The 115,343-nt window shown below is 34.7% G+C and carries 74 protein-coding genes, 2 tRNA genes and 1 pseudogene (2 of these 77 cut by a window edge); 13 read left to right on the top strand and 64 right to left on the bottom strand.

The features are described from left to right. From CALKRO_RS13780 to CALKRO_RS00535, 7 genes are all read right to left on the bottom strand, one after another. Nucleotides 1–1,774, bottom strand: the 5' portion of a protein-coding gene (locus CALKRO_RS13780) for a discoidin domain-containing protein (protein ID WP_013429187.1). 3,146 nt of this gene lie to the left of the window's left edge; only the first 1,774 of its 4,920 coding nucleotides appear in the window; the start codon lies at nt 1,772–1,774; its stop codon lies off the left edge, out of view. Between the two features lie 144 nt (nt 1,775–1,918). Further along, nucleotides 1,919–5,641: a galactose-binding domain-containing protein gene (locus tag CALKRO_RS13180; protein ID WP_013429186.1), complete on the bottom strand. Its 3,723-nt coding sequence runs from the start codon at nt 5,639–5,641 to the stop codon at nt 1,919–1,921. A gap of 278 nt (nt 5,642–5,919) precedes the next feature. Next, nucleotides 5,920–6,129: a response regulator transcription factor gene (locus CALKRO_RS00555; protein ID WP_148222747.1), complete on the bottom strand. Its 210-nt coding sequence runs from the start codon at nt 6,127–6,129 to the stop codon at nt 5,920–5,922. 100 nt (nt 6,130–6,229) lie between these two features. Beyond that, a complete protein-coding gene (locus CALKRO_RS13065) occupies nt 6,230–13,537 on the bottom strand; it encodes a discoidin domain-containing protein (protein WP_013429184.1) in 7,308 nt (2,435 codons plus the stop codon). An 82-nt stretch (nt 13,538–13,619) separates the two neighbouring features. After that, nucleotides 13,620–14,462 carry a carbohydrate ABC transporter permease gene (locus tag CALKRO_RS00545; RefSeq protein WP_013429183.1) on the bottom strand — a complete coding sequence of 281 codons (843 nt, stop codon included), beginning with the start codon at nt 14,460–14,462 and terminating at the stop codon, nt 13,620–13,622. A gap of 21 nt (nt 14,463–14,483) precedes the next feature. Continuing rightward, nucleotides 14,484–15,371 carry a carbohydrate ABC transporter permease gene (locus CALKRO_RS00540; RefSeq protein WP_013429182.1) on the bottom strand — a complete coding sequence of 296 codons (888 nt, stop codon included), beginning with the start codon at nt 15,369–15,371 and terminating at the stop codon, nt 14,484–14,486. 82 nt (nt 15,372–15,453) lie between these two features. Continuing rightward, complete coding sequence (locus CALKRO_RS00535; protein WP_013429181.1) at nt 15,454–16,776, bottom strand: ABC transporter substrate-binding protein; 1,323 nt, start codon at nt 16,774–16,776, stop codon at nt 15,454–15,456. Nucleotides 16,777–17,104: 328 nt separating this feature from the next. On the opposite strand from CALKRO_RS00535, the gene CALKRO_RS00530 reads away from it, so the two are divergent. Beyond that, nucleotides 17,105–18,904 carry a sensor histidine kinase gene (locus tag CALKRO_RS00530; RefSeq protein WP_013429180.1) on the top strand — a complete coding sequence of 600 codons (1,800 nt, stop codon included), beginning with the start codon at nt 17,105–17,107 and terminating at the stop codon, nt 18,902–18,904. Then, on the top strand, nt 18,904–20,493 hold the full coding sequence (locus CALKRO_RS00525; protein ID WP_013429179.1) for a response regulator: 1,590 nt from the start codon (nt 18,904–18,906) through the stop codon (nt 20,491–20,493). Before CALKRO_RS00530 ends, CALKRO_RS00525 begins: the two co-directional genes overlap by 1 nt. Before the next feature lie 6 nt (nt 20,494–20,499). On the opposite strand, the gene nagA is transcribed toward CALKRO_RS00525, so the two are convergent. The 3 genes from nagA to CALKRO_RS00510 are packed head-to-tail and all read right to left on the bottom strand — an operon-like array spanning nt 20,500 to nt 24,321. Beyond that, nucleotides 20,500–21,642 carry an N-acetylglucosamine-6-phosphate deacetylase gene (gene nagA, locus CALKRO_RS00520; protein WP_013429178.1) on the bottom strand — a complete coding sequence of 381 codons (1,143 nt, stop codon included), beginning with the start codon at nt 21,640–21,642 and terminating at the stop codon, nt 20,500–20,502. A 35-nt stretch (nt 21,643–21,677) separates the two neighbouring features. Further along, nucleotides 21,678–23,312, bottom strand: coding sequence for a beta-N-acetylhexosaminidase (locus CALKRO_RS00515; RefSeq protein WP_013429177.1), 1,635 nt, complete (start codon nt 23,310–23,312; stop codon nt 21,678–21,680). Nucleotides 23,313–23,352: 40 nt separating this feature from the next. Then, complete coding sequence (locus CALKRO_RS00510; protein WP_013429176.1) at nt 23,353–24,321, bottom strand: GNAT family N-acetyltransferase; 969 nt, start codon at nt 24,319–24,321, stop codon at nt 23,353–23,355. A 251-nt stretch (nt 24,322–24,572) separates the two neighbouring features. Between CALKRO_RS00510 and CALKRO_RS00505 the strand changes: the two genes are divergently transcribed. The 3 genes from CALKRO_RS00505 to CALKRO_RS00495 all read left to right on the top strand — a co-directional run bounded on the left by CALKRO_RS00505 (nt 24,573) and on the right by CALKRO_RS00495 (nt 30,329). Then, entirely contained in the window at nt 24,573–26,972 is a 2,400-nt protein-coding gene (locus CALKRO_RS00505; RefSeq protein WP_013429175.1) for a GH36-type glycosyl hydrolase domain-containing protein, read from the top strand. A gap of 42 nt (nt 26,973–27,014) precedes the next feature. Beyond that, nucleotides 27,015–28,430, top strand: coding sequence for a phosphoglucomutase/phosphomannomutase family protein (locus tag CALKRO_RS00500; protein WP_013429174.1), 1,416 nt, complete (start codon nt 27,015–27,017; stop codon nt 28,428–28,430). A 126-nt stretch (nt 28,431–28,556) separates the two neighbouring features. Beyond that, entirely contained in the window at nt 28,557–30,329 is a 1,773-nt protein-coding gene (locus CALKRO_RS00495) for a sensor histidine kinase (protein WP_237699108.1), read from the top strand. Nucleotides 30,330–30,352: 23 nt separating this feature from the next. Here the strand turns inward: CALKRO_RS00495 and CALKRO_RS00490 are convergent, their stop codons facing one another. The 5 genes from CALKRO_RS00490 to CALKRO_RS00470 all read right to left on the bottom strand — a co-directional run bounded on the left by CALKRO_RS00490 (nt 30,353) and on the right by CALKRO_RS00470 (nt 35,462). Continuing rightward, a complete protein-coding gene (locus CALKRO_RS00490; protein WP_013429172.1) occupies nt 30,353–31,141 on the bottom strand; it encodes a response regulator transcription factor in 789 nt (262 codons plus the stop codon). 87 nt (nt 31,142–31,228) lie between these two features. Further along, nucleotides 31,229–32,266 (bottom strand): SIS domain-containing protein, encoded by a 1,038-nt coding sequence (locus tag CALKRO_RS00485; RefSeq protein WP_013429171.1) that lies wholly within the window; start codon nt 32,264–32,266, stop codon nt 31,229–31,231. Nucleotides 32,267–32,329: 63 nt separating this feature from the next. Continuing rightward, on the bottom strand, nt 32,330–33,175 hold the full coding sequence (locus CALKRO_RS00480) for a carbohydrate ABC transporter permease (protein WP_013429170.1): 846 nt from the start codon (nt 33,173–33,175) through the stop codon (nt 32,330–32,332). A 20-nt stretch (nt 33,176–33,195) separates the two neighbouring features. Beyond that, the gene (locus tag CALKRO_RS00475) at nt 33,196–34,068 is read right to left on the bottom strand and encodes a carbohydrate ABC transporter permease (protein WP_013429169.1); all 873 of its coding nucleotides are present in this window, start codon (nt 34,066–34,068) and stop codon (nt 33,196–33,198) included. 113 nt (nt 34,069–34,181) lie between these two features. Further along, nucleotides 34,182–35,462, bottom strand: coding sequence for an ABC transporter substrate-binding protein (locus CALKRO_RS00470; RefSeq protein WP_013429168.1), 1,281 nt, complete (start codon nt 35,460–35,462; stop codon nt 34,182–34,184). A 183-nt stretch (nt 35,463–35,645) separates the two neighbouring features. Here CALKRO_RS00470 and CALKRO_RS00465 point away from each other — a divergent pair, with 183 nt between their 5' ends. Both CALKRO_RS00465 and CALKRO_RS00460 read left to right on the top strand, forming a co-directional pair. After that, the gene (locus CALKRO_RS00465; RefSeq protein ID WP_237699107.1) at nt 35,646–36,935 is read left to right on the top strand and encodes a response regulator transcription factor; all 1,290 of its coding nucleotides are present in this window, start codon (nt 35,646–35,648) and stop codon (nt 36,933–36,935) included. Continuing rightward, nucleotides 36,925–38,658 (top strand): sensor histidine kinase, encoded by a 1,734-nt coding sequence (locus CALKRO_RS00460; RefSeq protein WP_013429166.1) that lies wholly within the window; start codon nt 36,925–36,927, stop codon nt 38,656–38,658. The genes CALKRO_RS00465 and CALKRO_RS00460 overlap by 11 nt, the downstream gene beginning before the upstream one ends. A gap of 2 nt (nt 38,659–38,660) precedes the next feature. Here the strand turns inward: CALKRO_RS00460 and CALKRO_RS00455 are convergent, their stop codons facing one another. The 30 genes from CALKRO_RS00455 to CALKRO_RS00305 all read right to left on the bottom strand — a co-directional run bounded on the left by CALKRO_RS00455 (nt 38,661) and on the right by CALKRO_RS00305 (nt 88,977). Next, complete coding sequence (locus tag CALKRO_RS00455; RefSeq protein WP_013429165.1) at nt 38,661–39,668, bottom strand: cache domain-containing protein; 1,008 nt, start codon at nt 39,666–39,668, stop codon at nt 38,661–38,663. A gap of 143 nt (nt 39,669–39,811) precedes the next feature. Then, entirely contained in the window at nt 39,812–43,897 is a 4,086-nt protein-coding gene (locus tag CALKRO_RS00450; RefSeq protein ID WP_013429164.1) for a sugar-binding protein, read from the bottom strand. Nucleotides 43,898–43,928: 31 nt separating this feature from the next. Further along, nucleotides 43,929–45,923, bottom strand: coding sequence for an S-layer homology domain-containing protein (locus CALKRO_RS00445; protein ID WP_013429163.1), 1,995 nt, complete (start codon nt 45,921–45,923; stop codon nt 43,929–43,931). Nucleotides 45,924–45,974: 51 nt separating this feature from the next. Continuing rightward, the gene (pgmB, locus tag CALKRO_RS00440; RefSeq protein WP_013429162.1) at nt 45,975–46,643 is read right to left on the bottom strand and encodes a beta-phosphoglucomutase; all 669 of its coding nucleotides are present in this window, start codon (nt 46,641–46,643) and stop codon (nt 45,975–45,977) included. A 4-nt stretch (nt 46,644–46,647) separates the two neighbouring features. Then, complete coding sequence (locus CALKRO_RS00435) at nt 46,648–48,927, bottom strand: glycosyl hydrolase family 65 protein (RefSeq protein WP_013429161.1); 2,280 nt, start codon at nt 48,925–48,927, stop codon at nt 46,648–46,650. An 8-nt stretch (nt 48,928–48,935) separates the two neighbouring features. Beyond that, entirely contained in the window at nt 48,936–51,233 is a 2,298-nt protein-coding gene (locus CALKRO_RS00430; RefSeq protein ID WP_013429160.1) for a glycoside hydrolase family 65 protein, read from the bottom strand. A gap of 54 nt (nt 51,234–51,287) precedes the next feature. Further along, nucleotides 51,288–52,172: a carbohydrate ABC transporter permease gene (locus CALKRO_RS00425; RefSeq protein WP_013429159.1), complete on the bottom strand. Its 885-nt coding sequence runs from the start codon at nt 52,170–52,172 to the stop codon at nt 51,288–51,290. 18 nt (nt 52,173–52,190) lie between these two features. Further along, nucleotides 52,191–53,090 carry a carbohydrate ABC transporter permease gene (locus tag CALKRO_RS00420; protein WP_013429158.1) on the bottom strand — a complete coding sequence of 300 codons (900 nt, stop codon included), beginning with the start codon at nt 53,088–53,090 and terminating at the stop codon, nt 52,191–52,193. Between the two features lie 102 nt (nt 53,091–53,192). Further along, nucleotides 53,193–54,614 (bottom strand): ABC transporter substrate-binding protein, encoded by a 1,422-nt coding sequence (locus tag CALKRO_RS00415; RefSeq protein WP_013429157.1) that lies wholly within the window; start codon nt 54,612–54,614, stop codon nt 53,193–53,195. A 234-nt stretch (nt 54,615–54,848) separates the two neighbouring features. Further along, entirely contained in the window at nt 54,849–55,298 is a 450-nt protein-coding gene (locus tag CALKRO_RS13590) for a hypothetical protein (protein WP_013429156.1), read from the bottom strand. Nucleotides 55,299–56,184: 886 nt separating this feature from the next. Next, nucleotides 56,185–57,261, bottom strand: coding sequence for a glycoside hydrolase family 11 protein (locus CALKRO_RS00400; protein WP_013429154.1), 1,077 nt, complete (start codon nt 57,259–57,261; stop codon nt 56,185–56,187). A gap of 285 nt (nt 57,262–57,546) precedes the next feature. Next, on the bottom strand, nt 57,547–58,206 hold the full coding sequence (locus CALKRO_RS00395) for a hypothetical protein (protein ID WP_013429153.1): 660 nt from the start codon (nt 58,204–58,206) through the stop codon (nt 57,547–57,549). Between the two features lie 471 nt (nt 58,207–58,677). Further along, a complete protein-coding gene (locus CALKRO_RS00390) occupies nt 58,678–61,833 on the bottom strand; it encodes a glycosyl hydrolase (RefSeq protein ID WP_013429152.1) in 3,156 nt (1,051 codons plus the stop codon). Nucleotides 61,834–61,964: 131 nt separating this feature from the next. After that, a complete protein-coding gene (locus tag CALKRO_RS00385) occupies nt 61,965–62,813 on the bottom strand; it encodes a carbohydrate ABC transporter permease (RefSeq protein ID WP_013429151.1) in 849 nt (282 codons plus the stop codon). A 21-nt stretch (nt 62,814–62,834) separates the two neighbouring features. Beyond that, nucleotides 62,835–63,722, bottom strand: a complete 888-nt coding sequence (locus CALKRO_RS00380) for a carbohydrate ABC transporter permease (protein WP_237699106.1) — start codon at nt 63,720–63,722, stop codon at nt 62,835–62,837. 90 nt (nt 63,723–63,812) lie between these two features. Further along, the gene (locus CALKRO_RS00375) at nt 63,813–65,117 is read right to left on the bottom strand and encodes an extracellular solute-binding protein (RefSeq protein WP_041741831.1); all 1,305 of its coding nucleotides are present in this window, start codon (nt 65,115–65,117) and stop codon (nt 63,813–63,815) included. A gap of 92 nt (nt 65,118–65,209) precedes the next feature. Then, the gene (locus CALKRO_RS00370; RefSeq protein ID WP_013429148.1) at nt 65,210–65,965 is read right to left on the bottom strand and encodes a response regulator transcription factor; all 756 of its coding nucleotides are present in this window, start codon (nt 65,963–65,965) and stop codon (nt 65,210–65,212) included. After that, the gene (locus tag CALKRO_RS00365) at nt 65,937–67,706 is read right to left on the bottom strand and encodes a sensor histidine kinase (RefSeq protein WP_013429147.1); all 1,770 of its coding nucleotides are present in this window, start codon (nt 67,704–67,706) and stop codon (nt 65,937–65,939) included. The genes CALKRO_RS00370 and CALKRO_RS00365 overlap by 29 nt, the downstream gene beginning before the upstream one ends. An 87-nt stretch (nt 67,707–67,793) precedes the next feature. Continuing rightward, on the bottom strand, nt 67,794–71,027 hold the full coding sequence (locus CALKRO_RS00360; protein ID WP_013429146.1) for a hypothetical protein: 3,234 nt from the start codon (nt 71,025–71,027) through the stop codon (nt 67,794–67,796). Between the two features lie 111 nt (nt 71,028–71,138). Then, a complete protein-coding gene (locus CALKRO_RS00355) occupies nt 71,139–76,337 on the bottom strand; it encodes a carbohydrate binding domain-containing protein (RefSeq protein ID WP_013429145.1) in 5,199 nt (1,732 codons plus the stop codon). 165 nt (nt 76,338–76,502) lie between these two features. After that, nucleotides 76,503–78,050, bottom strand: coding sequence for a response regulator transcription factor (locus tag CALKRO_RS00350; RefSeq protein ID WP_013429144.1), 1,548 nt, complete (start codon nt 78,048–78,050; stop codon nt 76,503–76,505). 35 nt (nt 78,051–78,085) lie between these two features. After that, the gene (locus tag CALKRO_RS00345; protein ID WP_013429143.1) at nt 78,086–79,912 is read right to left on the bottom strand and encodes a sensor histidine kinase; all 1,827 of its coding nucleotides are present in this window, start codon (nt 79,910–79,912) and stop codon (nt 78,086–78,088) included. 171 nt (nt 79,913–80,083) lie between these two features. Further along, the gene (locus CALKRO_RS00340) at nt 80,084–81,697 is read right to left on the bottom strand and encodes an extracellular solute-binding protein (RefSeq protein WP_013429142.1); all 1,614 of its coding nucleotides are present in this window, start codon (nt 81,695–81,697) and stop codon (nt 80,084–80,086) included. Nucleotides 81,698–81,788: 91 nt separating this feature from the next. Next, nucleotides 81,789–82,673, bottom strand: a complete 885-nt coding sequence (locus CALKRO_RS00335; protein ID WP_013429141.1) for a carbohydrate ABC transporter permease — start codon at nt 82,671–82,673, stop codon at nt 81,789–81,791. 47 nt (nt 82,674–82,720) lie between these two features. After that, entirely contained in the window at nt 82,721–83,677 is a 957-nt protein-coding gene (locus tag CALKRO_RS00330) for an ABC transporter permease (protein ID WP_013429140.1), read from the bottom strand. Between the two features lie 222 nt (nt 83,678–83,899). After that, nucleotides 83,900–84,628 carry a hypothetical protein gene (locus tag CALKRO_RS00325; protein ID WP_013429139.1) on the bottom strand — a complete coding sequence of 243 codons (729 nt, stop codon included), beginning with the start codon at nt 84,626–84,628 and terminating at the stop codon, nt 83,900–83,902. 24 nt (nt 84,629–84,652) lie between these two features. Then, nucleotides 84,653–85,951 (bottom strand): two-component system activity regulator YycH, encoded by a 1,299-nt coding sequence (locus tag CALKRO_RS00320; RefSeq protein WP_013429138.1) that lies wholly within the window; start codon nt 85,949–85,951, stop codon nt 84,653–84,655. Nucleotides 85,952–85,968: 17 nt separating this feature from the next. Further along, nucleotides 85,969–86,457, bottom strand: a complete 489-nt coding sequence (locus CALKRO_RS00315; RefSeq protein ID WP_193345558.1) for a hypothetical protein — start codon at nt 86,455–86,457, stop codon at nt 85,969–85,971. 88 nt (nt 86,458–86,545) lie between these two features. Then, nucleotides 86,546–88,261 carry an ATP-binding protein gene (locus CALKRO_RS00310; RefSeq protein ID WP_013429136.1) on the bottom strand — a complete coding sequence of 572 codons (1,716 nt, stop codon included), beginning with the start codon at nt 88,259–88,261 and terminating at the stop codon, nt 86,546–86,548. Nucleotides 88,262–88,284: 23 nt separating this feature from the next. Continuing rightward, nucleotides 88,285–88,977 carry a response regulator gene (locus CALKRO_RS00305; protein WP_013429135.1) on the bottom strand — a complete coding sequence of 231 codons (693 nt, stop codon included), beginning with the start codon at nt 88,975–88,977 and terminating at the stop codon, nt 88,285–88,287. Between the two features lie 184 nt (nt 88,978–89,161). Between CALKRO_RS00305 and CALKRO_RS00300 the strand changes: the two genes are divergently transcribed. After that, nucleotides 89,162–89,650, top strand: a complete 489-nt coding sequence (locus CALKRO_RS00300; protein ID WP_013429134.1) for a hypothetical protein — start codon at nt 89,162–89,164, stop codon at nt 89,648–89,650. Between the two features lie 48 nt (nt 89,651–89,698). Here the strand turns inward: CALKRO_RS00300 and CALKRO_RS00295 are convergent, their stop codons facing one another. Both CALKRO_RS00295 and CALKRO_RS00290 read right to left on the bottom strand, forming a co-directional pair. Further along, the gene (locus tag CALKRO_RS00295) at nt 89,699–91,324 is read right to left on the bottom strand and encodes a CTP synthase (protein WP_013429133.1); all 1,626 of its coding nucleotides are present in this window, start codon (nt 91,322–91,324) and stop codon (nt 89,699–89,701) included. A gap of 173 nt (nt 91,325–91,497) precedes the next feature. Then, nucleotides 91,498–92,622, bottom strand: coding sequence for a hypothetical protein (locus tag CALKRO_RS00290; protein ID WP_013429132.1), 1,125 nt, complete (start codon nt 92,620–92,622; stop codon nt 91,498–91,500). A 114-nt stretch (nt 92,623–92,736) separates the two neighbouring features. On the opposite strand from CALKRO_RS00290, the pseudogene CALKRO_RS13175 reads away from it, so the two are divergent. Continuing rightward, a pseudogene (locus CALKRO_RS13175) lies at nt 92,737–93,961 on the top strand (IS256-like element ISCbe6 family transposase). 399 nt (nt 93,962–94,360) lie between these two features. Here CALKRO_RS13175 and CALKRO_RS00275 read toward each other — a convergent pair. After that, entirely contained in the window at nt 94,361–95,071 is a 711-nt protein-coding gene (locus CALKRO_RS00275; RefSeq protein ID WP_013429130.1) for a hypothetical protein, read from the bottom strand. A gap of 392 nt (nt 95,072–95,463) precedes the next feature. After that, complete coding sequence (locus tag CALKRO_RS00270; RefSeq protein ID WP_013429129.1) at nt 95,464–96,045, bottom strand: DUF6426 family protein; 582 nt, start codon at nt 96,043–96,045, stop codon at nt 95,464–95,466. A 518-nt stretch (nt 96,046–96,563) separates the two neighbouring features. Between CALKRO_RS00270 and CALKRO_RS00265 the strand changes: the two genes are divergently transcribed. The 3 genes from CALKRO_RS00265 (at nt 96,564) to CALKRO_RS00255 (ending at nt 97,926) form a co-directional block, all read left to right on the top strand. Further along, nucleotides 96,564–96,857 (top strand): hypothetical protein, encoded by a 294-nt coding sequence (locus CALKRO_RS00265; RefSeq protein WP_013429128.1) that lies wholly within the window; start codon nt 96,564–96,566, stop codon nt 96,855–96,857. Nucleotides 96,858–96,980: 123 nt separating this feature from the next. After that, a complete protein-coding gene (locus CALKRO_RS00260) occupies nt 96,981–97,334 on the top strand; it encodes a hypothetical protein (protein WP_013429127.1) in 354 nt (117 codons plus the stop codon). A gap of 46 nt (nt 97,335–97,380) precedes the next feature. Next, nucleotides 97,381–97,926, top strand: a complete 546-nt coding sequence (locus CALKRO_RS00255; RefSeq protein WP_013429126.1) for a macro domain-containing protein — start codon at nt 97,381–97,383, stop codon at nt 97,924–97,926. 69 nt (nt 97,927–97,995) lie between these two features. Here CALKRO_RS00255 and CALKRO_RS00250 read toward each other — a convergent pair whose 3' ends face one another. The 10 genes from CALKRO_RS00250 to CALKRO_RS00205 all read right to left on the bottom strand — a co-directional run bounded on the left by CALKRO_RS00250 (nt 97,996) and on the right by CALKRO_RS00205 (nt 110,165). Further along, nucleotides 97,996–98,640 carry a hypothetical protein gene (locus CALKRO_RS00250; RefSeq protein WP_013429125.1) on the bottom strand — a complete coding sequence of 215 codons (645 nt, stop codon included), beginning with the start codon at nt 98,638–98,640 and terminating at the stop codon, nt 97,996–97,998. An 82-nt stretch (nt 98,641–98,722) separates the two neighbouring features. Continuing rightward, the gene (locus CALKRO_RS00245) at nt 98,723–100,090 is read right to left on the bottom strand and encodes an undecaprenyl-phosphate glucose phosphotransferase (RefSeq protein WP_049775603.1); all 1,368 of its coding nucleotides are present in this window, start codon (nt 100,088–100,090) and stop codon (nt 98,723–98,725) included. 161 nt (nt 100,091–100,251) lie between these two features. Beyond that, complete coding sequence (gene glf / locus CALKRO_RS00240) at nt 100,252–101,349, bottom strand: UDP-galactopyranose mutase (RefSeq protein WP_013429123.1); 1,098 nt, start codon at nt 101,347–101,349, stop codon at nt 100,252–100,254. After that, complete coding sequence (locus CALKRO_RS00235; protein WP_013429122.1) at nt 101,339–102,787, bottom strand: flippase; 1,449 nt, start codon at nt 102,785–102,787, stop codon at nt 101,339–101,341. Before CALKRO_RS00235 ends, glf begins: the two co-directional genes overlap by 11 nt. Nucleotides 102,788–102,842: 55 nt before the next feature. Continuing rightward, entirely contained in the window at nt 102,843–103,667 is an 825-nt protein-coding gene (locus CALKRO_RS00230) for a glycosyltransferase (RefSeq protein ID WP_013429121.1), read from the bottom strand. Next, nucleotides 103,633–105,063, bottom strand: coding sequence for an O-antigen ligase family protein (locus CALKRO_RS00225; RefSeq protein WP_013429120.1), 1,431 nt, complete (start codon nt 105,061–105,063; stop codon nt 103,633–103,635). The genes CALKRO_RS00230 and CALKRO_RS00225 overlap by 35 nt, the downstream gene beginning before the upstream one ends. 2 nt (nt 105,064–105,065) lie before the next feature. Beyond that, the gene (locus CALKRO_RS00220; RefSeq protein WP_013429119.1) at nt 105,066–106,031 is read right to left on the bottom strand and encodes a glycosyltransferase; all 966 of its coding nucleotides are present in this window, start codon (nt 106,029–106,031) and stop codon (nt 105,066–105,068) included. 145 nt (nt 106,032–106,176) lie between these two features. Next, complete coding sequence (locus CALKRO_RS00215; protein WP_013429118.1) at nt 106,177–107,286, bottom strand: glycosyltransferase; 1,110 nt, start codon at nt 107,284–107,286, stop codon at nt 106,177–106,179. Nucleotides 107,287–107,300: 14 nt separating this feature from the next. Then, nucleotides 107,301–109,517, bottom strand: coding sequence for an O-antigen ligase family protein (locus tag CALKRO_RS00210; protein ID WP_013429117.1), 2,217 nt, complete (start codon nt 109,515–109,517; stop codon nt 107,301–107,303). A 15-nt stretch (nt 109,518–109,532) separates the two neighbouring features. Beyond that, nucleotides 109,533–110,165, bottom strand: a complete 633-nt coding sequence (locus CALKRO_RS00205; protein WP_013429116.1) for an MBL fold metallo-hydrolase — start codon at nt 110,163–110,165, stop codon at nt 109,533–109,535. A gap of 158 nt (nt 110,166–110,323) precedes the next feature. Between CALKRO_RS00205 and CALKRO_RS00200 the strand changes: the two genes are divergently transcribed. Beyond that, the gene (locus CALKRO_RS00200; RefSeq protein WP_013429115.1) at nt 110,324–110,896 is read left to right on the top strand and encodes a stage II sporulation protein M; all 573 of its coding nucleotides are present in this window, start codon (nt 110,324–110,326) and stop codon (nt 110,894–110,896) included. A gap of 60 nt (nt 110,897–110,956) precedes the next feature. Here CALKRO_RS00200 and CALKRO_RS00195 read toward each other — a convergent pair whose 3' ends face one another. The 5 genes from CALKRO_RS00195 to CALKRO_RS00175 form a co-directional block, all read right to left on the bottom strand. Then, complete coding sequence (locus CALKRO_RS00195) at nt 110,957–112,090, bottom strand: aldo/keto reductase (RefSeq protein ID WP_013429114.1); 1,134 nt, start codon at nt 112,088–112,090, stop codon at nt 110,957–110,959. Nucleotides 112,091–112,368: 278 nt separating this feature from the next. Next, nucleotides 112,369–112,443, bottom strand: a tRNA-Glu gene (locus CALKRO_RS00190). A gap of 22 nt (nt 112,444–112,465) precedes the next feature. Further along, nucleotides 112,466–112,541 (bottom strand) — tRNA-Lys (locus CALKRO_RS00185). A gap of 91 nt (nt 112,542–112,632) precedes the next feature. Beyond that, a complete protein-coding gene (locus CALKRO_RS00180) occupies nt 112,633–114,429 on the bottom strand; it encodes an ABC transporter ATP-binding protein (RefSeq protein ID WP_013429113.1) in 1,797 nt (598 codons plus the stop codon). A gap of 31 nt (nt 114,430–114,460) precedes the next feature. Next, nucleotides 114,461–115,343, bottom strand: partial view of an ABC transporter ATP-binding protein gene (locus CALKRO_RS00175; RefSeq protein ID WP_013429112.1) — the 3' portion only. 860 nt of this gene lie beyond the right edge of the window; 883 of the gene's 1,743 nt are visible here — the last part of the coding sequence; the start codon falls outside the window, past its right edge — the gene reads right to left on this strand; it ends in the stop codon at nt 114,461–114,463.

Genomic DNA, 115,343 nt, shown 5'->3' with positions numbered 1-115,343 from the left:
CGATAACAAACGCATATGCATGTTGATATAAATAGTTTAAATTCTTTCTCTCAGGTAAAAGGCCAATTACTAAATAGTTTTCTCCACTTCCTAATTTTATCTTTATTTTGCTACCAACTCTTGTAAATACAGTTCCTGGAGGTGCAAATATTCCATAAGACCTTACAAGCGTCTTAGGCTCCGGAGCTGTATTTACATTTGTAACTTCAACGCCTATATGATCAGTTGTTATTGAATCTCCATCGTTTGTAAGAATAGGATTGCCATTCTCATCGAATATGCAAACCAGAGACGGGCTCCACACTTCAACTGAATTTGGATCAGTGAATGTATTGTAAACGTATGGAGAACCTTTAACAAGCGTTGATCTCATTTTTGGGGTATCGTCATCACTGAACACAACAGTAACTGACCAATCCCCGTAGCCATCTAACTTCGCCGAAGGGGTACCAATAATGCTTGATGTATTTACGAATAGATCCATATTTCTGCACTTTGTATCCATTCCCCCATTATTCGGTGCAGTAAACAAATCGCTTGCATAGTAAAACCCTAAACCGTTATCAAAATACCAATATACCAAAGGCAAAGCTGGCATCCCATCACTCAATCGCTTGTATATCACAGAAGTCCACCAGTCATTTGACGGGATGGGTGTTTTAATATTTTTTGTTACATATTTTGGATATCTCGGCTGAGCACAATTTACATCGTCTATTAAATAGCTTCCTTTACCAACACTTACTATCTGTTTAGATGGTAATGAAGGAATTTGATGCCTTATTTGTGGATCTCCTGGTACATACTGATATACTTCAAACTCTTTAATCGAATATCCGCCGCCTCTTCCCATAGCTATTCCTTTCATTCTCACATACCTACAAACCGCATAGACTGGAATGCTTTCAGGATCACCATTTCCGTATATTTGTCTGTATACAGTCTCCCAATTAATTCCATCTGTGGATACCTGGATGTCATATATTCGCCCAAATTCTCCTTCACCCCATATAATATTCACCTTGCCGATAGTATATATATTTCCAAGATCTACTTGAAACCATTGATCATTGCCTTCTTTTGACTGCCAATATGTTGATTTATCTCCATCAACAGCTTTATTTGGATCTAACTGTCCGGGTTGAGCCCACCATGGTGTCGCTGTGGATGATGCACTGCATGATTTACCTAAGGCAAGATTGACTGCCTGTGTCGGAGGTGAAACCACTCCACCATAACCATATACCTCAAACTCGCGGAGTGCAACTCCATAGCCCGATGCCGATTTTTCAGCAAACATACGTACGTAGCGTCCAGTAGCACTTATGGTTATTTCCTCTTCATAATACACCATTCCGTTTTGTCCTGTTACTTGTACTCCACCAGTCCCATTTTCATTAACATATACCGTTTGCCAGTTAATTTCATCATCTGAAACTTGAATTTTGTATCTTTTAGCATAACTTAATTCACTTTGCCACTTAAATACTATCTTGTTTATCTGTGCTGTTTTACCAATATCTACATCAATCCATTGATTATCGATGTTCCACGCAGCCTGCCAATATGTTCCTAAATCACCATCAGTTGCTCGCTCAGGAGTATCACTTCCGTTGACAGATGAAGCATAGCAAGGTCTATTTACAGAGATTAAATACGACGTTTCAGCATTTGCTCTTAGGTAATTTAGTGGGAGAACCAAGTTTATCAAGCAAATAATATATATAAAAATCAGAAATCTTTTCGAATATTTAGCTACTCTGGATTTGCTCATCTCTTACCAACCCCACTTGAATTAATTTTTTAAGTTTTTTATTTCAACTAGTTAATCCACCAAATTTTGTTATTAAATTAATTGTCACCCCCCAGAGGAATTTTAACGCTCTGGGGGCTATTATGTTCTTTGCAATATCATCCACTAATTACCATAAACCTCAAATTCCCATAGTGAGTATCCATAATTTGTTGTTCTCGCGATACCATACATACGTACGTACCTACCTTGAACTGGTGAGTTAAAGGTTATATTTTCTGTGCCTCCCGTTCCGTTTGTTCGTACAAATGCATCCATCCAGGTTACTTTATCCAATGATACTTGAATCTTGTAATCACGTGCAGCTGCAGTTTCCCATACTAACTTAACTCCTGTTATGCTATAAACAGCTTCCAAGTCAACCATTATCCATTGTGGATCACTCCAAGCAGACTCCCAGCGCGTGGTTGTATCACCATCAAATGCAAGACTTGCATTACCTGATGAAGCGGTTGCCGGCTTGTTCAACGCTATGTCATTTGCATAAGCCGGATCAATTTTAATCGTTGTAGTCGCTATTCGCGAATTATTCATACCTTCCTTATATGCGATTGCTTTAATAGTAGTAGTAGATGATACGCTAAAGGGACCCGTGTAAATCATTCCAGTAGTAGGTGTCGGTTCAGAACCATCTGTTGTATATCTGATTGTTGCACCTGGTGTTACAGTGGAGATTGTAACAGTCTGTGGTGTCCCGTATACTGCAGACTTTGGCATTATATCTGGTTGTTCTACGTTGTTACAATATTCATCGATAGTTTGTCTCATATAGCCCGCCTTTGCAGTGTCCCCTGTATGGTTGACAACATGGGTTATTTCTCCATATCCTGCAAGGTAAACTGAACAAGCATGATAAATTCTCACACCTGGTTTAGCTGGTACCTTAATTGCACTATTGCATTTCACATCCGCGTCTCTAAAGTAGGAGTACACTCCTAATCCCCATGCCTGATGAGAATTTACAGAATCAGCTACTCTGTATGAAGCATATCCGTTTTCACTTCCATCCATCCAACTCTCTTGGTTTGGTACATCATACGGAATTTCACTTTGATAGAAGTATACACGCCCGTTCTCTCCATTCCATAACGTCTGATATTCATGAAAATGTTCAACAAACAGTCCGTAGATGATTACATTGTTGCCATTTACAATAATTCCATTCTTTGTGGTATTTATTGTCCAGCCTACACCATCACCGTGGTCTGCACGCCATACCCAGAAATGATCACCTATTACGTCATTGCTATTAATCTTAATACAAACATCCGCTTTTCCAACACCTGCACCACCTACTCTAAAGAACAAATCACTGAGTGTAATTGGATTTGAAGCATGACTCTGGGTACTACCCTCAGGTCCAACTTCTAACAATACTGGTGAATTATTTGGCCCAGCATCAAAAAGTATTCCTGCAATTATTACTCCATCAACATCAGCAACAGTCATAGCTGGCGTTCCATTATCGGGTACTAAAGTTGCTAACCCAAGACCTAATATAACTGTGTTTGGTTTTGATACGCGCAGTGGTTCACTAAGATGATATATACCCGGTGTGAACAAAATATTCTTACCCTGACTTAGAGCTTGATTCAACGTTGCAGCAGTTGATGTCTCAGGATGCGCAACAACAAATTGGTCCATAGATAAGGAAGTTCCTTCTCCCATTCCATTCGCCCAACTAATCCCTTGCGCGTTAGTTCTAACAGCAGGTACAAATACTGCGTAATTTCCAGAATCGTCAATATAAATGAACGGCTTTTCACGTATTACTGGTGCTTGATTAACTACCGTGTATGCTGGATTTGGCCACTGTTCAGCGGGCGCACCTATATCGCCAACAAATACCATGTTCCAGTTCGAGCCGCTCCACGATCCCATTTGAGTATTTCTTGTAAAGTATTGCTGTTGTGAACCAGAGGTAATCTGCCCATCAATCACTGAGTCAGCAATAAATCCACCACTTGACCAGCTTTTATCATAGTTTGAACCAGGATCCCATAACGAAAGGCCACCTTTTATGTGTACACGCCTTAAAGGAGCAGCTTGTGATGCTGCCCATGTTTCTGTCCCTGCTGATACTAAATTGTTTGCTCTATATGTTGGTATTACTGTAAGATTCTCAACAGATCTCCAGAAATTACATGTGGCATTTCCGTCCATCCAATCAGCTTCACAACGAACTGAACCTGTTATTGTTACATCATCTGGTCTTTTACCCAAACCATGAACTGATGTGTAGAATCCCACACTTAAATTAACACTGTAGGAACCTGGTTTAAAGAAAAGAGCATATCGCTGTGTTCCAAACTGATTCTTTTCCATTTCTGCAAATATGGTATCACATATGCTTTGTATCTCGGCTGATGACATTGACGGATCAAATATTTTTACATGCGGACCAAAATAAAGCACTGTTTTTGCAGATACTGCTTCCGATAGATTTGACTCCCCGCTTGCATTCACAGCTGAAACTTTGTAATAATAGGTAGCGCTATCTAATCCACTGTCTGTATAATTTGTAGAAGTAATAGGTGACGAATTAACTTTAACATATGGTCCTTCCGGTACAAACGAACGATATATATTATATCCACTTACTCCAGGGACAGGAGACCATTCCAGACTTATTGATGTAGTGGTAACAGATGACACTTTAAGCCCTGTAGGTGCGCTAAGAATTGTGCTATTTATCGTTATCACTGCTGTTGCCACATCTGAGTTTAGCATTCCATCCTTATATGCTATCGCCTTTATTGTGGTTGTTGCTGTCACTGTAAACGGTCCACTGTATACTATGCCATTTGCCGGTGTTGGCTCTGTACCATCTGTTGTGTACCTTATCGTCGCCCCTGCCGTCGCACATGTAATGCTCACAGTCTGCGCCGATGTGTATGTCCCAGTACCAGGTGTTATTACGGGTGTTGCTACTTTCTCGACTTCCTCGCTATCATACACCTCAAACTCCCACAGCGAATAACCCCAGCCTGTCCCTCTCTCTGTCCCATACATCCTTACATATCTCGCATTCACTGGACTGAATACTATCTCGTCCACTCCTCCATCTCCTGTTGTGGTCGAATACACATCCGTCCAGTTCATCCCGTCTGTCGATACCTGGATCTTGTACGACTTACCATATGCCGTCTCCCATCTCAGTACCACCTTATTTACACTGTACACACTCCCTAAATCCACACTTATCCACTGCGGGTCTGACCAGTTCGACCCCCATCTGGTGTTTACATTCCCATCTACTGCACTCTTTACATCCAACCCAGCCTGCGTAGATGATGCTGTCACTGCTTTGTTCAATGCTAAATTACCTCCGCATGTCGTATCCTGAACTGCTGCTCCACCATACACCTCAAACTCCCATAGTGAATAACCCCAACCTGTCCCTCTCTCTGTCCCATACATCCTCACATATCTCGCATTCACTGGACTGAATACTATCTCGTCCACTCCTCCATCTCCTGCTGTGGTCGAATACACATCCGTCCAGTTCATCCCGTCCGTCGATACCTGGATCTTGTACGACTTACCATATGCCGTCTCCCATCTGAGTACTACCTTATTTACACTGTACACACTCCCTAAATCCACACTTATCCACTGCGGGTCTGACCAGTCTGACCCCCATCTGGTGTTTACATTCCCATCTACTGCACTCTTTACATCCAACCCAGCCTGCGTAGATGATGCTGTCACTGCTTTGTTCAATGCTAAATTTGTCTCGGCTTTCGATATTACTGGAGAAGAGAAGAAAAACCCCTCAATGAACGCAATACACAAAAATAGTGCAATTACTTTTTTAAATTTTTTCATTTCTGAAACCTCCTCTTTCTCAATTTTCTATAAGATGTTTTAAGATGCTCTAATGTTTTTATTTACTAGAGTTTCTCACCACCTTTATTTAAGTCTATTGGATTTTTTCTTGCATATTTTTCAGCTACTTTTTTGATAGGTCAATATTCTCCATTTCTAAATGATATCTTGCTTCTACTTTTATTATTACATCTTTAAAAAGTTATAAAAATCTCTCTTTTTTCATACTATCAAATGAATAGTCTAAAAGAGGTATTTCCTCTACCATCTTATGTACCTTATTCTTTAAATTTATCAATATTTTGAAAATAGTAAGCTGCGATCTCAACTCTGCTCCGAGCATTGAGTTTTAACATAATAATTTTGATATACGTTTTTACCGTTCCCTCACTTATGTTTAAAAAACTAGAGATTTCCTTGTTGCTATAACCCTTTGCAATCAACTTTATTATTTCTTTTTCTCTCTTAGTCAACTCAGAATTATTCACTGCTGATATCCCCACTTAGTATAAAATTTATACGGACTAATAATATTTATCCGAAGGGGAGAATAAAAACTCCCCCTCGGATTTCTCCAGTTGTTTTTTTTTACTTGCTCCCATACACTTCAAACTCCCAGAGTGAATAACCATATCCTGTTGTTCGGGCAGTTCCATACATTCTAACATAGCGCCCCTGGGCAGGTGTGTCTAACGTAATTTCGTCAGTTCCCCCCGTCCAACCTAAGCGTTCAAAGACATCTGTCCATGTTTGACCGTCCAATGAAACTTGTATCTTGTAATCCTTCCCAGCAGCTGTTTCCCAAACCAACTTAATTCCTGTAATATTGTAAACAGCACCTAAATCCACAGCAATCCATTGTGGGTCATTCCACTCTGACTCCCATCGCGTATTCATATTGCCATCAAATGCTAAGCTTGCGTTCCCTGTCGATGCTGTAGCTTGTTTTTTCAGTGCCAGGTTATTTGTGATTATTATAGTTTCTGTCCGCATATTCGATGTATACATACCTTCTTTATAAGCAATTGCTTTAATGGTGGTTGTTGTAGTTATCGTAAACGGTCCTTCATATATAATTCCATAGCTTGGGGTTGGATTGGAACCATCAATGGTATACCTTATTGTTGCACCTTCTGTGTCACATGTTATTGTAACTATTTGAGATCCCACATATGTGCCTGAAGCAGGTGTTATAACTGGTGTAGCAACTTTGTTGCCATACACTTCAAATTCATATATGGAATAGCCCCAACTTGTAGCTCTGGAAATACCATACATTCTTACATATCTACCAACTACTGATGGAAAACTTATATCCAAAGTGTGTCCTGGTTGTCCGTCAGTAACTGTATAGACATCAGTCCAGTTTATATTATCACTTGATACTTGTATCTTATATTCTTTTGCTGCGGCAGTCTCCCATACAATCTTAACTCCAGTAATGCTGTAGCTCTGTCCAAGATCTACCATTATCCACTGAGGATCTCTCTGTTCTGACTCCCAGCGTGTCTTCAAATCCCCGTCAAATGCTTTGTCGGGAGTATTTCCACTTCCACTTCTTGTGGACGATGCAGTAGCAGGCTTTCCAAATGACAGGCTGTCAGTAACAGTTATTGTAGCAGTCGTAACATAGGAGGGATTCATTCCTTCCTTGAACGCTCTTGCTTTGATAACAATTGTGCCAAACGAGACAGTAAATGGTCCACTATAAGTTATTCCATTTGTCTCAGTAGGCTCTGTGCCATCTAAGGTATACCTTATAGTTGCATCTGCTGTCGAGCAGGTTATTGTAACCATCTGCTCTGAAGAATAAACCCCAGTAGATGGTGAAATTTCAGGCTGATCAACATTGTTGCAATATTCTGTTACAATGCTTCTCTGTCCTGCTACATTTACTGGTTCTCCAGTGTTATTGACCACATGTTTTATACCACCATAACCCGCTAACTTTACAGTGCATGCATTGTGTATTTTGACACCTGAATTATTTGGAACCTCTATAGCACTATTGCACTCAACTTGTGCATCTCTGAAGTATGAATATATTCCAAGTCCCCATGCCTCATGAGATGTTACTGTGTCTGCAACCTTATATGATGCATAGCCTTTTACTGTACCATTATGGCTCATCCAGCTTTCTTGTTTAGGTACATCATAAGGTAGCTCACATTGATAGAAATATGTGCGTCCACCACTGCCATTCCATACCACATGATATTCATGGAAATGTTCAACAAATAGAGCATACATAGTGACATCATTGCCATTAACTATCATGCCGTTTTTGGTAGTGTTTAAATCCCAAGCAACGCCATCGCCATGGTCAGCACGCCATACCCAGAAATGATCTCCGATCACATTGCTACTATTTACTACAACGCATACATCTGCTCGGCCAACACCAGCCCCGCCTACTCTAAAGTAAAGATCGCTTAATGTAATTGGTTTATTAGAATGATTAGCTGAAGAATTCTCCTGTCCAACCATTAACAGTACAGGTGATGTTTTCTCCCCTGCATCAAATAGGATTCCTGCAATTATAACTCCATCTACATCAGCAACTTTTAAGAGTATGCAACCATTGACAGCTCTTAATGTTGCCAATCCAATTCCAAGTACAACAGTATTAGGATTATTAACTTCAATAGGCTTATCTAAATTATATATACCAGGGGTCAAAAGCAAGTGTTTCCCTTGAGCAAGCGCTGCATTAATTGTATCAGCTGTATCTTTGTCCGGGTGTGCAATGTAAAATTCTTCAATTGGTATTGATGTACCTGGACCCATATCGTTATTCCACGAAATTCCTACCGTGTCAGATCTGACAGCTGGAACAAAAATATTATAGTGTCCATTTTCGTCAATATAAATGAACGGCTTCTCCCTCATCACTGGTGTTCGTTCAACTGTGGTATATTTTGTCTCAGGCCATGTCCCAGGTGGTGGATTATTAACACCTACAAATACCATGTTCCAAACTTGCCCGTCCCAAGCTTGCCAGTAAGTGTTTCGTGAGAACCATTGCTGCTGAGAACCGGATTCTACAACACCTGTAATGTATGAGTCTGCCAAGAAGCCACCACTTGCCCATCCACCCGCATCATGTAATGTTAACTTCCCGTTGATTTTTACGCGTCTTAAAGATACAGCTTGTGATACAGCCCACTTAGTGTCAGTAGCTACAGTAAGATTTGCAGCACCACGCCAGAAATTACATGTTGCATTGTTATTGGGCATCCAAGCAGCATCAACAGTCAGCGAATGGATGGTTGTGTCTGTAGGCAGTCTTCCTAAACCAAGTACTTCGGTGTAGAAGCCAACTTTGACATCAGTGCTGTATGTCCCTGGTTTGAATAAAAGTGCATATCTACCATTTCCAAATTGAGCTGCCTCTTGTTGCTTGAATATGCTTGTACAAACAGCTTGAACATCAGCCGGCGCATCATTCGGATCAAATATATAGACATTTGGACCAAACAATTTCTTTTCTAAAGATATAGGCTCTGACATTTTGGTTTCTCCATTTTCATTGACTGCTGTTACCTTATAGTAATATGAAGTGGTTGTTAAGTTGGTATCGGTGTAGGTTGTTGACGTTATTGGTTCTGTGTTTATCTTAACATATGTTCCAAATCTACTTGTAGAACGGTAGATATTATAACTTTGTGCACCTGCTGCCGCATTCCAGTTTAACGTAATAGAATTTTGCGTACAAGAAGTTATGTCTAAACCAGTTGGTATTGCAGGTATTGGTCCACTAAGTGTTTTTACCATTACTTCTGGAGACTTTGTTTCTCCTCTTGCATTCACCGCAGCAACTATATAGTAATAGGTGGTGTTTGCTGTCATACTTGTATCTGTATAACTGGTTGTTGTCAAAAGAGCTTTGTTGAGCTTGATATAAGGTCCACCACTGGTGGTAGCACGATATACATTATAACCTGCTACAACTGAGGATGATGGTACTGACCAGTGGAAAGTAACTGAATTATCAAGCACTTCATCAATAGTGACAGATGGTTGGCCAGGTGCGTATGGTGTGACGATGATAAACTTTTCATTAACCCCTACTGTGGCGCTGGTCGCTTTCAAAATACCTGTTGTTGGCTCAACTGTTACGAACCTTCCACCATTGTTTGCCTTAATTGCAATAGTTCCATCTCCTTGCGGCACTAATGTGAATGTTTCCCAACCACCTGGATCTGCACTATAACTACTTCTTGGAAGAAGTTTATAGTCAGGAGTACTCCATGAGTCTGCGCATACTAAGTTGTTATTCAGTGCCTTTGACGCAAAACCAACATTGCCATCAGCTTTAAATACTATTTCAAATAGCTCAGCATCTGTAGATGCATCACTTGCTGATGCAGTAAGAGGATTCCATGCATTGCTAGGATCAACCCGAACAAACTTGGAGTTTGATACCGCTATTATATAAGAGTAAGACCTGCCTCCAGAGACCCCATAACCTGATGTCGTAGCAAACAGAACATCTGACATATCTGATTCGCCTGCTGCATTCACGGCAGTAACTTTATAGAAGTAAGCTGCACCAGTACTCAAACCTGTATCTGTATAACTAACATTTTCTATAGGTGATTCATTAACCTTCGTGTATGTTCCATTTCTTTCAGCTGCGCGGTAGACATTATATCCTGTTGCTCCTGCTACCTGTGTCCAGCTTATAGTTATTGAATTTTCGGTGCTTGATACCATGTAAAGCCCTGTAGGAGCAGATGGAGCAGTCAACTCAGTAGGTGTTGTAACAAAAATCTCTTCTGACATTTCCGATTCTCCAAGTGCGTTTACAGCAGTAATCCTATAATAGTAAGTATTTCCTGGACTCAAAGTTGCATCCGTATAGGTTGTGGAAGTAACAGCTACAGTATTTACTTTTGAGTACGGGCCACCACTTTTTGCCGAGCGATATATATTGTACCCTGCAGCACCTTCCACAGCTGTCCAGCTAAGAGTTACAGAATAATTTCTAACCGAGGTTGCAGTAAGGCCTCTTGGAGTTGTCGGTGTAGAATAGATGATGAACTTTTCAGAATTTCCTACTGTAGAAGCTGTTGCTTCTAATATATATGAACTTCCTACCGAAACATATTTGTTATTTGATAAGCACAGAAGAGACTTTGTGCCGTCACCATTGACTACAACTTTGAATGTCTCTGTCGCACCAATAGTTTCTTTAGAAGCAACCAACTGGTTGTTTGCATTGTCAGCGCTCACGTATTTATAGTTTGAAAGAGCTATTAACGCAATATTACCATTACCAAGGTCTTTTTGTTCAAATGTCTCCCACAACGCTGCAGAAGATCTGTTTGCATAGAGATAATCGCCATTAAACTTATCAGCACATACAAACTGTCCATTTTCTACATTCTTAATCTGAACTAACTTTCTACTTGGAGGGTTAGGATAAACGTTACCTTCTCTTTGGTATACTCGTACATAGTCAATTACATATTTTTGTGGAAATACTGTAGTTCCATCTGGATTGCCAACCCAAGTACCTCCAACACCTAATCCTAAAATCATGAAGAAGTCATGAACAAACACCCATGTCTTACCAAAGAGGTCCTCTACTCTTCTTTCTTGATAAAGTTGTCCATCAAAATACCAACGAATTACATTTGGTTCCCACTCAATAGCGTAAGTATGAAATTCGTTAGAAAACCCTCCTGGATATTCATGCCATGTGCCTATCCCATCTCCCCCACTGTAGCCCGGTCCATGAATTGTGCCGTATATCTTTGTAGGGGTATTGCCATTCCATTCCATCACATCAATTTCACCACAGTTCGGCCATCCAGCTGTATTATAGTTGCTTCCAAGCATCCAAAAAGAAGCTCCTATTCCTTTTCCGCCGTATGGAAGCTTAGCTCTTATCTCTACTTTTCCATACGTAAAATCAAATTTGCCTTCTGTTTTAATTCTGCCGGATGTGTACTCTTTTCCCCCATAATTTTCTTTTATAGCTTTGATTACCAAAAACCTGTTGCTGGGATTATTCGGGTCTTGCTCTATATAGACGTTCTCTGTTCTGTCCGTGCAGTACTGAAGCTCATTATTCCCAAAACCACTTCCACCTGTTTCATACACCCACTTACTTGTATCCAAACCACTTCCTGGTGTGCCGTTAAATTCATCATTCCATACAAGTTTCCATTCACCCACGGAAGGAACAGTTGCTGTTGTCACATTCACAGCATTTGATAATGCAGATTCGCCATTAGCATTAATTGCTGAAACTTTATAATAATATGTTTTGTTTGGAGCAACCGTCGTATCCTTGTAGCACGGAGTTGTTATAACAGATGTGTTAATCTTAACATATTGTCCATTAACACTTTCAGCACGATATAAATTATACCCTGTTGCTCCTTCAACAACTCCCCAGCTCAAATCAACAATATTATAGGCAGACACTGTTACAGTAAGATTCGTAGGCGTTGTTGGAGCTGTTCTTACATTCCCAGAGGAAGATGTTCCACCGGTCGAAGGAAAACTTGCCACACTTCCTCCTGTTGTTCCACCTGTCTGGGTACTTGTTCCTTGTGATGAAGTCGTTTCTCCAGCTGTTAAAGTACCTGTTTCATTTCCTCCGGTAGATATCCTACCTGTCTGGGAAGAAGTTTCTTTGCTAGTCTTGGAGGAAACTCCTTTAATTTCAATGTTTGATGAACGTATAGTTCCATTGCCCTCAACGCTAACATCTTTATGAGCATTTAACGTATTTATCACTGCATCTTTAGACAACTGGACACTTACGCCCTTTGTTGCTTCATTAATCTTTAGCAACGCAATTGTACCATTTTGAATATTTATCTTTACATTTGAAGCCTTAACTTCTACCTCTGAAAAATCTCCTTTTAACGTAACCTCTTGCCCGGGTATAACAGATTCAAGCACCACTACTTTGTCAAAACCTTTTGTAGTAACATTATCCTCTTCTAAAGTCGAACCTGAGAGCAATTGCACAGTTCCACCAATTTGGGTTGAGCCATTAATAACTACTCTTATTCTTCCATTCGCTTTTTTAATAAGCAGGGAACCTTGAATTACTGAATCTTTTATGGTTATTGTGTTTTCTCCACCACCTTTGATTATTGCACGACCCTTAACATTTACATTGTTAAGTACAACATCTCCATCTCCTATTCCCTCTGTCAAGTATAGATCGCCCTCAATGCTCATATTATTTAAGGTAACATCCTTTGTATTAACTACTGCATTCCCCTTTATTTTCTCTGTATATGTGCCTGCTTTATTTATAAGTTCTCCTACTATCCTGCCTATAATCTTTACACACTCTGCACGTGTTAAATAGTCATTAGGAGCAATTCTATTGTTTTTCCTTCCAATCAAATATCCTTTTTCAACCATAGCACTGAGGGCATCCTTGCTCCACTCTGCAATTTCAGCTGAATCACTAAATTTGTTTAAAACATTTTTATTTGCAGATTCTAAATTGAAGACCTTTGCAAATATTACACCAGCTTCTTGGCGGCTTATTGGATCATTTGGACGAAATCTTCCTCTGTCGTCACCTTTTATAATCTCTGCCGCGATAGCTTTTGAAATAACATCTGCATACCATTTTTGAGGTTCAACATCTTTAAACACATTCGGTGACTTCTCTACATAATTGCATATCCTATCAATTAACGCTACAAACTCTGCTCTTGTAATTGTCGCATTTGGTCTGATTGTTCCATCTGGATAACCTTTTAAAATTCCCTTTTCTGCCCATTTTTTTAATTCATTTTCAGCCCAGTGTCCTGATAAGTCATTCTGCCCGTGCGCTATTCCTCTCAGGGGTATTGTCCATTGCAAAAGTACTAAAACTACAAGTAGTACCGAAAGAAACTTTGCTCCCCCTCGTTTCATTCTATCCTCCCCTTCTGTCACAATATCCAACTTTTTCTCTTGAGAGCACTTCAAAATTTATATTTTTGCCATAAATCAAACTTTACCCCTTCACAGCACCCAGGGTAACCCCTTTTGTGACCTGTTCGTTCAGGGCAATATACACAATCAATGATGGAAGAGCTACTATTGTCATTACAGCAAACTGAACTGCGTAGTTAGATGCATACTGACCTGCAAAGTTGTAGACAGAAAACGGCAGAGTCCTGAACCTGTCAGATGTTAAGTATGTTGCTGCCATAATAAATTCGTTCCATGTATTCAGAAATGTAGTAACAGTTACAGTTACCAGCGCAGGTTTTGAAAGTGGTAAAATAATTTGAAATAAAATTCTAAATATACCGCAGCCATCTATAATTGCTGATTCTTCTAAAGCCCGAGGTATGCTTCCTATAAACCCCGTCATCAAGAACACTGCTTGTGGCAGCGAAAATGCAACGTACGGAATTATTAGTGCAAAATATGAATCAAGAATATTGAGCTGTCTGAAAATAACAAAGTTCGGAAGAAGAGTTGCATGGATTGGTATCATCAACCCTAAAAGAACATAAGTTAAAACTCTGTTGCTCCATTTCCAGTTCATCCTTACAAATGCATACCCCATCATAAGTGAAAATAGAACAACAAGAAAAACTGATACAAAATTTACTATTACACTATTTATAAAATACTGCGGAATTTTTCCATCTCTCCAAGCAACAATATAGTTTATATACTGTGGTGGGGAAGGTATTTTGAGGATATTCGCACCATATACATCTCCACTTTTGCAAAGAGAAAAATCAACCAACCAAACAAGCGGAAACAGTTGTCCAATTGAAAATACTCCAAGCAAAATAAGAAGGATTGTTTTGTCTCTTTTAGCAATACTACTTTGCTTTGACACGTCAAAACCTCCCATTTGATGTTAAAACTCATAATTTTCTGATTTAAATATTTTCTGGAAAAAGATATTTACAGCCAAGCATGCAATTACAAACAAAACAGATATTGCATTTGCATATCCATATTGGTATGAGTTAAATGCTCTGATATACAAATAGTTGGCTAAAAACTGGCTCGCATCGCCGGGACCACCGTTTGTAGTCAAATAAACTGTTTCCATCTGTTTCAAAGCATAGATGATAGCTATGGTAAAGTTGACTTTAATAACAGGCTTTAGTAATGGTACAGTAATCTTTGTATAGAGCTTAAAACCTGTTGCACCATCAATTCTTGCAGCCTCATAAAGTTCTTCTGGTATGCCTTTTAGACCCGCGTAGTAAATCAAAAGCGCCCAGCCAAAACCCTGCCACATACAGATTATAATCACTGATATTAGAGCTGTTTTCATGTCACCCAGCCACTGCTGTTTCAAAAAACCTAAGTGTAAAAAGTCAAGTATCTTGTTAATTAGTCCATATTGAGGATCATACAAGCTTACCCACATACGCGATGTTACAACAACTGGTATCACGCAAGGTATAAAGAAAATTGTTCTAAAAACTTTTTCAGGTTTTCCTCCAATTTTGTCAATCATAATAGCAAAAATCAATGCAATTGGATGCTGAACAAACACATACGCAAGAGCAAGGAATATTGCATTTCTAAGAGATTTCCAAAATGTGGTATCTGAAAATATTATCTTTTTGAAATTTTCAAGACCTATAAAATTTGGCTTACCAATCCCTGACCAATCAGTCATTCCAAGATATATGCTGAGTATAATTGGGAAAAGAATTGCAAATGTATATATCAAAAGTCCCGGCAAAACCAGCAACAAAATTGTCTTTTTGTCTGATAATACTTTTTGCATACTGTCACCTCTTGTGAATAAAATTCCTGCTCCCAAGATGTTCTTTTTGATATCCTGGGAGCAGGTAATTTAATTTTTAGAACTACTTAACTTCTAACTTTGCAAGTTCTTCAATCTTTGACAAGAACTTTTCAGGTGTAATAGCCTTTGCAACAAGCATCTGGCAAAGTGTCTCTGCCTCTGTCTTGAAGTTTGGAGTGAACGCATCTTGCCATACTGTACCACTTACAGATGTTGCACTGCTAAATATCTGTGTCAGCTTTTTCTGGAGAACTGTTTCTTTTCCCGTCATAAACTTTTCCCAGTTCTGTCCTGGAACAACAAGTCCCTGCTGCCAACCAATCTTTGCCCATCTTGTTGGATGCATCATGTAAAGAAGAAGTTTCATTGCTTCATTCTTAACCTTTGAGTTTGCAGAGACTGCATATCCACCGCCGTGCCATGCTAATATATCTGTCTTTTTGCCCTTGCCACCTGATATTATTGGGAAGTATGTTGCATCAACATTCTTTTTGAAAGAATCAGAGAAGTTTGGATTTGCTGCCATTCCAACTTCCCATGAACCCATATAGTACATTGCTGCTTTTTCTTGAGCAAATAAGTTGTTTGCTGCTCCATAATCTGCTGCAACAAATGCATCCTGAAATCCACCTACATTCACAAGCTCAACTAAGTCTTTTGCAGCTTTTAAAAGAATCTGGTTCTTGGATACAGATTTCTTCGAAATTGCATCGTAAATTAATTTTTGGTCTCCGCTCTCTTTCACAACAAGCTCCTGATACAGAATTGCCAGTATCCACTTATCTTTACCGTTTATTGCAATCGGAGCAATTCCATTTTTCCTGAATACTTTCGCTGCATCCAAAAGCTCACTAAATGTTGTTGGTACTTTTACATTGTATTTACTGAACAGTCCTTTGTTATAATAGAGCACCATAAAGTCTGTATTTCTTGGAAGTCCGTATATTTTGCCATTATACATAAAATCTTTTAACGATGATGTTTTAAAACCATAGTTTTTTATTTGTTCTGGCTTTATTTCAGCTGCATATCCACCTTTCATAACCGGCAAGAAGAAAGATGGCTGCCCCCATACCATAAAAATGTCTGGCATCTGATTTGTTGCAACATAAACTTTGAACTTTTGTTTGTAAGGTTCATCCTGAAGTGCTTCAACCTTAATCTTGACATTAGGATTTGCTTTCATATAGCTGTCAATTAACATCTGTTCAAGTTTGCCTTGGTTAGACGTCCTATCTGGTAGGTTGGAGAAAAATTTGATTTCTACTGTTTTTTTAGTCGATGCAGAAGCTGTAAAAGTACCTTGAAAACCTGCTAATAAGCTAACGATCATTACTGTTACAAGTAAAACCGAAATAAATACTTTTAAGGTTCTCTTTGACATCACTTTTTCCTCCTTTTTGCATTTTTCTTATTTAATTTTTAAAGACCTCTCTGGGGCGCCCCAAAATCAAATGTTGGAAATGAATTTTTCTTGGTTAAATTATATCAGCATACATTCACAATTTTAAGATGACAATCTTTAAATTTGGTTTGTATTTTTTATGGATATTTCAAGTATATAAGTTATTAATTGCTATTAAAATTATGATGATTGATAGCAAGATGCATTTCTAAAAAAGAATATCTTGTGAATTTTATATATGAAGTTGTATAATATACTTTGACCTGTAGAATAAAAGTGAGTTTAAAAAAGAAGGTGTTTGGGTAAAATGCTTTTAAAGCTCAAAAAACATTTTTTACGGCTGAGTATAAAATATAAGATACTCATTCTCTTCTACAGCATAATAGTAATAACCTCCTTGGTGTTGGCTTTATTCTCATATACAATTTCAACAAACCAGCTTAAAGAAGAGGTTGGAAATCTGCTCTTGAGAGATACAAAAAGAATTGCATCCAGCATAGACTTTCTTCAAAGGGATGTAAATGAACTTTCATCATTTCTTTTTTTAGATCAGAGAGTGCAAAACTTCATAAACCCGCGTCCAGATTTTACAAAATATTCTTTAGAGCCCCTGGCAAGCCTTCTTGCTTCCAAGGATTATATAAGCTTTATTATGCTTTATTCTTTTCAAGGTGATAAATATTACTTTTCAAATGACAACAGCACTGGAGTTGCAGATTTTTTCGAAATAAAACAGACAGATTTTTTTAAACAAGTTGTCAAAAACAGAGGTGCTCCTATGTGGCTGAGCCTGAACAGCCTACCTTTCACCTTGATTTCAAAAAACAATTACCCAAAAATAGCAATGGCAAGACTCCTTTTGGATTACAACACATATGAACCAGCAGGATTACTCATAATTTGTATAAATATACCAACTATTGAGAAAATATACTTAGAAGATTTAAAAGAAAAAGAAGCATGTTTTTTTATAGTCGATAGTAACAATAGAATAATCTCTCTTGAGAGTACAACACCGCAGTTTACGGCTACATTTGCCCAAAAACTTTTAAATGAAAACATCCTCAGCAGAGAAAATGAAATAATCACCGCCAATTCATCAAAACTTTTGATAACCTCAAGTTATATTTCGACATCTAACTGGCGATTTGTTAGTATAGTTTCACTTGAAAATGCTATAAATTCAATTAGAAATTCGTTTGTTCTTTTGTATATAAGAGTACTTATTATGTGTTTGATATTTGCTTTTGTAATTTCAATGTACTTTTCTTCAATGCTCACAGCTCCCCTTCAGAAACTTGTAAATTCTATGAAAAAAGTGCGTCAGGGTAATTTAAGAGAACAGGTAAAAATTGACCAATACGCCAGTGATGAAATTGCAATAGTTGTTTCTGAATACAATAATATGGTCGAAAAAATAAATGAGTTGATAAACAAAGTATTAAAGTTGGAAATTCACAAAAAAGAAGCCGAACTAAAAGCACTTGAGGCTCAGATAAATCCTCACTTCCTTTATAATACTTTGGATACTATATTCTGGAAGGCCGAAAAATCCCATGACAGTGAAATAAGCGAAATGATTTATTCTCTTTCAAGACTCTTTAGACTTACCTTAAACAGAGGAAGTGAGTTTATTCAGGTAAAAGGTGAGAAAGAACTAATAGAACATTATCTTTTTTTGCAGAGCAAAAGGTATAAAAATAGACTTAAGTATTCAGTAGAGATCGACGTTGAGATAGAGGATTATTATATACCCAAATTGATACTTCAGCCATTTGTTGAAAACGCCATTGTACATGGAATGGAAAATTCAACATCACAAACTTACATTGAAATAACAGGTAAAAAAGACAAAGATAAACTTTGTTTTTCTATAAAAGATAATGGAACTGGAATGTCAAAAGAACAACTTGATAAAGTCAAAGAACTTTTAGAATCGGGAAAGGAAAATAATTTTGGCTATGCCATTAAAAATGTAAATGAGAGGCTTAAACTTTACTATGAAAATCGATACAATCTAAGTATACAGAGTCAATCTGGTCAAGGTACAGAGGTAATATTAACGCTGCCAATAGAAGACATAGAGTTTGAAGGAGTGAAAAGATAATGATTAAACTTTTTATAGCCGATGATGAACCGGAAGTAATTGAAGGCATCTCAACTCTTGTTGACTGGAGAGGTAACGGCATTGAGATTATTGGATTTGCAACAAATGGTGAAGAGGCACTTGAGAAAATCAGAGAGCTTTGTCCTGACATTGTTTTGATAGATATCAAAATGCCAAAGCTTGATGGACTTCAAGTAATTGAAAATGCCAAAAAAGAAGGATATATATTTGAAAGTGTAATCTTAAGCGGGTATGATGACTTTTACTTCGCCCAAAAAGCACTTGAGTTAAGGAGCCTGAATTATTTGCTAAAGCCCTGCAGACCGAAAGAAGTCTTAGATGCAGTGCTGAAGGCCAAAAACGTTCTTGAAAAAGAAAGGGAAAAAGAAACCCTGATAAACAGATTCATAGAATATTACAATGAAACTTTGCCAATTTTAAAAGAGAGAATCTTAAATGAGGTTATATTTGGCATCCGAAGCAAGGAAGAGATAGAAAAGCTCTTTGAAAGGTACAATATAAAACTTTCATCTGGAAAATATTGCATTGCTCTTGCCAAATTTGATATTGAAAATGTATCCAATACTTATCCAACTTCTTTTGTAAAACAAGAAGCGTACACTCTTGCGTGCGTGAATTTAATTCAAGAAGAATTAGAAGACTTTAGAGCAGAAGTTTTCAGAGGTAGAAATGAAATAGTCATATTAATTAATTCTGACTTTGAATTTGATAGAGAAATGATGGATGATATTCTTACAAAAGTTAAAAAAATTGTTGATAAAAAACTTGGACTGAAACTTTACTTTGGAGTTAGCAGGTGGATTGATAAAATTGAAAAAATTAACTTCTGTTATGAACAAGCTTTAAATGCTTTAGAGCTCAAATTCTTTGCAGATGATATTGACATATTATACTATGATGATATTTGCCTTAACAAAAATACCCTACTTTACCCAATCGATGAGGAAAAAGCAATAATAAATAGCCTCTTGCTATGCCAAAAAGATACTATTAAAGAAAAAGTTGAAAACTTTATAAATTCATTGTATGCCATCAATACATTCAACAAATGGTTTATAAAGTCAGCCGTTTTGGCACTACTGGGCAGCATCATCAAAGTCTGCCATGAAAAATGTATTGATTTAAATGACGTAGTAAATAGCAAGGTTTTTGAAAACATTTTAAAAACTGAGAAAAAAGAACTGCTTAAAGCATCGCTACTTAGCTTTTTAAATGCAACAGCAGACAAAATTGAGCAGAGTGAAAACAAAAATCTAATCGTTAAAGCAGCTATTAATTTCATTGAAAAAAACTATAACAAAAACATCACATTAGAAAGTGTTGCAAAAGAGGTATATGTAACACCTGCGTATTTGAGCATTCTATTTAAAAGGGAATTGAAGATTAATTTTGTTGATTACCTGCACAAAATTAGAATTCAAAAAGCTCAGGAACTTTTGAAAAACCCCAGCTTAAAAACATATCAGGTTGCAAATATGGTTGGTTTTTCTGATGAGAAGTATTTTTCTCAAGTGTTCAAAAAGTATACCGGGCTTACACCAAGTCAGTTCAGGGAGAGTTTGTTTTGAAATTTATCAGGCCTTATATACAAGCTCTCCCCCAACATATACCTCTTTTACATTTAAATCCTCATCCATCAATACAAAATCTGCCCTAAAGCCTTCTTTTATCGTAGCGCACTCAAGTGAAAAAAGTTTTGATGGATTGTAAGTTGCTGCCATGAGAGCATCTTCTAATCTAATTCCGATTTTTACCAGGTTCTTCACTGCCTTATCAATTGTCAATGTGCTGCCAGCGATGGTACCGTCTGCTAATTTACAAATTCCATTTTCAACTTTTACTCTAAGGCTTCCTAAACTGTATTCACCATCACTAAGGTCTGTTGCAGCAATAGAATCACTGATTAGTATAATGTTCTCTGCACCTTTCAGCTTGTATGTTAGTTTAATAATCTCAGGTGAAAGGTGAATAAGGTCGCAAATTAGCTCTACTTTTATATCATTCAAAAGCGCATAAGTTGTAATAGAATTCTGTCTGTGATGTAGCTGTGGCATTGCGTTAAAAAGGTGAACAATATTTTTGGCACCAAGCGTGTGTGCTTTTGCTGCCTGTTCAAAACTGCTTTCTGTGTGACCAAGAGAGATATTGATTTTATGTTCGATAGCCTTTGAGATAAACTTATTGGGATTGTCAAGTAGTTCTGGTGCAAGCGCAATGTCAATAATTTTTTCTTCACAGTTAGAAATCAATTCCTCTAATTTCTCAACTGTCGGCATTTGCAAAAACCTCTCATCATGTGCACCTTTTTTGGCAGGGTTTATAAATGGCCCCTCTAAGAATATCCCGGGGATGTTTAGCTTAAAATTTGGGTCTTTCTTTGCCTCTTTGATAGCTCTTGCAAGCTTATATATGTTTTCAAACGGTGCTGATACAATTGTTGGCAGTATAGTTGTAACACCATGTTTAAAATAGTAGTTTTGGATTGTTTTTAAATCATTCTCTGTAGTATCAAAAAAATCAACTCCACCAATACCATGTGTGTGTTTGTCAACAAATCCAGGTGATAAAATAAAATCTCTTCTGTCTATAATCTCATCTTTTCCAATATCAATTCCATTTTGCGTTCCCAGAATTATTCCATCTTCTACAACCAAGACATTGTCTCTGATGAACGAATATCCATTGAAAATCTTTTTGACTAAAAACTTTTTTCTCATTTTTAAAAACACCTCAAAATATTGTCTTAATTTTTTTACAATCCCAAATCATCTCTGCCAGCTGCTGCCCAAAACCTTCCAACAATCCTATCAAGCCCTTCCTTTTTCCTCTCTTTACGCCACAGCCTGCAGTAATAACTTCCAAGCTCAATTAAATCACCTGCTGTCACTGTATTCTCAAGCCTTTTTATCGCTACTCTTATAGCCTGCCGGATAAATGCTAAATCTTCAGGAAGATTTGCACCAATAGCCTTTTGCAAAGCTTCTTCAAAACACCTTTTTAACCCTTGTTTCTCAGAAGTCCCCATTTGCACAACCTCTTTGCTTCCATACAATAGACCTTTTATATTACTTGCAATTTTCGACGTACCAAAGACTTTTCGCACATCAAACAGTTTTTCATTTTCACCAGAAAGAATAATAAAACTTTTCTCCCAATCCCCATCACCTTCAGCAAGCTCAATTGTAGCAACAAAAAGCGGATATAAAAAACTAAACAAACACTCCTGACCATCATCACCCCAGGATGTCACCAAAAAGCCTTGAATGCCTTTTGTCTTAGCAGCCTCAATAAAATTTTTTATGTTCTCAATTGCTACTTCAAAGTCAGGATAAAACCTGTTCCAATTAGAAAAACCCGGACACACTATCTGATTTGATTGGTAATTCTTTCCAAGACTTTCAATCCTGTTTATAAAATGCTCCTTGGGCATTGCTGCATAGTCCCAGTTGGCTAAAATTGTCCTTTGCCATATATCGCTTTGCAAAAGTTTCTCCCATACCTTCCTTTCATCAGGCCTCAGAAACATACCTGTTAGCATATCTGCCCACATGATAGGAATCTTTCTGTATTTTTCTACCATATCTATCATGTTTTTGTGATGTTCTTCATATAGCTTTGGCCCTTCAAATGCCCAATTCTTTTCCAAGCTTTTTCCTCTGCCGAGTGCCCATGTCTCATCCCCGCCGATGTGAACGTACTTAGATGGGAAAAACTCTAATACTTCTTCTAAAAGTTCATAAGCGAATTTTTTTGCTTCTTCACTCGACAAGTCAAGGCATCCTTCTCTTGGTAAATACCATTCACTATATTTAGAGTACTCTGGAATTGATAAAATATTCTCCATGTGACCTGTTAACTCTAAGGATGGAAATACTTCTATTCCAAGATTTTTGCCGTACTCTATAATTTCTTTTAACTCCTCTTTTGTTAATCTTCCTCTACCTGCCCCTATCTTAGGATGTTTTTCCCATGGAAAAAGATCTTCAAAGTATATTGCAAAGTAGTTATATTTGAGCAAAAATAGCCATCTCAATATGTTTTTAAAAGTTGAAAAACTGGGCACTCCGCCCCTCGCAATATCAAGATGAAAGCCTCTAAAATAAAATCTAAATTCCTCTTCTACTGTGACTTGCGGCAGTGCATCTCTTCTTTGAATTAAGAGCTGAACTAAGGTGGCATAAGCAACATTAACATTTCCCCAGACCTTTACTTTTTTGTCCTCTATTGAAATACCTGTTCCAGGTCTTTCGACAATCTCTATCTTCCATGAGCCTTTTGGTATTGAAAACTCTCTTGAAATGAAATCTGGAATGTTTTCAAAACCATTGAACTCAAACCATTTCCCTGTAAAATCAAGTTTTTTAGGCTTTGGAACAATTTTAAACATTTTTTGATATCTCCCTTCTGCAAGCAATTTTTATGCCTTGTTAAAAATTATCAGTGCCCCAAAACAGAAATTTATTTGGCTCTCTTGTCAGGATACTTATCAATTTTTCGGTTGAATCAACAAGTAAGCCTTCCAGCTTGAAAGGAGTAATAAGATTTAACATCAAACTATTGTCTTTATACTCAGTACATCCAGTAAGCTCAAGGCCAATTGCCTTTGGATATTTAATTGCTTCTGCATTTTCATTGTTTATAATAAATTTTATAAACTCCATCAAAGGTATCTCTTTGTTTGAGGAGTCAGAGCAGCCATATTCCAGTATATTTATTTCTTTGCCATTTTTTCTATAAAACAAATATGCAGCCAATCTCCCCTCAACAAAGTATCCTAAACTTGTTTTGGGTTCAAGCTTAACCCATCCAAGCCAATATTCCCTGTTCCTAACAACAGGGCCATTAAAATTAGTTGAGTATAGATTGTAGATTTCATCTATAATTTCGACATTATTGTCTGACAAATTTATTTCTTTTATTTCCCCTATTTGAGTAGTCTTAGATTCATAATATTTTTGAAAGGTATCTCTGTCAACCAAACAAAATTCGCGCGGCAATACTTTATAGCCAAACTTACCATAAAAATTATGTAAGGATGCAAACAAAATAGAAATGCAAAGTCTTTTTTTCCTCATTGTATCTACAGCCATGCAAAGTAACTTTGATGCAAGCCCCATTCCTCTGTACTCATGTTTTGTACTTACCTCTCCTATTCCACCAACTGTTATTTCTTCCCCATGAAAGTATATCTTTCTGTAAAATAATCTTACTGTACTTGCTATGCTGCTGCCGTCTGCTGCAACAAAAATGCTGTTAATATCTCTGAAAGGATCATTGAAATAATGCCTTTTAAAATAATCAAGCCAAAAATCTAAATTTTGATTTTCTCCAAAAACACTTGCACAGTGGTAAAACCATTTTTCAAGTTCTGATTCATTTAAGGTTCTAAATACCATGAATGATCTTCCTTTCTTGTACAAAGCAAAGTAACACTAAAATATATTTTAAATTATGAATATACTTTTTACAATTTTCATTTTACTTAATTATATTGTTATTTGTTTAATTTTCTTGTTATTTAGTGTGTATAACTGTTTTATATTGATATTTTTTGATTTTTCTGTTTGATTTCAAATGTGTTTAAATGCTATTATTCTGATAGAAGACATTAAAATGTCAATCTCAAAATTGAGGGGGAATGCAATTTATGAAATATGGGTACTTTGACAACCAAAATAGAGAATACGTAATTGAACGACCTGATATCCCCGTCTCCTGGACAAATTATCTGGGTGTCAAAGATATGTGCACAGTAATCTCACATAATGCAGGTGGCTATAGCTTCTATAAAACACCTCAATACCACAGAATAACAAGATTTAGACAAAATGGTGTGTCGCTTGACAGACCAGGACACTATGTTTACTTAAGAGATGATGAAACAGGAGATTATTGGAGTATTTCATGGCAACCAGTGGGAAAAAGCTTGAACATTGCTAAATATATTTGCAGACACGGTCTTTCCTATTCTAAGTTTATCTGCGATTACAATAATATTCATGCTGAGCAGTGGCTTTTTATACCTCTTGATGATGCAGTTGAAATTTGGGATGTTAGAGTAAAAAATACGGGAATTAGCAGAAGAAAGCTTAGCATTTTTACTTATGCTGAGTTTTCATATCACCATATAGAAATTGACAATCAAAATCTTCAGATGAGTCTTTATGCAAGTGGTTCAAGTTACAAAGATGGTATTATAGAATACGACTTTTTCTATATACCCGACATGTACCACTTCTTTGCTTCTAACTTTGAACCTGATAGTTTTGATTGTGTAAGAGATATATTCATAGGCAATTACAGAACAGAAACAAACCCAATTGCTGTTGAAAAAGGTATGTGTTCAAACAGTGAAGATCTGACAGGAAATCACTGTGCTTCTCTTCACAAGAGATTTGTATTAGAACCAGGTGAAGAAAAAAGATTTATCTTCATGCTGGGCGTTGGGGATAGAAATAAAGGCAGAGAAATCAAGGAAAAATATAGTAAGTTTGAAAATGTCGACAATAGCTTTTATGAACTCAAAAAATACTGGGACGATAAACTTTCTGTTTTTCAGTGCACAACACCTCATGAGGGCTTGAATACAATAATAAACATTTGGAATTTATATCAAGCCGAAACATGTGTTGTATGGTCAAGGTTTGCATCTTTTATAGAAGTTGGTGGAAGGACAGGACTTGGATATAGAGACACTGCTCAAGATGCAATGTCAATTCCTCATACAAATCCTCAAAAGTGCAAGCAAAGAATTATTGAATTATTAAAAGCACAGACAAGTGAGGGTTACGGTTTGCATCTTTTTGAACCGGAATGGTTTGAAGAGGAAGAGATGCCAAAACCAAAATTTAAGTCTCCAACCATAGTGCCCAAACCCAAAAAAGATAGTATAATCCATGGAATTGAAGATGCCTGCTCAGACGATGCGCTGTGGCTTATTCCCACAATAAGTGAATATATAAAAGAAACTGGCGAAATTGAATTTCTTGATATGGTAATTCCTTTTGCCGATAAAGGCCAAGCTTCAGTTTATGAACACATGAAACGAATTATTGATTTTACAGCAAAATATGTAGGGCCACATGGAATAGCCAAGGGATTGAGAGCTGATTGGAACGACTGCCTAAACCTTGGCGATGGTGAAAGTGCAATGGTCTCTATGCTTCATTACTGGGCTTTGCAATCTTTTATTGAGATTGCCAGATATCTTAGAAAAAAAGATGATGTCGAAAAATATTCGGCCTTAGCAGAAAATATTAAAAAAGTATGCAATGATGTTCTATGGGATGGTAGATGGTATTTACGTGGAATAACAGCAAATGGCTTAAAAATTGGTAGTAATGAATGCGAAGAAGGAAAAATTTATTTAGAATCAAATGCATGGGCAGTAGTATCAGGTGTTGCAGACTATGAGCGGGGAATATCAGCAATGGATGCTGTATATGAATATCTTTTTTCTAAATATGGTCTGCATCTTTTACATCCTCCATACTCAAAACCAAATGATGAGATTGGTTTTGTAACAAGAGTTTACAAAGGAATTAAAGAAAATGGGGCAATTTTTAGCCATGCAAATACATGGGCATGGGTTGCCGAATGCAAGCTTGGCCGGGGCTCAAGAGCAATGGAGCTTTATAATGCGCTCCTTCCTTACAATCAAAATGACATCATCGAAATTCGTGAGTCCGAACCATATAGCTACTGTCAATTTGTTTACGGAAAATATCATAAATCTTTTGGCAAAGCAAGACATCCTTGGCTTACTGGAACAGCTGGATGGGCTTATCATGCAGTTACACATTGGATTCTGGGTATAAGGCCAACCTTCGACGGTCTTGTTATTGACCCATGTATACCAAGCAATTGGGACAAATTTGAGATGATTAGAAAATTCAGAGGAGCAACTTATAAGATTACTGTGCTTAATCCAAATAGAGTAGAAAAAGGAGTAAAGCATATTACATTAAATGGCAAAGATCTTGAAGAAAATTTTGTTCCTGTTCAGCCCAAGGGTAGTATAAATGAAGTTATAGTAGTAATGGGGTAAAAGTTAATTTTTGATAAGACTAATTTGAGGAGGAAAAAGTACATGATTAAGTTTGGGACAGGTGGATGGCGTGCCATAATAGGTGATGATTTTACAAAAGAAAACATTCAAAAGGTAGCTCAGGCAGTTAGCATTTATATGAAAGAAAAAGGCATTGATTCTGATGGAATTGTACTTGGCTATGATCGTCGTTTTCTTTCAGATAAAGCTGCTCGCTGGTTTTCTGAAGTGCTCTCTGCAAATGGGATAAAGGTTTTCTTTATTAACAAAGTTGCTCCCACACCCCTTGTAATGTTTACAGTCAAAAAGCTCAATACAAAATTTGGTGCAACAGTAACTGCAAGTCATAATCCTGCAGATTACAATGGTATAAAACTGTTTATAGAAGAAGGAAGAGATGCTCCTTTTGAGGTAACATCCGAAATTGAAACAATAGCAAATAGTTTGTTGAGTGATTCAATAAAACGTCTTAAATTTGAAAAGGCCATTGAGAATGGTTGGATAGAGATAATAGATCCATTTGATGATTATATAGATGCTATTCTTAGTATGATTGATATTGAAGCAATAAAAAAGCGAAAACTACGGATACTTCTTGACCCAATGTATGGAGTATCAAGGACTTCTCTGCAAACAATATTAATTACTGCAAGATGTGATGTAGATACTATCCACGAAAGGCACGACACCCTATTTGGCGGAAGATTGCCCTCACCCACAACCTCTACGCTCTATCGTTTAAAACATTTAGTTGTTGAAAAAGGATACGATTTAGGAATTGGAACAGATGGCGATGCCGACAGAGTAGGTATAATAGATGAAATAGGCAATTTTATTCATCCAAATGATATCTTGGTCTTGCTTTACTATTATTTCCTTAAGTACAAAGGTTGGAAAGGTCCGGTCGTTCGCAACTTAGCTACAACACACTTGCTTGACAGAATTGCAAGTTCGTTTGGTGAAAAATGTTATGAAGTACCAGTTGGCTTCAAGTATATTAGCGCAAAAATGGAAGAAACTGGTGCGATAATAGGTGGAGAGAGCAGTGGAGGACTAACAATCAAAGGACACATAAAAGGTAAAGATGGTATATTTGCAGCAACCTTGTTAGTAGAACTTATTTGTAAAACTGGCAGAAAACTATCTGAGATTCTTGAAGAAATACATCGAATATATGGGATACTGTATATGGTAGAAAATGATTTTTCTTTTGAGCCTGAAGAAAAAGAAAAAATCTGGGAAATACTTTTTGACAAAAAGCACCTTCCTGATTTCCCTTTTGAAATCTCTAATGTTAGCTATATTGACGGTGTAAAAGTATACTTTAAAAATGGTGGTTGGGTGTTAGCAAGATTTTCAGGGACAGAACCACTTCTCAGAATATATAGCGAAATGGAAGAAAAAGTTCATGCAGAAGAGGTGTGTAAGATATTTGCTGAGTTTTTAAATCTCAGATAAGATTTTATCACAAATAAAAATGAGGTATTCTTTTGTATTATTCAATAATTCTAAATGTGAATACCTCATTTTTTTCTTCTATGTTAAAATTAAGATATACATCTGTTGAGCAAGGAGATATATGCAATGATGAAATACATCAAGTCTCTATTTAGTCTGACATCAATAAAGTTTAAATTACTTCTTGCTCTTGTTCTCATAACTTGTATACCAACTCTTATACTGGGATATATAGGATATCTTAAATATACTGAAGTATTAAAAAACAAATTTTTAAAATCTCAAGAGGTAAATATAATTCAAATGTCAAGCATCATAGATTATTACACGCAAAATATATATAAATTTACCCAGGAAGTGCTATATGATAACTCCATTTACAACTTTTATAAGACACTGATTGACAGGAACGACGACCCCGAACTTTTTAATTACATCTTTAAAAAAGATTTTGAAGGATATCTTAATTCATTACTTTTGTCAAGAAATGATATAAATTTAATAGCCTTTAATTTTTCAGAAAACAATAGTCTTTTCTATGTCAGCCGTGAGAATGAAAGGATTGACAGTTCAGATGTTTGTGTAATTTATCAGAAAGCTAAAAAAACAGACGGAAAGCCAATTATATATGTAAAGCCAATTAATAAACTTTACTCTGATGTTTACATAGGAAGAATAGTATATGATAGAAACACTTTAGATGAAATTGGATTACTTATTGTTAAAATGAATTTAAACAAATTGTATGACTCCATAACAACATTAAAAATAAAAAACTATGATGCCATTGCTTTTGCATACCGAGATAAACTTATTTATGTTAATTTTTTAAATTCAACTAATTCAACTGATCTTGAAGATTTAATCGTTAATAAACACAAATTTGAACTTACCAGCAATTTCAAAAATAATTACTATTTTGTCAAGTCTGATGTGCCTATTTCCGGTTGGACATGTTATATGTTTTTTTCAAAGAAGTTTCTGTTAAATGAAATAAATTTAGTATCTAAAACGCTATTTTTTCTCTTTATTATTACTGTGCTTTTATCATTACTACTAATTAATTATATCTATCTGGACATAACCTCGCCAATCAATCAATTAATTAGATACATGAAAAAGGTTGAAAATGGAGAAATGCAGATAAAAATTGAATCGAACAGAAAGGATGAGTTTGGTTATTTAATCTCTTCGTTTAACCGAATGACCGAAAAGATAAACCATTTAATTAACCAAGTATACAAAGCAAGGCTTATTGCAAAAGATGCACAAATAAAAGCTCTTCAAGCACAAATAAACCCGCACTTTTTGTTCAATACTCTGGATGTTATCAATTGGAAAGCTAAATTCTTAGGAGCAGAAGAAATTTCTGAGATGATTACAGCATTAGCTACTCTTTTAGAGTATAGCATAAATCGTGAAGACTCAACTTTAGTGTCACTACAAAGAGAATTGGAATATATTGATAGTTATATATTTTTGGTTTGTAAGAGGAATAATCATCTCAAAAATCTGAATTTCATAAAAGATGTAAAAAATAATGATTTATTAAATTTTAAAATTCCATTTATGACTTTGCAGCCAATTATTGAAAATTGTATTAAGCATGCCTTTGACTCTAATATAAAAGAACCTACAATCCTATTAGAAATTGAGGAGTACAATAACAAGCTGATCATAAAAGTAAAAGATAATGGCAAAGGTATAGAACCAGAAAAGCTCTCTTATATTAGTAGTAGGCTACATAAAATGCCTGATTTTTCAGAAAAAGATGGTTGTGGAATTGGTCTTTTAAATGTTCACAGACGTCTTAGGCTTTTGTTTGGAAATCAATATAGACTTCTAATAAATAGCACAGTTGGCAGTGGCACAGAAATTGTATTGGTAATTCCTAAATAGCCATATTATTAAAGATATATAGTCTAATTTGCAAAATATTTATTTCTGTATTCTTGTGGAGACATACCTGTTAGCTTCTTAAATACTCTGCAAAAATATGTGTTATCATTGTATCCAACCATACTCCCAATTTCATTGACTCGATAGCGTGGAATAGCTAAGAGTCTTTTTGCTTGCTCAACCCTGATAATATTAATTAAGTCAGTATAGTTCAAACCAAGTTCTTTTTTGATCAATTTGCTGAGGTGCCAGTGACTGATATAAAATTCTTCTGCCAACTCCTGCAAAGAAATCTCTTTGTAGTAATTTTCCAAAAGGTAACTCAATATCTTGCTTGCTATAAAGCTTAAAGGTTTTTCTTCTTCCTCATTTTTTTGTGTTTTAATAACTTGCAGTACACACTGTCTTAAAGCTTCTTTATCATCAGCAATTTTTTCATATTCCATCTCCTCAATTGCTTCTTGCACAGCCTTTTCAATTTCATCTGTTTTTGCTGGTTTAAAAAGCAATCGAAAAACCCCAAGTTTAATTGCTTCTTGAGCATACTCAATGTTGCGGTAAGCGGTGATAATTATAATCTTACTCTTTTTATTTTTTTTCTTTATCTCCTTTATCATCTCAAGTCCATTTAAGCCAAACATTCTGATGTCAGTGATAATAATGTCTGGCTTATATTTTTCAACTATGTATAATCCCTCAGTGCCATTCTCAGCTAAAGCTACAACCTCACAATTTAATTTTTTCCAATTAACAAAAGTTTTCAGACCTTCTCTTATAATTTCCTCATCATCAATTATTACTACTTTTTTCATGCTTACCTCTCCTATTGATTTTTAAAAACATTTAAAGCTCTTAGGTTTTAATAAATCCGCCCTTGGAGAACAAAAAGGGCGGACTCTCTACTTTGTAATGGTCACCTTACTTAAATGTCGTGGTTTGTCTGGATCATTTCCTTTCAATACACATAAGTAATATGAAAAAAGCTGAACAAGAGGTACTGCAAACAAAGGTTTTATAAATTTATTTAAATCCTTTCTTATATCTACGTATTTACATGCTTTTTCATTTAGTTTTTTCGAATCGCTAAAGGTTACTATATCAATCCCTTCTTTTGTCAATCTTTCTGCAATCTCTATATTATCTTCAATAGTCTCATCAACTGGTGCCACAATAAACACAGGTATGTTTTTATCTATCATAGCCAAAGGACCATGTCTAAAATCAGAAGTTGAAAATCCTTTTGCCCTCACATAACTTGTTTCCTGAATTTTTAGGGCAAATTCAAGTGCTATAGGAAAGCTCACACCTCGACCAAGAATAAAGCATTCGTTCATATATCTAAATCTTTCGATATTTTCCTTAATTAATCCCTCCTGGTTAAGCGCATCTTCTATAATACTTTCAATATTTGATAGTTCAAAAACCAATTTATCGTCTTCTGCCAAAAACGCTGCAAAAAGCTCCAAAAGCACTACTTCTGCAGTAAAACTTTTGGTAGCTGCAACGGCTTCTTCTATCCCAACATTCATATTTAATTTATACTCTGCAATAAGCGATAATTTAGATCTTGGATTGTTTGTTATAGCAATGGTCATTGCTCCATTTGCTTTTGCCATATCCAAAAAACTACAAATATCTTCTGATTGCCCAGATTGAGATACACCTATCACACAGGTTTTCTCCAATTGAAGATTCTTTTTATAAAGTGATGCCACCGATGGTGCTGCAAGTCCTGCTGGAATTCCTGATAATATTTCAATTATATACCTTCCAAATGTTGCTGCATTGTCAGACGAACCCCTTGCAACAAATATGATATTGTTTATATTTCTATCTTTAATATTCTTTGTAATAAGTCTTATAATCTCAATATTATCTTCATAACATCTTTTAATAACAGAAGGTTGTTCATAAATTTCTTTCAACATTTTGTGCATTGCAATATCCCTCTCCTACCTTATTATTTTAAGCTTTTTGTTTACCTGTTATCAAGCCAAAAATCAACCCTTTACTGCGCCTGCTGTCATACCCTTAATTACATATTCCTGCAAAAATACATATAATATTATTACTGGCAAAACTGTAATAATTAAAGCTGCCATCATCGCTCCATAATTGGTCCCATATACACTCGAAACAAGAGAAAGTAGTACACATATAGGTTGCTTTTCTCGAATAGGTATGAATATGAGTGACATAAATAAATCATTATAAGACCACAGAAAAACAAAAATTGCCGCTGTCACTAAACCTGGAATAGATAAAGGAACAATTATCCTGAAAAATATTCTAAGAACACCAGCACCATCTATTATAGCTGCCTCTTCAAGTTCGACTGGCAAGGTTTTCATAAATCCTGCTAAAGTCAAAGTTGCAAAAGGCAAAAGTCCGGCTGTCTGGGGAAGAATAAGTGCCAAGTAACTACCATTTAAACCCAATTTTCTTAATATGACCAAAGAAGGAATTACTATTGAAAATGCTGGTACTAACATGGCACCAGTAAAAAAAATCTTTACAATTCCAGTTAACTTGAAATCAAATCTTGCAATGACATATGCAGCAAAACCGCCAAAAAGTAAAACCAACAAGACTACACTTCCTGAAATAATTAAGCTGTTGAGAAATCCTCTAAATATATTCATATTTCCATAACTTATCAATTGACTGTAGTTGAAAAATGAAAGCTTTGATGGTAATTTCATTGGATTTAGAAGAATTTCATTGCTCTCCTTAAATGAATTATTCAAAACCCATAAAAGTGGTAATACAGTTGTACACGCCCACAAAATAAGAATGAGATATTTAATCACGTCAACAAAACTAAACTTTTTAGTCATTCCACTCATTTTATAATCCCCTTTCATTTCTAATAGGTTATTGTTTCTCTTTCTGTTAGTTTATTGGAAATTGTTGACAAAATTATACCAAGAACTATTATTAATACGCCAATTGCAGAAGCATAACCCTGATTCTGACCTGTAAAGGCAATCTTATATAAATAAGTACCTAAAACCTGACTTGCATCCATAGGACCACCACCAGTAATAACATACACTATGTCGAATACCTTAAATGTACCAACAATTGCAAGTGATATACAAACCGTAATTACATCCCATATAAGTGGAATTGTTATATAAATAGCTTTCTTTATCCCTGTTATTCCATCAATCAAAGCCGACTCATATATATCGTGAGGAACTTTAGAAAGAGCTGCAAGAAAGATAACAAAATAAAATCCAACATATTGCCAAATTACTGGTATTAAAACCATAATTAAAGCTGAATTTTCCGTAACCCAAACTTTTTTCTGTCCTCCAAAAGCAGTCATAATAGCATTTAAAAGTCCATAGTCATATGCATATGCTAAATAAAACATCAATCCTATTGCAGTACCAGAAATTACAACAGGAAAAAAGAAAACTGTTCTGAAAAACTTATATCCTGCTTTTATGCTATCTACTATCAAAGCCAAAACAAGAGCAATCCCAACCTGAAATACAATTACACATACCATCATAATGAAGGTGTTTACAAGTGCCTTTCTTACAGCATAATCTTGAATCATCTGCACATAGTTATTAAGTCCTACAAAGGTCTTATAGTTAGAAAAATCTCGCCAGTCAAAAAAACTGTAATAAAAAGTGGCAAACAAAGGGTAGTATATAAAGACACTAACCAACAATAGTGCAGGTAGCAGTAGCCCAATTGCATATTTTTTATTTTTTAGTATTTGCATTTCTAATCCTTCTCCCCTATTTAAAATTTTATGTAATTTCTTTATTATTTTTTTGAATGATTAGGGAGATTAGCCCGAAGGCTAATCTCCCTAATCTCCAATCCTGTTAATAACTATTTCTTTACACTATCTTGAATCTTCTTAGCTTCAGCCAAAAGATGCTTTGCTGTTTTCTTACCTGTTACAACATATGCCAAATCTGTTCTAATCTTTGTAAATGCCTCTGGTAATATCTGAGCATCAATTGGCATCGAAACAGAATTAGCTTTTGCCATCATATCATAACCGCTCTGTGCAACTGGAGTAACATTTGGAACCTTACATTTAATTGCTGGAACACCACCAACTGCAATAAATTTAGCCTCAACTTCAGGAGATGTTATATATTTTACAAATTTTACTGGCCAGCCATTCTTCTTTTTGTTCAAATCTTTGCTTACATACCATCCAGAACCAAATCCACCGATTATGTCAGTTGGATGCGCTTTGCCACCAGGAACAACTGGAACTGGCATTATTTTTGTGTTAACCTTATCTTTCAAGCCACCTACACACCACGAACCATTTATCATCATTGCTGCTTTCTTGTCTGCAAACAGTGCCTGTGCCTGAGCATCTTGAAGCGTCAATGCATCTTTTGGAAATGCTCCCATCTTGTATAGGTCTTTTATTATATTTAACCCTTTTTCCCAACTCGGATGGAACGGGGTATTGTGTCCCTGCGGTCCACCAGCAGAAAGGATAAATGTTTCAATCAAGTAATATGATTCAAGTATGGAACCTGCTATTGGAATTATACCCTTTGATTTGAATGTGTTAACTGCTTTAATAAACTTATCCCAATCAGTTGGAAGTGGAAGATTATATTTATTAAATAAGTCGACATTTACATATAATCCTTCATAAAAGCCTATGGTTGGTATTGCATATACTTTTCCCTTGTATTCTTTGATTGGACCATTGTAAGTTGTAAATGCAAGCGCACTTTTGTAAATGTTGCTGCTCCATTTTGTATCTTTCTTTAATTCGTCATCCCATATAAATACTTTGCCAGACTTTAGTAGTGGTTCTGCGTCTGCACCTACAAAGAAGAATGTTACATCCGGTTCATTGCCTGAAGCAAAATCTGTTTTAATCTTGGTTCTAATAGCATCATTTGCAGCGGGAGTTGCTTCGTCAACAATTTCAACATTTGGATTTTTAGCCATAAAATCTTTAATAGCCTCTTTCCATGTGTTTGTCCATGGATCTGCACCAGTGAAATATGTCACTGCCCTGATTTTAACCTTTTCGGTAGTCTTTGCGTCTACACCAGTGTTGCCATACATTCCCACTATGCTTACCATAAATACAACCAAAACAATAAGCCCTAAAATCTTTTTAAAATTTTTCACTGAAAATACCTCCTTTTATCAATTTGATTTTGTGAATTGTTTGTTATTATAATAAATCAAAAAACATTATTTTAAAATCTGAATATCTTGTTTTGAGTTTAACTTTTTTGGCGCGTGCAAGTTTTCAACTTTTCATTAAAACAGCACATTGTTTGTGGTAAAATATTAATTGGGTGATTTAAGATGTACAAAATGATGATTGTGGATGATGAGTACTATGTCAAAGAAGGAATTAAGCAAACCATTGATTGGGCTAAATATCAAATAGAAATAGTTGGAGAAGCTGAAAATGGAGAAGATGCTTTAAATCTTGCAAAAATCCTCAATCCTGATATTATCATTACTGATATTAGAATGCCTATATTAGATGGTGTCGAATTTATGAAAAAATTAAGAGAAAATGAAATTAATTCTCACCTGATAGTAATAAGTGCGTATGACCATTTTGAGTACGCAAGAGCAGCAATAAAGTATGGTGCAACAAACTATATTCTAAAGCCCATTGATAACAATGAACTTATCGAAACAATCCAGAAGGTAATTAAGAAAATAGAAAGTGAAAGAAATTTTATTGACTCTTACAACAGCTTCAAAAACAATATTTCGGCTTTAAAACTTGGTTTGCTGAGAGAAATTGTATATGGAAAGGTTTTAGATAGCCAATCCATTAAAGAAACACTTTCTTATTTTAAAATTGATTCAAACAATATAGTAGTAATAACTATAAGAATTTCAAATTATGATAAGACTGCTTTAACTACAAACGAACATTTGTACATGCTAAAAGATTACATAACTAATCAAATGTTAAACAATGTATTTGCACGCATTTCAAATAGTGGCATTTGTCTGGAAAAAGACGAGGATGAATTTGTTATAATAATTGGTCTTGATGGTGACACAGATACTCTTTATGAACAGCTTAAAAACGAATTATGTTATTTGATGAGAAAAATTAATAGAAAATTTCAAAATGATAATTTTACTGTTGCAGTGGGAATAAGTGATGTACACCTATGGGATAATATATTTAAAGCTTATAGAGAAGCTACATTTGCTTCAAATTATTCTCCTTTGCCAGAGCTAAATATAATTGGCTGTGCACGCGACAAAGATTTAATCGGTATCAGAAAAGAAGTCAAAGATGCTCTAAAAATGATTGTTGAAAACTATAACAGAGATATCACCATTGATGAAGTAGCAAATAAACTTCATATCAGCACTTCCCACTTGATACACTTGTTTAAAGATGAACTGGGAAAAACATTTTATGATTGCCTTGTTGAATACAGAATTACCAAAGCAAAGGAATTGCTTTTATCAACAAACCTAAAAGTCTATGAGATTGCAGAAAAAGTGGGATACCAAGATGCTAAATATTTTAGTCAGTTATTCAAAAAGTATACGGGATATACTCCAAAAGAATTTGTAGATTATCATACTTTTGCAGGTGAATTAAAAGATGAATACTAACTTTTTACGAAGATTTAAGCTCAAAAGCAGAATCACTTTCTTTTTAGTCTTAGGTATAGTGATTTTTACATTTACTATAATATATTTTTCGAGAGTATTCAGTGAATTTATAATACAAAAATACTACTACAAGCACCTCAAAGATATTCACAGTGATATTCAGGAGGGCATTTACTTGCTTCTTACCAACATAAACCTTACGTCGGTAAGACTACTTCAAAATCAAGACATATATGATCTCTTATCTAATACTAATTTATCGTACAACGAAAAAGAAAAAAAATTAACAACATATTTAAACACTATGGGAATAAACGATTATATTGGTGATATTGTAATTGTAACCAAGAAAGGCGAAGTATTTAACTTTAACACCAAGGTAAACCCTTCTTTATTCATCACAAAAGAGTTACTTTCTCATATAGAAGATAGAAGAAACTTATTCGTATGGGGTCCTATAGTAAAAGATAATGGAAACAACTATATAGTTCTTGGAAAAAGATATTATAATTTTTATACCGGTCAATATTTGGGCTATCTTCTGATGCTAATTGACGAAAACAGTATAGCCATTATATGTAACAAAAGCAAGTCATCGGATATTGTTTCTACCCTTGTTATAGATCAGCAGAACAAAATCATCAGCCATCCTGAAAGTAAGTATGTGGGGAATATCATTTTTGAAAACTGGCTTTCTGATGCCAAAAAAGAATTTAGTTACTCATTGAGAACAATAAACGAGGGGCAATTTCTTGTAGCAATCAGCAAACCCAGCGAAAATCTTGAACGTCTTAATTGCAAATGGTTTATTATAAGTTTGCTTCCACTATCTAATTTAAAAAATCAGCTTACCAAGATAAATATTATAATAATATGGCTTGTATTTTTTACATTAATATTATGTGTTGTGATAGCAATCAAGGCTGCTTCTTCATTGACCAATCCCATTAGATTTTTATTAAATAGAATTAATTCTATAGGTCAAACAAAAAATGTTAAGCCCTACATATATAAAAACTTACACGATGAGATATGGGAGTTAGAACTTGCATTTGAGGAAATGACCAAACGAATAAGTAACTTAGTTGAAACAATCAATCATGATATGGAAAAGCAAAGAGAGCTTGAACTGATAGCATTACAATCGCAAATAAACCCCCATTTTCTTTATAATACACTTGACGCTATAGCTTGGATTGCTAAAATCAAAAAACAGCCTGAAATTGAAAATATTGTTATGGCTTTAGCCAAGTTCTATCGTATAAGTTTGCATAGAGGTGAAAAGTACATACGATTATCTGATGAAATAGAGCTTGTAAAAAATTTTGTTGCTATCGAAAAGATTAGATTTCCTAATAAGTTTGACATTGAGTTTGAAATTGCTCCTGAAACAACGGACATGAAGATTCTCAAATTTACTGTACAGCCGCTTGTGGAAAACTCCATAAAACATGGAATCTTGCCTAAGAAAGAAAAAGGTCTTATCGTTGTAAAAAGCATGTTAGTTAATGAGGATTTGCATATTGAAGTTTCAGACAATGGAGTAGGATTTGACCCTTCTGAATTAGATAATTTAAGCAAAAACGGTAAAGGTGGTTATGGACTAAAAAACGTCGATGAAAGACTTAAAATTGAATATGGTAAAGAATATGGTTTGTTTATTTCAAGTGAAAAAAACAAAGGTACAACCATTTTGATTAAAGTAAAAGCCAGAAATGAATAATTTTAATTATTATAATTGTAATTTCTTATTTTGCTAACCAAGTTGATCAGAGGCTTGTAGATTGTCTGAGTCAAAATGGTACTTGATAAAAATGACATTCCAATTAATAACACACTAATTATTATTACAAAGATTGTGTATGTCATAATATCTCTTCCAAATTCACTTATGTTATATAAAATGACAATATATCCTGAATCAAAAATTTTAACCATATCAAGTAATGCGTTATCGTCGATTCTTACCAATGTATTCTCTTTTTTTAAGGCTTTGCTATCTATTTTTCTGTTTTTTACCACAGAGGAAAGTTTTAAGAGGGTCTGAGTCTGTTCATCCTGGCGTGGTAGCAGACCAATATCCTTATCATAAAGATAAACCGAAATGTCAGCATGATCAGAAACTCCAAAGTGCCGCTGGTAAAAATATTTAGGGTCTATATCAATCACAAGATATCCACAGAGTCTTTTATTTTCATCATATATTTTAGAAATAAAACTTACAACTCCATAGGTGCTTTTATAATATGTATTATTGTAGTATGGAGCTAGCTCTCTATTTCTAATCAACCACAAGCTTTGCTTTTTATCATTGGCAACAAACTCTTTTATTCTTTTATCCTTTAAAAGTTCACTCAATGTTGGATAGTCTACAACATAGCTTGAAGTATAATATCTTCCATTTGTATCATACAATACAACTGCCAATATTCTTGTATTAGAGAGTTTGATTCCATCTAAAATCTCTGTTATATTGCCTCCTGCATTATTGTTTTTTAACAGTTCAAATACTTTACTATTTGTCCCAATCTGTTTTGCAGACTCTTCTATGAGCGTTACATAAATTTTATAATTATTGGTTATACTCTGGTCATTTTTTTGTAATAGCTGGTAGTAATAATCCATTAAAAAATCTTTAAATATAAAGTTCGAAGCCAATGCCACTAAAGCTATAAATCCGATGAATATGATTGAAGTCACAAGTGTTATTCTATATTTTATGCTTTTATACACTTAAAAACACCTCTTGATAAGCATCTATCCATAATTATATCACATAATAATTTGCACATTATTAAATAGTTGACATAGACCTTGATTTTTTAAAAATAACCCCCACCTTGCCTTATGGCAAAGTGGGGGGGTGGGAGAGTTTGTTACCAGTTATTACCCTCAAGCTTTTCTACTGTCATGTTAGGAGTCTCGAACATTACCTTGTCAAGTGCGGTATTGTCAATTGTTACATTCTTAAATATAACTGTACCTTTTGTCTCACCTGATGCGTATATACCATATGAACCAGTGTAGTTGATGCGAACGTTCTCAAATACAATCCCATTTGCTTGTTTTGTTCCCATAAATCTTATTCCTACATCTGTGCAATCGTATAAGTCAATGTTTTTGATGACAATTCCAGATATATCTTGCTGATCACACATTATTCTAATTGCTCCCAATTTGCCACTTTGTTCACCAGCTCTTACGATACTATTATTTCTTACTTCTGATGTTCCGCTGAATGGTATGCACGGGAATGTAGTACTAATTAATATTCCTGCAGATGTTGGAATATCTATTATAAGATTGTTTTCAACAATGTTGTTGCTACCTCCGTACAATGCAATTCCTTGAGCAAGCCATGGTTGCTGTATTGTGTTGTTACGAATTATGTTATTTTCACATGCCCAGACATTTTGGTTGTAAGTTGCCGACCAGATCGCAAAAGCATCATCGCCAGTATTTCTTGCATGGCAGTTTTCAATTATTGAATTAATAGTACCATCACAAAGATTTACACCATCAGCCATCAAGTTTCTGAATCTGCAGTTTCTGATAACAAGTCCATCCGTCCTGCCATATTTAGAGTTTCCAACCCAGAATCCACATTTTTTGTGTTCAACCCAAATGTTTTCTAATACAGAGCCCGTTCCTCCCCAGCCTAAGAATGCATTGTCGTCAAGCTCGTCAATTCTTGAATTTGTCTCACCAAATATTGCAAAATCATAGAATTTGCAGTTGTTGCCCATTAGAACAAACTGCGAATATGGACCACTTATTGTTGAGTACCACATACCAGCTCCTCTAATTGTTACATTATCAACATATATTGGACATGTCAGCCACCCGTCTTCTGCTTCGAACAAGGTAGTGTTCACTTTTACATAGTCAAGGTAAATATTCCCTGTATCTTCATATTGATGAATTATCTGAAGCAGGTTTCTGCCAGTATTGAGAACAACATCAATTGTTGTAGTCTGCCAGCTATCCCAGCTACCTGTTGGTGGCAATGAAACTTCATATCTATGCCCGTTTACCATAAATGAAAGTGCCTGATCTATTCCAGTTGCGTTAGAGTATCTAATTTCCATTGTGTAATTTCCATCTGATGGTATTCCTGATATGAGAAGTTTTTCTGTTGCTCCAATCACATCAAACCCTTTTACGTAGCCTGTGCCACTAAAGCCACTATATACATTATCAACAACAGGTCCTTCTAATTTCTCAAATACACCCTTAGGTATCCATACACCTTTTCCCTGCTGCTTTGCAGCGAAAATTGCATCATAGATAGCTTTTGTATCATCCTTTCCATCATTTGGTATTGCGCCAAAATCTCTTATGTCCAGGAAGTTGTCTGGTTTTGGAAGTGGTGGTGCAACATTTTCAATGTCTATCAAGTCAATATCATAGTATGGTGAATCATCACCGCTGTCTACCTGCAATCTTATTTTATCTCCTGGGTTAACCTGTCCAATCAATGCTCTCACTTCATCAAAGTAATACCTTGGTGCACCAAAAGATGGGTCGTTGCTCCACGGGTATGCTCCATATACCCAGCTGTATCTTGATGTAAGGTTCAATTTCTGTCTAAACTGTCCATTTACATAAAGCGAAATTGTTGCATCAATTCCTTTGCCATCGTCACTGTCCGGGATGCTATATCTTACAACAATTGAATTTACTTCACTGGTCGCAGTTAATTCAACATATTCTCCAACCTGATCAAGTCTTACAAATCTTCTATTGGATGCTTCATTTGCTTCATCATTGACCTCATAAGATGGTCCTATGATATCACCGTTTGTTGATGCATTTTCTGCTTCAAACTCTATCCATGGAACGCTCGCTCCTATGCCAGCTGGTACTTGATATGGTGGTGCTTCTGGTTTTTGAGCTTGTTGTTTTTGAGGTGGTGGAAGTTGCTTTGGTGTTCCCAGACCCAAAACAAGCTGACAGTCACCAAACCTATTTGGATACTGCCATGCCTGGTCATCTTTCGAATTCCAAATATATTGGCATCCGCGGGTTTGATTTGCGTAGTTATCATCTATTGCTATATCAAAACCAAATACCATGTTCTTCTGAGCAGATACGCCAAGTGTTGTCCACGGAATCTCGATTAACATTCCATAACCATCATCAAAATCATGTTGAGTAAATCTTACATTTTGAATTGCATTGTGTTTGAACTCCATCGGCTGTGAATAGTTCCAGCCAAAGAAATATTGAAAATCATCTGATGTATAAGAATCTTCTTTGTTTCTGTCCATATCAAGATAAATCTCAACGCTGTCATTATTCCATATTTGTCCAGGATCTGGTGCATCTTTTCTCTTTGCAGCGTCATAAACTCGAACAACTGCGTATAAGTAATTCTCATCCCAATACATAGCAAATTTGCTTGGCTTGGTGTTAGCAGGATTTGGAGTTCCAACAACCACCTTTTCAATCTTATATTTAGCCAGTTCATCAAATAACGAAGCATCAACATTATTGTTGTTCTTAAGATTACTAAACTTCTCTCTTATTTTCATTACCTTATTTTCTGCTCTTGTATCATTATGGTAAACATCTTTTGCAACATTCAATTTTCCACCAACATAGATTGCACCACACATAAGAGGCAGCGGTTCTTCCTTTGGTTGGGCTTTTGGAATATATGGCAGTCGCTTGTGGAATGAGTTGTTATTGTCATTACTCTCTTTTACCCTACCCACTTTATCATCATTTGGGTCAGGGTCGTAATCGTCTACATTGCAATAAAGAGTGTGAATCCCGCTTTTTGCTTTCCAATACTTTCCTTCAGTCCCTCCTATTACAGGCAAGACAATACTCTGTCCTACCGCCAAACCGCCTGTGTAAAGATCAGTCCAAAACCATGGTGCCCTGCCATCTACATTAAAACCTGCAGCAATCTGTTCACCCTCTTTAACAGCACCCTCACCAATATTTTTAACTTTTACTTTAAACAAAACATCGTCTCCTTCCTGAGGATTTGCCGGATCCCAGTATACATCCTCAATAACCAAGTCAGGTAGTGGTGCTGTGAAGTTTTGAGTGATATCAACATCTTCCAAGATCCATTTTGCGGAATCCCATTCAGGGTAGGCTTCACTCAAAACAACATACCCGGGATTTCCTTCTATATTTAAATACTGTGTATTTTTGAATACGCTTTTAATTCTATATGAGCCACCTGCATCTTCCAGAACCCAGCGCGCGCTGTACCAGCTATCATCTATATTGCCACATTCAACATATTTCTTTGAATCATAATTTTCAATGTGAATATAGTTGTATGTTGCTCTATTTTTAATTCTGATACTGCCTTCAAACTCTTCAATTATCCACTGGGACCGTGCATCGTTTGCAGGTATATCATAGCTGTATTGTAGTTTGTCTCCTGCCTGATAAACATACTGCCCTGTCCATGCACTTTTTATTCTCACAATTCTCGGTCCGCCTGACCCAGCTGCAACAATAATTTCTTTCCCGAATACATTGTTGTCTTCATTGCTCTCTTTTATTCTACCTGTTATATCGTCGCCGGGATTTGGGTCGTAATCATCGACAAACGCCCACACGGTATGACGCCCACCAATAGCATCCCAGGTTGGCAGATTTCTATCAGGACCACCCATTCCACCTGTCACTGTCAGTGTTTTCTCTTCTCCAGGCTGCAAGGGGCCTGTGAAGTTGTCAGTCCACCAAAACCTTGTAAAGTCATTGTCAATGTGAAATCCAACACCATGGATTACTCCGCTCGGAGTTGGTGCATCACCTATATTTTTGATTGTTACGCTAAAGAGCACTTTATCTCCTGCCTGAGGATTTGCTGGCTGCCACGAAATATCTGTAACAATCAAATCAGGCAAGCCTTGGGCATGAACTGCCGGCACATATGCAATCAGACTCAGTAGCTGAATAAAAATGGTTATGATTGAAATAAGCCTTCTTTTCATAGCATCTCGTCCCTCCCTGTTATTCATAAATTTATCTTAAGAGCACATTTTGATAGATATTGTACAAAAGTACAGCTGCTTCTTCCCTTGTAAGATTCCTCTTTGGATTTAGCATGTTATTGTAGCCTTTTACTATCTGATTCTTTACAAGCTGAGCAATAGCATCTTTCGCATAATCTGAAATTTGATTGCTGTCACTGTATTGATCTAATACTTTTGTTGGCTCTTCCTGTACTTCTAGTAAACCTAAAAGTTTTAATGTTCTTTCCATTATACACATTACATCTTCTCGTGAGATAGCTTTCTTTGGTTCAAACTTGTTTTTGCCAACACCATTTACAATGCCAAGTTTCTTTGCGATACCTACCGTTTGATAGTAATAATCTGATGGAAGGACATCATCAAAGTTAGAGTCCACTCGAGCATCCAGTCCAAATGCTCTTACAATTAATGTAACAAAATCTGCACGTGTGATATTATTCTTAGGCATAAATTTGTTCTTCCCAACACCCTTTATAACATCTCTTGCCGCTAAAAACTCAATTTGTTTTTTAGCATATGAATAGAACGCATCGTCAAAGCTAACATCCCTGTAAAGGAGAGAAAAATCGCTCAAATGATCTGTAAAAATTACGAAATGGCCATCCTGGGCAGAATAAAAGCTTTGCTTTAAAGTTACAATATTGTCTCCATCAATCCTCACACCAACAAGCTTGTGAGTATTTTCCTTTTCAATTGCCGATGGCTTGTACGGAATTTCAAGCTTGACTGCACTTTTGCCCAAGCTTTCTAATTTTGCATCCCCTGCAGTGATTTGAACTGAAACTATTGGTTTTTGACCCAAAATTTGTTTTACGCTCTCGGCAATATTCTCTGTTTTATTAGACACTTTGACAGAAACTTCTTTGTCTTTTATATCTTGTAGAAGCATCTTATTTAGTTCCAAGCTACATACTGGTGTTGTAATCTTGAGACTTTCCACCTTGTCAGAAAGAACTTGCAAAGTGTCTTTTGGCAAGTTCATATTATATGTGCTTATATTTCCTTCTGCTTTGACGTTTAAAATTAATTTCTTTGTCTCCTCCACTTTTTGTGAAAGCAACAACTTAGAAATTGTATCTTTGTCTATTACAGCATTTGCTGTATTCAAATTCTTGTCTACTGAGATTTGTATAGTACTTTCTAATTTTGATTTATCTTCTGCCGACGACTGTTGAAAAGTCCCCTGTTGGTTGCTTCCTGCATTGGTTGCTGCTGAGCCAGAGCTCTGAGATGGAGTTGAACCTTGCTGGTTTGACGGCACTTGAGCAGACTCGGTCACATTTACTTTTAAAATTGTTATATTTCCCAAGGTGTCATATATCTCAAATGTATTTTGACCCAAGCTTAAATTTTTAACATAGGCATTTTTAAAATAAAGCTTGCTATTTGAAATAACATAATCTATGTCCTTTCTAAGTTCGGTTTGAGTAGCCGACTTAATAATTTTTGATATTTGCACAGATGCAGGAAGATACATGCTCAGTTCTAAGTCTGAATTTCCAAGAGTAGTTTTGTCAACAGATGCAGGATTTGGCAGGATGATTGGTGGAAGTGCAAAAATAGAATACGATGAATTAGATGTATTGCTGATTTTATTTAAAGATGCTGCATAAAACTTAATTTTGGATGAGTTCGTTAGCAGCGCACTTAATACTGGAATGCTGGTTTCTATTAAGTTGTAGTTCGACCCATTGTAGTAGACCTTACCATCCGTTTGGTCTTGATACACATCAAGTATAACAATTTTCCCTTGTCCTAACAAAATGCTATTGCCATCCTCTTTTATTGCGTAAACTGCAACTAATACTTCATCCCCTATGGAAAGCTCCCCATAGATGTCGCTTTCAACTGTAGAGTAAAACTTTAAAGTATCTCCTTGGTACTCCATGTAAGGAGTCTCTACTCTGATGTCTGCAAATGCAACTGAAAAAGAACTAAGAAGTAAAATTACAATCAAACTTAATATCCAAAGCCTTTTTACCATCTTACAACCTCCTTTTATTGCAATATTTTTATTTTAACTAAATTATTGCCTCTAATTTAGTTCCTTCACTAACTGGGCCAGGCTGCTAACAACTATATCAGCCTCGCTCAGCGTATCAAGCGAACCTACTCCAACTGCAAACATTCCTGCTAGTTTTGCTGCTTTTATGCCCGCCGCTGCATCCTCAAACACAATACATTTTTTCGGATCTACCTCAAGCTTTTGGGCACATTTTAAAAATATTTCAGGGTCAGGTTTTGCTCGGGATATCTGCGTACCATCAACAATTGCATCAAACAAATCTTTTATCTTGAGCCTTTCAAGTATCAACATTGCGTTTTTGCTTGCTGTTGCAAGTCCAACTTTTATACCTTGTTCTTTCAAGGTCAATATGGTCTCTTTTGTGCCCGGAAGAATATCATCCTCTGTTAGCTTGACTATATACTCCAAATACCAGTTATTTTTTATATCCATCAATTCTTCTCTTTGAGCTCTACTGAACTCATTTTCTTTGCCACCTATTTTGAGAAGTATTTCAAGCGACTCTTTTCTGCTAACACCTTTGAGCTTTTCATTGTCTTTTTCAGTAAATTCAAACCCCAACATGTTCGCAAGCTTTTTCCACGCAGAATAGTGATATTTTGCTGTGTCTACGATGACACCATCCAAGTCAAATATTGCACCTTCTATACTTTTTAGAAGAACTTCGATAGGAACCAATGCTTCATTCTCCTTTCAAATTTATTTCAAGCAACTGACCTATTTCATGTATAAATTCGCTTTTATTTGCTACAATTCTGTAACTTCTATTTTTTGAATTCTTTAACCTGGTGCTTTTTATCAATATTTTGCTATTTGAAATCTCAAACTCAAATAGGTTTCCATGAATTATTAAATTAAATCTAAGGCTTTTCCAATGTGCGGGAAGATGTGGATCCATCTCAACTTTAGTCCCCTCTACCCTAATTCCACCAAAACCAAACACTGCTGCCATCCATGTACCACCGTTTGCGGCAGGATGTGTACCTCCAATGTACAAATTCCCAACATACTGCTTGTAATTTCCTTCTAAGTCTATCAGTGCTGTTTTCAAAAAGTATTCATAAGCATCCTTTAGTTTACCGAGTTTCGCAGCTAAAAGTCCGTACATGCTGTAGCTGAGGGTAGAACCATGTTCTGTGCGCCCATTGTAGTACTCCCAGTTTGCTTTTAAGATTGCCTTTTCATATTCACTTTCAAATAAATTCAAAAGCACAACTACATCAGCCTGTTTTATCACCTGAGTTTGAGTTGCCAAACCATTTCCACCGCCAAGGTACTCATAAGGATGTAGCATCTTGTCTTTTAGCTTTTCAACTTCTATGTCTTCTAACTTAAGGTAACCATCAAACTGCTCAATGATCCCTTCTTCATTTGGCTTTTGTAAGAATATCTTTTGCTCTGCTTCTTTAATTTTTTCAATATACTGGGAAATACATGTTTTTGAATCAATTTCTTGTAAGATATTTGGATACTTCTCTTTTAGGATGTCATATAACCATATAGCCTTTTCGAAGGTAAACTTTGCTATTCTGTTGGTGTAAGCATTGTTATTTACTCTTTCGTGGTACTCATCAGGTCCTGTGACATCTAAAATTTCAAATCTGTCTTTTAGTGGTTTATAATACGCATAAGAGTAATAGAACTTTGCACACTCAAATACAGCTTCTGCTGCACCTTCTAAGAAGATTGAAAAATCGCCTGTTGCATTGTAATAGGTAAAAAATCCATAGACAACATCGCCATTAATGTGAATCTGCTTGTCCCGAAAATATGTCCTTATAGGTCTTTGTGTAATCACATCTGTGACGTTGAAAAGACTACATGCGTCATCACCAGTCTCTTGGCTTTCCCATGCATAAAATGCACCTCCATAGCCATATTCTTTTGCCTTTCTTCTTGCTCCATCCAAGGTATGTACACGATACATTACAATATTGCGTGCAACATCTGGAAGTGTATATGAGAAAAAAGGAAGCATGAAAATTTCTGTGTCCCAAAATATTGCACCTTTGTACATCTGCCCGGAAAGTCCACGTGCAGGGATTGAGAGTTTTTCAGAATGATAAGGTGCAATACTCAGAAGATGATACATGGAAAATCGAAGTGCAAGCATTGCTTTTTCATCGCCATCTATACTGATATCGCATATGCTCCATCTTTCTTGCCATCTTTCTCTGTGCTTTTCAAAAAGATAGTCAAAACCCAAGTTTTTAGCCTCATTTATTCTTTTTATCGCTTCATCAAATGGATTTTCAAATTCAATTGAATGAGTAACACACATGTATTTGTAGAACTTAAACTCTTTATCACTTGCCAATTTCACTTTGCTTTTTCTTGCATATAAGCGTAAGTATTCCTTATCAATGAAATTATCTAAATGATCAGCTGTTTCAGCCACTGCGAAGTTTTTACCTTCATTGGTTGTTAGACGGGTCACATAAATTCCATCTAATTTTTGGAAAGACATCCCTTTAAAATGCGGTCCGTTTATCTCCCATATATCACAATCAATTCCTGTTTCTATTTCTATCTCACAATCAAAATTTGCAGTGATAGAATATTCTAAGCACAAAAGATGGTAATCTGTGCTACTTGCAAATCTTTTTGTTTTTATTTTTATCCACTTCTCTTTATCAACAAAAAACTTCGTGTTTCTGAAATAATACGCATCTTTCAAATCAAGACCATAAGTGTGAGCACAATCTTGGAAAGTCATTGGAGAAAGAAGGGTATTGTTATAATTCACTTTTACAAAAAGTCCATTTGGCACGTTTACTAACTCTCGCCATTTATCATCATACCTGTCGTAAACACCTGCAACAGTGCACGCAACAAGCTCATTCTTTCCAAACTCTTCTAAGGTTCCTCTGTACCCCATGTATCCATTTGCAATTAGAAATCTGCTACCATCCAATTCTATTGAAGAGGGGTCAAACCCTTCTTTTGAAATTCTCCAGCTCAAAATCAAATTTACCTCCTTTGTTGAAGAGGGATTTTAATCTCATCTTCTGTTATGGTGTAGGTTTTATCATAAACCATCAGCTCAACATCTGCACCTTTGAGCTTTTTGATAGTAACATTCTGTGGGTCTACAACTATCTTTAATACCGCCCCATTATATTTAATTCTGAAAGAATAATAACTCCAATTTTCTGGAATGATTGGAGCAAGCTTTATGGGCACTGTATCAGACCTCATACCACCAAAACCGTAGACGATGTTCAGCCATGCTGCAGCCAGCGAAGTTATATGAAGTCCTTCGTCAGTATTCCTGTTGTAGTTGTCAAGGTCCAAACGTGTGGCATACTTAAAGTACTCATAAGCCTTGTCATAATAGCCAAGTTCACATGCCAGAATAGAATGAATTGAAGGAGACAGTGACGATTCATGAATACACCTCAAATCATAATAGTCATAATTTGCCTTTTTCTCTTCAAAGGTAAAGTCGCTGCTGTACAAAAGCATGCAAAGCAAAACTGCAGGCTGTTTTATCATGTCATACCTGAATATCCTGTCATAGGCCCAATTTTTGTATATTGGAATTTGGTCTTCGGGAATTGTTGAAAGTTCAATATGAGGCAGGTTAAAATAGCCTTCATGCTGTTCAAACACCTTGCTCTGAGGGTCTTGAATTATATTCATATTTTTTGCAATATCAGCCCATCTTTCAACTTCATTTCTTTCAAGTTTTGTTTTTCTGGTTATTTCATTATATAATTTTTCATCTTTGGCCTTTAGCAGCTTCAAGACCTCTATTGTAAACTCAAAAGTCTTTTTTGCCATGTAATTTGTGTAAAAATCGTTGTTTACCATCATGTGAAACTCATCAGGTCCCATCACGCCAAAAAAGCCATACTTGCCATCTTTTTGCCCAAGTTGGCACCTACTCTCCAGCATCCTGCAAACCTCAATTAATATCTCTGTCCCTTTTTCAAACAAAAACTTTTCATCTTTTGTGACAATATAATAGTGATAAAGTCCATATGCAACGGCTGTACTTACCTGAAGCTGCAAATTCGCATGCTGCCACAGCGTACATGACTCTGTGCCATCAATTGTGGCGATTGGATAAAATGCTCCTTTCAAATCAAGCTCTTTAGCTCTTTGTTGTGCCTGGGGCAGGGTAAAGTATCTAAACTCTAATAACTTTTTTGCTGCATCAATGTTTGTAAATAGGTAAAACGGGAGACAATAAACCTCACTGTCCCAGAACGAATTACCATTATACACTTCACCGCTCAAGCCCTTCGCACCAATCCCAGTAACAACATCTTGCATGCCTGAGTATGCTTGAAGCATTTGGAATATACAGAATCTTATACCCTGCTGATTTTCGCTATCTTGTCCTATTTCAATATCAACTTCTTCCCACATCCTCTCCCAGAATCTTTCATGCTCTTGTTTCAGTATTGAATAGCTATATTGACCAAATATATACTGACAAAGCTTTCCATTTTCGCTCTGCAAATTTTCATTTAATCTATCAAACGAATTTATAACAACAACCTTTTTAATCTCTATGTTTTCATTTTCTTCTATATCAAAAACCATCTCTTTTGCTATTTTCTTCTCTCCTTCAACAATTCCTTGAGCACATGCCTTGCTTACCTCTATTTTGAAGTTTGCAATGCTTATTTTGTTGGTCTTTATTGTTTTACATCCAATAGAGATGTAATCATTTTCATTTGATTTAAATAAGCCCTCCCAGTAGTTTGTGTCATATATCCTGTGCTTGTGAGAAAAATCAACCCCAGTGATGATTTTTATCTTACCGCTTTTATCCAATGATGTTATTTCCATCTTATGACAGCATACATTGCTTTTAGTCATGCTAATAAACCTTTCAAACTTGAGCTTAAAACTTGAACCTTTTTTGGTGTGCCAAATAAATTCTCTTGTTAAAATACCTCTTTTAAGATCAAGGACTCTTTTGTACTCCGAAAAATTAGAATGGTTCAGGTCAAGCTCCTCACCATCTGCAATAATTCTTGTGTACAGCCAGTTTGCATTGTTGACAACAAATTGGGTTCTATTTGGCACTCCTTTGTACGAAGGTTTTTCATATACTTCTTCAAACACACCAGCAACGTAAGTGCCGATGTGAGTATCCCCTGTGTAAAGCTCATCAAAGTAGCCTCTTGTGCCAATATAACCGTTGCTCACAGTAAACAGAGATTCTAAAATTCTCATGTTTGATTTGTCAAAATTTTCTTCTATTATACGCCATGGATCTACTTTTACATATCTGCTACCCTTTTTGTTTATCATTCTACCAACACCTCATCTTTTCCTATTTTGTCCATAAAGTTCTGCAAAAATTTTTTACTTCAAACTTCCAATCACAACACCTTGGGTGAGATATTTCTGAAAGAATATTACTAATACCACAGGTGGCAATATTGCATAAAGCACTGCTAACATTTTCATATCAGCAGACATCCATGTGTTACCAAAAGACATCTCATATATTTTTATCATAACTGTATAACTTTCACGGTTTTTAAGAACGATATATGGTAGAAGAAAATCAGACCATGAAGCATTTATAGAAAAAATTGTCACTACCATTATTATTGGAACGCTAAGTGGCATAACAATCTTGTAAAAAAGCCTCAAGTTAGGGCACCCATCAATCTTAGCAGCTTCAATGATCTCTCTTGGAATCTCATCAAAGAAATTTTTAAATAGCAGCACATAAAAAGCATTTGCACCATAGCTAAGCCATAGCGGAATGTATGAATTATTAAGTTTTAACGCAACAATGTTTTTAAAAATAGGCACAAGATTAATAGTCGCTGGAATCATCAAGCTCCACAAAATAAGATTAAATACAAATCTATAACCACGCGGTTTTATTATGGATATAACATACCCCGCCAAACCGTTGAAAACTATTGCACATACAACACTTCCAGCAACCATAATAAAAGAGTTTATATAATATTTTGTAAAATTGAGGGTTTTCCATGTAGTTATTATCTTTTGTGGCTCAAACGTATGTGGAATAATAGTAGGTGGTACCTGAGCAAATTCTTTAATATTTTTAAGACTTGATAAAAACACCCACAATGGTGGTGCTAAACATACAAAAGCAATGCAACAGCTAATAAATAAAAGTATATAGTAAAATGCCTTAACTGCTGGTTTTCGGAGATCAAGAAAATTTATAATTCCAGTTGTTTTTGAATCCAGTTTATTCAAGTTCATAGCCCCCTTGTCAAATCTTTAAACGTTATTATTTTCTTTGGTTACTCTCATATATATGAATGTAAGGCACATTAAAATTAATGTAACAAGTACACTTACAGTCGCAGATTTTCCAGCAACAAAATCAACAAATGCATAGTTGTAAGCAAGAAGCATCAACGAAAGTGACGCATTGTTTGGTCCACCACCGGTTAAAACAAGTGGCTCGTACAATACCTGGAAAACAAATATTATCTGCATTATTAAAAGCATTCTTGCTGTTGAATACAGCTCTGGCAATGTGATATGAATAATCCTTCTGAATATGCCTGCACCGTCAATACATGCTGCTTCATACAACTCCTGATTTATTCCCTGAAGCCGTGCAATATAAATCAGGGCTGTTGAGCCTGCCGCTTTCCATGTCATGATGAATATTAAAAGAGGAATTGTAAGTTTGGGATTTTGCAACCAGTCAGAAGGATAAAGACCAAGTTTTATTCTTATTGCATTCAAAAGTCCGCCTTCGCTTGGGTCAAACAAAAATCCCCACAGAACAAGTGCAGCAACTCCTGGGACCATATTGGGAAAGTATATTGAAAATCTAAAAAATGAGTTGAGATGAACCATTTCATTAATTATGAGTGCTACAACTATTGGTACCAAAAAACCTATAATCAGCGACCAAATAACGTAGAAAAATGTATTTATTAACGCTTGATGAAATACACTATCTTTTAATACATCAATGTAGTTTTGCAGCCCGACAAATCTTTCTATCCTAAAACCTTTTGTTTCATTCAGTGATAGAATTAAACTATAAATCATTGGCTCCCAAATATAGAAAGTAAAGAGAATTATGCTTGGCAATAAAATGAGCCAGCCTGATATATTTTCAGAAAGACTATTTGTTAATTTCATCACATTCTTTTTATTCACAATTTAATCCCACCTTCCAAAATTTTTACAAGAATTTTGAAATAAAATTCAATTTTGGGAGGAAGTTTTTAAACTTCCTCCCCTGTTTTTGATAGTTTTTATCTATTCTTTAACCTTATCCAAGAACTTAGTTTGGAATTCTTTTCCTGCTGCTTGTAATATTTTCTTAGGATCAGCATTCTTGTTTGTCAAAACCTGTTGGATACAACCATCTAATATTCTATAAAGGTCCTGGCAATAGTAAGGTTCTTCTGGTTTCAAATGTTTAAATGCCTCATCATAATATGGTTTGAAAAGTGCCATGTTTACATTCGTATATTTCTTGTATATTTCATCCTCAGCTTTCACTCTTTCTGGATTTATCCAAACCGGAAGTGCTCTTGGCCCAACTGGTAAACCCTGAGCTGCTTTTTCCTTAAGGCTTATCTCAATAGCATTGAGTGTTTCTTTGTCAACCTTTGGTGACATACCTATCACTTCAAGAAGCTTAAAGCATGCATCAATCTGCGCAGGTGTGCTGTTTGATGAGAACATTATCGCTGTTCCACCCATCAACGTGTACTGGCCTTTTGGACCTTTTGGAATTGGAACAATGGCTATTGCATCTTTACTCATTTTGTAATCCTGAACAGGTAAGTTAATAACATCTGGCGCTGCTAAGACCATACCTACTTGATCTGTTCCATAGAACTTTATCCAATCGCCCCAGCTGAGCAATGTATTTGGAAGAAGTACGTTGTATTTCCATTTCAAATCCTTTATGAATTGAAGTGCAGCAACTGACCCTGGACTGTCAAGTCCTTGAACCCACTTATTACCAACCTTTTTCTCAAATTCTGCTCCAAAACACCAAGCTATCGCTGTGAAGTGCCAGCCACCAACGTTATCTTTGCTGGGCATGAAAAATCCTGCTTTGCCTGTTTTTTGTTTTATGATTTGTGCTGTCTTTGCAAGCTCATCCCAAGTTTTTGGATATTTCGGAAGTCCATTTTTGTCAACTAAACCTGCCTTTTTGAAAAGGTTCATGTTGAGGTAAAGCCCTAATGCATAACCATCACGTGGAATACCATAAATTTTCCCATTATAAGTCAAAAGTTTTAGAACGTCTGGATTTATTGCTTTGTCATACCCATATTTTTTAGCATAAGTTGTAATATCTGCTGCATAGCCTGCTGGTATTATCTTTCGTGGTTCTGTAAACCATGTGTAGAATATGTTTGGGAGGTCTCCACTTTCTGCTTTTGGAAGGAATGTTTCAGGCGAGTACGAATATGGATCTGGTATTAACTTGATATTAGGATATTTCTTTTTGAAGTTTGCAGCATATTTTTCCCATGCCTTTTTCCCTGCTTCATCGTTGTCAAGCGGCCAAATACCAACCCTGATGGAAACTGTCTGAGAAGCAACTGCTTTTGCTGGTTTTGAAGAAATTAAAGTGACCCCTAAAACAATTCCAGCCAAGAAAATCAATGCTGTCACAATTGCTACAAGGCGCCAGTTTTTCAAATAAAATAACCTACTCATCAGCAATCCTCCTTCAAATTGGTTTATTTTTATTTGACAATTTAAATGATAAGCACTTGTTGATTTGTTTTAAAGTAGGTAAAAATGCAAAAAGGTTTGTAAAATTACTGTTATTTATTGGATACAAAAAAGCATAAAAAAAGAGGGCTCCTCCTTATAATTGGAAGCCCATCATTACTATTATTGGTTATCTATGTTAAGATTAACTTGCAAAGTACATACACAACAATTATTTTACCTACTGTTTTTCAACGATTTTTCTTTGATCAAACTTAGAATAAACAGACCGATAACAACAAAGTATATTATTTTGCCCCACAAAACAAACAAATTAAGTATTTTCTGACCAGACTCTGAAATATCTGATAACTCTATCATTCCATCAATTCCTGCAATCTTATTTGCAACAAATACCACAACATTAATAATTTGATTTAATCTTATTCCAATATTGTTTGTATTAGTTAACGGAAGTAATGTTAAAAATTCGAATATTAAATAATACGTATTCCACACTAGTACGCTTAAAAAAATTTTAGTTCTAACTATGAACGAATTGTTAATATTGATTCCTTTACTATAATATTGAAGAAGGTATTCAGGATATCCTATCCAAAGATAAATATAATATAAATGGTTATAAATTGCCAAGAAAAGTATTAAAAAAGGCTTAATATTACCCAAATCCTTAATCGTTCATCTTCGAGAAATAAAAGTAAGCCATTTGTATCAAGAATGGATGAAAAGTAAATCATAACAAAAATTTAAATTAACAGTATATTAGTAATAACCCAAATAGTACAATTCGAGTTTTTTATTCCTTTGTATAAATAATCTTCAAACTTTATTTGTTTTACAAGAAATATCAATAATAAAAGTACAAAAGTCAAAATTAAGACTAATATTAACACAAACAATAAAATGCCTAAAAACTTATACTTTATAAAAAGAAAAATTAGAATAGAAATATAAAAGAACACTAAAAAAGTTACAATAATAATTGTAAATATTTTTTCAATTTTGTTTTGCGGCATAAGATATCGTTTAACATAGCCTTTAACTCTTTTAATGTGAATTTTATTCAAAATTTCTCTAATGTAACCGAAAATAATTAATCCCATATAAAATAGTGAAGTAAAGCCAAACATTATAATAAAATATGCATAAATCTTTTCGTTTTTCATCCCATTTATCCTTCCTTTCCTAAATTCTTTGAATTCATTTATTTAGTGTTTTTTCAATATGCTAATTTGGGTTTAAACATTATAAACGATAAAGCTTTTTACCGCAGATTAGATGAAATTTCTTTTGGTTTTATTTTATCGTATCATTTTTAATCCTAAGAACTCATCGCATTATCAATTACAATGCAATTTTATATTATTCATTGAATAATCTGGCTATTTCCGTATTTATAATAATATGTTTCACTATCGATATATAACCTTACAGGGTAATTTTTGTGTATATCTGCGTGTAGGATTTTTTACTATTCTACCTTATTTTGTATATAATAAATATATAAACAAGGAGCTGCCCACTTAAGACAGCTCCTCAGTATATTTTGAAGTTACTTAATCTCCAAATAATCAAGGTATACATCCCATGTACCATTATCCGATGTTACTACTAGTTCAATTGTTTGATTACCCGTTGGATGTGAAATATTGCTCAACGTCTGCACCGTAGGTGTTGTCCCTGTAAAGTAGAACGTTCCAACCTTTGTACCACCAATTCGCAAGTCAACCGCTGCCCTGTTGGAATTACTTGAACAACCGCGGAGTGAAAAAGTATGTGTTGAATTAGCAAAGTATTGAGTATAGTAAGCTTTATCATTGTTTGCATATAATGCTACTCCTGAGAATGGCGAAGAAATCTTTGAAGCATACTGACCGCTCAGTGACATATTTTCGCATTCAACCTTCGTAGTTGTTGGTGTAGTAGAGCCACCACCAGTTGAATCATTTGTTATAGAGAAAGTATTTTGTGTTATATTAGCTGAACCACTGCTCTGGTAACCTTCTACACAGAGTGTAATCTGGTCAATTGTACCCAAGTTCAGACCCTTCGCAGCCCATGCTTTAAAATGATCAGTCACAGTGACAGTTCCACTTGTTCTTTTTGATGTTCTAACACTCCAATACTGATCAAATGTAGTTGTCCCTTCTATAGATGGTTGATTTACACGAGTTGTCTTGTAAATATCGTATGTTCCTCCATCAATCGTTACAGTACCCAATGATGTTGCCCCGGGCGGCCGCCATGTGCCCCAGCTTTCGACAATGTAAAATTCAACCAGTGGATTTCTTGACCATCCATAGATACATAGATATGAATTACCATTTGGATTGTAGGTAGCAGAGTAGGTGATTTTCACTGTTCCGAGCTGGTTCCATGCTGTACTGAATTTTTTACCTGTTCTGAAAAGTGCATTGTTAATGTTACTCCATTGACAGCTAAATCTTCCTCCTGTGTCAACTGTCATTGTTGTATTTCCAGAATCCTTCCACAATTCATAGTAATAGCCATCATAAGTTCCACTAGCATTGGATGTGAGGGTTATTGCAGCTTGCGCATAAAACGGATTCCCAAGCACAAAGCACATTAAAACAGCTATCAAAACTTTTAAAAACTTTTTAAACCTCATTTTGTAAACCTCCCTTCATTAGAACTACTTTTATGAAACGCTCTTTTTGAAGCGTTTCAGACATTCTTTGTCTTAATTAAGATGCTAATATTAACTAATTTAGGTGTTTTTTGTTTATTTATTTGTTCGTCTATTTATAGACTTTAAAATTTAGTTGTCAGATATCTTATAAATATTATCTGATAATTATATTATATAATCAGAATTGAACTCTGTCAACTGGTTATTTGAAATTTTTATTCATAAAGATTTTAAACCTTTTATGTTATCCCCTATATTTGAACATTATCTTTCAAAAACTTTTCCCATTATCACTATTTGATTAACTATATCTTTTTTTACTGTTATTAATTTCCCCGAAAATTTTTCTTTTAATATGTAATAATCTCTTGTTGCTCCAATAAGCCATCCCTCATATTTCACTAAATTTTCTCCCCAAATCGTTACCAAAGATATGCAATAAAATTTTAAAATTGTAATAAAACAAGCTATATTTTTAGCTTCTGTTAGTATAAGAAAGGAAATAGTGAATGTTATTGTTAATTTTGAAACTACAGATGAATATATGAACTTGTAAGCTATGTAATAATTTAAAAGAAGACAGACAATTATGTAACACAATATGCTACTTATAAAAAATATTTTTCTTCTTTGAGATTTTAAAAGTTTAGAAATATTCTTGAATAATATTTCTTTTTTTATAGTTTCTTTGTAATATGACAAGATCCACAATACAATAAGATTTAGCATCATCCAGATCTTTATCGAAATCATGCCCGGAAATGTTATAAGCAAATGAATTCCTAAAAAAGTCATCCCTATGGGCAGAAATAAATTTTTGTCTCCTGTTACACAACTTTTATGAAAGGTTTTACTTTGTAAAATTTCAATCCCAAATGCTATAATTATCGAGACAAATAAAATGGTTATATACAAGTCTGTCACATTGCTACCTCCTTTCACCTTCCCTTCACTTAAATAATGTTACAAAAATTTTTGTTTATTTTTTTACCGTTATTTTATTTACTTCCTATCTTAATGCATATTACACAACGGTTTATTAAAATCTTTTTATTTAATCACTTTATCAAAAGGTGAGTTTATTATAAATTCACAATTAGAAAATGTAAACCCTAAAAATCTTAAAAAAATACCTAAAAAATTAAACTTTTTTTGATTATCGTCATTCTTTTTTTACCATTTTTCTATATTTTGATGGGATTTTTCATTAAATTATAATGCTTTATGTATATCCTCATATAAATGTTAAATTAATAAGGGGCTATCCAAAAAGATAGTTGGATAGCCCCTTCTCTTGCAATATATAGTTTTTAATTTATTTTATTTTACTTTTAACATTTTGTTTTTAGACAACTCTTTATTTCACTACATAAATATATGAAATTTTTATGTCAATCACTGACCTGGTGTAATCAACCTTGTTGGAAAATCGTTAGTATTATAAGCTATTGTGCAGTCAACACCCGAAACTTTTGTAATTGAAACTCTTATTCTTTGACTGTTAAAACTAACATCTGAAGAATTAGAAATATTGAAAACAGATTGATGATTACCTGTACCAGTAGTATTTACATCTATCGTTTGCGAACCAATAAGTGTTGCTCCACTTCCATCGCTGTTTACTTTATAAATTTCTACTTTAACTTGAGAAGAAGAACCTGGACTGTTTGTCCACAATATAAACTGCCATGTTCCTGCCTTGTATGTGCCATTGATTACAGGTGAGTACCAATGCTTTGTAGTTGTTGATATAGTAGTAGTTGGCTGCCATCCTGTAACAGAACTGTTTGATGTCTGTAAATTCTCTCCACTTGGTGTAACTCCACTTGTTTGCTGATTGAATAAATACCATGTAGTTTGTGGCAAGTATGAAGCACTTCCGCTCGGCGTTCCATACACTTCAAATTCCCACAAAGAATATCCCCATTGTGTGCCACGTTCAGTACCATACATTCTTACATAGCGTGCGTTTACAGGACTGAAGGTAATTTCATTTACACCACCAGTACCATTTGTTGTAGAATAAACTGTTGTCCAGTTGGTATTATCAGTTGAAACTTGAATTTGGAACGACTTACCATAAGCTGTTTCCCAGTAAAGTATAACTTTATTTACACTGTATATTGCACCTAAGTCGACTGCAATCCATTGTGGATCTGAGAATGCCGATGACCAACGAGTTGATAAGTTACCATCAAATGCATATGATGCCGGATAATTGGAGTTTTCTATCGATGAAGCTGTTGCTGGCTTGTTCAGCGCAATGTTTGTTGCAGAGCTCGAAGAACCATTATCTACAACTAAACTATTAGCTGCAGCGTTCACAACTTTGCCGTCCGAAAATGTCACTGTAAGCTGGGAATCAGTTGGATTATATACTACATAAGTTTTTGCACCACTCTTATTAAATACTTGATACAATGGATAATTTGCAGTAACACCAAAATCTGGTGTTCCTAATGTGTTAAGAGCATTTAGCCATACATATGTGAAAGACTTTGATTGACCTGTCTCATTTTGTATTGAAGTATTCCACTTAGAAAGTGCTAACGATGGATTTGCTAAAGCCAAATACATATACCAAATATCCCGCCATGAAGATGGTTCACTTGTCCCAGCTTGAGTCAGCATTTCATTGTAATAATTCTGCACATATGTTTTATCTTTTGCAAGATAGAACGAACCGCCTGTTATTGGCAAAAGCTCAATACCTCTGCTCTGTGCTGCAAAGTTTGCAACTGAGCCTGCATCCCACCAAATCTCAGCACAGTATTTTCCGCCCCAGATGAGTGAAGCGTAATGCCAGTTATATACTCCACTGTGGTCTATCACGTCATTATATAGATCAAATACATAATTGTACATAGCCTCTGCCTCGGTAGTGTACAAGTATATTCCTAAATCACGAATTGCTGTTTGACCAGTTACTGTTCCCCATATGATTATTGCCTGCCATGCATTCATTGCTTCAGAAAATGACTCCTGATTGTTTCCATCTACAAAGTTCGCATGACCACTTGCCCATGAATGTCCTTCATATGGATCAAAATATCTTAAGAACGGAAATCTCGTATCTGTTCTTTCCCAATTTGCAATGTCTTTTATAAGCAGGTTTACCATGCCACCCCATTGATTTTGAGATGCCCAATTTTTGTCCACTAAAGCTATTTGTGCCGCGGCATTTATAAAATAACCATAATGGAAATGATGATCATTTATTTGATCATTTGTACCATAGCTCGGTGGATAGCCAATCAATGTTCCCCATGTTGAATTATAATAGAAATACTTGGAATCTGATGTGCCACTATAAGTAAACCAATCCTGTAGATTGTTTTTCAATGCAGATATAGCACTATTCATAACAGTTGTGTTGTTGTTCATCTTAGCAAGCTGGACAATAGATGAAACTCTATTTTGCTCTTTTCCGTTCCAATAGGTGTCTGACGATGATATAGTTGTTGACTCACTGTTAAGCAAAGAATTCAGGGTAGATAAATCAGAACCATTTAGGGGCATAGTAGGTAATATACCATAATATTTGTATTTAGTCGTGAAACTTCGCCCAAGAATTGTCTTCATCAGACCTCTAACCGTATTATAGGTATATGGCAAATATGATAATGAATTATTTCGCCACTGATGAGGATAGAGGCAAATTATTGTGTCTAAATTTGAACCTTCTTTTGCTGTGGTTGTAATCGTAAATGTTGTTGTAACTTCGCTTGTATTTGGATTATATGACCAAGAAACTTGAGTGTTTGTAATAAACGCATAAGCTCTGTCCTTAAAATAATTTAAAGTAGAAGTTGTATTGTCGGGCAGAACTGCAATTGAAAAATATGTTTTACCGCTTGGCAAATTACACGTCAAAGTTGTTGTGCCAATACCACTCCAAGTTGCCCCTGCCGGTGCAAATAATCCATAACTTACCCCGTTTATAGTTATACCTAAATACTGACTACTGCTGTTGCCATAGAACACTGTTGGAACAGCAGGAAATACTATTTGAGGCTTTCCTGTCGGAAAATCAAAATAGATATAGGGGCTACCTTTAGTTATGGTTGCTTTTAAAACAGTTGAAGAACCGCTTGTCAAAACTCCATCAAATGACCAATCCGTTATCTTATCCGCACGTGCATCTGTGTAACTACTATAATTAGAATTTTTTATTGTCATATCAACTCTATGCTGCCACAAAACAAATCTTCCGGTGTATGCACTTGTACCTTCTCCACTTTTTTGTGGTCTTCCTACTTCCAGTCCATTTGCTGTAAATTTTACAGATAGCGGATGAGGATACATTGCCTCTGAATATTGACTCCAAAGGATTGAGCTTTCCCAGCTATTTGTAGGTATACCACCTGTTAAATTGGAAGTCTTATATACTGTTGAAGGAGGTCCAACTTGTCCGCTTGGCAGAGTGTCAGTATAACTTCCTGCACCGACTGTTATTGTTCCAGCAAATACATAGCTTCCCATTGGCCAGACCATTGTAAGAATGAACACTAAAATTAGTAAAATATTAATAATTCGTTTGGAATACTTCATAAAACATCTCCCCCTAACGTTTTTTGTTTTGTGTATTTATAATTATAGTCAGAAACAAAAAAGAAAAAAGGCATTAGATTTTAGATTAAAGGTCTCTAAATTTTATCTCAAAATCTTAAATTTTTGACCCTTTACCCCTTCAAAGCACCGGCTATCATACCTTTTAAAAGTTTGTCTTGCAAAACAAAGTAAATTATTATGCTTGGTATTGCTGAGATCACAACTGCAGCAAACATTTTGGTAAGCTCAGCTCCGTACATTCCCCTAAAATTCAAAAGTCCAACAGGCAGTGTCATTTTTTCTGGTGTTTGTATCAAAACCAGGGGTATCAAAAGGTCGTTCCATGCACCGAGGAAATTGAAGACTGCAATTGTCACAAAAGCAGGCATTGTTAGCGGAAGAATTATCTTATAAAATATCTTGTAGACAGAACAGCCGTCAATCAATGCTGCTTCTTCTAATTCGCGTGGGATTGTTTTGTAAAATCCAGTTAAAATAAAAATCAAAGTTGGGAGAGCAAATGCAACTGTTGGAATCAAAAGTCCTATGCGTGAGTCCAAAAGGTTTAGCTTTTTAAAGTTTATAAAAAGCGGAATTAATATTATTTGGATTGGGACCATAATTCCCGACAAAAAATAGTTCAAAACTTTTTGACTTGATCGCCATATCATCCTTTCAATTGCATATGCTGCCATTGAGCTTATAATAAGTGAAAAAATTACACTCACAGAAGAGATTATGAGACTGTTTATTGTAAAGCGTTGTATTCCCATGGTTACCCACGCATCATAATAATTCTTAAGTTGAAGGTTACTTATTTGTGGCAAACCAAACGGATTTGCCAGAAAATCATTGTTGGTCTTTACCGAGTTGTATACAAGCCATATTAATGGAAATAATGTCAATATTGAATAAAAGGTCAAAAATGCGAATATTATTGCTTTTGCCACAGGAGAAAGTTTAATGTATTTTGCAAACATTTTCATACCACCTCACAAAATTTAGTACACCTCTTCTCTTTTAGCAGCAAGTTTATTTATAAGAACAGTAATTAAAATGCTCACAGCAAACAGAAAGGTTGACGCTGCACTGCCAAGACCATACTGAAGTTTGTTAAATGCTGTTCTGTAGATATATGTAGCGATTGTCTCAGAAGCAAAATCTGGACCGCCTTCAGTCATTATCCATGCCATGTCAAAGTACTTCAGTGAACCTGTGATAATCAAAACTATTGAAACCCTCAAGACAGGACGAATTTGAGGAATTATTATCTTAGTGACCATTTTCAGCCCTTGCGCACCATCAACAATAGCTGCTTCAATAATATCTTGTGATATTCCTGAAATAGCTGCAATATACAAAATCATATGATATCCTACCCACTGCCAGCATGTTGTGATGGACAGTGCAAGGATAACATATTTTTGTGAAAGCCACTCCTGCTGCAAAGAATCAAGCCCAATGCTCTTTAAAATTGAATTTATAAGCCCAAAGTCATAGTTATATACAAAAAACCACAATATTCCTATTACAGCGCTTGATAAGATATTAGGTATAAAAAAAGCGTTCTGAAAGTATTTTCTTCCTTTTGTTATGTTAACTATGCACAGGGCCAGGAAAAGTCCTAAGATGACCTGAAAAATTAATGAAAGTACTGTTATTTCAATTGTATGCCAGATTGAAAATAAAAATATTCCATCAGAAAACAGCTCTTTATAATTCTCAAAGCCCACATAAGTCATTGTAGATAGCATATCCCATTTAAAAAGGCTCATATAAAATGAATGCAAAATAGGAAGAGGAATAACCAGTGTAAAAAGTATTAGTGCTGGTGCAATGAATATAGCAATAGCAAGTTTATTCCCAAATGCTCTTTCCAATTTTTTCACCTCTTCTTTTTTCTATTTAGTCTTTTTGTCTTATTTTGCTATATTTAGATTGAGCCGAAGAGCACATACTACTCTTCGGCTCATAATTTTTTATTTTTTCATCTCTTTTTTAGCAATCTCTGCAAGTTTTTTGAATGCTTCAACAGGATCTTTCCCCAGATAGATTGACTGGATTGTGTTGTTAAATCCATCGCCAATTATTGGTCCAAACATGACATCATAGTATGTGAATGAATCTTTTGTGTTCTGGTCCTTTAATAAATTCAAAACCTCAAGATACAGACCTGTCACTTTCTTTGGGTCAGGATTAACTTTTACCGTCGGGAAATACCCAGCTTTTTCGGCCAACAGGTCCTTTGCATATCTCTGTTCAGATAAAAGTTTTAGCCATGCTGCTGCCGCCTGCTTGTTCTTGCAGTTTGAACTTACTGCAATGACCTGTTCAATTCCTGCAAGGAAGTTATTAATATTGCCTTTTCCACCTTCTATTGCTGGCCATTTGAATGCACCTACATATTTCTTGACTGGTGATTGAGTTGACAGATAACCAACATCCCATATTCCCATTACATACATTGCAGCTTTTCCCTGGTCAAAAAGATTTCTTGCTGCAACATAATCAAGGCTTGTTGCACCTTTCGGGAAAGCACCAAGTTTGACAAGCTCCTGTATCTTCTTGCCTGTCTCAATAAACGCTTTGTCTGTCCATGCGTTTGGATCTTTTTGGACCTTCCTGTAAGCATCAGGGTCTATTCTGTTTGCAATATACTCTGCATACATTGCCAAAATCCACGGGTCTCGTGCATCAAGCGCAAACGGAATTATATTATTTTTTGTTAAAACCTTTATAACGTTTACAAGTTCTGACCATGTCTTTGGTGGTGTGAGTTTGTATTTTTGGAAGATTTGTTTGTTGTAGTATATAACTGTTGCAACTCTTATCTGTGGAATACCATAGATTTTACCGTTAAATGTTGTGAGGTCAAACACTCCATCTACATATCTACTTTTCCATTGTGAATCTTTGTTCATAATATCGCTAATAGGATAAAGCCTGTTTGCATCAACATAAGGTTTCATTTTGCCAGCTGCCCACATGTTGAGAATATCTGGTGGATTGTTTGCTGCCATGGCTGTTTGAAGTTTTGTTTTGTACTGCTCACCTGGAGTGTAAACAGCCTTGATTTTCACACCGTACTTGTTAGTAGAATTAAACTCTTTGATAGCCTGCTCATACACCTGTTTTATTGTGTCAGAGTCAGAAACCCAGCTCCAGAATGTAAGCTCATTTGTTGCACCTTGTACCTTTTTTTCACCCATTTGACCAACTAAAACAACTGAAATTGAAAAGACCACTAAAATAGCTAAAGCCACAACTTTTAAGCACTTTTTCATTATAAAACTACCTCCCTTAATTTTTTGTTCTTTGCTTTTAATTTTAGTATTAAATGCCCAATAGTTTATATAGACAAACACAACTTTTTTGTTTAAATTTTTAACTTTGAGTCTTGCGCATAGGCTTTTTTCTTCCATTCAATGGGAGTCATCCCATATACCTTTTTGAACACCTGACTGAAATACTGGGCATCAGAAAATCCAACTGCCTCAGCAATCTCGTAATGTTTTAAGCTGGATGTTTTCAAAAGCTTTTCTGCTTTTTTAAGCCTCACTTCAGTGAGTATCTCTTTAAAAGTTTTTCCAGTTTTGTTTTTCAAAAGCCTGCTAAGATACACTGGGTGAAGATGGACATACTCTGCTACATCATTCAGGCTTATTTGTTTTGAACAATTTGCAAAAATAAAATCAAAGACCATATCAATTATGTTTTTGTTCTCACAGGAATCTAAACGTTTCTGCCTACTTTGTTCAGCTGCTACTTTTTCAACCGCTTTTTTTACAGTTTCTAAAACCTCTTCCTTGGTAAATGGTTTTAAGATATAATCCACAACACCAAGTTTAATTGCTCTGTGGGCATACTCAAATTCTTTATAACCACTCATAAGTATTACGTATGGATGTTTTAGTCTACTGCGTACAAACTCTGCTAAATCAAGTCCATCCATAACTGGCATTCTGATATCTGTCAGAATTATATCCACGTTTTCTGTTATCAGGACATTTAAAGCCTCTTCGCTATATGCCTTGCCGATGACCTTATTAATCCCAATGCTTTTCCAATCTATAGTTTTTACAAGCCTTTCAAGCAAGATTTCTTCATCTTCCACTATCAAAAGAGTGCACATTTTCCTTCTCCTCCTTCTTCACAACTTTATCCCAAGGAAGCTGTATAATAATCTTTGTCCAAAACCCCACCTTACTTCTAATCTCAAAATCAAAGTCTTCCTTATATAGAAGTTTTAGTCTATTTATGATATTTGGAATTCCAATTCCATCGTTTGAGGCATTTTTTATCTTTTCAATCTTTGCAAGTTCTATTCCACAGCCATTGTCGACCACCTCAATCTGGAAAATGTTTTCTATTTTCTTTGCTCTTATCAAAATTTTTGCATCCCCACTTTTGTTTTTAAATCCATGGACAATTGAATTTTCTACAAGCGGTAAAAGTAAATGCCGAGGAACTTCTGCCTTCAAAACTTCTTCCTGGCTATATACTATCCTGTAGCTGAGTTTTCCAGAAAATCTTATTTTCATAATTGTAAGATAGTGTTCTATCTGCTTGATTTCATCTGCCAAAGAAACTGTTGACTTATTTATTGTCATATTTGATCTCAAAAACTTTGCAAGTGACACAGCAACTACTGAAACGTCTTTGCATCTTCCAAGCTCAGCTAAGGCATTTATGGTGTCTAATGTGTTGTACAGAAAGTGTGGATTTAGCTGCATGTACAAAAGATTTATCTCTGCATTTTTCCTTGCTATCTCCTCTTCGTACACCCTTATGACAAGCTCATCTATTTTCTTTAGCATTTGATAAAATGAATTCAGCAAATCTCCTATTTCATCCTTGCGGGCAATTTTGATGTTATTTTTAAGTTTTGAATGCTCTAAATTTCTCATCTGGTAAATGAGTTTTGTTATTGGACCTGTGATATTTTCAGAAATAAAAATTAAAAACAAAATTGCAAAAATGGCAAGAAAAGAAAAACTTAATATCAAAAGCCGTTTTGTATATGAAAAGTTATTCAGAAGAAAACTTTCTGGGACTATGTAAATTATCTTCCAATTAAGATCTGGTATAGTTTCTTCAAAGAAAATGGTCTTTGGAATAAGCTTTGTCTCATCTTTTAAAATTAATTTTTCAATAATACTTTCAAATTTGTCTGTCGTTTTGAATATAACCTGATTAGAACTTCCATCCACAACATAAAATCCACCCTCTGTGAGATGATACTTTCCGATTATATCTTTCAAAAAGTCTAAACTAAAGCTTACAATCATCTCTCCATTGGGCTGAATTCTATCTCTTGAGAAAAGCTCACATCCAACTACATATACACCTCTGCTTTTGTCATAACCTCCATTTACATACTTTCCCTCTTGTTTTACTATTTCATTGAAAAAGCCTTTCTTGATTTGTTTATCATCCTCATAAGGCACATCACCCTGAAGTTTTGAGAAAAAATATATTTCTTTGCTCTTGTTTATAATTTGAACTGACTGAATAATTTCTTTTGTTGAGATATACTGGCTTATCTTTGTCAAGATGTTAGTGTACAGAAAAGAATCTTGGGGATCTGTATATCTTGCAAAAGTCTTTCCAATATCTGACATAAGACCATCGTCCATGATAAAGTCATATTTTATGCTGTTGAGTTCTTCAAGAAAATTTTGAACCTCTTTGGCAGCATTTTCAAAGAGGACTTGGTTGTAAATGGTAAATTTACTTAATGTTGAGTTTTTCAGAGATGTATAAGATAGAATAAATATTAAAAACATTGGAACAAGTATTAAAATCATAAAAGCAATCAAAAGTTTGTTTTTAAGTTTTATATCATTCCACTTTCCCAAAAGCTTTTTAATCATTTTCATCTCTCTCCTGACACCAAATGTCAAAAAGACTACACCACTGTCTTCTTCAAAAAAAGACGGCAGTGTAGTCTTTTTATTAATCTACAAAAGAACCTCTATTTTTTTACACAACCCTTTTCGGATGTCATAAGAATATGGCTCCTTCACTATTTCACCTTCAACCTCAACCACTTTATCATCAAAATGCAGAATATACTTTGAAACTTTTGCATCTTTGTCATATGTGTTAGTCTTGCTCGGATTGTGATAAATAACCAGTGTTTTGCCAAATAAAACAGCTGCTAACTGATTTTTACCTAAAATTATGGTTTGCCTGTTGCCATTTACCATAATCTCAACTTCTCTTTCTTCTTCTGCAAACATCCAGCTCGGAAGTTTTGGAGACAGTTTAAAAATTAGCTCTCCATTTTTATATTCAAATGGTTTTTCGCCAAACAACATAATCAGCTCCATATTTAAAAACTCTGTTGTGGTGCCAGAAAGCCTTGCAACAAAACCTGTCCCATGAACGCTCTTGTCAGGATTGCTCGAACTTGCAATAAACGACGAATTTTCGAATATTGATCTTCCATAAACTGCTGGGTCCATATACGGTGGCAAAGCCATTTTGAAGTCTTCAAAAAACTCTGTGTAAAGTCCACCTTTTAGAAGTTCCAGCAAGTATTTATACTCCATGTGCATAAATATGGATTCATTTTCAAGCCAGCCAGGTGTGAAGGCTTTTATCCTCCCAAGCTGATTAGGCTGATTAGCCAGGCTTTCGTTTGTCTTGTACATCTTGAGTACTTTGTCGTAAAGGTCACTTTTTTTAACGCTTTGATAAATCTTTCTTTTTGTTTCTACATCGTCAATTACCTTCATTGCCCTTACCTGTGACTCTAAGAAGAATGCCACCTTCTTTTGTGAAAACTTTTTAATCTTAATTTCCTGTTTTTGAGCATCATACTCATATTCAACCGGCTGGTTTATAAAGTAAGTGTAAAATAAGCCTTTTTCGCTATCGAAAGCTTTTTCTTTCGCCTTTGACAGTTTTTCACTGCACAGGTCTAAAAACTTAAGCATTTCTTCCCTGTTTATGCAAGCCATATTGCCACTTACACCAAATTTTGTCTTTTCTCTGTACTCTTCTTTTATGTTATTGCTTTCATCCCAATAGAAAAGAGTTTCTTCATCATTTTGCGTCTGAGATAGAAGTTTTTTTAGCTTGACAAAAAAGTAGTAAAGCTCTTCAAAAACTTCAATTTCCTTGACATCTTCAAGATAAACCTCAAAATACTTTTTCAACAATCTCACAAGTCGCAAAAGTTCAAACGTCTCACATGCAGACGAACCAAAAATTCCTGGAAGTCCATTTAATGCATCATTCCAGCCTGGTTTTGATGCCTCCATCTCCACACCAACACCAAATGGGTCCAAGGTTGCCATTCTATTTAGAAGTATCACCAAAAGCTTTTCAATAAGGCTACCTGTGTAAATTCCGCCAAGGCCATTGTGAGTTCTTACATATCTTTTCTTGTCAGCACGGGAATTTATAAGCTCTTTTTTTTCCTTGTCAAGCGCATATGCACCGTGCTGTTTTATTTGCCCATCTATAATCTTTATTCTTTCTTTTCTTGGTTTTACATAATGCTCATTGTCATAGTAATAATATTTTCTTTGCAAAAGTAGCTGCCTCATTTTATCTGGATATATGCTTTCGAAGTTTTCGATTAAATCAAAGTTGTAAGTAAAATGGTCTATCCAATAACCTTCACCGGGGTCTGCTTCAATTACTTTCTCCGAATTTACAAGACAGCAGTTTACAAAGTCTTCCTTTGAGATATTGATTTCTATATTTTGGTTCTCTAAAAACTTTATAAGTTCATATGGCAAAAAATCCTTGTCGAAAAATTTTTTTAGCTCTTCTTTCCCACTTATCACATATTTATCCAGGGGTTCAAAGCTGTTTAGCCTGTACTTTATACCTTTTACAACCAGAGGATTATAGCTATCAAGTTGAATGAGGCTCATGAAATACCACACATTAAAATCAAAAATGTCTGGATTAAACAGAATATCATTTCGCCTGTTCTGGTTTATATCTCTGAAGTTTCCATTACCCTGGGAATAATATGTGTCTTGAATTTCAAAAAAGTTATAATCTCTCTCTAAATCACCATGCTTTCGTGAGAACAGATATATGACATCCTTTTTGTCACCATGAACAATTGTAAAAGGCACACCGCCACGCAAGATATTGTCAAGATAGCACATTTTGGCATACTCATCTAATTTTTTGTCTGAGGTTACAATTGTATTGTTTGTAACAATAGCATCGATTACAGCTTTGTTTTCTTCAAACGCTTCTTTAAAAAACTCAGAAGAGCAAATAGAATCAACAAAGTAGTTTAGTTCATCAATGCTTTTTGCATGTCCTATGATACTGTGTAAAATCAAAGTCTGCTGTGGTTCTAAAGTCCTCTTTGCATATGCAAAAGCACAACATGTCTTGTTTGCAAAAACCTGATTTGATATGTCAAGCCTGTCTGAAAAGATAAATTCATATGGCTTTGCTATTTCTGAGCTTATTCCAAAAATAATCTTTGGGTCAATTACTACATCACATCTTTCAAAACTGCCATGCGTATTGTCAAAACTTACAAAAAAATTGCCCTCTTTTATCTCAACAACTTCTGTTGTGTCATCAGCTGATGAATGAAATCTAAAGTATGGAGCTTTTTTGTCTAAATTCTCAACAAAATTCCATGCTTCAGAAGTCCTACTCATATTCTTTAGCGCAAAGTCGTTCTTTCCATATGGGACAATCAATGCAAGTCCATCTAAAGCTTCAATATCCAAAGACCTTTGTGAGATATTTGTTACTTTTATCTCCCTCACAAGAGAAGCCACATTCTTGTTTGGAAGTGTGTAATACCTCACTTCTGCCTTGATACCAATATCTGGATTTTCTTCGCAAATCTCAAGATGGTCAGCAAAAATGTACATTTTGCTCTTGGCAAAATTGAGTAAATTCTCTGTTTGAAAAGGCTCATAAAAAAGATTTTTGTTGAGCTTTAAAAAGGTTCTAAACCCGTGTGTTGATGCAAGCCTGTATGCCCTGTCTGCCGGCAAAAATTCTAAAATTGCGCCATCTTTGTTCTTTGTTCCAAACGACACTATGCACTGCCCCCTGTTTACATAAAAACACCAGAGAGGAATTCCAAATATACCGGCAATCCCGGGCAAAAAACTTGAAAATGGTTTTGAGAGCTGATAGTTTTCTATGCAAAATGAGTTTGTTTTTTCATCATAATAGTACTTAGGATTTGCCTGCAATTTTTTTGCCCCCTTCATTTTTTAATTTAAAATACAGGGTTGCAAGACTAAAACTTGCCCTGCAACCCTCTCATCAGACAAAATCACAGTTTGACATTGGTTTTAATTCTTTTACTGGTCACTCACAACAGTCAATGTCACATCATCAAGGTATATATCAAGTGGAAGAGGAGGATACTGACCATTTATTGGCCCAAACTCAAATACAACCTTTGTTACATCTGTTGGCTGTGTAACTTTAAATCTGAGGGTATACTCTTGCTGTTGAGTTCCAATATCAAATACAGTTGTTGGTGCATATGGTATAAACCATGGGTCAGATGTCAGCTCTTTACCAATGTTTACCTGTATTTTTGTGTTTTGTGATGCGTTCATCTTGAACTTAAGTTCATAGGTAAGTCCGTTTTCAAGTGTAAGGTTCTTTCTTGCAATCTGTGCACTATATGGCTGCCACCCCACAGAATTCAAGTGAACCTTCAATTTACCATTTTCTGCTGCCACCTGCATATCTGATACACCTGACCACTGGTCACCGCTCCAGTATACCCACTCACCCAAACCTGTGTCAAATGTACCATCTGGTATAATCTGGTCTCCCACTTTTTGAGTATGTTGCGCAGGCGGTACAGTTTCTTGCGGGATTGAATCTACAACCTCAATCTGGATATCATCAAAGTATATGTCAAACGGCACCTGCGAATACCCTGCAACATTTCCAATCTCTATCGCAAGTTTTGCTCCAAGGTCTGTAGGATTGTTCATAGCAAAGTAGATTTCATACTGTGCCATCTCACTTGTAATATCTATTGTCTTTTTGGGCATGTACTCTATGAACCATGGGTCAGATGTCAGCGGTTTTCCTATTGCAACATTTATCTTTCGCGGATAGGTTGCCCTTGCCTTGAACGAAATCTTATAGTTCTTGCCATTTACAAGAGGTATCTCTTGCCTGTAAAGCTGCGGGTCCCATGGGTCTGATCCTATCGAACTTACACTAAGTTTTAGCTCTCCATTTTCAATTGACATTGCCACATTGTTCCCTGCACTTGACCACCAATGCCAGTTGTCAAGTGCCTCTTGTGTTTCAAAGCTACCATCTGGTAAAAGCTTATCTCCAACAAACTGCTGTGGTTCTGATGGAGCTTCACCTGTCAAGATTTCTGATACTTCTCTTTCAAAATATCCGCAGTTTTCTGAAACTTCGGCTATTGCAACGTTATCAATTGTGACTGTATGAGCTTGATTTTGCGGATTTGCACCACCAGGTGACATTGTCCCAAGTCCAATTACAAGCCTTATATCGCTTCTTGTTGCATCCATTTCAAAGTCAAATGTATAGTTTTTCATCTTATCTGTAAGTGGTACATATCTTTCAAGATGACCATAGTAATTAGAGTCATCTATTTTTATGAATATATCTCTTGCAGATGTTGATTTAGCATCAAACGTAATTCGGTATGTCTTCCCACTTTCCAGAGTCATTGGTCCTTGAATTACTTGAATGCTCCAGAAAGCAAGCCCTATGTTTGTTATTGAAACTTTTAGCTGTCCTCTTGAAACTTGAGCAGCGCCAGTTCCACCATTGCCAAACCATGTTGTCCAGTTTTCTATATCTTTTGAAAAGTCTCCGTTTTTGATAAAGTTTGGTGAAAATTCAACATAGTCCAAATCAACATTGTCTGCTAAAAGCTGCATGCTATTTTCGCCTGACTCAAGATAAACTGTGTCTGATACAATTACCCAGTTTGTAGAAATCGGAGCAACTTCTGCATCGTAAACTATACTTCCTACTATAAGCTTAAGGCTTGAACCCTGCCCAGCTTTCAATCTATAAGATACAAGGTACTCTCCACTCTTTGGAATATTGACGCTAAAGCTTGCAGCACCACCTTGTGAAAAGGCTACATACTGTCGGTTATTTGTTGCGTTTGAAATTGATCCAAAGTCTTCTGCTTGAACAACTATAAAGCTTGATGGAAGAACCTTTTTGAGTGAGACATTGTCAATTCCAACGTCTGAATTACTTGCCCCAATTTCAAACACAAGTTTAGCTCTTGTGTCGCTTGGCAAATTATCAATTGATTTTAAGTTAAATTTGTACACATTCCAGTCAAGCGAAAGCGAAACTTCTTTTACCTCTGTAATTGGATTAAAGTTCTGGTCAGATATATAAACCTTTATTTGTCTCAGACTTTCAAAGGCTTTTGCTGAAAATGAAAGTAAGAGATTCTCACCAGCGCCTACTTTTATGTTAGATTGAACAAGTTTAATATCCGAAAAGTTTTGTCCACCGTTTGCTACAATAGCCTTGAAATACCTGTCTTCTGGCTTTGAACCAATGGTATACGTTGCATCTGCTACAGTTTCCTTCACAAACTCCCATGCGGCAAACCTACCATCGCCCTGATCAAATGTCCCATTGTAAATGAGGTTGCCATTTGGCAGAGGTTCTTTGACTGCGCTTGGGTCATTTACATCGTACTCAACAAGTTTCACATCATCTATATAAACAGGAAGGTTATTTAGTCCAACATTAAATTCAATTCTTGCTTTTGTATATGTGCTGCTTTGCATTGTGAAGATGTATGAATAATCCTGCCAGTCAGAAGATAAATTGAAGGTCTTTACAGCATAGTCAATCCACGTAGAGCCGTTATCTCCACCGCCACTTGAAAACTTGACCTCAATAGTCCTTGACCCTTCGCTCTTTGCTCTAAATGTAAGCTTATATGTCTTGCCTTTTATCAAACAAATAGGTCTCTGAATTAGCTGGAGAGAATATGTCTGTGAACCTGGTTTTGCTATATTTATCTTCACAGATCCACCAATATTTTCAATCGTGCCATCTCCACCAAAGTCAGGCAGGTGCAAAAACTGCCAGTAATCTGTGTTAGCAACACCTTCTATGCCATCAATATCTGGACTGTCTTGGTCAAAACTACCGTTATAAATAAGGTTCCCATCACTAAGTGGTGGTCTTGCATCCTGAGGATAAGTTATACTCTCCTGTGGCTTTACTACATTGTCAGGGTAAGTAACTCCTGCTTTTTTGTATACTCTTACCCAGTCAACCACCATTTTCTGCGGGAAGTAATTTGCATCCTTTGGTGGGTACCCTGGCCAGTTACCACCAACTGCAACGTTGAGTATGAGGTAGAATTCCCTGTCAAACGGAGCAGGATAAGTATAATCAAAAGCCTCGTTTGAAGACCTTGAAAACCAGTCGCTTGTTTCATAGTAAAGCTGCCCATCTACATACCATTTGATTTTCCCCGGTTCCCACTCAAGACCAAATACATGAAAGTCGTCCGAAAACTTCTGTCCGTTTGGCAAGGTGTAATTGCCACCATGGTATGTGTGAGGATTACCATAATGTATTGTTCCATAAACTTTGTTTGGTTCATGACCTAAAAGTTCCATTATATCAATCTCACCACAAACAGGCCATCCACCATAAAGGTTCATATCCTCCGGCATCATCCAGATAGCCGGCCACACACCCTGACCTTCCGGAAGTTTTGCTCTGACCTCAACCTTGCCGTATGTGAATGAGAACTTGCCCTGTGTTGTCAGTTTTGCAGATGTATATGGGCTGCCTTCAAAGTTTTCTTTTCTTGCTTCAATTATTAGGTTTCCGTTTTCTACTCTTGCATTTTCTGGTCTTGAGGAATAATACTGCAGCTCGTTGTTGCCATACCCGCCAGCACCAATTGTAAAGTTCCACTTTGTTGTGTCAATTGAACTGCTATTAAAATCATCTTCCCAAACAAGCTGCCATGTCGGCTGTATTTGATTGCCACCCTGCTGATTCTGGTTATTGTTTCCTGTCTGGTCTGGAGCTGCACCTGTTGAACCTTGGCTGGTGCCGCCTGTAGTGGAAGAACTGCTGCCTGAAAATTGAACAGGTAATGTGTTTTGTGCAGCTGTTGAGGATGAAGGTTGTTTGCTTTCTACAGCGTTTATGTCAACCTTTTCGCCTTTGGACAAAGTCTTTCCGTTTAACACAACACCTTCTGAATACACAGATGCTTCATTTATCTTGCCATTTGAGTTTATCTTCACATCTTTTGCAAGAGCCTTGACAATAAGTTTTTCTATACCTGATTCTTTATCTATATTCAAATTTCCGTTGCTATTTAGCTCAACACTCTCAATCTTTGAACTTGACACTGAAAGTGTAAAGTTCTGGGCAAGGTCGCTTGCAATCAGGTTTTTTATTTTAGAATTTTTGATATTTACCTTGATGTTTGGAGAAAAAACATAAAGTGTTTCACAGTTTGCTTTAATTTCAACATCTGCAGATTGATTTCCACTCTGTTTTAATGTAATAAACTTGATTGAACTTCCATCAGACATCTGTGTAACATTTGCTGATGACAACACTATTATATTCTCAGCTTGGCTGTTTTGACCAATTTCAATATTTGTTTTAAAAAGCTTACTATCAACAACTATTTCTTTAACTTTTGTATTCACAAGCTTGACAGAATTTTCTCCACCGCCAAATATAAACAATTTTCCACCATCAATGGTCACATTGTTCAAAGTCACAGAGCCTTCTCCTACACTTTGATTTATATATATATTGCCCTTTATTGAAACATCTTTTATCACAACATCGCTGCTGTTTACTATTACAAACCCTTCTTTTTGAGACAAAGTATATTCTCCCGGTTTTGTAGCTATTAATGCACCTATACCGCTTAGAAGCTTTACAATCTCAGCTCTTGTTATCCCCTTTTCTGGCTTTAATGTCCCATCCGGATAGCCCTTGACAAATCCAAAACTAACAAGTGCTGCCAAACCCGGTAGGTACCTTGGATCAATTTGTTGAACATCTGAAAAGCTGTTTAAAATATCCTCCTTTTGACTTTCGAGCTTTAAAGCTGCTGCAACAGCAGCAAAAGCTTCCTGTCTTGTTATAAATCTGTTTGGATTGATCTTTCCTTCCTTCACAAATAATGCCAAGTAACCTGCCGCCTGAGCTTTTTTAAGTTCTCTATAGTACCATGCAAGAGGGCTAATTCTCAGGCTCACATCAAGCGGAGCTTCCTGTACAAATCCCATGTAGCTATTTAAGATTTTACAAAATTCTGCAACAGAAGTATTTTTTGCTGGTTTAAAAGTTCCATCTGGATAGCCGTTTATCAGTTCAAGCTGATAAAATCTTGTTATATCATCCTTTGCAAAATTAGTGGAAACGTCCTTGAAGATTTGAACTGAATTTGCTTTTGCTATTCCTCCTGGAAAAATAATCATAATAAAAAATGCGAACAACAAAATATTAGCAACAAGATTTTTTACACGCATCCACCTTCGCACCTCTCAAAAATTTTGATATTTTCATATCTTAGATTTATCAAAATCACACAAACAAAAAAAGGCATCATTTTTTAGTTATAGTCACTATTTTTAAGTCTTTTTTTGAAGATGGATGCATGCATATGTTATTATCATTGTTTTACAATAAACTTCCTATTCTTTCAATCTTTTTTGAGCATCTCTATACTCATTCGGGGTAAGCCCTGTAATGTCTTTGAATATTCTTGCAAAGTGTTTGGGATTTTTATAACCCACCTTCTCGGCTATCTCCCAAACCTTTAAATCTGTATTCGCCAGAAGTTCCTTGGCTTTTTCAATCCTTACTTTGTTTAAATAGTCTAAAAAACTCATCCCTATTTTTTCTTTAAAGATGCTTGAAAAATAATAATAATTTAGCGATACATGATTTGCCACCATTGCCATATTTATATCCTTGTGATAGTTCTGATTTATAAATTTAATAGCCTCATCAATTTCATCCTTTACATTCAAAATTCCCTTCAATGAACTGACCATCTCTGTTGCCTCAACAATAAACTTTTTGAAGTGGTTTACATAGTCGGATATAGTTGCGAAATTGAACATGCTGGCAAGCACTTGATATTCGTGAATGTCAAGTACTTTTTTGGGTACATGGTGGCAAAACCAGTCTACAATTTGTGTGTAAAGTTTTTCGGAAAGTGCCAAGATGCTGTCTGCCGAATATTTGTTAAAAAAGTGGTAATCAAAAATGCTTTCTAAAAACCTTATTGCCTCTTTTTGTTTACCAGCAAGGATAAGTTCTTTCAACTTTTCAATGCTGTCAGATTGACTAAGCTTTTCTTTTTCACGCCAAGAAATCTGTGACCAAAATTCAATCTCTTTGTTCAAAATGAAGCTGTAGAATGCTGCTTTATAAGCTCTCTCATAAAGTAATTTCACATTCTCAAAACTTTCCTGTAAGTCACAAATGCCCATGTAAACTTTCCTGCCCGTCAAAGTCTCATAACTTTTCTTTATATCCTCATAACAAAAAGCCATTTTTGTAAACATCAAAATGTCTTTTCTCTGGTTATATATGGTAGAAACATAGCTTCCTTCCGGCAATATTTTACTGAGCTTTAACTTGTCCTCTTCTGCCGAAAAATCGTTTAGGTCAGGGTTATTTCCGGGTAGAAGAAAATATACAGCCATTACTTTTTCATCTGCTAGTATTTCCATATCTTTTAATCTTTCTTTGAACCTGTCTATATCCATTCCTGAAAAGATGATGTTGTTTATCTCTGACTCGAACATTTTTGCTCTCAGAATTTTTTGCAATGATATAAGTCTTAAGTTATTTTCTTCCTCTTGAAGTTCACTTTTAACCTTTTCTACAATTTCGATAATCTCTTTTTTATCTATAGGTTTTAAAATATATCCTCTTGCTCCATATTGCATACATTCTTTAGCATAACTAAACTCATCATATCCACTTATTACGATAATTTTGGGTTTATGAGACAAATTTTGAATCTTCTTTAAAACAGATATCCCATCCATTTGTGGAAGTCTTATATCTATTATCAAAATATCAAACCTTTCTAAAAAGAGAAGGTCCAGAGCTTCTTTCCCATTCGAGGCTTCCTTAATTTCACCCAAATCGGCAATATTCCTCTCTAAGATTGTTCTGATACCTTTTCGAATAAGCTTTTCATCATCGACAATTAGTACCTTTCTCATATTCTTTCCCGCCTTTTAAAAATAAAAATGTGATATTAAAATCTATTGTAAGGCAATGTTATTGTCACCTTTGTGAACTCGCCAAATTTGCTATCTATCTTAATTCCAAATTCCTTCCCATAAGCAAGTTTTATTCTTTCGTTTACATTTTTGAGAGCTATTCCTTGTCCATGATAACATTCTGTTTCTGTATCATTTTCTAAGGCTGTTTGAATTGCAACAAGCTTTTCCTCTTCAATCCCAAGTCCATCATCTATTATTGAAATAACTATGTAATTGCCAATTATGCTTCCGTCTATAAAAATGCTTCCACCCTCGCCTTTTGGTTCAATTCCATAATTTATTGCATTTTCAACTATCGGCTGCAAAATAAGTTTGGGCACTTCAATGTTCAGAATTTCATTGTCTACATTTACAAGAAGTTTTATCTCATTGTCGTATCTTATGTTCATTAGAGAAATATAATTTTGAATATTCTCTATCTCTTCTTTGAGAGTAACAAATTTCCTTTTCCAGCTCATATTGTATCTCATCATCTTGCCAAGTTTTGTTATTGCGTCTGAAACATCATAATTCTCACTGTATTCTGCCATCATCTTTATATTTTCAAGCACGTTATAGATAAAATGAGCATTAATTTGTGACTGTAAAGCCTTTATTTGAGCGTCTTTTTGAGCAACTTCTCTTCTTACCATCTCGCCAATCAATATCTTGAGCTTTTCCACCATGTTCAAAAAGTGCTGGGCAAGCTCGTCAATCTCATCATCACCCTTTATGTCAATTGAGATGTCAAAGTTCCCATTTTCAACAGCTCTCATACTGAGAATTACCTGTCTGAGCTTCTTAAGAATTAAAGTGATTAAAATAAAAATCAGGATTGATGAAATAATAATTAAAACCAATGCTTGTCCAAGCATCTGAAGTGTTATTTCATTTATTTTTTTGGTAAGCTCATCAAACAAAATGATTTTGTAAAGTTTTACACCCAAAACAGGAATATAAGTGTAAATAAAAGCTGCTGAGTTTTTATTTATTTTAAAATGAACAATCCCTTCGCTTTCGATGGTTTTAACCTTGTCTTCTAACAGTTCAACAAGTTTTTTGCTACTGAGATTGAGTCTTTTCAAAAAAGGTGGTGTCTGTTTACTGAAAATCGCATCACCATTTTGAGAAATAGCAATTGTAACCGAATTGTCACTTTCCCGCGAAAGTTCACTTGCAAAAAACTCATCGATTTTCATGTTAACTTCAATTATACCAATCAAATTACCTACTAAATCTGTAACCTTTGTATACAAAGATACAACCTTTTCATCACTGTTAAGCGGCGGACCAAGTATGTCAGTATTGTTAAGTTTCCAAAGCGAGGTCTGTTTTTTATCAGATAAGAATTTATCTATAAACTTAAAATTTTTTAATCTCTCTATGTGGTACAGGGTCGGCCACATTTCAGGGATAAAATGATTGTTTGTAAAGAATCTTATTCTATTTATATTAAAGTTTACATACTGAAGATATTCTATCTTATCAAGAACATTTACTTTAAAAGAGTAAATATCCTCAACATTTCTTTCCTGGTATGTTGATGCAAATTCAATAAATTCCTGATTGTTTAAAATAAACTGTGTAGCTTTTATAAACTGCTCTATATTTTTCATAATATCATTTTTGAGCTTGCTGACCTCAAAATTGACGTTGTTTATATATTCTTTTTCTGTCATAATTCTTACTCTGTAAAAAGCATTTACCTGAAGGATTGAAAGAGGCACTGCAACAATGAAAATATAGGTTAAAATTAATTTCTGACGAATGTTAAACTTAAATATATTTTTAATGATATGCTTTAATGTGGAATGTTTCATTCCAATCCATCCTCTATTATTCGATTATATATACTCTCATTATATCAGTACCTGCCTGTACATTCAAAATATCAAATGATTTTTAAAAAGGCTGATGGCATACAATAATAACCATCAGCCTTTTTAAATCTTGATATAAAATATATCTTTTTTAAACGAACCATTTATACTTTATTTTAGCCCAAGCTTTTTCTTATTCTCTTCTAACTTCTTTTGTTGCCATGCTAGTAATTTATCAAAACCAATCTGTTTCTTGTAGTTTTGGAATTCATTAAATATTTTATCAAACTCAGCTGATGACTTTGCCATTATAAGTTTTGGCAGAGTCTGACCCCATTTAAGAGCAATCTTTCGTGCTATGACACCTTCTGGGCTATCAGCAGGTGGATTTAGATTGTCATACTGTGCATAGCTAACAGTTTTGCCAAGTGTCCAATCAGCCATCTGTTGCAGGTATGGTGGCATGCCAGGGTCCCACTGGGATACATATGGCCAGTCACCAAGCATCCAGTAGGTAAGTTCTGCGCCATATTTCTTATCAAATGCTCCTCTATCTGTCTGCATAAGCTTTACAACATCAGGCTTAAACTGCTCTTTGCCATTAATAACATCCCATGTTACACCTTTTGGTCCAAGATAGAAATCTTTCTGTCCTTCTGGGCTGAGCCAGTAGCTCATAAATCTTATAGCTCTCTTTGGATCTTTGTTGTTCTTTGAAATCATGGTGAGAGTCCATCCTGCGATGCCAGGACCTGCAAGTTTTGGTTTTTCAAGCTTTGAGTTTGCAGGACCGTCAACTGCTATATAAATCATGTTTGGATTTTTCTTGTAGAGTTCTTGCTGCTGAGCAACAAAATCTGTTCTCTGATAAATCATACTAAAGTATCTTCCCTGAGCAATCTTTTCTTCCATCTGTGCTCTCTTGTCAATGAATACATCTTTCGCAATAAGCCCTCTTCTGTACGCTTCATTGAATGTCTTGAGCCATCTGATATACTCTGGATGTGCTACAATGTCATAAAGTTTTCCATTCTTCTCACGTGGCAGCGCCAAGAAATTCCACAGATAGCTTTCAAGTGAGTAGCAGCCTGTATCTGTGAATTCATGGAAACCAATTGGAATAAGTGGCTGGCCGTTTACTGTTGGGAACTTCTTTTTAGCGTCAGCCAAAGCTTTCAAGAATGTATCTGGTTTTCTCATATCAGGTTTGCCAAGTGCTTCATACATATCTTTTCTTACAAGGAAAGTTTGGTTTGAATAAATTTTTAATTTAGGATTCTGATAGTCACTCGGTGTATAAGATGCATTTGGATAGCCATAGACATGCCCATCTGGTTCGGTATACCAGCCAAGTCTTTGCTTGTTTGCAACCGTGAAGAAGTACGGGTCATATTTCTTTGCAAGTTCATCCAAAGCATATACAAGCTTCCCTGCAATCATCTTTTTAACTGCTTCTTCCCACCAACCAAGAGTTATAAAGTCTGGGAGTGTGTTTGAAGCAATCATTACATTGAGTTTTTCATTTTCATTTCCTGCTGGGACTATAAAATTGATTTTAACACCTGTCTTTTTTGTAATGTAATCAGAAACTGCATTTCCACCCCACTTTGTCCCAAACCACGAAAAGTTGATGTACCAATCAAATGTGATTGGTTTTTTGGCATCTTCTTTCCACCCTGGCTTGACAGAACTTGCTGCACTACCAATAGCAAATGGAACTAGACTTGCAACAAATGCAATAGCTACAACTAAAGCCAAAAGTCTTTTAAGTTTTAAATTTCTCATGCTAAAAATACCTCCTTTTAGTATATTTTTTATTTTTATTAACTGCACAGACGTGCAGTTAATGCCATCGATCGATTATATGATTGTATTATTATCCTTTTATGGCACCTATCAATAGACCTTTAACAAAATATTTTTGTAAAAATGGATAGACACATACAATTGGTAAGGTGGTAATAACCATTGTAGCCATCTTTAACGATTGAGAGGTAACGTTTCTTGTTGCAATACCGCCTGGAGCATATGCAAGCATCTGATTCGAGGTTACCTGAGCTATCACTTTGTACAAAAATGTCTGTATTGGCTGAAGTTTTGGATTATTAATGAATATAACTCCCATAAAATAGTCATTCCAGTTATAAACTCCAACAAAAAGAGCTATTGTTGCCAAAACTGGTGTTGACAGTGGAAGGATTATTCTTGTAAATATTATAAAGTCGTTTGCTCCATCAATCTTTGCAGACTCTTCAAGTTCAATTGGAAGTTCTCTGAAAAAGGCTTGGAAGATTATAAGATTATAAAAGTTGAACATTCCTGGTATTACATACACCCAAAAGGTATTGTACAATCCCAAACTTTTAATAAGTAGGAAGTATGGTATAAGCCCCCCTCCAAAAAAGAGGGTTATTGTTCCCATTGCCATGTAAATCTTTCTTCCCAAAAGTTCTTTACGCAAAAAAGCATATGCAACCATTGCAGTGAAAAATACATGCAGTGTAGTTGTTATAACTGTTCGTGCCACTGTCACCATAAATGCTGTTGTGATGTCGCTATTGCTAAAAACAGTTTTGTAGTTATCCAGTGTGAACTTGCGTGGCCAAAAGTAGATACCGCCAAGCATTGCATCTTTTCCTTCGTTAAAAGAATATACTATGATATACCAAATTGGATATAATGTTAAGAAACATATAATAAGCATTAATGTTATATTAAAAATGTCAAATATCTTATCTCCAAATGAAGATTTGATTTTCATTTCAATTTACACCTCTTTTCATAGCTCAATTTTACAGTATATAGAAATTAAAATAATGATTTGCCAGTAAGTTTCTTTGTAACTCCATTTGCAGTAAGAAGTAACATCAGTGCAATTATCGACTTAAAAAGTCCTATTGCAGTTGCATACGAAAATCTGAACGCCTCTATCCCCATACGGTAAACATATATATCAATAACATCAGAAGCATCTGCATTGAGCGGATTCCTGAGAACAAATATCTGGTCAAAGTTAGAGTTCATAAGTCCACTTACCGCCAAAATAAACATAATAGCAATTGTACCAGAAATACATGGTATGGTAATCTTGAACATCTTTGTAAACCTGCCTGCCCCATCTACAGTTGCAGCTTCATAAAGCTCAGGGTCAATTCCAGCAATTGCTGCTAAATAGATTATCGCATTCCAACCAAGTTCCTTCCAAACTTCAGATACAACCGTTATTCCCCAAAAATACTTTGGTTCTGCCAAGAAAGCTATAGGCTGCTTTAATATTCCAATTTTTGTTAAAATTATATTTATAAGACCTGTTTCTGACAGCCAGTTCATAAGTATTCCGCCAAGCACAACCCAAGATATAAAATGTGGCAGGTAAGATATTGTCTGGACAGTTCTTTTGAACCTGACTGACACAAGCTCATTTAAAAGCACTGCAAATAATATGGGAAGAGGAAATCCTACAAGAAGTTTGAAAAAGCTTATTCCCACTGTATTCTTTATTATCAACCAGAATCTTTCATCAGCAAAAAATTCCTTAAAGTTAGCAAGACCTACCCATGGTGATTTATTAAAGCCTAAAGTAATGTCGTATTCTTTAAATGCAATTATAATTCCATACATTGGTATGTAGTTAAAAATTATCATCCAAATTACACCAGGTATCGCCATTGCCTGAAGATATTTTTGTTCATTTAACTTGTGCAAAAATCTTTTAAAACCACTTTGGCGGCTGTGCTGCATATTCGGTGAGATAACTGATTCCATGATATATCGCCTTCCTTCTATAAAGGTTATATTTTTTATATTACATAAACTACAATTTGTTTTTCTGATTTTATTATAAAATGGGGCAAAGTCTATAAAAAAGAGGGGTTTTTTAAGAAGTGGTATCTAAATTTAAGATTTTTGATCAAAAATAAAAAGGCAGAGACTTTAAAACATTATAAAGCCCCTGCCTTTATTTATTTTACCTGCTTTATCAGCCACTTACTCCAACATCCCCGTAAACCCGTTTATATAATAAACATTGCCATCTGCTATAATTCGCCAAACAGGAATTGCCTGACCTTGTATAACATTGAAATCCTTTAAATAGAATCCAAACTTTATATTTTGAATTTCTTTTATGCCTTTCTGCTGGTTTAAAAGATTAAAAACTGCTTCAAGCGCTGAAATAGCTCTTGTTCTTTTTATCTCAAATCTTTTTGGATTTATTTTTGAAAATATATAAAGTGTATTATCTTTTTGTTTTATTACCTTCAACCTCCCATCAAAAATTGGATATCCTCTAAATACCTGAATGAAACTACCGTCGTAGTCCTTAATATAGTCACCTTTTTTTATATCAAAAAGTTCAAACGGGTCTTGGTAATACTTTGACTCTAAAAAAAGGGTCTGGTTGACAATTTTGAGATGATAAATGCTGCTTTCAAACTCATTCTGATACCTGTCCACTCTTTTTCCAAAAAGCTTTGTAACTATGCTATCATACTTGTTTTCTGTTGTCACACTAAGTTTTGATACATAATATATTCTTCTGTCAACATCGCACAAGAGCTTTATAGAGTTCTGCGAAAGTATACTCTTAGCAATGTCTACCTGCTGTTTTGTAAGATACTCTTCTTTTGGAAAAAGATTTAAATACCTTATTACAAGAAATACAAAAATTAGTGCAAACACTAATATTGCTATTGTCTTTACTCTTGACCAGTTCATAACTATATCCAAGTCTCCTTTAAATTACTTTATTGTTTCAACAAAGGCAACTCCGTTTTGAGTTTTTATTTTCCAGTAAGGATATGAACTTGCACCACCTAAAACATATTCAATGTCTATATCCTCTATGAAAATATCACCTTTCCGTTCTTTTAATGTGTCAATTGCCGCAATCCCTTCAACCTTTATCTGTGAAGTCCTGACTTTAATGATATCAAAAATGTATCCCGAGATTCTATAAATCCTTCCGCTTTTTACTTCAATTTCTACACAGTACTCTTCATCAGATGAAGCAATGTCTATTCCGCTTGTTCTCAAACCAAGCTTTATGGTAAAATTGCCTTCTTTTTCTGTCTTAAGACTAAAAACTCTCAAGTCTTCATCGGTATAAAATGTCTTAAGATAAAACATTAAAGTATCGCAGACAGAATCTACTCTGTCACCAAATGCTTTCTCTGTGTATTCAAATTCAAAACCTCGGTCATTTTTAAAAACCAACATCTTTCTTTCGTCTGTTATTGCAATATCGCCGTCTTTAAGAATATTCTTTCTGGTAAGAATAGTATCCGGAAATAGTCTGCGAACAATCCATTCTTTCTTAAAACTGCTATCTTTTATTTTTATCTCAGAAAACTGAACATCAGAAAATTCAATTGGTATCAATACATCATTTTTGGCTATCTCTGTAAACCCAAGCCCGTCTGCCCATGAATATATAATGGATAAGTTTTTCTCAATTACTCTTTCCAGTGGCAAAAAACCAAACTGGTCAAATTTCTGCAAAATCGCAACCTGTTTTTGGGAATTGAAAAAATACACAATAGTCGCATTTGAATCTTCTTTTATAAATATTTTGTCAAATTCAAAACCTTTCGGTATTTTGTCAGTAGTTCTTCTTGTTAACTCATACAAGAAAACATTCAAGTTAACAGGATAATCATAGCAAAAAATTAAATATCTACCTGACTTAAAAAAATCTATATTTAAATTTTTAGTGGACACTTCTACCTCTCTTTTGACAAATCCTCTCTCAATTCCTTCTATAAACTTTGAGACAACTTTTAAATATTCGTTCTGGTTGCTCAAAATCCTGAGTGTAATATTTTTTGAAATGTTTAAATACATTTCCTTTGGCGAAACCAAAATTTCTTTTGCCTTTTTCAAAAGCTGCTGCTGAGATTGTTCTTTCTTGTATGCTAAGGCTAATTTTATAATGTCTTCTGTTTTGTAGTCAAAATAAATTTTATAATACAAATAAATGCTGAGTATAACAAGTATACTCAGCACTATGCTTTTTAAAAACTCTTTTTTGCTATACTTCATTTAGCTTACCCTCTTTTTTATTTACCAAACGAATTTATAATGTTTGAAATAACTTTTTCTATCCATCTTCCAAAACTCTCTTCTTTTTGATATGACACTTTCAACATGCTAATCTGCACATCACTGTCTTTTTTAGCCACAACTAAAATATATGTTGTTCCCTCATCAACATTTATCTTTTTTGCAAAATATCCAGACTTGCCAACAGTAAACTTTTCAACAATATTATTCTGTGTAAATGCCTCTTTCTTGTCTTTCTTAGTATATATACTAATTTCAACACCTTCTGAACTCTTTCCAGACAGCACAAATGCTGAAGTTGTAATATTGCTGTTGTAATCTGCTATCTCCACAAGGGAGGTACTGGTTGATGCAATTTTACTGCCATCTATCTCAATTGAATTTATATTCTTTGCCTTAGAAAGAGTCTCTCCTGCAAATGCATATGTCAAGGTTAAGTTAAATAAGATTAACATTATTACAGCCATAGATGCAAACTTTTTCATCTTCTTTTTCACCACTTACATATAATAATCCTAATTACATTATACAATTTTATTATTACAATCTTGTTACAAGCATGTTAAAAGCACATTACAAAGTCACTTGTCCTTTTTCTTTTAAGGGAAGCACTACTGTAAACTTTGTTCCAACGCCTTCTTCGCTTTCAACCAAAACCCTGCCACCATGAGCCTTTACAATTTCATCAGCAATCGAAAGACCAAGCCCGCTACCCCCAAGACTTCGTGACCTTGCCTTGTCAACTCTGTAAAACCTCTCAAATATCCGTGGAAGGTCCTCCTTAGGTATACCAGGCCCATTGTCTTCAACTGTCAGTTCAATATTTCCATTTTCTTTTTTAAGACAAACTTCTATCCTACCACCATCCTGAACATAAGTAATGGCGTTGTTAATAAGATTTATTAGTACTTGTTCAAGTCTGTCTCTGTCTGCATCTATTATAATATCCTCCTGTACATTGCACAATAGACTCTGGTGTTTTTTATTGGCATGAATTCGCATCTTTTCACAAACAAACCTCACAAGCTCACTTATATTTACTTCTTCTATTCTCAGTATATTCTCTCCACTGTCAAGCCTTGAGAGGTATAAAAGGTCAGATATAAGCCTTGTCATCCTATCGCATTCTTTTATTATTACAGTCAAAAACTCTCTTTTAACACTTTCATCATCAACATCTAAAAGTGTCTCAGAATAAGTTTTGATAGTGGTAATTGGTGTTCTCAGCTCATGTGAGACATCTGCAACAAACTGTTTGCGCATTCTGTCAAGCTTTGCTTGTTCTGTTATGTCATGTAGTATAAATACCATACCTGTTGATTGAAAAGAATCAACAAAAAATGCTATGCTAACCTCAAGTGTATAGCCATCAACTTCATAAATTATTGGCTGAGAAACTACAGAACTTTTTTGAGCTTGAATTTTGTCCAAAAATCCATGAATATCATCTTTGAGAAATCTCTTCGCACTCTCATTTATATGAATTATCTCATTTCTCGAGTTTATAGCCAAAACACCATCTGACATGTTCTGAAGTATTCTTTCAAGCTTTTGTTTTTCAAACTCAAGCTCTGTTATATACCTTTTCAGATTTGTTGCCATTATTTTAAAAGCACTTGCAAGCTTGCCTATCTCATCCTGACTGGAAATTTCAATCTTGACATCAAGATTGCCTTGTGCCATCTCAAGTGCCTGCCTGGTAAGTTTTCTTAGCGGATTGGAAAGGGTTTTTGCAAACAAAAATCCAATAAATAGTGAAAAACCCATACCAATAACATATGCCATAAATAAAATATTTTTTATGTCTGTGACAGTTTCAAGTATACTTTGGCAAGACACTTCTAAATATAATGACCTTTCAACAGACTTACCACTTTTTATGGGAAAAGCAAAAATCATAGTCTGGTTTTCTGAATCCCGTTTAATAACCTTATAGCCTGCAAGACTTGTCAATATCTCATCCGAAGGATAAAAGCTGATATCCATCCTTGGAAAAGATGCCAAGAGTCTTCCTCTGTTGTCTGTCACAATTAGTTTTTGTATCATAAAACCATACTGACTCTGCTTCATTGACTGGTCAATTATTTCCTGAATTTTCTGCTGTGTAAGGCTTTTATCCTCTAAAATCCTTATCAGTGATGAACTCACCATAAATTCTATCTTGTTTTTAATATCATCATAAAAATAACTTTTTGTCCTGTCTATGACAAAAAAGCTGGATATAAACATGAGTATCAAAATCAATAGACCAAAGACAATTATAAGTCTACTTTCAATGCTTTTTGTCATGGTATTATTTTTTCTCCTCACTTTTAAATATTGGGATTAAAGTAGTAGCCAATTCCTCTCTTTGTAAGAATAAAATTCGGTTCTGATGGATTATCTTCTATTTTTTCTCTCAATCTTCTTACAGTAACATCTACTGTTCTAACATCTCCATAATATTCATAGTCCCAAACCTTTTCCAAAAGCTCTTCTCTTGAAAATACCTGACCCTTTTGCGACATCAAAAACTTCAAAAGCTCATATTCTCTTACGGTAAGTTCAATAACTTTGCCGTCTTTCTTTACTTCAAACGTCTCAGGGTTCAAAGTCAAATTCCCAGCTTTTAATACCTTTCCATCTTGAGCTGCGCTTTGAGCTGTCCTTCTTAAATTTGCTCTAATTCTGGCAATGAGCTCTCTTATACCAAACGGTTTCGTAATATAATCATCTGCCCCAAGCTCCAGCCCCAAAACCTTGTCAACCTCATCAGCCTTTGCTGTTATCATTATAATTGGGACATCTGAAAACTCACGGACCTTTTTGCATACAGAAAACCCGTCAAGTTTAGGAAGCATCACATCCAGAAGTACCATGTCAAAGTTTTCATTTTTTATTCTATTTAACGCATCCTCACCGTCATATGACGCTGTTACCTTATATCCTTCTTTTTCTAAATTGAACTTTATAATATCAACAATTGGTTTTTCATCGTCTACAACAAGAATATGTGCTTTGGACATGAAATTTAAAATCCCCCTTTTTTTAAATGAAAATTTTCAATTTTACCAGTCTGATAATTTAATTATACACTAATTCGTTATTTTAATGTATAATTGATTTTGGAGTAATTTCAAAAAGTAAGTCTTCAAGATGCTAAAAAAGGAGGGCAAAAGCTCTTAAATTCTTTTTAAGAGCTGTAATACTATGGAAAATAGAAATGTTGCATTTGAAATATTTCTTTGGCTTTTGATATACCTTTGCTTTTTTGCAGGCACTAACCTGTTTTCAAACGATGGAATGCTTCTTCTTGTCTGGTCACTGATATGTTTGATTAGTATATTTTTGATAACAATTATTTTAAGATTTTACATAACATCAACCTTGCTACTTTTACCAGGCTTTGTTATATCATGCATCCTTGCTGTTCTGTTTATGTTTAATGCCCATTTTCCAAATTTTATGATTTTGCTTTTACAGGTTTTTTCAATACATCTGATGGGATTTGTAGAATTTGCAAGAGAATCTTCCAACATGGTAATTCTTCAAAGACCTCTATATATTTACATACATGTGGGACTTAACCTTGTGCTATTTTTGATTCATCTTTTTGTGATATACCTCATTTCAGAGCTTCCAAGACAGCAACGACCAAAAACTTTGGACCTTACATATACAAGAAGAAGACGAAGATAAGGTTATTATGAATGTTATCAAAACAAAAAGAGGGGTTAAAAAAAGTTATTAAATCCCCTCTTTTTTCTGTCTATTCTCAAGTGATGCTCTTATAAAATCTGTAAAAATTGGATGAGGTCTTTGTGGGCGCGACTTGAACTCAGGATGAAATTGCACACCCAAAAACCATGGATGGTCTTTCAGCTCTATTATCTCTACAAGCCTTCTGTCCGGTGATATTCCTGAAAATACCATGCCGGCTTGCTTGAATTTTTCCTTGAATTCATTATTAAACTCATACCTGTGTCTGTGCCTTTCATATACAAGCTCATCGTTGTAAATTCTGTGGGCAAGAGTACCTTCTTCAAGCTTACACGGATAAAGTCCAAGACGCATAGTGCCGCCTTTTGTGAATATGTCCTTTTGCTCTGGCATGATGTCAATCACAGGATATGGTGTTGCTTCATCAAACTCTGTTGAGTTTGCTTTTTCAAGCCCAAGAACATTTCTTGCAAACTCAATTACAGCACATTGCATTCCAAGACATATTCCAAAAAACGGAATTTTGTTTTCTCTTGCATACCTTATGGCTGCAATCTTACCCTCAATACCCCTGTCACCAAATCCGCCTGGCACTAAAATTCCGTCTGCACTTTTAAGTTTTTCGTGCGCATTGTCGTAAGTGACTTCCTCTGCGTTTGTCCATAGAATCTCAACATAGCTATCATTTGCAATTCCCGCATGTTTTAGTGCCTCTGCAACAGAGAGATATGCATCATGAAGCTCAACATACTTTCCAACAAGCGCAATTCTGACACTCTTTTTGAGATTTTTTTCTTTTTCTACTATCTCAATCCAGTCAGATAAGTCTGGTTTTGTGCAGACAAATCCAAGCTTTTCGCATATAATCTCCCCAAGCCCTTCTTTTTCAAGCATCAAAGGCACTTCATACAGGCTTTCTGCATCAATATTTTGAATTACATATTCAGGCTTTAAATTACAAAACAAGGCAATCTTTGCCTTAAGTTCCTGTGAAAGTGGCTTTTCTGTTCTGCAAACAATAATATCTGGCTGAATACCTATTGATCTAAGCTCTTTTACAGAGTGCTGTGTTGGTTTTGTTTTAAGTTCTCCTGACTTTGATAGGTAAGGAACAAGAGTTACATGAACATACAGAACATTTTCTTTTCCAATATCTGTTGCAACCTGTCTTATAGCCTCTAAAAACGGAAGGCTTTCAATATCGCCAACAGTCCCACCAATTTCTGTTATAACAACATCTGTGGAGTTGCTCTTACCAAGCCTGTAGATTCTCTCTTTAATTTCATTTGTAATATGCGGAATTACCTGCACAGTTCCACCAAGAAAGTCGCCACGTCGCTCCCTTTGGATTACAGACCAGTAAATCTTTCCTGTTGTGACATTGCTGTTTTTTGTGAGGTTCTCATCGATAAACCTTTCATAGTGACCAAGGTCTAAGTCTGTCTCAGCCCCGTCGTCTGTGACAAAGACCTCTCCGTGCTGATATGGGCTCATAGTACCCGGGTCAACATTTATATATGGGTCAAATTTCTGCATAGTAACTTTTAAGCCCCGCGCTTTTAATAGTCTTCCAATTGATGCTGCAGTGATTCCTTTGCCAAGCCCGGACACTACCCCGCCTGTGACAAAGATGTATTTGACTTGTTTTTCCATTTTTAAAATTACCTCCGACAATCTATGTTAATTTATTTTTTAGCCATATGTATTTTAACTTTAATATTTTAATTTATTTATATGAGGTTATCAATGGGGTTATTTTGTTTCAATTTGAATAATAAAGGCTATCCCCTCTTCACTTTTTGAGGATAGCCTCACCAATCTCTTCTTTATTTCCTCGGTAAACGCTGCATCTTTATTGTCTGATTAAAAATTTTGGCTTTTTGAATATACATCTCTCTTCTTGAACCACCTGAACTTGTTGAAAGCGGATATATTGTAATTTCTCTGTCGATAATAATATCAATGTCATATGGCGAAAGTGGCAAATAAATTCTAAGCACTGAATTTTGTCCACTTACAACATCAAGCACAGCTATACGCCATGTATTATTAGTGTCAACAAAACCAAGATGCCCTGTAAACAGCTCTTTCTGTGTATCATTTGAAATAGTAAATACATTAATTGGATAAATACCAGGAATTGACACCCACATAATACGCTCATCGCCATTATCTTCAACAAAATGTTCTGGCACAGTATGCCCACCTACAATGTAGTTTTGGCTGTAAGTAAAAATATAAATATCAATTATAAGGTCATCCTTTTCATATACACTATCAAGTGTAGTAGGTACAAAATCCCAGCTTCCTTCAGGTTTGCGCTCGCAGCTTAAAGTTATTTTGCTTCTGTCAACTCTTAAGTCTACAGTATATTGTTGTGGCACACCCTCTGGAATAATGAGTCTTTGCAAAGGCTTGTATTCTAATGAAAAAGCAAGGTAATTGTCACTATAATATGGATTGTGTGCTAAAACCCATACCCAGCCATAGTCCCCCGGCGCAAACCAAGCTCTTCTTGCTTGTTCAATTGATGATACAACAAACTTTCCATCATAGTCAAAGTCAAAACCAAGTAGCAATTTGTCTCCCATTCCAACGCCGCCTTCAGTGAATCCAGGTATATATTGAATTTGACTAAACTGTGATAAATCAAGCTCAACCACACTATCCTGTGAAACTTGCAAGGCTTTATAGTAAAAGTCGTAAGCGCCTGTTTCGGGATTATTATATGCAATTTTTATAATGTATTCCCCATTTGTAATAACAAGCGGAAGTTCGCCATTTGAATCAGTTGTACCAACAAAAAGCTCTTTATAGGTATCTCTGTCTATTACATAAACATCAGCATTGACAACTGCATATGTGCACTCATAAACACTCAGTAGTACATGAGAATTGTAGATGTCATTATAAACTGTCAAATTTTGCGGATCATAGCTGTCAAATGTCAAACTCTTTTTCAGAACAAAGCGAGACTATAAATAATTTTGTGTAAAGTATAAGAACCTCCTTCTTGGTAAGAATCAGAATATAAACAAAAATATCCAAGAAGGAGGTTTTTTGTTATGGAGAATGTTTTAACAAAAGAGCAGCTCTTAGAGTTTATAAGAAAAAATAATATTCAGAGTGTAAGTGATATTTACGAAAGTTTAAAAGACCTGTTCAAAGATGTACTTCAAAGCTTTTTAGAAGCAGAAATTGAAGAAACTCTGGGTTATGAAAAATATGACGTTAAAAACAAACAAACTACTAACTCTCGAAACGGATATACTCAGAAAACCGTAAAAACAAAATTTGGAGAGATGGAAATTGATATTCCAAGAGACAGAGAAGGTGAATTTGAACCCAAGATAATTCCCAAATATAAAAGAGATATCTCTGAAATTGAAGATAAAATAATAGCTTTATATTCCAGAGGGATGACAACAAGAGATATTCATGAACAAATAAAAGATATCTATGGTATTGAAGTATCTGCTGAGATGGTAAGCAAAATTACAGAAAAAATAGTACCATAGAATAAGAGAGTGGCAAAACAGACCATTGGAAAAGATATATCCGTTTATTTTTATGGATGCAATCCATTACAAGATAAAAGATGAAGGCAAGATTGTAAATAAGGCTGCTTACGTTGTTTTAGGGATTACCATTGAGGGATATAAGGATGTTTTAGGAATATGGATAGGAGAAAGTGAAAGTTCAAAGTTTTGGCAAGGTCGATTGAATGATTTAAAGACAAGAGGAGTAGAAGAAGTCCTGCTGTTTTGTGTTGATGGTCTTACTGGTTTAAAAGAAGCAATAGAAGCAGTGTTTCCAAAGAGTGATATTCAAAGATGTATAATCCACCAGTTGAGAAATTCATTTAAGTATGTTTCGTATAAACACATAAAAGAATTTTCAAAAGATTTCAAGAGAGTATACCAGGCAACAAATGAAGAAGAGGCATTTGAGAATTTTTGTCAAATAAAAGAGAAATGGGGGAAACAATATCCTTATGCATTTAGAAGCTGGGAAAACAACTGGGAAATGCTGACCTCGTTTTTTAAGTTTCCCCCAGAGATTAGAAGAATAATTTATACAACAAACATTATAGAAGGTGTTCACAGACAGTTTAGGAAAGTTACAAAGTCAAAATCAGTATTTCCAAATGATATAGCTTTAGAAATGATGCTTTATCTTGCGACTAAAAATGTTGTAAGAAAGTGGACGCAAAGATACAGAAACTGGGATATGATATTAAACCAGCTTTTAATAATGTATCCTGAGCGGTTGAGAGAATATATAAAGTAGATAGCAATCGTTAGTTCGCGTTTTTTAACTGCTTCTACAGAAGCAGTTAAAAAAACAAATAAAAAAAGATAATATAACCCAGTATTAAATTTTCTCCATGAAGTTAAAAATTTATGCATAAAAAATATTGAAATGGAAATACTAAAAATAGAAAGTTGGCAATAAAATTTTGAATGATTACTTACCAAGAAGGACGGCTTATCTTAAATACACAAAATTATTTACTCACCCGACATATTATTAAAGTAATACCCGCAATAATAGCAATAATAATTATTAAAACATTTTGCGCGATTTTGTTTTTTAATTTTATTCCATTTTCTAACATATAATTTGTCTCCTTTCAAATTGATTTTAAACTCTTCTCTTTATCTGTTATCATCTATAATTTGTTAACCTTCATTTAGCAACTTTTTTTGTTAAATTTTCAGGGTTGTCAATTGCTTTGTAACAATCTATCCCTGTCGAGGTCTCAGGATAAGCTATTTTCAAGTATTTTTCATTTTCTTTTTGGTAGAGTATTCTGGGAGATAATGTTAAAACATGATAAACTTCAGGGTAATTCTTAGGTATGAAAATTTTAAACTCTATTTTCTCTTTTGGTTTTAGTAAATATCCACCTGAAGGTATATTGTCTGTCATTTGAATTTTAACCGTAGGATATATTTTAGAAGGCACATCTATCTTTATCACCTTTAGATTTTTATCTGTAGCATTTTCAAAAATATATTCCCATTCTTCACCTAAGTACCCCTTCTCTCTATTATTTATTATCTCTTCCACACTTTGATTAGCTACAAATTTTTGTTGTTGATAACCCCCAACCCATAAAAAATTATAATTGTCACTCTCTTTGGTAACTTCTACATAGCACAAAATTTCTTTTCCTTCTGTTTTCCCATTTAATGTATATTTAAGTTTGTTAAATATATAAATCCCTTTCTGTAGATCATCTACTGACAGATAAAGATTAAACGTATAATAATTAAAACCACCTATTATAAACGGTTTCTTTGAGACAATTTTAACTTTATTTATTTTAACCTTACTATTATTTGCACCCTCTAACATTGTGAACTTAAGTTTTTTTATAATCTCTTCTGTTGCCACAACACCAACTCTCAAGCTTGGATACTCATATCTACCTTTTTAAACTATATGCATACTCTCTGTTCCCAAAGGAATGTATCCACTCTTTACAATTGATTTTATATCTCCCTGAATATTAGCTATGGTTCTCAATATATATGCTTTATCTTTACCTAAATGGAAGAAAACCACTTTTTCAGAAGCAATGCCTTTTATAGATGATATTGTTATGTTGATTAAAAACAGAATTGTGAAAATGAAAAGTGTTATTCTTTGTTTTAAAAAAAAAATTCATCATTTATTTAATCTCCTCTCTCTGTTTACTTGTATTTTTAAATAAGGGCTGCTTATTTTTTTGCTCAGCAGCCCTTATTGAATAACATTTAAAGGTTTACAATTTAAAGTATTAACAATTAATAATGTCCCCAAAATGAAATACCTGTATATTCCTTAACCCATCCAGAACCTTCATAATCGTAACCAGAGTCAAATAAATGTGGTACATAAACATCAAAATAAATATTTCTTCCTGTACCTGCAGCTTCAAGATAAAATGTTGTGTTAGGTGGTATTGTCACTGTATTTGTATATGTTCTTGTCACGGAAGCATTAACATTAACCCCTAATTGTGCTTGAATCAATTGTGGTGAAAGCGTAACACTACCACCAGTTGAATTTGTAACTGTATATGTCTGGGTTATTGTTACTTTTACTTTATTAGGCGTATCATTTCTGTAAGAGAAAATACGTTTCCAAGGGTCTCGAAAAGAAACTGTCTTCGTTCCTACAACTTTAATTGGATCCCAAAACCATTTATATTGTGTAATATCATAAACACTGCCTCCCACAGTTTCACATACAGCTGCCTGTTTTATTTGTGAAACCACCGATGACGTCGAAGAGCTACCACTTGACTGCACCTCATCTGCAAATACTACACTAAAACTAAGTAAACAAGCAAAAATTAACAAAATACTCAAAACTTTTTTAAACATGCTCACACACCCCTCCATCTTCTTTGTTTTTTTATTGCAACCCCTCTACCCCATTGGCGCCAAAGGTTTGTATCAGAGGGTTGTTGCCCCTCTTACTTCTTTTTCTTCCTAATCCACTCTTATACCTTTTCTTTGTTTATTAACACTGCGTTCAAGCTAATCCTTCTTTGGTTTCTTTGTTACATGCAAAATTTTACTATTCACTTTCTAATCATGTCAATCTTTTTTTTCAAAATCGCGATTTTTTCAGGGAAAACTTGATGTTTTCTTATGTTTTCTTATGTTTTCTTCAATTTTCTCTTTTTATCTCTGTTTTTCTCTTTTTCAAATGGTTTTTTTAAGAAGTTATAAGCTGCTATTTTGAAAAACTGGTTTAAGAATAGTTTTACTAACTTCGCATAAAAATTGGCCTTTGAAAAATTCTGGTGAAGAATATAATTATATTTTGCATGCAGATTGAAAAGAAAATAGAGCTAATTAAGAAAATATAATTCTGATAAAGGAGTGTGATTACAGCTTTGAGCCAGAATGGTTGGCTTTTTCAAGAGGCAATAAGGCTGGCTCAAGAATATGGCTTTAAGTGTTATGAGATACATTCAAATCTTGTTAGAGTAAGAACGGTCTGTGATGAATGGCTCATTGAATATGTACAAGAATCAAAAAAACCTTTTTACCTACATCACTACAAAGATAAACCTCATTTTCAAAGAAAGTTTTACGACCTTCCCTTCCTGTTCAAATCCCTTTTTCAGCACGACAGGTTTGTTCTAAACGGCAGAACAACAATGCCTGTAAAACCAATCAGGGTATAAAAAGCCGTAAGTAAATGAAATACCAAAGGGAAAGGGGGTGAAAGTAAATTAAATGTAACATTTAAAACCTATGATACGTTTTATAAATTTGATGTATAATAATTTTTGAAAGGACGTGATTGCTTGAAGAGCAGTTTAATCTTAATCTCTGGACTTTTGGCTGGCATGGGACTTATAATAACTTATAATAAAGTAGTACCTCTAATTCTTTTTAAAAAGGAAAAGCCTCCTATAAAGATTTTTCCCGAAAAAAAATCGTTTGACGAGCTTGTTCAAGTTTACGATAGTGTATCTCAAGATATAAAAAGATATTTAGAAGAATATTGCTCTTTCCCAACCACTGATTGCGGAAAATTACTTGCTGCAAGCCTTTTTACCCAAGTTACCGTGTGCCTGAGCATTCTTTCTTCTTTAGAAAAATTTGGCATTGACACAAAAACTGTGTTTGACGAAATTTTAAGCAAAAACAAAGCTTAGCAGCCAACTCAACAGAAAAATTCTTAAAGTTTGGGGTGAAAATAAATTGTCTACGAAAGAAATTTTCCAAAAAATCGCTATCAAAAAAGGCGATATCACAAAAGAAAATGTTGATGTAATTGTAAATGCAGCAAACAGCCACTTGCGCCACGGTGGTGGGGTTGCTCTTGCAATTGTAAGGGCAGGCGGGCAAGAAATACAAAAAGAATCAGATGAGATTATCAAAAAGATTGGCTTTCTACCAACTGGACATGCAGTTATAACAAATGCTTATTGCTTGCCTTGCAAGTTTGTAATACATACAGTTGGTCCAATTTACGGTGAAGGCAATGAGGATGAAAAGCTATCTATGGCAATTTACAATAGTCTCTACCTTGCTCATCTTTATAACCTAAGAAGCATTGCATTTCCTGCTGTATCAAGCGGCATATTCGGATTTCCAAAGGACAGATGCGCAAAGATTTTGATTGATACTGCTGTTGATTTTCTAAGCAGTATAAATACAAGCATTGAAAAGGTTGTGTTTTGTTTATTTGATGATGAGACTTACGGATATTTTGAAGAGTACTATAAAAACTTGCTTGGAAAATAATTAAAAGGGGCACTTAACCTTGGATTGCCCCTTTTTTTTGTAAAATACAAAAATTCATTATTATGTAATTTATATCAAAATTCCTATTTTTTCTTTCATAATCCTAAGATCAATATCATGTCTGCCATACTCTTCTTTTATTTTATTGGTAACTTCAACAAGATTTTCTATTTTAGTTGAGGTTTCATTTTTGAAATTATTTACGTCACTTCTAAAATTCTCTATATCTGCTTTAAATTGTATAACTCCTCCAAAAGCATTGAAAAGTGTATCTATACAACCTGTATTTTCTAATATAGCCTGTTTTAAACTTTGCATTTCTGTCTGCATATTTCTGATATCATTTTTGACAGTAGAAATTTCATTTTCTAAGGCATATACTTTCTGTTCAAGGTCACTAACCCTTTTCTCAAGCCTGCCAAAACCATCTTCAAGACTGCTAAGTCTCACTTCAAGCTTATCAAGCCTCTCTTCCACTTTGTCAAGTCTCTCTTCAACTCTGTCAAGTCTTTCTTCAACCCTGTCAAGTCTTTCTTCCACTCTGTCAAGCCTTTCTTCAACTCTGTCAAGTCTTTCTTCTACTCTGTCAAGTCTCTCTTCAACCCTGTCAAGCCTCTCTTCTACCCTGTCAAGCCTAACTTTTACCTCTTTTACATCGTTTTTTAGTTCCTCAATGCCCAAGATAATCTTTTCTAACATTTCTCTTTCTGACATAAGTAAATAACCTCCAAAATATTTTCCTCTATAAATTCTATCAAATAACATTATAGAAATTCAACAAACTACTAATTAGAGTTCAGTACGCATTCTCCATAAACTTGCCACCAAAGATGGTTGCCAGAATTATTTTTATATCAAGCCAGAAAGACCAATTTTCTATGTACCAAATATCATATTTTATTCTCTCTTCAATTGAAGTATCTCCTCTGAGTCCATGAATCTGAGCCCAGCCAGTAATTCCTGGACGCACACGGTGCTTTATCATATATTTCGGAATTTCTTCTTTAAACTTTTCAACAAAATATGGTCTTTCTGGCCTTGGTCCAACAAGGCTCATATTGCCAACAAGAACATCCCATAGCTGTGGAAGCTCATCTAAAGAAAGCCTTCTTAATATCTTACCAATTGGGGTTCTTCTTGGGTCGTCTTTTGTTGTCCATCTTACTTTCTCTTCATCAGGGTCTTGAACATACATGGTTCTGAACTTGTGCATTTTGAAAACGCGTCTGTTATAGCCTACTCTTTCCTGGGTAAACAAAATTGGCCCTTTAGATGTTAATTTTATTAAAATTGCTATGATTATGAATAAAGGAAGACAAACAATCAGACCAATTAATGATACAAAAATGTCAAATGCCCTTTTGACAAATCTATTTGTCCACTCATCTAAAGGTGAGTATCTAATGTTTATAAGCGGAATTCCCCTTAGTTCTTCCACTCTTGCTTTGGAAGGAATATAACGAAAATAATCAGGCACTATGTATGTTCTTATACCATATTTTTCTGATATGTCTATAATATATGGAATTTTATTGTATTCTTCAAGTTTCAAACAAATTATGATTTCATCGACATGGTATTTATTGAGAACATTTTCGAGTTCAGAGACCTTTCCAATGGCTTCTGGATTTGTATCATCCAAAAATCCTATTATAGTAAAGTAATTATTTATCTTAAAATAATCAACTATCTTATTTACTTCATCATTTTGTCCAATAAAAAGAACAGTCTCTTGTGAAAAAAATTTTTTTTGTCTTTTAGTTAGAAAATTCTTTAATTCAGTTCTTAGGCATAAACTCAGTACTGAATTAATAACTGCATAAGTAATTAAGAATATCCTTGAATAATCTACTAACTTCATAATGTAAAATATAGTCATAACAAAAACAACAGTTAAAACATTAGTTCTTATAACTTTGTATACTAACTTAAATGCGTCAATCTGAAAACTGTCTAAATCCATTTTAAAAACAATTGATATTAAAAAATAAAAAATGATATAAAATGCCATTACCGTCATATAACTTTCAAATCCTAAATGATCAGTACTCGGAATTAATGTCATCTCAAACCTTATAAACCACGCAATATAAAAAGATAAAAGAATACTAACAACATCAATTATTTTTGATAGTTTATTGTATAATCTTTCTAAATCATGCATCATAACCACCTCCTTTGACTTCTTTTGAGTAAAGCGGAATTATACTAATATGTTTTATGAAAAACTTCGGTATGAAATACTAAGTTATAATATCATTAACTAATTACCTGTGGAACATTGGAGATTAATTTCTTTGATTTTATAATAGCAACACAATATCCTTAAGATGTAAATTTTATTTTTTCAAATAACTTTAAGGCCTCTTCAACAACTTTATCCATATTATAGTATTTATAGCTCGCAAGTCTACCTACAAAATAAATATTTGTTAACATTCGGGCTTCTTTCTCATATAATCTATAAATTTCATAATTCTCATTCTGAGGTATAGGATAATAAGGCTCTCCCTCAGAAGTTGGATATTCCTTTACTATTGTAGTTTTCGGATGTATTTGTCCTGTAATATGCTTAAACTCAGTAATCCTTGTAAAATCATAATCATTAGGATAATTTACTGTAGCAACAGGTTGATAATATTCGCAAGACAAAGTTTCAAATTCAAACCTAATAGACCTATATGGCAGTTTACCATATTTATAATCAAAAAAATAATCAATTGGTCCAGTATAAATTAATTTCTCAAATTTAATTTCATTTATCACTTCCTTATAATCGGTATTTAATAATATATGGATATTTTTACTGTCTATCAAATTCTCAAATAACCTTGTATAACCATATTCAGGTACTCCTTGATATCTGTCTGTAAAATATCTATCATCTCTATTGAAACGAACAGGAATTCTAGCTGTTACCTCTGGTGATAATTCATCTGGAAAAATATCCCATTGTTTTTTGGTATACCATTGAAAAAACTTTTCATATAATTCTTCTCCAATTTGACTCGTAACCACATCTTTTGAATTAGTAATTTTCTCACTTTTTTTTCTGACTGTTTCTAAAAAAAGTTTAAAATCTTCTGATGAAAAATTTTTATTATATAAGATATTTATTGTATCTAAATTGATTGGAAATGGCACATACTTACCATCTACATATGCTAAAACCCTATGTTGATACAATCTCCATTTTGTAAAATTCGATAGATAATCCCATACAATCTTGTTGTTTGTATGAAAAATATGCGGACCATACTTGTGGACAAGTATTCCATCTTCATTATAATAATCGTAGGCATTTCCACCTATATGGTTTCTTTTTTCTATTATTAAAACCTTTTTATTTAGCACATTCGCAATTCTCTCTGCTATAGTACACCCAGCAAAACCTGCTCCTACTACAACATATTCAAATCTCATTTTTAGACCTCCTAAGAAATTTCTTTATTTGCGAAAAAACATCTCTTTGAATCTCACTTTCGAGAACTACATTGGATAATATATAAAATAAGAAACCTATTATTACCTGAACAAATATTGCAGTAAAGTTTTCTATTTTAATAAAAACGTCGATAAGTATCAAGATAAATACCATTGTAATGGAGATAATAAAATATTTAAGCAACATGCGAATTATATATTTATATTCCCAAATATTTCTTGTATACGCAATTTGAATAATCGTAACTGTAGCTTCAGTTAGCAAAAACGAAATAGCTGCACCAATTGATTTAAGCCAAAATACAAGAACTACATTAGATAATATACTCATAATCGCACCTGCAAAAACAGAAATTGTTAATTCCCTTTCTTTTTTATAAGGAACCATAAATTGAATACCTATTACATTACTAATCGAAATAAAAAATATTGTTGGTGCCATTATTTTTATTAAAATTGCACTCTTATAAAAATTATATCCATACAACCATCTGACTAAATTATCAGAAACTATAATAAGACCCAAAAACATAGGCAAAGATGTATAAAACATAAACTCTATTGTTCTATGTAAGTATATTTTTATTACTTCATTTTTATTATTTTCAACTAAAAAAGAAATTTTTGGCAACATTACGGTTCCCAACGAAGTTGGAAAAATTATTAACATATTTATTAATTTTTTAGCTAAATCAAAATAAGCTACTTCTTCTTTATAGGTTGATATTCCGATAATAGTTCTATCAAATACTGTATAGACTTGAATAATAAATTGAGGTATATATAATTTGCACATAGATAGAAAATGTTCCTTTATAGTTGAGAAATTGACAAAAGTAAAACTCACATATTTCTTTATTTGTAACCACATAATTAATTGACCTACTAACTCTGAAATAACACCTATAAAAATATATTTAATAAGATCACTCCTTTCCTTTACAATCAAAAAAACTAAAATTACCCCTGTTATTCTTACAATAATATTTCTTATCATTAACTTATCAAATCTTTCCATACCTGTATAAAGCCAAGAAATATCAAGTATTGCTGATATTATATAGATTGACTGTAACATAAAAACAGAAAAATATTGCTTACCAGTCAGAATTACAAATATTAAAAATACAAAATATACCACTACTGCTACTATAGTTTTTGTGTAAAATATACCACAAAAAACTTTACTTCTTCTTTCTTTATTTTCCTTTACATATGCTATTTGTCTAGTTCCATATAATCCTACCCCCAAGGAAGCAATAAGAGTAAAATATTGAACGATTGAATTGGTATATGCAGTAATTCCCAAATTAAGAGGCCCTAAAACCCTCGCAATATAAGGTATTGTAGCAAAAGGAATCACGAGAGAAATACACTGATATATAACATTGTAAATATAGTTTCTTTGAATACTCATTAGTTTTTCCCATTCCCTATATTTGAACATAATTTTGTGATTAATTGTAATAATTTTAAAAATTAGCTTTTTTATATTCTTTATTTGTCAATAATGTAAATAAAATCTTTTTTAACTTTTCAATAAACTGCTTAGGTACTATGAGCAGAAAAATGTTTCTAATTAAACCATAAAACCAATAAGGATTTAATGCCTTGTTGTCCCATATAATTTTTATTCTAGATTTTAATTGTTTTTTATAATATTTCCACGAAATATTACTTTCTCCCAAAGTATAACGTATCAAAGGTTTATCAATATTTGCACATTTAAATTTTTTTGTAATTTTAAAGAAATATGCATAATCCTCGGCATATTTATATTTTTCAGGGTAAAAACCCACCTCGTCAATTACCTCTCGTCTAAACATTACCGCTGGATGAATAAAGGTGTTATTTACAAATATAAGCTTTTTTATAGTTTTATAATCTGTAGGTTTTTTTAGAATATAACTCACTCTATTTTCTTCAACCACCTCAGCCCAACTACCAACTAAATATATTTCCGGGTTATATTCTAAAAATTGTTTTTGAACGCTAAATCGATAAGGTAAACACTCATCCCCCGCATCTAATCTTGCAATAAACTTATATCCCTTTTGATAAACTGTTTTTAATCCTGCATTTAGTGCATGTTCAATTCCTTGATTCTTTTTTAAATAAATTATTTCTATTTGTACACGCGGATTTACACAAAGGTCCCTTAGTTCTTCTTCTGTAGGTTTACTAAAGCTTCCATCGTCAACTATCAAAATATCAACATCGTCATTAATTGAAGCTATTGATTTTTTTAATCCTTCTATGTTGTTATAATGAGGAATTAAAACAACTACATCGTTCATACCCTGTTCTCCTATCTTTGTATATTTTTATAGTAAAGTATTTAACATAAAGATAAATTGCTAAAAACATTAATAGCCATATATCAAGTTCTTCAAATTGCCATCCATTTAATCCTCTAAAGAAATATATAAAAATAAGTCCGATACACAAAAGGATATATTGGTTCTTCCTAATTGCTTTTATTGCTAATAATAGCCAACCTATAATTATACTTACTAAAAATGTAAAACCTATAATGCCTAACTCTGACAATGTTTGTAAGTAAATATTGTGAGGATTATCTACTTTGTATTTCCTCAAATATAGTGCTTTATTGCTCCTATAGCCGCTTCCACAAACTTTGTGATTTTCAAAAATCTTCAAAGCTTCCTTCCATAGCTCTAATCTGCTCGTGATAGAAACATCCTCTCTTTGTGTTTTTTGTTCCTCTACCCTCGATAGCTTAAGAGTTGTAAGAACTGAAAATCTTTCAGTTACTGCATTACGAATATTAAATGGATTTAGTAATAATATTAACGAATTAATAAAAATCAATATACAACCTAAGTATAATATGCTCTTTTCCTTGTATATCAAGTACCCTATTAGTAAGAAAAATATCAACAAACATAATGACAAAAAAGCTGTTTTAGAAATTCCTATGTACAACTGCATAGTCCCAATAACAGCAGTACTAACAAGAAGAAACTTGTAGAATCTTACATTAAGATTGTCTTTATATTGAAGATACACTAAAATTGAAATCCCTATATATGAAATAATTAATGAATCAGTAACATTTTGTGAGTTACCCAAAGGTGGAGTAGCAAATACTTTGTAAATAAACAAGCTATAAATGGGATTCCCGGACTGCACTTGTTTTGTTTTGAGCATCATCAAAAAATATGAAGTTCCTAACACATTAATTATTTTATAAATCTTTATTCCTAACAATAATACTACAGTTATAAGCAAAGAACCTAAAATTACTTTTGCTGCTTGAACCCCATAATAATTCATATATATCAAAACACAGAAAGAAAAATAAATCATAACTACTAGCTTTGATAAACTTACCAAAGTTGAAACCTTATCATTTGACCATAATAAGCTCAAACACGCCCAACTTATATATAACAAAATGTTCCAAATTAAAAGCAAACCTATTTTATCTTTTCTTTTTGTTTTGTAGAGTAAAATCTCTTTAATAAATTTAAAAATTTCTCTATTCATTGTTATTGTTAGAAAAATACAAAATAAAACCATTTCAATAACGTACAGTTTCAACCTTTCATAACCTATATATAAACCACCCATTGGATACAATAAAAAAGAGAAATAGATAAATATTGCCAATAAAATTCTTATCATTTTGTCATATGTAATTGCCCTCTTATTGTTTTCTTTAGATTTCAAACTTATAACCCCTTTCCAAATTTACTCTTTTTAGAATCTATTAGAGCTTTAATAATGTATTTTAGTAAAAAAGGTCGCTTATTAAAGAATGTTTGAATGACAAATTTAAAAATAGAAAAATAAAAAAAGACTTTTCTTACAAACGTATATTTTGAAAAATATTCATCCATATATTGAAGCTTTAGCTTATAATTTCGCAAATAATAATAAACAAAAACAGGTTCGAGTTCATAGTTTAACTTTTTAATTTTTTTTATTATCACTGCATCCCTTACATATAAAACATTAGTATATAAACTAGCTAAAAAACCATATATCGTATCGTCATCTACAATGAAGAATCTTTCATCTGGTAATCCAATTCTCTCTACCATGCCTCTGCTAATCAGCATACCTTCAAAACACCCTACGTTTACTACACAAAAAGGCTTTCCATTTTTAAAAGAAATGTCATCCAAAGAATATCTTAATCCTGTCACAATATCCAATCCACCTTCCCATAGACATTCGGTGTTATCATAATAAACTCGTCGAGGATGAATGCACTCTGAAATTTCAGTATATTTAAATAGCTTTTCTAAACAGTCTTCCTGAGATTCAACGTCATCATCAAGCAACCAAAACCAGTCACATTTTGTTTCCAAAGCTATCGAGATTCCTATCTTAAAACCCCCTGCTCCTCCTTTATTGTTATTTAATCTGACATATAAAAACTCTGTTTCTTTTGTATCATCATATAATATTTCTTCTACATCTTGTTTGAACTTATGTAAAATAACTTGACTAAACTCACTTTTTCTTCCGTATCTGAAATATTTTTCCTTTACTTCTTTATATCCTTGCGAATTATTGTCGACAATAATAATCCATTTTAATTTTAAAGTCTGTTTTAAAAGAGATTCTATATTTTCTATTAAAAGTCTTTCCCTGTTGAAAGTTACAACAATTGCACAAACCTCTTTATTCAAAACATCCCCTCCATTTCATTTATCAACAACGCTTTTTTCTTCTAAGTAGACATTCAACATTTGTCTGTTTTTTCAACAACGTATTTTTCAAAAAATTTTACTTTAGGAATAAACTAAATATCATTGCCTTTTTGTAAAGAATATGTTAGGTAGTCATACCACCAAGCTCCTTATACAATTTTTTATATTGACTTAGCATTTTTTTATCATTAAATTCATTTATATATAAAGAATATGAATTCTCTCCGAATCTTTTCCGCATATTCTCGTCATTAATCAAAATTTTAAGAGCTTTTACAGCTTCATCTTTCGTAGTAAATAAAAAGCCATTTTGATCACAGCTTACTAAATCAATGTTCCCAACACACTTATACAGAACTAAGGGTTTTTTCAGAGACATTGCCTGTAAAATAGTTAAAGAAAGTCCTTCCCACAAAGATGTGGATAAATAAATGTCAACATCATTCGCTAAGTATTCTATTGCTTTATCTCTACTGAGCCAACCTGTAATCCTTATATTCGGAGAAGTTAACCTATCTTTCAAAGGTCCATCGCCTATCCATAAAAACTCTATTTCTTTAACTCCAATAAATTCTTTTGCTATTGAATTGAATAAATCTGGATTTTTTTGTTCTACTATTCTTCCGCTATTTCCCACTATTATCTTTTCTTTATTAAAACTTTTTGTTTCGTCCATAAATATCTTTGAGTAGTTTTTCACACCATTGTTGATATAAAAGGCATTGATTTTATACTTTTTAAATTCTTCAGCCTCTGATTTCGAACATGCAACTACAAAACCACCGCATCTTGCTGCTATTTTTTCGCACAAAATATATATATTCCTTTTAAGTGACGAAACGTCCTTTCGCAAAAAAGAAGCTCCGTGTGGTGTATAAACCACTTTGTTATATAACTTCAAAAATCTACTTGCAATACGTCCTATAAAACCTGCTTTTGAAGAATGTAAATGAATAACAATTTTTCTCGCCTTAAATCTCCTTAATATAGATATAACTTCAATTAATGCTTTAAAATCTTTTATTAAGTTTATTTCTCTCTGGAAATTTTTAACTTCAATAAATTCAGATGCTTTTATTAATTGTGTATAATTATGGGGTGTATCCTCTCTTAAGCCATGAATTATAACATGGTCATATTCTGGCAATTCATTTACTATGTCACTAATAAAATCAAAAACTCCTCCACTAAAACTTTCGACTATATGTAGTATTGTCAGCTTGCCTCGATTCATTTGATATTTTCTCCTTATAAATCTTTAAATTTACTTTTGACTATATTTAATATTTCCTGAGTTCTTGCTGTCATAATAAACACATTTATGTTCTCTTTGCCTTTTAAAACTGGAGGAATCCTCTCCCTCTCCTTTTTCACCCTCTCAATCTCCTGTGGAATCTTTAACACAACCTCATAGTACTTCTTCGCTTTTTCTTTATCACCTTTTCCAAGGTAATAATCTCCAACCTTTGCATATGCATCAGCCTTCAGCTCATAGTTTGCTGGTTGAAGAGGCTGAAGTTTTATCCCCTCTTCTATCTGTGAAAGTCCGCTATCTATTGCTCCATGAGAAAGAAGATATACTGCATATTTAAACCTTATCTTTGCATTGAACCTGTCATTTACAATTGCCTGTCTGAAATAACCATCTGCCTTCGCAATCAGGTTTACATCTTTGTTCTGGTCACCTATTCTGTATAGAGCAACCGCATAGTCTGAAAGCGCATTGGAATTGAGTGAGTCGTATGTGACAGCTTTTGACAAAAACGAATATGCAGCAGACAAATTTCCTGCTTGCAGTGCCTGCTGACCAATGTTAGCATAGTAGTTTCCAAGTCTGAAATTCAGTGAAATTATTATCACAAACAGATAAAATATTGTCAGCAAAACAGGTACAAAATTTGCTTTTCTGCTCGTGTAAATCACCTTTTCTTGATTATGCTTCTGAAGAATTTGTGAAGATGTCGAAGCTAATACCCCTAAAGCTGCAAATAGCAGAACTTGCACAGATGCGAGCGAAAAGTCAAAGTCAAGCACTGAGTGAGAATAAAGCTGTACAGCTGCAGCCACAAGCCCAGCAATAATAACATTCTCTTTTTGTTCTTTTTTATCCCATGCCTTGATCGAAGCAGAAAATAAAAGCCATAAAAACACTAAAAGTATACTAAATCCAACAATCCCCGTGTCAAGAAGCACCTGCAAAAAATAGTTGTGAGACTGGGTTGTAAAATATAAATAAGACTGGTACATAAAATACAGTGATACCCATGCCCCACCACCATAACCGAATAAAGGGCTTTTTAAGAATATCTTTAATCCATCTTTGTAAAACACCATTCTTTCAACAAAGTTTCTCTCTTTCCAGAACATAGCTATGGATTTTATTTTCTCAACCATGTCTGAAGGAATCAAATGCATCCTTAGAGCAACAGCAAAACCAATGATAGCCAAAATGCCAACAACGCCTGCAACCACTAAATAAATGTTGTTGCTAATACCATAAAGTCTTCTCTCCACAAATCCAAAAGCATATGTCAGGACAAAAACCAGAAGCATCTGGATGAGCAAGACAAGCCAAAGTTTTACTTTCCCATGTTCGTTTAGGTTTGCCCCAACCTTATTCAAAAAAGCAATAACAAAAGCGCCAACAATCGCTATGTTAAAAATGAGCGAAATTCTTTTTTCTCTCGGCAAAAGCAAGAAAAATACCAAAAGTGCAAGCAAGAGGGTAATATATGAGCCTCTTGAATATGTAAAGAAAAACGCTGTAAATATAAAGCTTGAAAAGGCAAAATAGGAGCTTTTTAGCAGCTTATTTCTACTATACATTGCCAGCATCAAAGAGATTATAAACCCGAATGCCAGCACAGTTCCTGCTGTGTTGTGATACTGCAGTGTTGAGTTTATCATATTCCCAACCCAAAGCCCGTTCATGGCCATGCCAAGAGGGCGGGCAGTCTCTGGTATTAACTTTACCGCTGCTTGATACCCAAAAAATGCAACACCTACTGTTGAGAGAAAAAGAGTATTCAAAATAGCAAGTTTTTCTGCTTTGCCTTTTGAAATTCTTGACGCCACATAAAAAACTGCAAAGTAAAATGCATACTTGAAAAATTCTCCAAGAGCAAGCCTTCTGTTTGCTGCAAAAAAGTAGGGAACAATATATGCAACCATAAAAAGAAGCAGAATAAGTTCAAGTTTTGAATTTATTAAAAAACCCTCTTTTGAAAGATAAAGATATATTGCAAAAAGGATAAATATCCCAGCCATAACTGCTTGAAATACACTTAGTTCATAATCAAAATAAAGTCCTCTATAATATGGACTCATCAAAACAAGCACACAAAAGGCAAAAAGTACAAATGCTTTGTATGCCACAAGTGTTTTGTCTGGAAAAATTGAAGTTCCACTTTCACCAAATTTATTTGCACTTTGATATATACTTTTCTTATCACTTTTTTTTGCCATCTCGCAATTTCTCCTTTATCCTTTGTATTTAAGCAGCATAACCTTCTGTTTTTCTGGAAGGCAATTGATTTCAATCTCACTTGTCTGCAGCACTTCAACTTCTTCAAAATACTTTGTAAACTCTTCTACCTTCCCAAGGTCAAACTTGAGCTTTTCTGTCTTGTAATGCATAGGAATTATAACCCTTGGATTTACAGCCTTTGCAACATTGAAAGCCTCTTTCGCATCAATTGTATATACGCCGCCAACAGGAATTAAAAGAATATCAACTTTCCCCATCTTTTCAAGCTCAGGGGATGAAAGTTCATGCCCCAAATCGCCAAGATGCGCAATTGAAAACTCATCCTCAATGACAAACACAATATTTTCTCCTCGTTTTTGCCCTTTTTCTTTGTCGTGGAAGGTCTTTATGCCTTTTATTTTAACACCTTTGACGTTAAATTCGCCTTCCTTGTCGACAAGAACATAATTCCCTTTTAGGCTGCCTGTGTAGCCATGGTCAAAATGCTTGTGAGATGTGAGCACCACATCAGCAGATACATCAAACACCGTGTATCCAACAGAAGCATCGTATGGGTCTGTTAGAATTTTTACCCCTGATTTTGTCTCTATCAAAAAGCTTGCATGTGCAAGGTATGTTACCTTCATGGCAAACCCTCCTCTTTTTTGCATCATCATAATTATATATCAAATTGAAAGCAGTGTTAATTAAAATTTTGTGAAAAATTGTTTTTTAATATTTGCATACTCGTTACATTTCTGGTATCATTCTAAATAGAGACTCTTGAAAATGGGAGATGCTTCTTTTGAGATATATCATTAGCACTTTTAAATCTGAGAAAAAGCTTCTATTAATAGCCTTATTAATTTTTATTCTTTCATGTATACTTGGAATTCTCTTAGCCTTAGCATTTGAACCACAAATAACTAAGCTATTTAATACGGTTATTAGAAAGTTCTTTCAAAACCTTCTCAAAAATGTTTCTAATTCATCTGATTTGTTCTTTGTAATTTTAAAAAATAATCTAAGAGTATATTTAGTAATATTAACCTTAGGAACAATATCATTTGGACTTGTCTCTGCTTTTATTCTGATTACAAATGGACTAATTGTAGGAATTGTATCAACAATATATGCAAAACAGACATCTATATTAAAAACTCTGCTTTTAATTTTGCCTCATGGGATATTTGAAATAAGCGCATTTGTAATTGGAAGTGTAGCATCGGCAATATTTTTAAAAGAAGCTATCTCGAAAAAACAGCCAAATTTGAAAGAAGCATTCAAAAAATTTTTTGCTCTTTCAATCGCTGGCGCTTTACTTGTAGTCTTTGCAGCCTTTATAGAAGCTTTTATAACTCCGATTTTCGCAAAATAAAAGAGCTGGCAAACAAAAATAGTTAAAAATGCGCCAGCTCTTTGTTGCTATTTTTTACTTTTATTTTGATCCAAGCGTCTGAGCAGTTTCTTTTAATTGTTTTCTAATTTGAATCTTCTGCGGACATTTTTCTTCACAAATTCCACACTCTATACATTCCTCAGCTTTTTTCCCGGGCAACCACTGAACAGTCCCAATCCTCGCATACTCAGCTTTCGCGAATTCAGTCAGTCCATATACCCTGTGATAGTTCATTATTTGGAAATTAAGTGGAATATTTACCCCCTGCGGGCATGGCATACAGTAGTTGCAACCTGTGCAGTAAAGGTCTGCAAGTTTTTTATTTTCTTCCATGGCTTTTTTAATAAGTTCAACTTCCTCAGTGCTGAGCGGATTTGGATTAGACGCAACTGATGCATTTTGCTCAACCATCTCAATAGTAGACATACCAGAAAGTGCACAGGATACATTCAGGTTTGCCAAAACAAACCTCAGAGCAATCTCTGCGCTTGACACAACTTTCCCCGGAAGAAGATTCTGGATGACAGGCGACGGTGCACCAAGCCTTCCACCACCGACAGGTCCCATCACAACAACCCCAAGCCCTTTTTGGGCTGCATATTCGATTGCTTTTTCATTGCTCCTGTCAAGTAGATTGTACTGGCAAAGAACTGTCTCGAATACCTCTCCTTCGTCAATTATTTTTATCATGTTCTCAGGCCTGTCATGGAAGGAAAATGAAATGTGACCAATTAATCCTTCTTCTTTTGCCCTTTTTGCTGCAGAAAGCGGTCCTCCTTTTTTGATAATTTTTTCTTTGAATGTTTCATAGTTTATACCCCACATGTGATAAAAATCAATCTTATCAATATCAAGTTTTTTGAGAGAGCTTTCAAGTCTTTTTAAGAAATTGTCTCCAGAATCATCTTCAATGGGATTCTTTGTTGAGATATAAACCTTGTCTCTTATACCTTTTATAGCCTTTCCAACAATTATTTCGCTCTGTGAATCGCAGTAATATGGAGCTGTGTCAATGTAGTTTACACCAAGCTCAATTGCTCGATGTATTATCTTTATACTTTCATCTTCGTCATATATCATTTTGTCATTTACTCTTTTTTGCGGAAGCCTCATAGCACCAAAACCTAAGGCTGATATCATAACCCCTGTGTTTCCAAACCTTCTGTAAAGCATTTTTCTTTTCCCCTTTCAAAGCTTGTGTAATCGTTTACTTAATTATTTTATAAATATTTTTATTGTTTCAGCAAGTAGTAAAAGTTCACAAAATAAATTGAAAAATTTAAACAAAAAACAAAATGGGCAGGATAATTTTACTACCTGCCCACTAAAATCCTATATCATATTATAAATTATCCATATTCCAGCTGCCTTCATTAGCTAAGTAAGCTCAATACACCTTAAAGCTTTTATCTTTTGCATCCAAAAACTTACTCAACTTTACACAAACAAAATGGTGACCCCGAGGGGATTCGAACCCCTGTTACAGGCGTGAAAGGCCTGTGTCTTAACCACTTGACCACGGGGCCACCTGTGACTTTTAAAATTAAATGGTGAGCCATCCGCGACTCGAACGCGGGACACCCAGCTTAAAAGGCTGGTGCTCTGCCTACTGAGCTAATGGCCCACACAAATTAAACACGGTTAAATATTATAAGACCTTTCTTGTTATTTGTAAATACCAAAAATATATTCGCAGTATCTTTTCCTTCCTTTTATCACCCTGCCTTTACAAATCTTATCTGGCTTGCACAAAGTTCATAATAAATGCCTTTTTTCCTTATCAAGCTTTCGTGTGTACCCATTTCAGCTATTTTCCCTTTGTCCATTACAATTATTAAATCTGCATCCTTTATGGTAGATAACCTGTGAGCAATCACAATTGAAGTGCGGTCTTTCATCACCTTGTTTAAAGCGTTTTGCACCATAAGCTCGCTATGTGTGTCAAGCGATGCCGTTGCCTCATCCAAAATAAGAATCTGGGGGTTTTGAAGCAAAAGCCTCGCAAGACTTATCAGCTGTTTTTGTCCAGTAGATAGCCTGTTTCCTCTTTCATTTACCTGTGTAAAGTAACCATCCTCAAACTGCGATATAAAATCATGTGCACCTAAAAAATTGCAAACCTCTATAACCTCTTCAAGCTTGGCATCTGGTTTTCCATACAGAATATTGTCAAGGATGCTGCCTGAGAACAAAAACGGTTCCTGCTGGACAATACCTATAAGTTTCCTTAAACTTTTAAAGCTAATTTTCTTAAGATCAATGCCATCGATAAGGATACTACCTTTTTGCGGGTCGTAAAACCTTGCAAGAAGATTTACAATTGTGGTTTTGCCAGAGCCTGTTGCACCCACAAGCGCAACCATCATTCCTTTTTTGATTTCAAACGACACATCTTTTAAAACATATTCTTCATCTTTGTACGCAAACCATACATTTTTAAATTCAATTGAATTTCTAAAAGTAGATATCTCTACCGGATTTTTATCCTCTTTTATTTCGGGCTGAATAGAAAGCACCTCAAAGATCCTTTCTGACGATGCGCTTGCAACAAGAAGCTGATTGTAAAAGTTCGAAAGTGTAACAACCGGTCGCCAAAACCTGTCTAAATAGCTAACAAAAGCAATTAAAGTTCCAACTGTAACACCGTTTATTTTAAGAAGCTTTACACCGTAAAAGTAGATGATGAGCGTTCCTATCATTGAACATACCTCAACCGCAGGTGAGAATATACCGTTAATCCTGACCGCCTTCATCCATGACAAAAATACATCGTCTATGACATCTTTGAAAATAGCCCTGTTGACCTTTTGCCTGACATATGCCTGAATCACCCTGATGCCACTTATGTTTTCGTGTATATACGCATTTAAGTTCGCAATTTTCCTTCGCACAGCCCTCCAGTTTCTTTTTATGGCGTTTCTGGTTGTAAAAAGAACTACTAAAAAAATTGGCAAAGCTGCAAATGTCACCATTGCAAGTTTAGGATTTATAGAAAACATTATTATTGCTGCCAAAACTAAGCTTGACATGTCCGTTATCACATTCACAATGCCGTTTGTAAATAGGTTGTTCAAGGTATTGACGTCATTGACAATTCTAACAATAATTCTTCCTGTTGAGTTTTTGTCAAAAAAGCTGAAAGAAAGGCTTTGAACGTGGTCAAAAAGAGCTTTTCTGATATCAAACAAAACCATCTGTCCTGTTCTGTTTGCAAGCCTTATCTTGTTTTTTGAGCACTCTTTGTTAACAAAAAGCATTAAGATAAGCAAAGCTCCAATTATCAAAATTCCATTGAAATCTTTTTTGGGGATATAGTGGTCAACTGCCTGCTTTAGAAGATAAGGAGAAACCAAGTCAGCAACTGTTGCTGCAAACATGAAAATCAAAGTTAAAACCAGCCATTTTTTGTATGGAAGAAGAAACTTAAAAAGCCTTTTCAAATATGGTATCTTTAATTCGTAATTTGTCTCTTCTTGAGAAAAAATTTGCTTTTTGGCCACAGGGTCTGCCATTTTGAAAAATTCCCCCTTTTACAAAACTTTTTTAAGCAGGAAGTGAGTTTGCGCGCTCGAGCAGTTGTTTTTTGAATGTTGTGTAATATCTACCTTTGTGTCTCATCAACTCTTCATGTGTTCCTTGTTCAACAATTCTGCCATCTTGCATGTAATAAATTTTGTTTGCCTCAACAACAAGCTGAGAAATTCTGTGGGTTATGATAATTGTTGTTCTTCCTTTTATCACCTCTTTCAAAGTATTCTGAATCTCAGCCTCTGTTTCAAAATCAAGACTTGAGGTCGCATCATCAAGCACTAAAATTTTTGGGTTGTATATGAGCGCTCTGGCAATTGCAATTCTCTGTTTCTGACCGCCCGAAAGTCCTATCCCTCTCTCACCAACAACGGTAGAGTACCCTTCTGGAAGCCTTTCAATGAACTCATCTGCCCGGGCAAGCTTTGCAGCCCATTTTATCTCTTCTTCTTTTGCATCTGGCTTTCCAAACGCTATGTTTGCAGCTATGGTGTCAGAAAAAATAAATGTCTCCTGCATTATTATTCCAATGTTTCTTCTGAGTGAACAAAGCTTTACATTTTTCACATCAACATCATCAATGAGTATCCTGCCAGATGTCGGGTCGTAAAATCTGGCAAGAAGATTTATTAAAGATGACTTACCAGAACCTGCCTGACCTAAAATGGCAACAACCTCACCTGGCTGAATATGAATGTTTATTCCCTTTAGAACAAACTTATCTTTGTACTTGAAATACACATTCTCAAACTTTATGTCACCTTTAATGTTTTTAAGATGAATAGCATTTTTTGGACTATGAATTAAAACCTCACTGTCAAGCACCTCGAACACCTTTTCTAAGGATGCAAAGGCGTTTTGCCACTGGTTCACAAGGTTTTGAATGTTACCAATGGGT

Source organism: Caldicellulosiruptor kronotskyensis 2002, from assembly GCF_000166775.1.
In the GTDB taxonomy this organism is placed as follows: domain Bacteria; phylum Bacillota; class Thermoanaerobacteria; order Caldicellulosiruptorales; family Caldicellulosiruptoraceae; genus Caldicellulosiruptor; species Caldicellulosiruptor kronotskyensis.
This window is presented reverse-complemented; position numbering and strand designations above follow the sequence as displayed.

What these genes read in the sequence shown, in the direction of transcription:
- CALKRO_RS13180 (WP_013429186.1), bottom strand. Translation starts at nt 5,641, where the DNA reads ATGAAAAAATTTAAAAAAGTAATTGCACTATTTTTGTGTATTGCGTTC.
- CALKRO_RS13065 (WP_013429184.1), bottom strand. Translation starts at nt 13,537, where the DNA reads ATGAAACGAGGGGGAGCAAAGTTTCTTTCGGTACTACTTGTAGTTTTA.
- CALKRO_RS00540 (WP_013429182.1), bottom strand. Translation starts at nt 15,371, where the DNA reads ATGCAAAAAGTATTATCAGACAAAAAGACAATTTTGTTGCTGGTTTTG.
- CALKRO_RS00535 (WP_013429181.1), bottom strand. Translation starts at nt 16,776, where the DNA reads ATGTCAAAGAGAACCTTAAAAGTATTTATTTCGGTTTTACTTGTAACA.
- CALKRO_RS00530 (WP_013429180.1), top strand. Translation starts at nt 17,105, where the DNA reads ATGCTTTTAAAGCTCAAAAAACATTTTTTACGGCTGAGTATAAAATAT.
- CALKRO_RS00525 (WP_013429179.1), top strand. Translation starts at nt 18,904, where the DNA reads ATGATTAAACTTTTTATAGCCGATGATGAACCGGAAGTAATTGAAGGC.
- nagA (WP_013429178.1), bottom strand. Translation starts at nt 21,642, where the DNA reads ATGAGAAAAAAGTTTTTAGTCAAAAAGATTTTCAATGGATATTCGTTC.
- CALKRO_RS00515 (WP_013429177.1), bottom strand. Translation starts at nt 23,312, where the DNA reads ATGTTTAAAATTGTTCCAAAGCCTAAAAAACTTGATTTTACAGGGAAA.
- CALKRO_RS00510 (WP_013429176.1), bottom strand. Translation starts at nt 24,321, where the DNA reads ATGGTATTTAGAACCTTAAATGAATCAGAACTTGAAAAATGGTTTTAC.
- CALKRO_RS00505 (WP_013429175.1), top strand. Translation starts at nt 24,573, where the DNA reads ATGAAATATGGGTACTTTGACAACCAAAATAGAGAATACGTAATTGAA.
- CALKRO_RS00500 (WP_013429174.1), top strand. Translation starts at nt 27,015, where the DNA reads ATGATTAAGTTTGGGACAGGTGGATGGCGTGCCATAATAGGTGATGAT.
- CALKRO_RS00495 (WP_237699108.1), top strand. Translation starts at nt 28,557, where the DNA reads ATGATGAAATACATCAAGTCTCTATTTAGTCTGACATCAATAAAGTTT.
- CALKRO_RS00490 (WP_013429172.1), bottom strand. Translation starts at nt 31,141, where the DNA reads ATGAAAAAAGTAGTAATAATTGATGATGAGGAAATTATAAGAGAAGGT.
- CALKRO_RS00485 (WP_013429171.1), bottom strand. Translation starts at nt 32,266, where the DNA reads ATGCACAAAATGTTGAAAGAAATTTATGAACAACCTTCTGTTATTAAA.
- CALKRO_RS00480 (WP_013429170.1), bottom strand. Translation starts at nt 33,175, where the DNA reads ATGAGTGGAATGACTAAAAAGTTTAGTTTTGTTGACGTGATTAAATAT.
- CALKRO_RS00475 (WP_013429169.1), bottom strand. Translation starts at nt 34,068, where the DNA reads ATGCAAATACTAAAAAATAAAAAATATGCAATTGGGCTACTGCTACCT.
- CALKRO_RS00465 (WP_237699107.1), top strand. Translation starts at nt 35,646, where the DNA reads ATGTACAAAATGATGATTGTGGATGATGAGTACTATGTCAAAGAAGGA.
- CALKRO_RS00460 (WP_013429166.1), top strand. Translation starts at nt 36,925, where the DNA reads ATGAATACTAACTTTTTACGAAGATTTAAGCTCAAAAGCAGAATCACT.
- CALKRO_RS00450 (WP_013429164.1), bottom strand. Translation starts at nt 43,897, where the DNA reads ATGAAAAGAAGGCTTATTTCAATCATAACCATTTTTATTCAGCTACTG.
- CALKRO_RS00445 (WP_013429163.1), bottom strand. Translation starts at nt 45,923, where the DNA reads ATGGTAAAAAGGCTTTGGATATTAAGTTTGATTGTAATTTTACTTCTT.
- CALKRO_RS00430 (WP_013429160.1), bottom strand. Translation starts at nt 51,233, where the DNA reads ATGATAAACAAAAAGGGTAGCAGATATGTAAAAGTAGATCCATGGCGT.
- CALKRO_RS00425 (WP_013429159.1), bottom strand. Translation starts at nt 52,172, where the DNA reads ATGAACTTGAATAAACTGGATTCAAAAACAACTGGAATTATAAATTTT.
- CALKRO_RS00415 (WP_013429157.1), bottom strand. Translation starts at nt 54,614, where the DNA reads ATGAGTAGGTTATTTTATTTGAAAAACTGGCGCCTTGTAGCAATTGTG.
- CALKRO_RS00400 (WP_013429154.1), bottom strand. Translation starts at nt 57,261, where the DNA reads ATGAGGTTTAAAAAGTTTTTAAAAGTTTTGATAGCTGTTTTAATGTGC.
- CALKRO_RS00390 (WP_013429152.1), bottom strand. Translation starts at nt 61,833, where the DNA reads ATGAAGTATTCCAAACGAATTATTAATATTTTACTAATTTTAGTGTTC.
- CALKRO_RS00385 (WP_013429151.1), bottom strand. Translation starts at nt 62,813, where the DNA reads ATGTTTGCAAAATACATTAAACTTTCTCCTGTGGCAAAAGCAATAATA.
- CALKRO_RS00375 (WP_041741831.1), bottom strand. Translation starts at nt 65,117, where the DNA reads ATGAAAAAGTGCTTAAAAGTTGTGGCTTTAGCTATTTTAGTGGTCTTT.
- CALKRO_RS00370 (WP_013429148.1), bottom strand. Translation starts at nt 65,965, where the DNA reads ATGTGCACTCTTTTGATAGTGGAAGATGAAGAAATCTTGCTTGAAAGG.
- CALKRO_RS00365 (WP_013429147.1), bottom strand. Translation starts at nt 67,706, where the DNA reads ATGATTAAAAAGCTTTTGGGAAAGTGGAATGATATAAAACTTAAAAAC.
- CALKRO_RS00355 (WP_013429145.1), bottom strand. Translation starts at nt 76,337, where the DNA reads ATGCGTGTAAAAAATCTTGTTGCTAATATTTTGTTGTTCGCATTTTTT.
- CALKRO_RS00350 (WP_013429144.1), bottom strand. Translation starts at nt 78,050, where the DNA reads ATGAGAAAGGTACTAATTGTCGATGATGAAAAGCTTATTCGAAAAGGT.
- CALKRO_RS00345 (WP_013429143.1), bottom strand. Translation starts at nt 79,912, where the DNA reads ATGAAACATTCCACATTAAAGCATATCATTAAAAATATATTTAAGTTT.
- CALKRO_RS00340 (WP_013429142.1), bottom strand. Translation starts at nt 81,697, where the DNA reads ATGAGAAATTTAAAACTTAAAAGACTTTTGGCTTTAGTTGTAGCTATT.
- CALKRO_RS00335 (WP_013429141.1), bottom strand. Translation starts at nt 82,673, where the DNA reads ATGAAAATCAAATCTTCATTTGGAGATAAGATATTTGACATTTTTAAT.
- CALKRO_RS00330 (WP_013429140.1), bottom strand. Translation starts at nt 83,677, where the DNA reads ATGGAATCAGTTATCTCACCGAATATGCAGCACAGCCGCCAAAGTGGT.
- CALKRO_RS00325 (WP_013429139.1), bottom strand. Translation starts at nt 84,628, where the DNA reads ATGAACTGGTCAAGAGTAAAGACAATAGCAATATTAGTGTTTGCACTA.
- CALKRO_RS00320 (WP_013429138.1), bottom strand. Translation starts at nt 85,951, where the DNA reads ATGAAGTATAGCAAAAAAGAGTTTTTAAAAAGCATAGTGCTGAGTATA.
- CALKRO_RS00315 (WP_193345558.1), bottom strand. Translation starts at nt 86,457, where the DNA reads ATGAAAAAGTTTGCATCTATGGCTGTAATAATGTTAATCTTATTTAAC.
- CALKRO_RS00310 (WP_013429136.1), bottom strand. Translation starts at nt 88,261, where the DNA reads ATGACAAAAAGCATTGAAAGTAGACTTATAATTGTCTTTGGTCTATTG.
- CALKRO_RS00305 (WP_013429135.1), bottom strand. Translation starts at nt 88,977, where the DNA reads ATGTCCAAAGCACATATTCTTGTTGTAGACGATGAAAAACCAATTGTT.
- CALKRO_RS00300 (WP_013429134.1), top strand. Translation starts at nt 89,162, where the DNA reads ATGGAAAATAGAAATGTTGCATTTGAAATATTTCTTTGGCTTTTGATA.
- CALKRO_RS00295 (WP_013429133.1), bottom strand. Translation starts at nt 91,324, where the DNA reads ATGGAAAAACAAGTCAAATACATCTTTGTCACAGGCGGGGTAGTGTCC.
- CALKRO_RS00270 (WP_013429129.1), bottom strand. Translation starts at nt 96,045, where the DNA reads ATGTTTAAAAAAGTTTTGAGTATTTTGTTAATTTTTGCTTGTTTACTT.
- CALKRO_RS00250 (WP_013429125.1), bottom strand. Translation starts at nt 98,640, where the DNA reads ATGTCAGAAAGAGAAATGTTAGAAAAGATTATCTTGGGCATTGAGGAA.
- CALKRO_RS00245 (WP_049775603.1), bottom strand. Translation starts at nt 100,090, where the DNA reads ATGCATGATTTAGAAAGATTATACAATAAACTATCAAAAATAATTGAT.
- glf (WP_013429123.1), bottom strand. Translation starts at nt 101,349, where the DNA reads ATGAGATTTGAATATGTTGTAGTAGGAGCAGGTTTTGCTGGGTGTACT.
- CALKRO_RS00235 (WP_013429122.1), bottom strand. Translation starts at nt 102,787, where the DNA reads ATGAGTATTCAAAGAAACTATATTTACAATGTTATATATCAGTGTATT.
- CALKRO_RS00230 (WP_013429121.1), bottom strand. Translation starts at nt 103,667, where the DNA reads ATGAACGATGTAGTTGTTTTAATTCCTCATTATAACAACATAGAAGGA.
- CALKRO_RS00215 (WP_013429118.1), bottom strand. Translation starts at nt 107,286, where the DNA reads ATGAATCGAGGCAAGCTGACAATACTACATATAGTCGAAAGTTTTAGT.
- CALKRO_RS00210 (WP_013429117.1), bottom strand. Translation starts at nt 109,517, where the DNA reads ATGGCAAAAAAAAGTGATAAGAAAAGTATATATCAAAGTGCAAATAAA.
- CALKRO_RS00205 (WP_013429116.1), bottom strand. Translation starts at nt 110,165, where the DNA reads ATGAAGGTAACATACCTTGCACATGCAAGCTTTTTGATAGAGACAAAA.
- CALKRO_RS00195 (WP_013429114.1), bottom strand. Translation starts at nt 112,090, where the DNA reads ATGCTTTACAGAAGGTTTGGAAACACAGGGGTTATGATATCAGCCTTA.
- CALKRO_RS00180 (WP_013429113.1), bottom strand. Translation starts at nt 114,429, where the DNA reads ATGGCAGACCCTGTGGCCAAAAAGCAAATTTTTTCTCAAGAAGAGACA.